At 57.3% G+C, this 115,343-nt stretch carries 100 protein-coding genes, 6 tRNA genes and 1 other RNA gene (2 of these 107 cut by a window edge); 44 read left to right on the plus strand and 63 right to left on the minus strand.

All coding sequences use genetic code 11. The annotated features are described in order from the left end of the window. The 3 genes from ACK4FF_RS13565 to ACK4FF_RS13575 all read left to right on the plus strand — a co-directional run. A protein-coding gene (locus ACK4FF_RS13565) for a DUF3604 domain-containing protein (RefSeq protein ID WP_409710360.1) crosses the window boundary here: on the plus strand, positions 1-613 show its end. The gene continues 1,709 nt to the left of window position 1, outside the view; 613 of the gene's 2,322 nt are visible here — the last part of the coding sequence; its start codon lies beyond the left edge, outside the window; the stop codon is at positions 611-613. Between the two features lie 2 nt (positions 614-615). Beyond that, a complete protein-coding gene (locus tag ACK4FF_RS13570; RefSeq protein ID WP_409710362.1) occupies positions 616-1,689 on the plus strand; it encodes an MBL fold metallo-hydrolase in 1,074 nt (357 codons plus the stop codon). Between the two features lie 94 nt (positions 1,690-1,783). Next, the gene (locus ACK4FF_RS13575) at positions 1,784-2,569 is read left to right on the plus strand and encodes a hypothetical protein (RefSeq protein WP_409710365.1); all 786 of its coding nucleotides are present in this window, start codon (positions 1,784-1,786) and stop codon (positions 2,567-2,569) included. Positions 2,570-2,631: 62 nt separating this feature from the next. Here ACK4FF_RS13575 and ACK4FF_RS13580 read toward each other — a convergent pair whose 3' ends face one another. From ACK4FF_RS13580 to ACK4FF_RS13595, 4 genes are all read right to left on the minus strand, one after another. Beyond that, complete coding sequence (locus tag ACK4FF_RS13580) at positions 2,632-4,293, minus strand: GMC family oxidoreductase (RefSeq protein WP_409710367.1); 1,662 nt, start codon at positions 4,291-4,293, stop codon at positions 2,632-2,634. A gap of 94 nt (positions 4,294-4,387) precedes the next feature. After that, the gene (locus ACK4FF_RS13585) at positions 4,388-6,418 is read right to left on the minus strand and encodes an ATP-binding protein (protein ID WP_409710370.1); all 2,031 of its coding nucleotides are present in this window, start codon (positions 6,416-6,418) and stop codon (positions 4,388-4,390) included. 6 nt (positions 6,419-6,424) lie between these two features. Beyond that, on the minus strand, positions 6,425-7,288 hold the full coding sequence (locus tag ACK4FF_RS13590; RefSeq protein ID WP_409710373.1) for a phosphate/phosphite/phosphonate ABC transporter substrate-binding protein: 864 nt from the start codon (positions 7,286-7,288) through the stop codon (positions 6,425-6,427). Between the two features lie 102 nt (positions 7,289-7,390). After that, complete coding sequence (locus ACK4FF_RS13595; RefSeq protein WP_409710376.1) at positions 7,391-7,759, minus strand: VOC family protein; 369 nt, start codon at positions 7,757-7,759, stop codon at positions 7,391-7,393. Between the two features lie 154 nt (positions 7,760-7,913). Between ACK4FF_RS13595 and ACK4FF_RS13600 the strand changes: the two genes are divergently transcribed. The 3 genes from ACK4FF_RS13600 to ACK4FF_RS13610 are packed head-to-tail and all read left to right on the plus strand — an operon-like array spanning position 7,914 to position 10,692. Next, on the plus strand, positions 7,914-9,446 hold the full coding sequence (locus ACK4FF_RS13600) for an LVIVD repeat-containing protein (RefSeq protein ID WP_409710379.1): 1,533 nt from the start codon (positions 7,914-7,916) through the stop codon (positions 9,444-9,446). Between the two features lie 21 nt (positions 9,447-9,467). Continuing rightward, the gene (locus tag ACK4FF_RS13605) at positions 9,468-10,100 is read left to right on the plus strand and encodes a DUF305 domain-containing protein (protein ID WP_409710382.1); all 633 of its coding nucleotides are present in this window, start codon (positions 9,468-9,470) and stop codon (positions 10,098-10,100) included. Positions 10,101-10,125: 25 nt separating this feature from the next. Beyond that, positions 10,126-10,692, plus strand: coding sequence for a hypothetical protein (locus ACK4FF_RS13610; protein WP_409710385.1), 567 nt, complete (start codon positions 10,126-10,128; stop codon positions 10,690-10,692). Positions 10,693-10,707: 15 nt separating this feature from the next. Here ACK4FF_RS13610 and ACK4FF_RS13615 read toward each other — a convergent pair whose 3' ends face one another. Both ACK4FF_RS13615 and ACK4FF_RS13620 read right to left on the minus strand, forming a co-directional pair. Next, complete coding sequence (locus ACK4FF_RS13615; protein ID WP_409710388.1) at positions 10,708-12,123, minus strand: LVIVD repeat-containing protein; 1,416 nt, start codon at positions 12,121-12,123, stop codon at positions 10,708-10,710. Further along, positions 12,110-12,250 (minus strand): hypothetical protein, encoded by a 141-nt coding sequence (locus tag ACK4FF_RS13620; protein WP_409710391.1) that lies wholly within the window; start codon positions 12,248-12,250, stop codon positions 12,110-12,112. The genes ACK4FF_RS13615 and ACK4FF_RS13620 overlap by 14 nt, the downstream gene beginning before the upstream one ends. 157 nt (positions 12,251-12,407) lie before the next feature. On the opposite strand from ACK4FF_RS13620, the gene ACK4FF_RS13625 reads away from it, so the two are divergent. Continuing rightward, positions 12,408-12,484 (plus strand) — tRNA-Arg (locus ACK4FF_RS13625). A gap of 77 nt (positions 12,485-12,561) precedes the next feature. Here the strand turns inward: ACK4FF_RS13625 and ovoA are convergent. The 5 genes from ovoA to ACK4FF_RS13650 all read right to left on the minus strand — a co-directional run bounded on the left by ovoA (position 12,562) and on the right by ACK4FF_RS13650 (position 17,769). After that, entirely contained in the window at positions 12,562-14,712 is a 2,151-nt protein-coding gene (gene ovoA, locus ACK4FF_RS13630; RefSeq protein WP_409710394.1) for a 5-histidylcysteine sulfoxide synthase, read from the minus strand. Between the two features lie 73 nt (positions 14,713-14,785). Beyond that, a complete protein-coding gene (locus ACK4FF_RS13635; protein WP_409710825.1) occupies positions 14,786-15,982 on the minus strand; it encodes a cytochrome c biogenesis protein/redoxin in 1,197 nt (398 codons plus the stop codon). Positions 15,983-16,015: 33 nt separating this feature from the next. Continuing rightward, positions 16,016-16,291, minus strand: coding sequence for a pentapeptide MXKDX repeat protein (locus ACK4FF_RS13640; RefSeq protein ID WP_409710397.1), 276 nt, complete (start codon positions 16,289-16,291; stop codon positions 16,016-16,018). A 64-nt stretch (positions 16,292-16,355) separates the two neighbouring features. Beyond that, the gene (locus ACK4FF_RS13645) at positions 16,356-17,153 is read right to left on the minus strand and encodes a molybdopterin-dependent oxidoreductase (RefSeq protein WP_409710398.1); all 798 of its coding nucleotides are present in this window, start codon (positions 17,151-17,153) and stop codon (positions 16,356-16,358) included. 13 nt (positions 17,154-17,166) lie between these two features. Next, a complete protein-coding gene (locus tag ACK4FF_RS13650; protein WP_409710401.1) occupies positions 17,167-17,769 on the minus strand; it encodes a cytochrome b/b6 domain-containing protein in 603 nt (200 codons plus the stop codon). 116 nt (positions 17,770-17,885) lie between these two features. Here ACK4FF_RS13650 and ACK4FF_RS13655 point away from each other — a divergent pair, with 116 nt between their 5' ends. Together ACK4FF_RS13655 and ACK4FF_RS13660 are read left to right on the plus strand one after the other, a co-directional pair. Further along, positions 17,886-18,608, plus strand: a complete 723-nt coding sequence (locus ACK4FF_RS13655) for a response regulator transcription factor (RefSeq protein WP_409710403.1) — start codon at positions 17,886-17,888, stop codon at positions 18,606-18,608. Next, complete coding sequence (locus tag ACK4FF_RS13660) at positions 18,605-20,113, plus strand: ATP-binding protein (protein ID WP_409710406.1); 1,509 nt, start codon at positions 18,605-18,607, stop codon at positions 20,111-20,113. Before ACK4FF_RS13655 ends, ACK4FF_RS13660 begins: the two co-directional genes overlap by 4 nt. A gap of 24 nt (positions 20,114-20,137) precedes the next feature. Here the strand turns inward: ACK4FF_RS13660 and ACK4FF_RS13665 are convergent, their stop codons facing one another. From ACK4FF_RS13665 to ACK4FF_RS13680, 4 genes are read right to left on the minus strand one after another with little or no spacing between them, the layout of a single operon-like run. Then, positions 20,138-21,634 carry an FAD-dependent oxidoreductase gene (locus ACK4FF_RS13665; RefSeq protein ID WP_409710409.1) on the minus strand — a complete coding sequence of 499 codons (1,497 nt, stop codon included), beginning with the start codon at positions 21,632-21,634 and terminating at the stop codon, positions 20,138-20,140. Then, positions 21,627-23,117, minus strand: a complete 1,491-nt coding sequence (gene glpK / locus ACK4FF_RS13670) for a glycerol kinase GlpK (RefSeq protein ID WP_409710412.1) — start codon at positions 23,115-23,117, stop codon at positions 21,627-21,629. The genes ACK4FF_RS13665 and glpK overlap by 8 nt, the downstream gene beginning before the upstream one ends. 29 nt (positions 23,118-23,146) lie before the next feature. Continuing rightward, positions 23,147-24,379, minus strand: coding sequence for a hypothetical protein (locus ACK4FF_RS13675; RefSeq protein WP_409710415.1), 1,233 nt, complete (start codon positions 24,377-24,379; stop codon positions 23,147-23,149). Between the two features lie 34 nt (positions 24,380-24,413). Then, positions 24,414-24,836 carry a gamma-glutamylcyclotransferase family protein gene (locus tag ACK4FF_RS13680; protein WP_409710418.1) on the minus strand — a complete coding sequence of 141 codons (423 nt, stop codon included), beginning with the start codon at positions 24,834-24,836 and terminating at the stop codon, positions 24,414-24,416. 53 nt (positions 24,837-24,889) lie between these two features. On the opposite strand from ACK4FF_RS13680, the gene ACK4FF_RS13685 reads away from it, so the two are divergent. Then, positions 24,890-25,717: an SDR family oxidoreductase gene (locus ACK4FF_RS13685; protein WP_409710421.1), complete on the plus strand. Its 828-nt coding sequence runs from the start codon at positions 24,890-24,892 to the stop codon at positions 25,715-25,717. Here the strand turns inward: ACK4FF_RS13685 and ACK4FF_RS13690 are convergent. Beyond that, positions 25,714-26,532 (minus strand): SDR family NAD(P)-dependent oxidoreductase, encoded by an 819-nt coding sequence (locus ACK4FF_RS13690; protein ID WP_409710425.1) that lies wholly within the window; start codon positions 26,530-26,532, stop codon positions 25,714-25,716. The two genes, ACK4FF_RS13685 and ACK4FF_RS13690, sit on opposite strands and share 4 nt — an antisense overlap. 180 nt (positions 26,533-26,712) lie before the next feature. Between ACK4FF_RS13690 and ACK4FF_RS13695 the strand changes: the two genes are divergently transcribed. From ACK4FF_RS13695 to chrA, 13 genes are all read left to right on the plus strand, one after another. Continuing rightward, positions 26,713-26,802: transfer RNA gene (locus ACK4FF_RS13695), tRNA-Ser, on the plus strand. Between the two features lie 133 nt (positions 26,803-26,935). Then, a complete protein-coding gene (locus ACK4FF_RS13700; protein ID WP_409710428.1) occupies positions 26,936-27,775 on the plus strand; it encodes an HDOD domain-containing protein in 840 nt (279 codons plus the stop codon). A gap of 326 nt (positions 27,776-28,101) precedes the next feature. Continuing rightward, positions 28,102-29,439 carry a CmpA/NrtA family ABC transporter substrate-binding protein gene (locus ACK4FF_RS13705; protein WP_409710431.1) on the plus strand — a complete coding sequence of 446 codons (1,338 nt, stop codon included), beginning with the start codon at positions 28,102-28,104 and terminating at the stop codon, positions 29,437-29,439. A gap of 32 nt (positions 29,440-29,471) precedes the next feature. Beyond that, positions 29,472-30,341 (plus strand): nitrate ABC transporter permease, encoded by an 870-nt coding sequence (gene ntrB, locus ACK4FF_RS13710; protein ID WP_409710434.1) that lies wholly within the window; start codon positions 29,472-29,474, stop codon positions 30,339-30,341. Positions 30,342-30,353: 12 nt separating this feature from the next. Further along, positions 30,354-31,202, plus strand: coding sequence for an ABC transporter ATP-binding protein (locus ACK4FF_RS13715; RefSeq protein WP_409710437.1), 849 nt, complete (start codon positions 30,354-30,356; stop codon positions 31,200-31,202). Positions 31,203-31,389: 187 nt separating this feature from the next. Further along, positions 31,390-32,511: a TRAP transporter substrate-binding protein gene (locus tag ACK4FF_RS13720; RefSeq protein WP_409710827.1), complete on the plus strand. Its 1,122-nt coding sequence runs from the start codon at positions 31,390-31,392 to the stop codon at positions 32,509-32,511. Between the two features lie 81 nt (positions 32,512-32,592). Then, positions 32,593-33,162, plus strand: coding sequence for a TRAP transporter small permease subunit (locus tag ACK4FF_RS13725; protein ID WP_409710440.1), 570 nt, complete (start codon positions 32,593-32,595; stop codon positions 33,160-33,162). Positions 33,163-33,168: 6 nt separating this feature from the next. Continuing rightward, a complete protein-coding gene (locus ACK4FF_RS13730) occupies positions 33,169-35,154 on the plus strand; it encodes a TRAP transporter large permease subunit (protein WP_409710443.1) in 1,986 nt (661 codons plus the stop codon). A gap of 203 nt (positions 35,155-35,357) precedes the next feature. Further along, positions 35,358-35,576, plus strand: a complete 219-nt coding sequence (locus ACK4FF_RS13735) for an aroma-sacti cluster domain-containing protein (RefSeq protein ID WP_409710445.1) — start codon at positions 35,358-35,360, stop codon at positions 35,574-35,576. Between the two features lie 72 nt (positions 35,577-35,648). Continuing rightward, complete coding sequence (locus ACK4FF_RS13740) at positions 35,649-36,752, plus strand: radical SAM protein (RefSeq protein WP_409710448.1); 1,104 nt, start codon at positions 35,649-35,651, stop codon at positions 36,750-36,752. Positions 36,753-36,754: 2 nt separating this feature from the next. Then, positions 36,755-37,738 carry a radical SAM protein gene (locus ACK4FF_RS13745; RefSeq protein ID WP_409710451.1) on the plus strand — a complete coding sequence of 328 codons (984 nt, stop codon included), beginning with the start codon at positions 36,755-36,757 and terminating at the stop codon, positions 37,736-37,738. Beyond that, complete coding sequence (locus ACK4FF_RS13750; protein WP_409710454.1) at positions 37,735-38,460, plus strand: hypothetical protein; 726 nt, start codon at positions 37,735-37,737, stop codon at positions 38,458-38,460. The genes ACK4FF_RS13745 and ACK4FF_RS13750 overlap by 4 nt, the downstream gene beginning before the upstream one ends. 51 nt (positions 38,461-38,511) lie before the next feature. Further along, positions 38,512-39,876: a chromate efflux transporter gene (chrA, locus tag ACK4FF_RS13755; RefSeq protein WP_409710457.1), complete on the plus strand. Its 1,365-nt coding sequence runs from the start codon at positions 38,512-38,514 to the stop codon at positions 39,874-39,876. 76 nt (positions 39,877-39,952) lie between these two features. Here the strand turns inward: chrA and ilvD are convergent, their stop codons facing one another. From ilvD to purL, 8 genes are all read right to left on the minus strand, one after another. Further along, positions 39,953-41,815 carry a dihydroxy-acid dehydratase gene (ilvD, locus tag ACK4FF_RS13760; RefSeq protein WP_409710460.1) on the minus strand — a complete coding sequence of 621 codons (1,863 nt, stop codon included), beginning with the start codon at positions 41,813-41,815 and terminating at the stop codon, positions 39,953-39,955. 71 nt (positions 41,816-41,886) lie between these two features. Beyond that, complete coding sequence (locus tag ACK4FF_RS13765) at positions 41,887-42,330, minus strand: hypothetical protein (protein WP_409710463.1); 444 nt, start codon at positions 42,328-42,330, stop codon at positions 41,887-41,889. 117 nt (positions 42,331-42,447) lie between these two features. Next, positions 42,448-42,537 (minus strand) — tRNA-Ser (locus ACK4FF_RS13770). A 79-nt stretch (positions 42,538-42,616) separates the two neighbouring features. Continuing rightward, positions 42,617-43,990: a DUF3422 family protein gene (locus ACK4FF_RS13775; protein WP_409710466.1), complete on the minus strand. Its 1,374-nt coding sequence runs from the start codon at positions 43,988-43,990 to the stop codon at positions 42,617-42,619. Between the two features lie 15 nt (positions 43,991-44,005). Next, positions 44,006-44,575: a CDP-diacylglycerol--glycerol-3-phosphate 3-phosphatidyltransferase gene (gene pgsA, locus ACK4FF_RS13780; RefSeq protein ID WP_409710829.1), complete on the minus strand. Its 570-nt coding sequence runs from the start codon at positions 44,573-44,575 to the stop codon at positions 44,006-44,008. Positions 44,576-44,683: 108 nt separating this feature from the next. Then, positions 44,684-46,642 (minus strand): excinuclease ABC subunit UvrC, encoded by a 1,959-nt coding sequence (uvrC, locus tag ACK4FF_RS13785; RefSeq protein WP_409710469.1) that lies wholly within the window; start codon positions 46,640-46,642, stop codon positions 44,684-44,686. 11 nt (positions 46,643-46,653) lie between these two features. Continuing rightward, positions 46,654-47,415, minus strand: a complete 762-nt coding sequence (locus tag ACK4FF_RS13790; RefSeq protein ID WP_409710472.1) for a uracil-DNA glycosylase — start codon at positions 47,413-47,415, stop codon at positions 46,654-46,656. After that, positions 47,373-51,413, minus strand: coding sequence for a phosphoribosylformylglycinamidine synthase (gene purL / locus ACK4FF_RS13795; RefSeq protein WP_409710475.1), 4,041 nt, complete (start codon positions 51,411-51,413; stop codon positions 47,373-47,375). Before purL ends, ACK4FF_RS13790 begins: the two co-directional genes overlap by 43 nt. 110 nt (positions 51,414-51,523) lie before the next feature. Between purL and ACK4FF_RS13800 the strand changes: the two genes are divergently transcribed. Continuing rightward, complete coding sequence (locus ACK4FF_RS13800) at positions 51,524-53,230, plus strand: NAD(P)H-hydrate dehydratase (protein WP_409710478.1); 1,707 nt, start codon at positions 51,524-51,526, stop codon at positions 53,228-53,230. Here ACK4FF_RS13800 and ACK4FF_RS13805 read toward each other — a convergent pair. Beyond that, the gene (locus ACK4FF_RS13805; RefSeq protein WP_409710481.1) at positions 53,198-53,878 is read right to left on the minus strand and encodes an ABC transporter ATP-binding protein; all 681 of its coding nucleotides are present in this window, start codon (positions 53,876-53,878) and stop codon (positions 53,198-53,200) included. The two genes, ACK4FF_RS13800 and ACK4FF_RS13805, sit on opposite strands and share 33 nt — an antisense overlap. Between ACK4FF_RS13805 and ACK4FF_RS13810 the strand changes: the two genes are divergently transcribed. After that, positions 53,877-54,518 (plus strand): arylesterase, encoded by a 642-nt coding sequence (locus ACK4FF_RS13810; RefSeq protein WP_409710484.1) that lies wholly within the window; start codon positions 53,877-53,879, stop codon positions 54,516-54,518. The genes ACK4FF_RS13805 and ACK4FF_RS13810 overlap by 2 nt on opposite strands. Before the next feature lie 67 nt (positions 54,519-54,585). On the opposite strand, the gene ACK4FF_RS13815 is transcribed toward ACK4FF_RS13810, so the two are convergent. From ACK4FF_RS13815 to ACK4FF_RS13855, 9 genes are all read right to left on the minus strand, one after another. After that, a complete protein-coding gene (locus tag ACK4FF_RS13815) occupies positions 54,586-56,493 on the minus strand; it encodes a SurA N-terminal domain-containing protein (protein ID WP_409710487.1) in 1,908 nt (635 codons plus the stop codon). A 126-nt stretch (positions 56,494-56,619) separates the two neighbouring features. Next, a tRNA-Asp gene (locus ACK4FF_RS13820) sits at positions 56,620-56,696 on the minus strand. 27 nt (positions 56,697-56,723) lie between these two features. Further along, a tRNA-Val gene (locus tag ACK4FF_RS13825) sits at positions 56,724-56,799 on the minus strand. Positions 56,800-56,922: 123 nt separating this feature from the next. Continuing rightward, positions 56,923-57,195 carry an HU family DNA-binding protein gene (locus tag ACK4FF_RS13830; RefSeq protein ID WP_409710491.1) on the minus strand — a complete coding sequence of 91 codons (273 nt, stop codon included), beginning with the start codon at positions 57,193-57,195 and terminating at the stop codon, positions 56,923-56,925. Positions 57,196-57,409: 214 nt separating this feature from the next. Further along, complete coding sequence (lon, locus tag ACK4FF_RS13835) at positions 57,410-59,818, minus strand: endopeptidase La (RefSeq protein WP_409710494.1); 2,409 nt, start codon at positions 59,816-59,818, stop codon at positions 57,410-57,412. 163 nt (positions 59,819-59,981) lie between these two features. Continuing rightward, positions 59,982-61,256, minus strand: a complete 1,275-nt coding sequence (clpX, locus tag ACK4FF_RS13840) for an ATP-dependent Clp protease ATP-binding subunit ClpX (RefSeq protein ID WP_409710497.1) — start codon at positions 61,254-61,256, stop codon at positions 59,982-59,984. A 45-nt stretch (positions 61,257-61,301) separates the two neighbouring features. Next, positions 61,302-61,952, minus strand: a complete 651-nt coding sequence (gene clpP / locus ACK4FF_RS13845; RefSeq protein ID WP_409710500.1) for an ATP-dependent Clp endopeptidase proteolytic subunit ClpP — start codon at positions 61,950-61,952, stop codon at positions 61,302-61,304. Between the two features lie 23 nt (positions 61,953-61,975). Then, entirely contained in the window at positions 61,976-63,280 is a 1,305-nt protein-coding gene (tig, locus tag ACK4FF_RS13850; protein ID WP_409710503.1) for a trigger factor, read from the minus strand. 222 nt (positions 63,281-63,502) lie between these two features. Further along, positions 63,503-63,587: transfer RNA gene (locus tag ACK4FF_RS13855), tRNA-Leu, on the minus strand. 79 nt (positions 63,588-63,666) lie between these two features. On the opposite strand from ACK4FF_RS13855, the gene ACK4FF_RS13860 reads away from it, so the two are divergent. Then, positions 63,667-64,575: a squalene/phytoene synthase family protein gene (locus tag ACK4FF_RS13860; protein WP_409710506.1), complete on the plus strand. Its 909-nt coding sequence runs from the start codon at positions 63,667-63,669 to the stop codon at positions 64,573-64,575. A gap of 31 nt (positions 64,576-64,606) precedes the next feature. Here ACK4FF_RS13860 and ACK4FF_RS13865 read toward each other — a convergent pair whose 3' ends face one another. From ACK4FF_RS13865 to alr, 4 genes are all read right to left on the minus strand, one after another. Continuing rightward, positions 64,607-67,681 (minus strand): efflux RND transporter permease subunit, encoded by a 3,075-nt coding sequence (locus ACK4FF_RS13865; protein WP_409710509.1) that lies wholly within the window; start codon positions 67,679-67,681, stop codon positions 64,607-64,609. Continuing rightward, positions 67,678-68,712 carry an efflux RND transporter periplasmic adaptor subunit gene (locus ACK4FF_RS13870; RefSeq protein ID WP_409710512.1) on the minus strand — a complete coding sequence of 345 codons (1,035 nt, stop codon included), beginning with the start codon at positions 68,710-68,712 and terminating at the stop codon, positions 67,678-67,680. The genes ACK4FF_RS13865 and ACK4FF_RS13870 overlap by 4 nt, the downstream gene beginning before the upstream one ends. Before the next feature lie 150 nt (positions 68,713-68,862). Further along, positions 68,863-70,242 carry a DNA repair protein RadA gene (gene radA, locus ACK4FF_RS13875; RefSeq protein WP_409710515.1) on the minus strand — a complete coding sequence of 460 codons (1,380 nt, stop codon included), beginning with the start codon at positions 70,240-70,242 and terminating at the stop codon, positions 68,863-68,865. A gap of 3 nt (positions 70,243-70,245) precedes the next feature. Further along, positions 70,246-71,349 carry an alanine racemase gene (gene alr / locus ACK4FF_RS13880; RefSeq protein ID WP_409710518.1) on the minus strand — a complete coding sequence of 368 codons (1,104 nt, stop codon included), beginning with the start codon at positions 71,347-71,349 and terminating at the stop codon, positions 70,246-70,248. 153 nt (positions 71,350-71,502) lie between these two features. On the opposite strand from alr, the gene lplT reads away from it, so the two are divergent. Next, positions 71,503-72,798, plus strand: coding sequence for a lysophospholipid transporter LplT (gene lplT / locus ACK4FF_RS13885; protein WP_409710521.1), 1,296 nt, complete (start codon positions 71,503-71,505; stop codon positions 72,796-72,798). 41 nt (positions 72,799-72,839) lie between these two features. On the opposite strand, the gene ACK4FF_RS13890 is transcribed toward lplT, so the two are convergent. The 5 genes from ACK4FF_RS13890 to ispD are packed head-to-tail and all read right to left on the minus strand — an operon-like array spanning position 72,840 to position 75,996. After that, on the minus strand, positions 72,840-73,535 hold the full coding sequence (locus ACK4FF_RS13890) for a uracil-DNA glycosylase family protein (RefSeq protein WP_409710523.1): 696 nt from the start codon (positions 73,533-73,535) through the stop codon (positions 72,840-72,842). Further along, the gene (rimI, locus tag ACK4FF_RS13895) at positions 73,532-73,993 is read right to left on the minus strand and encodes a ribosomal protein S18-alanine N-acetyltransferase (RefSeq protein WP_409710526.1); all 462 of its coding nucleotides are present in this window, start codon (positions 73,991-73,993) and stop codon (positions 73,532-73,534) included. The genes ACK4FF_RS13890 and rimI overlap by 4 nt, the downstream gene beginning before the upstream one ends. After that, the gene (tsaB, locus tag ACK4FF_RS13900) at positions 73,980-74,747 is read right to left on the minus strand and encodes a tRNA (adenosine(37)-N6)-threonylcarbamoyltransferase complex dimerization subunit type 1 TsaB (protein WP_409710529.1); all 768 of its coding nucleotides are present in this window, start codon (positions 74,745-74,747) and stop codon (positions 73,980-73,982) included. Before tsaB ends, rimI begins: the two co-directional genes overlap by 14 nt. After that, a complete protein-coding gene (gene ispF / locus ACK4FF_RS13905) occupies positions 74,744-75,226 on the minus strand; it encodes a 2-C-methyl-D-erythritol 2,4-cyclodiphosphate synthase (protein ID WP_409710831.1) in 483 nt (160 codons plus the stop codon). The genes tsaB and ispF overlap by 4 nt, the downstream gene beginning before the upstream one ends. 38 nt (positions 75,227-75,264) lie before the next feature. Beyond that, on the minus strand, positions 75,265-75,996 hold the full coding sequence (gene ispD / locus ACK4FF_RS13910; protein WP_409710532.1) for a 2-C-methyl-D-erythritol 4-phosphate cytidylyltransferase: 732 nt from the start codon (positions 75,994-75,996) through the stop codon (positions 75,265-75,267). 63 nt (positions 75,997-76,059) lie between these two features. Between ispD and mfd the strand changes: the two genes are divergently transcribed. The 4 genes from mfd to ACK4FF_RS13930 all read left to right on the plus strand — a co-directional run bounded on the left by mfd (position 76,060) and on the right by ACK4FF_RS13930 (position 82,246). Continuing rightward, the gene (mfd, locus tag ACK4FF_RS13915) at positions 76,060-79,521 is read left to right on the plus strand and encodes a transcription-repair coupling factor (protein ID WP_409710535.1); all 3,462 of its coding nucleotides are present in this window, start codon (positions 76,060-76,062) and stop codon (positions 79,519-79,521) included. Beyond that, positions 79,518-80,729 carry a tetratricopeptide repeat protein gene (locus tag ACK4FF_RS13920; protein WP_409710538.1) on the plus strand — a complete coding sequence of 404 codons (1,212 nt, stop codon included), beginning with the start codon at positions 79,518-79,520 and terminating at the stop codon, positions 80,727-80,729. The genes mfd and ACK4FF_RS13920 overlap by 4 nt, the downstream gene beginning before the upstream one ends. A 12-nt stretch (positions 80,730-80,741) precedes the next feature. Next, positions 80,742-81,605 (plus strand): phosphoserine phosphatase SerB, encoded by an 864-nt coding sequence (gene serB, locus ACK4FF_RS13925; protein ID WP_409710541.1) that lies wholly within the window; start codon positions 80,742-80,744, stop codon positions 81,603-81,605. 170 nt (positions 81,606-81,775) lie between these two features. Beyond that, a complete protein-coding gene (locus ACK4FF_RS13930; protein WP_409710544.1) occupies positions 81,776-82,246 on the plus strand; it encodes a hypothetical protein in 471 nt (156 codons plus the stop codon). Between the two features lie 84 nt (positions 82,247-82,330). On the opposite strand, the gene ACK4FF_RS13935 is transcribed toward ACK4FF_RS13930, so the two are convergent. From ACK4FF_RS13935 to ACK4FF_RS13970, 8 genes are all read right to left on the minus strand, one after another. Further along, positions 82,331-83,512 carry an acetyl-CoA C-acyltransferase family protein gene (locus tag ACK4FF_RS13935; RefSeq protein ID WP_409710547.1) on the minus strand — a complete coding sequence of 394 codons (1,182 nt, stop codon included), beginning with the start codon at positions 83,510-83,512 and terminating at the stop codon, positions 82,331-82,333. Between the two features lie 71 nt (positions 83,513-83,583). Further along, positions 83,584-84,951 (minus strand): 30S ribosomal protein S12 methylthiotransferase RimO, encoded by a 1,368-nt coding sequence (rimO, locus tag ACK4FF_RS13940; RefSeq protein ID WP_409710550.1) that lies wholly within the window; start codon positions 84,949-84,951, stop codon positions 83,584-83,586. A gap of 9 nt (positions 84,952-84,960) precedes the next feature. Beyond that, positions 84,961-85,542, minus strand: coding sequence for a polyhydroxyalkanoate synthesis repressor PhaR (gene phaR / locus ACK4FF_RS13945; protein WP_409710553.1), 582 nt, complete (start codon positions 85,540-85,542; stop codon positions 84,961-84,963). 226 nt (positions 85,543-85,768) lie between these two features. Continuing rightward, the gene (locus ACK4FF_RS13950; RefSeq protein ID WP_409710556.1) at positions 85,769-86,512 is read right to left on the minus strand and encodes a 3-ketoacyl-ACP reductase; all 744 of its coding nucleotides are present in this window, start codon (positions 86,510-86,512) and stop codon (positions 85,769-85,771) included. 54 nt (positions 86,513-86,566) lie between these two features. After that, positions 86,567-87,745, minus strand: a complete 1,179-nt coding sequence (locus ACK4FF_RS13955) for an acetyl-CoA C-acetyltransferase (protein ID WP_409710559.1) — start codon at positions 87,743-87,745, stop codon at positions 86,567-86,569. A gap of 72 nt (positions 87,746-87,817) precedes the next feature. Beyond that, a complete protein-coding gene (locus ACK4FF_RS13960; RefSeq protein WP_409710562.1) occupies positions 87,818-89,647 on the minus strand; it encodes a PHA/PHB synthase family protein in 1,830 nt (609 codons plus the stop codon). Between the two features lie 385 nt (positions 89,648-90,032). Then, the gene (gene pgeF, locus ACK4FF_RS13965) at positions 90,033-90,818 is read right to left on the minus strand and encodes a peptidoglycan editing factor PgeF (protein WP_409710565.1); all 786 of its coding nucleotides are present in this window, start codon (positions 90,816-90,818) and stop codon (positions 90,033-90,035) included. A gap of 33 nt (positions 90,819-90,851) precedes the next feature. Beyond that, positions 90,852-92,069 (minus strand): RluA family pseudouridine synthase, encoded by a 1,218-nt coding sequence (locus ACK4FF_RS13970; protein WP_409710568.1) that lies wholly within the window; start codon positions 92,067-92,069, stop codon positions 90,852-90,854. A 121-nt stretch (positions 92,070-92,190) separates the two neighbouring features. On the opposite strand from ACK4FF_RS13970, the gene ACK4FF_RS13975 reads away from it, so the two are divergent. Further along, positions 92,191-93,033 (plus strand): outer membrane protein assembly factor BamD, encoded by an 843-nt coding sequence (locus ACK4FF_RS13975; protein WP_409710833.1) that lies wholly within the window; start codon positions 92,191-92,193, stop codon positions 93,031-93,033. 34 nt (positions 93,034-93,067) lie between these two features. Here ACK4FF_RS13975 and ACK4FF_RS13980 read toward each other — a convergent pair whose 3' ends face one another. The 3 genes from ACK4FF_RS13980 to ACK4FF_RS13990 all read right to left on the minus strand — a co-directional run bounded on the left by ACK4FF_RS13980 (position 93,068) and on the right by ACK4FF_RS13990 (position 95,783). Then, the gene (locus ACK4FF_RS13980) at positions 93,068-95,038 is read right to left on the minus strand and encodes an ATP-dependent DNA helicase (RefSeq protein WP_409710571.1); all 1,971 of its coding nucleotides are present in this window, start codon (positions 95,036-95,038) and stop codon (positions 93,068-93,070) included. A gap of 13 nt (positions 95,039-95,051) precedes the next feature. Next, positions 95,052-95,261 carry a YdcH family protein gene (locus tag ACK4FF_RS13985; protein ID WP_409710574.1) on the minus strand — a complete coding sequence of 70 codons (210 nt, stop codon included), beginning with the start codon at positions 95,259-95,261 and terminating at the stop codon, positions 95,052-95,054. 102 nt (positions 95,262-95,363) lie between these two features. Further along, the gene (locus tag ACK4FF_RS13990) at positions 95,364-95,783 is read right to left on the minus strand and encodes a hypothetical protein (protein ID WP_409710577.1); all 420 of its coding nucleotides are present in this window, start codon (positions 95,781-95,783) and stop codon (positions 95,364-95,366) included. A gap of 12 nt (positions 95,784-95,795) precedes the next feature. On the opposite strand from ACK4FF_RS13990, the gene ACK4FF_RS13995 reads away from it, so the two are divergent. Continuing rightward, positions 95,796-98,147, plus strand: a complete 2,352-nt coding sequence (locus tag ACK4FF_RS13995; RefSeq protein WP_409710581.1) for a Tex family protein — start codon at positions 95,796-95,798, stop codon at positions 98,145-98,147. A 43-nt stretch (positions 98,148-98,190) separates the two neighbouring features. On the opposite strand, the gene ACK4FF_RS14000 is transcribed toward ACK4FF_RS13995, so the two are convergent. From ACK4FF_RS14000 to hrcA, 6 genes are all read right to left on the minus strand, one after another. After that, positions 98,191-98,484, minus strand: coding sequence for a hypothetical protein (locus ACK4FF_RS14000; RefSeq protein ID WP_409710584.1), 294 nt, complete (start codon positions 98,482-98,484; stop codon positions 98,191-98,193). Positions 98,485-98,570: 86 nt separating this feature from the next. Continuing rightward, a complete protein-coding gene (dnaJ, locus tag ACK4FF_RS14005) occupies positions 98,571-99,692 on the minus strand; it encodes a molecular chaperone DnaJ (protein ID WP_409710587.1) in 1,122 nt (373 codons plus the stop codon). Between the two features lie 123 nt (positions 99,693-99,815). Beyond that, positions 99,816-101,768: a molecular chaperone DnaK gene (gene dnaK, locus ACK4FF_RS14010; protein ID WP_409710590.1), complete on the minus strand. Its 1,953-nt coding sequence runs from the start codon at positions 101,766-101,768 to the stop codon at positions 99,816-99,818. Between the two features lie 89 nt (positions 101,769-101,857). Next, a complete protein-coding gene (gene grpE / locus ACK4FF_RS14015) occupies positions 101,858-102,412 on the minus strand; it encodes a nucleotide exchange factor GrpE (protein WP_409710593.1) in 555 nt (184 codons plus the stop codon). Positions 102,413-102,566: 154 nt separating this feature from the next. Beyond that, on the minus strand, positions 102,567-103,688 hold the full coding sequence (hemH, locus tag ACK4FF_RS14020; RefSeq protein ID WP_409710596.1) for a ferrochelatase: 1,122 nt from the start codon (positions 103,686-103,688) through the stop codon (positions 102,567-102,569). A 73-nt stretch (positions 103,689-103,761) separates the two neighbouring features. Further along, positions 103,762-104,778, minus strand: a complete 1,017-nt coding sequence (gene hrcA, locus ACK4FF_RS14025; protein ID WP_409710835.1) for a heat-inducible transcriptional repressor HrcA — start codon at positions 104,776-104,778, stop codon at positions 103,762-103,764. 78 nt (positions 104,779-104,856) lie between these two features. On the opposite strand from hrcA, the gene ACK4FF_RS14030 reads away from it, so the two are divergent. Next, positions 104,857-105,804, plus strand: coding sequence for an NAD(+)/NADH kinase (locus tag ACK4FF_RS14030; protein WP_409710600.1), 948 nt, complete (start codon positions 104,857-104,859; stop codon positions 105,802-105,804). Beyond that, on the plus strand, positions 105,794-107,455 hold the full coding sequence (recN, locus tag ACK4FF_RS14035; RefSeq protein ID WP_409710603.1) for a DNA repair protein RecN: 1,662 nt from the start codon (positions 105,794-105,796) through the stop codon (positions 107,453-107,455). The genes ACK4FF_RS14030 and recN overlap by 11 nt, the downstream gene beginning before the upstream one ends. A 4-nt stretch (positions 107,456-107,459) precedes the next feature. Here recN and fur read toward each other — a convergent pair whose 3' ends face one another. Then, entirely contained in the window at positions 107,460-107,891 is a 432-nt protein-coding gene (fur, locus tag ACK4FF_RS14040) for a ferric iron uptake transcriptional regulator (protein WP_409710607.1), read from the minus strand. A gap of 112 nt (positions 107,892-108,003) precedes the next feature. Between fur and ACK4FF_RS14045 the strand changes: the two genes are divergently transcribed. From ACK4FF_RS14045 to ACK4FF_RS14070, 6 genes are all read left to right on the plus strand, one after another. After that, a complete protein-coding gene (locus tag ACK4FF_RS14045) occupies positions 108,004-108,510 on the plus strand; it encodes an outer membrane protein assembly factor BamE (RefSeq protein ID WP_409710611.1) in 507 nt (168 codons plus the stop codon). A 26-nt stretch (positions 108,511-108,536) separates the two neighbouring features. Beyond that, complete coding sequence (gene dapB / locus ACK4FF_RS14050; protein WP_409710837.1) at positions 108,537-109,346, plus strand: 4-hydroxy-tetrahydrodipicolinate reductase; 810 nt, start codon at positions 108,537-108,539, stop codon at positions 109,344-109,346. A 99-nt stretch (positions 109,347-109,445) separates the two neighbouring features. Further along, a complete protein-coding gene (locus ACK4FF_RS14055; RefSeq protein ID WP_409710613.1) occupies positions 109,446-109,673 on the plus strand; it encodes a hypothetical protein in 228 nt (75 codons plus the stop codon). A 2-nt stretch (positions 109,674-109,675) separates the two neighbouring features. Then, positions 109,676-110,002, plus strand: a complete 327-nt coding sequence (locus ACK4FF_RS14060) for a cell division protein ZapA (RefSeq protein ID WP_409710616.1) — start codon at positions 109,676-109,678, stop codon at positions 110,000-110,002. 9 nt (positions 110,003-110,011) lie between these two features. Next, a non-coding RNA gene (gene ssrS / locus ACK4FF_RS14065) (6S RNA) lies at positions 110,012-110,192 on the plus strand. Positions 110,193-110,279: 87 nt separating this feature from the next. After that, the gene (locus ACK4FF_RS14070) at positions 110,280-111,098 is read left to right on the plus strand and encodes a sulfite exporter TauE/SafE family protein (protein WP_409710619.1); all 819 of its coding nucleotides are present in this window, start codon (positions 110,280-110,282) and stop codon (positions 111,096-111,098) included. On the opposite strand, the gene lgt is transcribed toward ACK4FF_RS14070, so the two are convergent. Next, positions 111,099-111,914: a prolipoprotein diacylglyceryl transferase gene (gene lgt, locus ACK4FF_RS14075; protein WP_409710622.1), complete on the minus strand. Its 816-nt coding sequence runs from the start codon at positions 111,912-111,914 to the stop codon at positions 111,099-111,101. A 235-nt stretch (positions 111,915-112,149) separates the two neighbouring features. Here lgt and ACK4FF_RS14080 point away from each other — a divergent pair, with 235 nt between their 5' ends. Continuing rightward, entirely contained in the window at positions 112,150-112,458 is a 309-nt protein-coding gene (locus ACK4FF_RS14080; protein ID WP_409710625.1) for a c-type cytochrome, read from the plus strand. 109 nt (positions 112,459-112,567) lie between these two features. Here ACK4FF_RS14080 and ACK4FF_RS14085 read toward each other — a convergent pair whose 3' ends face one another. Then, complete coding sequence (locus ACK4FF_RS14085) at positions 112,568-113,722, minus strand: branched-chain amino acid ABC transporter substrate-binding protein (protein WP_409710628.1); 1,155 nt, start codon at positions 113,720-113,722, stop codon at positions 112,568-112,570. 274 nt (positions 113,723-113,996) lie between these two features. On the opposite strand from ACK4FF_RS14085, the gene ACK4FF_RS14090 reads away from it, so the two are divergent. Together ACK4FF_RS14090 and ACK4FF_RS14095 are read left to right on the plus strand one after the other, a co-directional pair. Continuing rightward, positions 113,997-114,962, plus strand: coding sequence for a branched-chain amino acid ABC transporter permease (locus ACK4FF_RS14090; protein ID WP_409710631.1), 966 nt, complete (start codon positions 113,997-113,999; stop codon positions 114,960-114,962). Beyond that, a protein-coding gene (locus ACK4FF_RS14095) for an ABC transporter permease subunit (RefSeq protein WP_409710634.1) crosses the window boundary here: on the plus strand, positions 114,959-115,343 show its 5' portion. 731 nt of this gene lie beyond the right edge of the window; 385 of the gene's 1,116 nt are visible here — the first part of the coding sequence; it begins with the start codon at positions 114,959-114,961; its stop codon lies beyond the right edge, outside the window. Before ACK4FF_RS14090 ends, ACK4FF_RS14095 begins: the two co-directional genes overlap by 4 nt.

Here is a 115,343-nt window from a genome sequence, read left to right on the forward strand (position 1 = left end):
CCTGGCTTCAACCAGTCCGTTTCCTGCCGACATCTGTGACCGACTGGCACGCGGTGAAAGCCCCATTGAAGAAGGCTTGGTGCAGGGTGTGCCCATGGGTGGATCGCTGAAAGCCACGTCGGGTGGGCCCTACATCGTGGCCTATGCCGTACAGGACCCCGGTGGCGACGAGCCCGGCATTCCTTTGCAGAAACTGGAACTGATCAAAACCTGGGCCAACGCCAACCACGTGACGGAACAGAAGATCATCACCCTGCTTGAAAACAAATCCGCCCCGATGCCGACCAACCAGTGCCAAACGCCATTGTCAGGCCCGGAGCAGTTGTGCGCGGTGTTCCAAGACAAGCAATACGACCCCAAACTCGGCGCGTCATATTACGCCCGCGCGCTTGAAAACCATTCCTGCCGCTGGACCACCCAAAAGTGTGTGGCCAAAGGCGTGCGCTGCGATTTGCTGGACAAGTCCAACGGCCTGTTCCCGGCCAGCAGTGGCTTTTCTGGTTACGAAGGCTGCTGTCGCATTGAAGGTGAGCCCGGCAGCTTCCGGGGTGACTTCCGATTCATTACGCAACAAGAGCGGGCGTGGAGCTCGCCAATCTGGGTGGAACAATAACGATGACAATCACAAAAAAAGTGCTGTTCGCTGCGCTTGGCGCACTGGTGTTGGGCGGCGGTGTGGCTTGGGTCAAACGTGAGGCCATCACACTGAAGGTGGTGGAAAAAATCATTCGCGAGCGGATGCAGGACCCACTGGCCAGCCTGCCAGACGGCTTGCATGTGGCGCTGTGCGGCACCGGTTCACCTTTTCCGGACCCACAGCGTGCTGCACCGTGCACCATGGTCATCGCTGGAAAAACTGTGCTGCAATTTGATGCAGGCTCATCTGCGCCCCGACAAATCAACCGCATGGGCTTGAGCACAGGGCCCATTCAGGCCACCTTCCTCACCCACTTTCACTCAGACCACATTGACGGGCTGGGTGAATTGATGATGACCCGCTGGGCCCAGCAAAGCAGCAACAAACCCATGCTGCTCATTGCCCCGAAGGGCGGTGAATCGGTGTTGGCCGGGTTCATTGAAGCGTATCGAAACGACACCCGCTACCGCACAGCCCACCACGGTGTGGACACCATGAACCCGGAAATGTCCGGAGCCAAAGGTGTGTTTTTTGAACCCACGGCGCTGTCCACGGTGTTTGAAGAGGCCGGGGTGAAAGTTGAAGCTTTCGCGGTGAAGCACCCACCGATTGACCCCGCGGTGGGTTATCGGGTGTCTTACAAAGGCCGCACCGTGGTCATCAGCGGCGACACGCAGCCCAGCGACAACCTGGTGGAAGTGTCCAAAGGCGCAGACCTGCTGCTGCACGAAGCTTTGCACCCGGAACTGGTGGGGCGGCTGCAAAGCATTGCGTTTGAATCCAAGCGGCTGAAACTGGCCAAAATTTTTCAGGACATTCCCAACTACCACACCACTCCCCTGGAGGTGGCCCAAGAAGCCCAGAAGGCTGGCGTGAAGGCGGTGGTGTTGAACCACATCGTGCCCCCCCTGCCATTGCCACCGATGCGCGAGATATTCATGAAGGGCACATCACAGGCCTACAACGGCCCAATGACGATTGGTGAGGACGGCGACTTTTACAGCCTGCTGCCCGGCGATACAGGCCTGAAGACCGGCCGCCGCTGGCAATGAACAAGGGGGCGCACAGCCCCCATTTGCCGAATCCAGTCGATCGGGTTCGCCGTATAAGCAACAGTACACTCCCCTGACAGGAACCGACCGAAGCATGGACAACAACACCAACGCCACCGCTGCTGAATTGCTGGCCCAACCCGCCGATGCGCCCACCACAGTCGAGGCCGCTGCACCCGCAGCCGACAGTGCGATGCCTGCAACCGAAACAGCACCCTTGGCTGAAAATGCCCCGGCAAGTACTGAGCTGCCCCCGGCAGACCAAGTGACCGATGCGGTCGTGGCCCCCGACGCAGTTGCAACTGTGGAAGAAGAACCCAAAGAAGGCTCCAGTTCGGGCCTGTTTGGCGGCTATCTGGCCGCGCTGGGCATGGATCCTCTGGTGGCCACCATTGCTGGCAGCGCCGGTGTCGCTTTCATCGCCAACCAGAACAAAGACGATGGTGATGCCCCACCGGCCGCATCGGGCGGCGCCGTGTCGGCCCTCACAGACCAACTGCCGGCTGAGGTGACAGGCCCAATTGCGGATTCTCCGCTGGGTGGCCCCTTAGACATGGTGACCTCGGGAATTGACAGTGGCGTGGCCACGTTGACCGCACAAGCGGCTGGAACGCCTTTGGAAGGGCCTGCAACGCAGTTGAGCGATGCATTGGCGGGTGGTGCACCCTCTGGCCTGCCCTCAGGTCTGCCCTCGGGTGGAGGCTCTCCCCTTGATTCACTGCCAGTTCCCACGGACGCCAGCGCACTGCCCTTCGACATTCCCGGCGCATCCGGCGGTGGCAGCCCAGCGGACTCGCTGATGGCTGGTTTGTCGGCACTGCCCATCGGTTCTTCGGGCCTGCCGGCTGCACCCGACTTGCCAGTCCCACTGCCTGTCTAAAAAAACACCCGGCAGGCGGGTTCGCCTGTCGGGTGGTTTTCTATCCACTTCAAGCCAACCAATCAAACAACTTCCAGGCTGGGGCTGGCCACAATCTGGCTCTGTGCAGTAGTGGACACTGGCGCGACGCGCGACTGTCCACGCATCAAGTCCACCAGCTTTTCAGCCATCATCACGACAGGTGCATTGGTGTTGCCGCCAATCAGACTGGGCATCACCGACGCATCAATCACCCGCAAGCCTTCAAGGCCGTGAACCCGCAGTTCGGTGTCCACCACCGCCATACTGTCTACACCCATCTTGCACGTGCCAATGGGGTGGTACACCGTATCCACACGGTTGCGCAAGCTCTGCACAATCTCCTCATCCGTGTTCACATTCGCAGTGAATGGGTCGCCGCTGATGTGGCGTGCCAAGGCTGGGGCTTGCATGATTTTCCGGGTCAGCTTGAAGCCTTCGACCAAATCTTTCACGTCGTCCGGGTGCTCAAGAAATGCCGGGTCAATGACAGGTGCCTTGTCCATACCAGGACCTGCGAGTTTGACTGTGCCTCGGCTCCTGGGCCGCAACAAACACACATGGCAAGACAGACCATGTCCCAAACTGGGCTTGCGCGCATGGTCATCCACCATGGCAATCACAAAATGCAGTTGAACATCGGGTGCAGTGGAATCGGGTCGAATTTTCAGAAAGCCACCACCCTCGGCAAAGTTGCTGCTGATCAGGCCGCGTCGCTCCTTGCGGTAGCGCAAGAACTGGGTCAACAGATGCCACGCCCCTTTGAGCGAAATTCCCAGGGTGGCCGTGTGCCGGGTGTTAAAGCCAAATACGAAATCAGGGTGGTCCTGCAAGTTCTTGCCCACACCGGGCAAATGGTGCACCACGGGAATCCCATGTTGCTGTAACTCTTGGGCATCGCCCACGCCTGACACCATCAACAACTGGGGCGATTGAAACGCACCCGCAGCCAGCAAAACTTCACGCTTGGCGGTCAAGCGGGTGGCTGTGCCTTGCACCGTGGCCTGCACACCTGTAGCCCTTTTCCCCTCGAAGAGAATGCGCTCAACCATGGCTTGGGTGTACACACTCAGGTTGGGGCGTTTGAGCACCGGGAACAGATACGCACGGGCCACACTACACCGCTCGCCATTGGTTTGGGTCACCTGATAAATGCCCACGCCTTCTTGGTCTGCCCCGTTGAAATCGGTGGTCAGCTTGAAACCGGCTTCCTTGGCGGCTTGCAGGTAGATGTTTTGAAAAGGGTTGTCCGACCGCAACTGGCTGACTTTGAGTGGACCATCCTGCCCGTGGTATTCATTGTTGAACACCTCATTGCCCTCAGACAACCTGAAATAAGGCAACACATCATTGAACGACCAACCCTGACAGCCCTCTTCCCTGGCCCAGCGGTCGTAGTCAGTTTGGTGCCCACGGATGTACACCATCGCATTGATCGCCGATGAGCCACCCAAAGCCTTTCCGCGCGGCTGATACCCCACCCGGCCATTCAACCCTTTCTGAGGCACTGTTTCAAAAGCCCAGTTGTTGATTTTTGTAGGCACCATGCCAACGATACCCAAGGGGGTGTTCACCAAGGCACTGTTGCCTTCGCCCCCCGCCTCAAGCAAACAGACCGTGACATTGGGGTCTTCAGACAGGCGTGCAGCCATGACACTGCCGCCGCTTCCGCCACCAATGATGATGTAATCGAATTCTGTGTTCATGCGTCCCCCGTTCTTGTTTGGTCTATGACTCAAGAATAGGTCAGGCGACCGGAATATGGAATTCCTGAGGGGACAAGAAGATTGATTGAATCGGTCAAACCACCAACATGCGTTGCAGACATTCGCGCAATTGCTCAGCGCGTATGGGCTTGCCAATAAAGTCGTTCATTCCCGCAGCCAAGCATCGGTCACGGTCTTCGGGCAACACATTTGCGGTCATGGCCACAATAGGCACAGGTGGACCGCTGTGCTCCCGTTCCCACTCACGAATGGCTGCCGTGGCTTCAAGGCCACTCATCACCGGCATTTGCATGTCCATCAACACCACATCAAACTGCTTGCCCTTCACCAGCTCCAGCGCAAGGCGGCCGTTGGCGGCCAAGGTCACTTCACATTCCCACCGGGCAAGTAGCCGAGCAGCCAGTGTCTGGTTCACCAAATTGTCTTCAACCACCAGAACACGGCGCCCGGTCAGGTCGACCTGATCATGCGAACTCGCCACTGTCGGCGACAGTTGCACGTAGTCCAAAGCGGGCCTCAATGGCAAGTCGACAACAAAGCAACTGCCCACATCCGGAATACTGCGCACGCTCACCGTCCCCCCCATCAAGCGGGCCAGTTTTCGGGTAATGCTTAAGCCCAAGCCCGTGCCTCCGTAAGTCCGCGTGGTTGACGTATCGGCTTGCTCAAACGGCGCAAAAATCTTCTCCTGCAACTCCGATGGAATCCCCACGCCAGTGTCTTCAACCTCCAGGCGAACCATGGGGTTGGGGCCAGCCAGAACAGTCGCATGCACCGACACGCCACCTTGTTGCGTGAATTTAATGGCATTGCCTACAAGGTTGTTCAGAATCTGAACCAGGCGCAATGAATCGCCCAACACATGCTGGGGCAACTCAGCGTCAACCGCCCAGCTTAACTTCAAGGCTTTGGCCTCGGCTTTCGGCGCAAAAGGCCGCATGGACAAATCCAGCAATTGCCGCAGGTTGACCGGTTTCTCCTCAAGCTGCACCATGCCCGCTTCGATTTTGGAGAAATCGAGAATCTCATTCACGATCCCCAACAGATGTTCAGCCGACTCTTGAACCACATTCATGAAGTCCCGTTGCTCGGCATTCAAACCCGACTCCAGCAACAACTCACTCATGCCAATCACGCCGTTCAAGGGCGTGCGGATTTCATGGCTCATGTTGGCCAAAAACTCACTCTTGGCTTTGTTGGCTGATTCAGCCTCTTCTTTGGCTTTCTGAAGCGCCAGTCGATCAGCCTCACGCTCGGCCACCAAGTTGGCCACCACTGAAGCCACAATAGCCAAGTCGTTTGACCGATTGTCAAAAGCGACACCGTCTTTGGGCAAGAGGCTGGCCACCACCTGCCTGAGCAAGGCCAGTGCTTCGTCCCGCGCGTTCAACTCGTCCCGCAATTCGTGAGTTGTGCGCCTGAGAATTTCAAATGCAGGCCTGAACTCCACGGGCACTCTGGCAATTTTTCGAGCCATCTCCCGGTCATTGGGCACACGGTTGGTTTCATCGAACTGGGTCACATCCTGCAAGCTGGTCAGCCAGCGCTTCAAGGGGAAGCGAATGATGAAAAAACCACCCAAAGCCGCCATCAGGGCCAGGCCCACGGAGGCTTGAATCAACTCCCAAAATCCTTGAGTGATTACCTCCACATCAAAGGCCAGCCTGAGGACACCATAGTCCACGCCCCCGGCTGAGATGGTTCGGTTCACCTCATACAACTGATTTTGGACCTGCCGCTTCAGCCAGTTGGGCCCATCAGTTTTGGTGATGTTGGAATTGGCACTTTGAACCACCGCACCACTCAAGTCGATGAACTTGGCGCCAGCAAACCTGGAGCCCACGATGGCCTGGTTCAGCGTACGCTGAATGGTGTCGTAATCGCCAATCACCGCACTGTCCGTCACCGTTGAGGCCATTACCTCAATCAACATGTTGGCGCTGTCCTGCGCCTCATCAATCAGGGAATGGTATTGATAGGTGTAAAACAATCCGAAGGTGAGCGCGACAAAAAACATCAAGGTGGCCGTGTACAACACATACACACGCGTCACCAAGTGCTCGGGCAGCCAACGCCGCCACCAGCGCTTTTGTTGATCAGGCAAGGAGGATTACCTCACAGCCACTGGCGCACTTTGATAAAAGCGCCGGTAAGCCGCATAGTCAGCATCTTTGGCGGCTACGAAATACTGATCTTCACTCAAGCCCACCACCTCGGAGGCATTCTTGAGAATTTTCAGTCCAACTGGGTCCTTATGCATACCCAGAAAAGCCGAGGCCACCGCTTTTTGCACTTTGTCACTGACTTTGGATGAGGCCATCAAAGCCAGATCCAGATAGGGCTCAGAAGTCCACAATACCCGGAACATCTTCTTGCCCGCGCGTTCTTCATAGCCGTCAATCAAGGCCGAGTTGCTGCCCACCGCTTTGGCCCGGCCAGCGAACAATTGGGAAAATGCCGCATTCTGGTTGCCTGCAAAAATCGGGTTCACCTGCACGCCGGAGGACAGCAGATGGCCGTGAACAACCCGGTAACCGATGAAAGCCTCTGGCCCTGCGTAAACCACATCGGTGCCGTTCAACTCCTCAAGCTTGCGAATAGGCGATTCAACAGGCACCGCAATTTGGGCATACAAGGCAGGCCCCATCCGGCGGCCAAACACACGCCAACCCAACTTCTCCCGGTCTGGGCTGAACAGGTGGTTCGAGAATACGAACTCCACCTCCTGAGCCAGCACATAGGCCGTGGTGTCTGCGGAGGTTCGTCCAATTTTCAGTTCAAGCTTTACGCCACTTTTTTCACTGACGTATTGGATGATCGGGTTCCAGTACGCGGCCGTCTTTGAAATGTCCCACTGATTCACCGGTGAAAAGCGATAAACCGGGGGCTCAACCGTGTTGGCCCCGGCTGTCGTTGTCACAGTCAGACTGAACACAACCAACAGGGCTGCGAGTGAATGGAATAGGCGATGCATGGCGAAACCTGATTACTCAAAAAATTGTATTGAATTTTACTATCTGTACAGGGAAGGCACCATATCCAAGGCGCCCGCCCCTTAATAGCCTTACGGCCGTGTTCAGCCTAACTTGAAGAAATTCATTTTGTAACCGTCAGGGGTGCGGAAGTACGCGGCGTAAAACCCGGGCATACGCTCACCGGGCCCGCCCTCGCAGGTGCACCCCAGGCTCAGCGCGTGCTGGTACATCTGGTCGACCTGTTCGCGGCTGCTGGCCGCCAAAGCCACCATCGTACCGTTGCCACAGGCCGCACCCTCGCCATCATAAGGGGTCATTACCCCCATAAAACCCCGAGAAAAATCGGTGCCCCAAAATACCCCACGTGGCAAATCCAATAAGCGTTTGGCGCCCAAGGGGGCGAACAGCTTGTCGAAAAACTCGGCACTTTTGGCCAAATTGTTGGTGCCCAGGGTCACATATCCCAGCATGTTGTCTACTCCTTTGATGGATACACAGGGCCGGTTTTCAGCCCCAAGAAACAGTATGGCACAGCCAATAAAGCAAGCACATCCGGCGGCGAATCCACTCAGGTTGGCTGCAATGTATCAACACCATAACCCTGACAACGAGTCAACCCCCGTCATGCCACAACTGCTCGCCTTTTCAATTCGAAGCCTCAGTCATCTGGCCTTGATGGTTGTGCTGTTCTCCCTCTGCTTGGGCGGATGCCTGTCCTCGAATGATCCTGCCACAGCAACGAACGCTGGCCGGGTGACAGGAAGCCAAGCCAACCTGGACAGCGACCTTCTCACCATCAATGGCTGCGCACCGGGCGACTCACCAGAACCCGACATTCAGGGCCGAGTGCCCCTTGCCGACCGGCAAAGCGGCCGCAGTCAGCAAGGCTATCAGTGCAACCTGAAGCGCATCGGCCAGTTTCAAGGCGAAGGCACCACTTGGGTCAACCCCTCCACCTCGCATTGCGCCTACATGGCCACAGCCTTCTCCGGAATTGGACGCAAAAAATTGCCCGGTGTGCAGGTGGTGGATGTCACTACCCCCACCAATCCGCGTTTTGTCAAAAGCCTCGACAGCGCAGCCTTCACCATCGGGACCTGGGAATCCCTGAAAATCAATGAGCCACGGCAACTGCTGGCCGGTGTGGCCGTTGGCCCAATTGTCATCGGCTTGTTTGTGGACATCTACGACATCAGTGGCGACTGCACCCAACCCAAGCTACTCAACGGGCTGGCTGGCCCGCTCACCGTGCCGGCCAACTTCCTTGGTCATGAGGGCAACTTCAGCCCAGACGGCAAAACCTACTGGGCCACCAGTTCAGCAGGCGGCAGCATCACCGCCATCAATCTGGACGACCCCAGCAAACCCCGCTTGGCCTACATCGGCAACAGCATTCTGCCCAACCACGGGTTCTCATTTAATGAGGCAGGCACCCGGATGTACCTGACCTTGGCTGCGCCCGGTGGTGTACTGATTTTGGATGTGAGTGACGTGCAAGCCCGCAAGCCGGTGCCCATCGTCAGGCCAGTGGGGCAATTGCTGTGGACTGACGGATCAATTTCCCAACACACCATACCCATCAGTTTTAAAGGTGTGCCGCATTTGATTGTGGTTGACGAATTCGGTACGGGTGCCACCCGCATTCTGAACATCGCCGACGAAGGCAAGCCTTTCATCGTATCGCGTCTGCGGCTGGAAATTCAGCAAGCAGCGAACGCCGACAAGCGTCGCGAAGACTTGGGTAACAACGGACTATTCGGCTACGAAGCCCACTATTGCGAAGTGGACCGCACGGCAGACCCACAAGCCTTGGCCTGCGGATACTTCCAGTCAGGTGTGCGGGTGTTTGACATTCGCGACCCGCTGAAACCCCGGGAAATTGCCTACTACAACCCACCCGCTCAACGGGCCAATAAAGCGATACTCACAGGCTCTGAGCACGCCGCCAGCCCGGCTGGGTTTGGGCCGTCACTGAGTGACCTTCAGAAATTGGGCTTTGGAATACCCACTTCCGCCAATCTCAGTGGCGACATGAGCACGGACTGGTGTTCATCCCCCCCACGGTTCGTCAATGACCAGTTGTGGGTGAGTTGCCAAGACAACGGCTTCATGGTGCTCGAGTTTGCCCCCGGTGTTTACCCATTCAAAACCGAATAAGCCGTGGCCAAGGTGCTCAACATGTCCAAATCTTCTTGGCTGGCTGCGCTTGTGCTAGGGTGCACACTGGCCGCAGGCGTGGGGTGGATGGCTGCGCACCAGCACTACCGAGCAATGCAGCAAGCCCAAAAGCAGGCCACAGCCGCGGTAGACATTCCCTTTTTGCAGCACATGACCGTGCACCATAGCCAAGCGTTGACCTTGAGCGAAGCGATGGGCAGCAAGCAAAACACCCAGTGGTCGGCTTTGGCCCGACAAATAGAAGTGTCACAGCGCTTGCAGATGGGCATGTTCAAAGCATGGTTGCAAAGCTGGCAAGCCGAGCCCCTGCCCCGCCAACTGAATATGGACTGGATGACTCCACATGCCACGGAAGACCAGTTGATGTTCATCAACCAATGCAAAGCGAGTGGCACTGGCATGACGGGACTGGCAAGCATGGACCAAATCAACCACTTACTCGGAGCCCAAGGGGCAGAAGCGGATGCGTTGTTTGCGCAGCTCATGCGCGCCCACCACCTCAGTGCCATCCCAATGCTGGAATACGCCGCGCAATGGGCGCACACTGCTGAGGTGCGCGAACTCGCGGCGTCCATGCTGGCCGAACAACGTCAGGAACTGACGGTGCTCAAACCACTCAATCCACAACCCTAAGTGATTCAAGCAACGGGAGGCAACAATGACCAATACCACGAACCTATCGATCACACTCTTGTTGAGTCTGTTGCTGACCTCACCCGCCGGGGCCCAGCGGGAGCTGACCGGCAGCCGCGCCGTAAATGCACTCACACGCGACGGTCATGAAATTCCTTTGGGCACCGTCGATTTCAAGCCAGTTGCGAAGGGTCGCAGTGAATTCAAACTCAATCTGGACATTCATGCCTTCACCGATTACTTTCTATCGATGCGCGAATTCAAATGCCTGACAGGTCCCAATGAAGTGGCGTGTCATGTCCCTTACCCGTACAAAAATCCTTCCACCGTCGGTCCCGGCAATTACACGTGGCTGGAACACCAGTTGCTTTTTCTCACCAAGTCACCTGGAGAGTTTGGCGCAAAACTATGGAATGGCGTGTACTACGAATTTAAAGACGAGAATGGCATGTTGGTTGGACGGCCGCGCGCCATTGACCTGAACGACATTTCAGCCCCACCCACTGACCTCACCGACCCGCCGTTGAAGCCAGCCAACAGACATGACATGAAAGCGAGTGACCGCTGGATTCAAGAATTGCGTATCCGTTGAACCCAACCTTGTGGGTCACCACACTCCATTGGTCACTTTGACCGCAAACAACCCTTGGTAGATGTCGCTGTACCAGATCTCTTTGCGCTCTGGCACAAAAGTGGGTTTGGACATGGCCCAATTGCTGGGTGGAGCCAAAGTATTGAACACCCAGGGCACCACGGGCGCCACGAAGTAGGCCACTTCCTTGGGGTTGGCGGGGTCGCGAATGTCAAACACCCGCAGGCCAGACAACATCATGCTGCAAGCCACTATCGGTGGGTCAACCCGAGTTGGCACATCGCAATAGTGCGCACCATACCCCCCCGCAAAATTCATCGCCCCCGGGTCGGAAGCCACACGGTCGCGGTTACGCGCCTCATGCACCGCCAGCCGAAGGTTGGACACGATCTTGGGTTGCGTTTCATTGGAAATGTCAATGATGCGCCCTGCACCCACGAGAGGGCCATTGGGCGAGGCCACCAAATCCAGCACCTTCAGCGCCGGGGCCAGCGGGTCTGTTTTCACCACATCTAACCCGGAACCACCGGATCGGAACTCATCGAATTCAATGATGTAGGGCTTGCCTGCAATCGTCACCGGTATGGTGTTTTGCGGAATCGACGAGGTGTCCCAGGTTAATGCGGCCACCTTGCGGTCGCGTGGGGCAGTTTTGCGCGCTTGAATTTCACTGGTGTCCACAATCACCAAACCACCCGGGCCGCCGAGTGTGGCCATGTAAGCGCGGTTGCCGTCGTCGCTCAGCGTCATCCCATGCGAGGAATATGCACCGAACCAGACGATCTTGGGCAGCGACAAGTTGGAAATGTCCAATGCAATCACGCTGGTCGTGCCAGGCGACGCCACGTAGAAGGTATTCCCATCCACAGACATACCGCTTTCGTGGCCCAAAATACCCAACGGCGTTGACGACTTCAGCACCGGGTTCAGGCAATCATCTTTGATGTCGTAGAGGTCAACAATACCGGGGGCGGTGATCGGGTTGCCCATCACCGCTGCCAGCACACCACGGCGTTGGTTGACCACCAAGGACTCATGCGGCGACAACATCGCTGGCGTGACCAAACTACGTACGCGGCGCGGTTTGGTCGGGTCGCTCATGTCCATTACATTCACACCCGCTTGCCGCTCGGGCAGGTTCAGCGGGTACACCAGTGAGGTGTCGTAGTAGGCGCACTCTTGGCCCTTACTGTCCACATAACGCTCAACCTTAAAGCCCCCAACCTGTCCAAACCGTGCGCCCGTTGCAAAAGACCCCACCATTTCCGTGTTGCAGGTAAAGCCTGCCGCTGCACGGCCACTGTCGTAGTCCTCTTGGGTAATCTGCCCCTGCATGCCGGTTTCCGGACGTGAGCCCGGACCACATTGCCCTTGTGGCGTGGGCGTCAGGTTGATCCCGTCATTGGCCTGCTGCACTTCATTGGCGCTCACGGCGGGCTGAACGCCACTGGCCGAAGTCGGGGTATCTGAATCGCCCATGCATGCGGACACGATAGGCAGCAAAGGCAGCAGGCAGCAGGCAGCACAACGCGACCTTGCGCAGGACAGGTTCACTCATGAAAAATTGTCTCCGTTGTAATTTTTATTGGGCGGTTTACGCCTTTTACACAGTGTAGAGACAATTCCGATCAAGTGAAAGCCAAGGAATTTGTCGTGTTTTCCGCTACCACCCTTGCACAACACCCGAAGTTCATGCATAATCTCGCTTCTTCACAGCGGCTGTAGCTCAGTTGGATAGAGTACTTGGCTACGAACCAAGGGGTCGTGGGTTCGAATCCTGCCAGCCGCGCCAGAATTGAGCAAAAGAAACAAGGGCTTACCTCACAAGGGTTAGCCCTTTTTTCTTGTCTGTCGTTATCAGACATCAGCCTACTCAGTGCACTTTTTCCAAACGGTGGCTTCGCTGAGGGTGTGCTGAAATTTGCGCTTGGTTTCTCGTATAACAAAAGGCACATCCTGTGGCCCCTGCACCAAGACGAACTTAGGGCTCAGGCAATCCTTCAGCCCATCGAGAGTTGTGTAGGACTCACCGTCCTTTTTGTATCCGCCTACCCATTCACTGCGCTTGGTGTAATCCTCAAGCCAAGTGTATGGCGATGCGACTACCAACAAACCTCCCGGATTCAAACGTTCAGCCACCTGGTTCAAAAACAGGCGCGGTGAGTACAAACGGTCAATTAGATTGGCCGCTAGAATCAGGTCAAAACCGGTGAGGCTCGGCTTCAGATTGCAGGCGTCACCCTGCCAAAACTCAACACGATCGCTGAATTGATCCAACCCCAGACTGTCCAGACGGCGCTCGTAATACGTTACCAACTCGCCTTCATCGGGCATGGTGTAGCGGATGGTACCAGCGTCCAGCAACTTGGCCCCCACTTGGATAAGCATGGCCGAAAAGTCCACACCAACCACCTTGTGGAACGTGCGGGCCAATTCAAAGCTTGAGCGACCAGTGGCACAGCCCAAATCCAGCGCACGGGCATCAGAACCGTTTCCATGCGCCTTGTGTGCAGCGATGCACAATTGCGCCATGGCTTTGGCGAAATTGGGGACGCCAAAAGCGGGGTCTCCGTAATGAAACTCCGCATACTGAGACACCAATGCGTCGGACTCATAGGTGGACAACGGATTGACGGCTGGTGTTGAAGTCACGATATAACGAAAACCTGCATGTTGGAAGAAGTGGCGACGAAACGCGTAACGGGACACGTGACGGGACTGATTACCGCACGATATCCAACTGCCACCTTTGATGATGTTGTGGCGCTGATCAAACGTGGGGCTTGTGAAATCATCGTACACAGGATGTACCGTAAAACCATCGAAGGGGTAAGTGGGTGTCTCGCACCACTGCCACACATTGCCCACAACATCGAACAAGCCTGCATGGCCGAACTGGTCAACCGGGCAACTGGATGCCCAATGGTCCAGATGCAGGTTAGCAGCTGCTGGGCCTTGAGCAGGCACATCCGCAAGCTTGGCGTAGTCATAGATCCGGTTCCATTCATCCTCGGTGGGCAAACGCACCGGGGCGCCCAGTTGTTCACTTTTCCACCGACAAAAGGCGCGGGCTTCATGGCAATTTGTTTCGACCGGCCAATTCCAAGGCATCGGCACGTGCTCTGCAAGCAAACGCAACTGCCAGTCGCCCGCCCCGGAAGTGCCTCTGACCCAGAAAGTGGGATGCGTGGCTTTGGCGAATTCACGCCAGGCCAAGCCTTCTTCATCCCAGTAGTCATCCTGTTGATAGCCCCCCTCCTCCACGAATGTCAGGTACTCAGCATTGCTGACCAAACACTGTGACGCTTGAAAGCTGGCCACTGTTGCGCGGTGCTGACCATATTCATTGTCCCAGCCGTACACCGGGTCACTGTGCAGGCGGCCCAGCACCACCACATCACTGGGAATCTCAACCAGGGTATTGGTTGGTGCCTTGCCGTGTGATCGGCATGGCCGCCAGTCCGGTTTCGGGTTCACATACTTCAAGTCATGTTGGCGCATCAGAACTGATGATGTTTCCAGATGAATCAGCTCGTGTTCAATGCCCATCAACACAATCCAGAAGGGGTCATTCCAGCCGATTGGCAAGGTCAACGGTGTTTGACGAATCACCTGATCAACCACACTACGCACTTTCTGGCGGTACGCACGAACCTCTTCCACTGTTGGCCAATCGTAATGGGCCTCGGACAGGTCGTCCCAGCTCATCTCGTCCACCCCAACCGCGAACATGGACTCCAGCCTCGGGTCGATGCGAGTCTTGATCAAACCCGCCAGCATGAATTTGTTGATGAAAAACGTGGCGGTGTGGCCGAAATAAAAAATCAGCGGATGGCGCAGCGAGATCGGCTTTTTGTAAAACGCCTCATCACAGGACAACACCGTGAACAAAGACTCGTACCGGTCAAACGAGGCGTGAAAGTAACGCAATATCTCAGCACGTTTGGAGTCCACATCTATGCCGTCAAGCGTGGGCGTGCGAGGAAAACGGCTGCAAGTTTCGCTAAAGGGTGAATTCATGGGTGACAAAGCAACAGTGGCGTAAAGCGAAGTGTTGCTAGTTAAACACTTCGCCCATAGGCTTGGATGCGGCTTAGGTGCCTTGGGCCTTATTTTCTCGAATTAATTGACGAATGGCCTCTTCGGTCTGTTTGTAAGACCCTTCGCCAATGTGCTTCCAGCGGATTTTTCCAGAGCCATCCACCAAATACAGCGTAGGCCAGTACTGGTTACTCCACTGATTCCACACAGTGAAGTTGTTGTCCATGGTGACCAAAAAATCAAGTCCCATTTTGTCCATGGCTTTTTGCACGTTGTCGCGGTTGCGTTCAAACGCAAACTCAGGCGTGTGAACACCGATCACGACCAAGCCGTCATTGGCGAATTTTTTGTGCCACGCCTGTACGTAAGGAATTGCCCTTTGACAGTTGATGCAACCGAAGGTCCAGAACTCAACCAGAACCACCTTACCCCGCAGATCGGCGTCCTTAACCGGGTTTCCACGAAGCCAACCTGTCCCCCCTTGCAGGGAAGGCATGGTGCCCAAAACCGGCAAGGCAAGTGCTGGCGCATCGGCCACCTTGGTAAACGGGTTGAATTTAGACTGCTCTAACAGGGTTTTTTCAAGACCTTCGGTGGGGGCACCCGGCAGACGCACGGCCAACTGGTTGCCCAGGCCAGAAGCGATCAAGGCCACGCCAATCAACATCAGCGCCCCTGTGGTGCGCCGCAAGTTCATACCCAAGGCCACGACTGAACCGAAACGGCTGGACAATCCATGGCCGATCTTTCCAAAAGCGACACGTGCTGCGATAAACGCAGTGGCCGAACCGACTGCAAACGCCATCAAAGCTGCGGTGGTCTGGGGTGTTGACCCACCGGCCACATTGGCCCCAGCCAACAGGGCTCCCAGCACCGGGCCCGCACAGGGGGCCCACAACAACCCGGTTGAAACACCCAACATCCATTCTGACCAGCGGCCAGTGGTTTGGCCATTGGGGCTTATCAATTGAGCGAGGGTTTGAGCCGGCTTGAATAGCCGCTCGCCCAACGCCGGAAAAAGCATGGACAGGCCAAACAAGGCCATCAGCACCAGCGCAACGCTACGACCGGTTTCATGCAGTTCAGCGGCCCACTGACCACTGACTGTGGCCAAGACCAACACCAATGAGAAGCCTGCCGCGAGTCCACCAAACATTCCCAAGCCGCCCTTCCTCGCAAATACAAAAGGCAGTACGGGCAGGATGCATGGCGAAGCAATGGTTACAACGCCAGCCAAAAAAGAAATCATCAGCAAAATCACGGCATGCTCCTCGGTACAACCTTACTTCTTCATCGCGTCTTTGCCCATCGCGTCTTTGCCCATGGCATCTTTGCCCATGGCATCTTTGCCCATGGCATCTTTGCCCATGGTATCTTTGCCCATTGCATCTTTCTTCATAGCGTCCTTTTTCATGGCATCTTTGCCCATGGCGTCCTTGGCCATGGCGTCTTTGCCCATGGCATCTTTCTTCATGGCGTCTTGGGAAAAAGCGGGCGTTGCGATCAGCGTGCCAGCGGCCATACATGCAGTAATCAACAATGTAGAGATGGTTTTCATGAAGCTTCCTCTTTCAGAAAAATACCCAATATTGGGCGGTTGGTAAAAATCAGAATCAAAGCGATCAACAGCCACCGAACCAGTTGTAACCCTGGTCTTCCCAGTAGCCACCGGGGTGTTCATTGGTGACGATGACCGTTTCAATGTGTTTGGGGTTTTTGTAGCCGAGCTTCGTTGGGATACGGACTTTGACCGGATAGCCATATTTGGGCGGCAATGGCTCGCCATCCCAATCCAGGGCAACGATGGTTTGGGGATGGAGAGCTGTGGCCATGTCAATGCTCGTGTGGTACCCGTCTGCGCATCGAAAGTCCACATAACGGGCACGAAGGTCCGCCTGGCTGCGTTTAAGCACCTCAGACAATTGCACGCCACCCCAACGGCCTATGGCACTCCAGCCTTCTACGCAAATGTGACGAGTGGTTTGAACCGACTGAGGAAGCGCCCTTAAGTCATCCAGTGACCAGCGGTGCTGACCCACCTTACCCACCAAACCGGACATCTGCAGGCGCCATGCCGTGCCATCCAACACACGCACTTCGTCTTCACCGTAGTAGGCGTTGAATGGAAATGGCCGGGTAATCATCGAATCTGGATAGGTTGGCGCAAGCAGATTCGGGTTGAACAAGCGGGCCTGCATGTCATCATTGAATCTTGAAATGGCTTGCAGAGCCGCCTCTACGCGGGTGTTGTCAGTCAGGCTGCAGCCCGACAGCAAGGCCACACCACCCAATGTCAGCGATTGTCGAAGAAAGTTCCTTCGGCCAGCATCGGCCACTTTGGGCAGGATGAGACTCAAAGCATCCCGAACAATCTCATCAGCGCCATCCAGCCGTTCAATTCGATTTTTGAAAACAGTCATCAACGGCTCCGGCTCATCGACCACGGACCATGGCCACGATGGTTTTGGGGACCATCAGTGCCATACTCACGTGCACCACAAAAAAAGCGACCAATCCCGCCATGCAGATGAAGTGAATCCGGCGTGCGGCTTCATAGCCACCCAACAACTCCCGAAGCACAGGGAACTGCACCGATTTCCACATCACCAAGCCGGACAGAACGATCAAAATCAAGTCAACGATCACAAACACGTAAGCAAAGCGCTGTACAGCGTTGTACCGGGAAAGGTCGTTGTGGGCCAAACGCCCGGTCAAGACCGCCTTCACGTTGTCGATGAACTCAACAGGGGAAATTGGGAAGAATCGCGACCACAGGCGGCCTGAAAACACGTTCACCAGCAGGTATAAAGCGGTATTGGCCACCAGCACCCACATGAAGGCAAAGTGCCATTGCAGCGCACCACCCAACCAACCGCCCAGTGTCCAATCGGAGGGGAATCTGAAATCCCACAGCGGCGATGCGTTGTAGATTCTCCAGCCACTGAAGGTCATGATGAGAATGGCGATGGCATTGACCCAGTGATACGCCCTGATCCAGATCGCATGAATAACGGGGCTGTCTTCTGGTTCCATCATGTCTGGTATCCCTGGTTCGATGCGAGCAGGTTAACCAGTCAGCCTTGTCGAAGTCCTCTCGAAAACTTCAATAAAATGTGACAAATGCCCTGACACTTATCCGGGATAATCGGTGGATGACCGCACCCAAAAGAATCCTGATTGTTGAAGACGACGCGCACATTGCAGACCTTTTGGCCCTGCACCTGCGCGACGAAGCCTTCGAGGTCCATTGCGCCAGCGATGGCACTCAGGGTGTTGCTTTGCTGGAACAAGGTCAGTGGGATGCGCTGGTTCTGGACTTGATGCTGCCTGGTGTAGATGGTTTGGAGATCTGCAGACGGGCACGCCAAATGACCAGTTACACACCCATCATCATCACCAGCGCCAGGTCCAGCGAGGTACATCGTATTCTTGGGCTTGAACTGGGCGCTGACGATTATTTGGCCAAACCGTTTTCAGTCCTCGAGTTGGTGGCGCGAGTAAGGGCTTTGGTGCGTCGTACCGAAGCGATTGCGCGCAACGCAAGGCTTGATTCAGGCATGCTGGACATGAATGGCCTACGGCTCGACCCTGTGGCTCGAGAGGTTCGGGTGGACGGCCATTTGATTGACCTCACACCCAGGGAATTTGACCTTCTGCATTTCTTCCTGCGACACCCCGGCAAGGTGTACTCACGCATCGACTTGTTGAACATGGTGTGGGGTTATCACCACGATGGATATGAACACACGGTGAACACGCACATTAATCGCTTGCGACTGAAAATTGAAAAAAATCCAGCCCAACCCAACCTGATACTGACCGTTTGGGGACGAGGCTATAAATTCACCAGCTCTTCAGGCGAGGAAGCGGCATGAAGTGGCCCCAGTGGACATTAACGCGACGAATTGGCGCAATGACCGCAGGTCTGCTGCTGGTCACTGGGCTTGCCTCGGTGCTTGTACAAGTCAAAAATAGTGAACGGCATGCCAACGAGGTTTTACAGCGAATCTCCTTGACCTTGGCCAGTCACATTGCTGAGTCCAACAAAGCCATGCTGACGCCCGATGGCTTGAACTCTGCGGCAACTCAGCGCCTCTTTGACCGGCTAATGGAGGTCAACCCCAGTGTTGAGGTGTACCTGTTGGACCGCAATGGGCAAATCATCACCGACGCTGCACCACCAAACTCGGTGAAAAAGAGCAAGGTCGACTTAAACCCCATCCGAACGCTTTTGTCTGGCAAGTCCCTGCCGGTGCTGGGTGATGACCCCCGCAACCCAACGCGACAAAAGGTATTCAGCGTCACCCCACTCCAATACAACGGTCAAGACTGGGGTTACCTGTACATCATCCTGGCAGGGCAAGAATATGACCAAGTGTCGCGAAACCTGGTCAACCTTGATTTGTGGAAACTGTCCTGGATGGGCATGTTGACCGTGTTGGTCATGGGAATGATTTCAGCTTGGCTCGCGCTTCGTTGGGTTACAAAACCGCTGCGTCGATTGACTCAGCAGGTTGGCACCTTTCGAGTGGATTCCCAACATCACATCCCATCGAACAGCCTGCACCCCACAGGAACAAGCGACATTTCGCCTCCAGATGAGATTTCCCAACTTCAAACCGCGTTTCAAAGCATGACGGAGCGCATCACGCGCCAATGGCAACAGCTCAATGAGTTTGATCAGCAACGGCGTGAATTGGTGGCCAATATTTCGCATGATCTGCGCACCCCCCTCACTTCGTTGCACGGTTACCTGGAAACCCTGAAGTTCAAAGCCGGGAGCTTGTCCGCCCAAGACAAAGACCGCTATCTGGACATCGCATTGAGTCAGAGCAAGAAAGTGGGCAATCTGGCGCAGGCGCTGTTTGAATTGGCCAGGCTGGAGCACGGGGGTGTCAAACCCCACAAAGAAGATTGCTCACTGGTCGATCTGCTGCAAGACGTGGTTCAAAAATTTGAGCTGGCCACTGAGGCCCGTCGACAAACTCTGCGAATCAGCCTGATACCCGATCTGCCCGTGGTACAAGCCGACCTGGGGTTGATCGAACGCGTATTGACCAACCTGATTGACAATGCGATCAGACACACCAACGATGGCTGTCAAATCAGAATATCCGCAGAAACCGATGCCCAGGGCGTGTATGTCAGTGTTGAAGACGACGGGCCCGGCCTGCCACTGCATGTGAAACAAACTGTGTTCCAAGAACATCAATCGACCCGCGCAGGGTGGCGATTAACCGGCGCTTCATCAAGTGGACTGGGGCTGATGATCGTACGGAAGATTCTTCAGTTGCATGACAGCGACCTCGACCTAGGCCCCGAACCACGCGAAAGCAAGGGCACCAAGCTGGGTTTTCGGCTGTACTGTCTGCCTGCATAAACATTAGCCCAAGCGCCCTCTCTACTACCCTGCGTACTGATCACACAGCGCCTGAAAATGACGTTCCTGCTCATCCAGTTGCGCTTCTGAGTAACCAAGGCGCTGCGCAAGCACCCGCCGTACAGCGGGAATGCAGCGGCGGGCGGCAGCACTGTCCAAAAACAGGGCCCTGTTCCTGCGGGCCAACACATCTTCAATGGTCACGGCCAATTCTTCGGTCACCGCCAACTGAATGTCTTGCTCAGTCAAGTCCAAAGCCGCGTCAAGCCGCGTGCCGTCTGCCTGCGCAGGCAGGCTGTCCTTCAGGCGCAACTCTGTAGTCTGGCAGGGGCGGCCATGCCAGCCCCGTTGTTTGCACACCAAATCCACCACTTCTTCAGCCATGCTTCGGTAGGTGGTCCATTTGCCACCGGTGATGGTCACCAAACCGCTGGGGTCGGTCACGATGGTGTGTTCACGGGAAATGCTTTTGGTGTTGCCATTGGGCGCGGCACCCACCAGCGGGCGCAGGCCCACAAACACGCTGCGCACATCGCTACGGCTGGGCGCTGGGCTCAGGTACTGGGCGGCGGTTTGCAGCACGAAGTCCACTTCACCGTCCAAGGGTTTGGGTTCGGTGGGCGCATCACGCCGTGGGGTGTCGGTGGTTCCAATCAAGGTTTTGCCTAACCAAGGCACCACAAACAGCACGCGGCCATCACTGGTTTTCGGCACCAGCAAAGCGTCGGTGGCCGGGTGGAAACTGCGGTCAACCACCACGTGCACGCCCTGGCTGGGGCTCAACATGGACAGAGTACTTGGGTTGTCCAAACGGCGAAGATCGTCCACCCACACGCCGGTGGCATTGATGAAGGCCTTGGCTTTCAGGCTCATTGCATGAGCCCCGAATCGGTCCTGTACCTTCACGGCTGCAATGCGCTCGTCTTGCTTTTCAAAGCCGGTCACTGCGCAGTAGTTCAAGGCTTGCCCACCTTGTGCAAACAAGGTTTTCATCAAGGCAATGGCCAAGCGGGCGTCATCAAACTGCGCATCAAAATACCGCACACCGCCAGCCAAATGCCTGCGGTTCAGGGTGGGCAGTGCACCCACCACCTGGGCCAGGTTCATCATCCTCGTGGGCCCAATACCCAAGCGGCCTGCCAGCAGGTCGTACACCTTCAGGCCAATCCAGTAAAACATTTTTTCAAACCAGCTTTTAACCGGAATGACAAAGGCCAAAGGTTTGACCAGGTTGGGCGCGTTGCGCAACATGCGCCCTCTTTCTTCCAGTGCCTCACGCACCAAGCTGATGTTGCCTTGGGCCAAATAGCGCACGCCACCATGGGCCAACTTGGTGGCGCGGGAACTGGTGCCCTTGGCGAAGTCGTGCGCCTCCAGCAACAGCACGTCCAAACCACGGCTTGCAGCATCCACCGCACTGCCCAAGCCTGTGGCGCCACCGCCGATCACAATCAAATCCCACACATGGCCAGCACTGGCCTTCTGTTCAATGTTCTTGATAATTGAATTTCGATCAAGCATCGGTCCACCCCTTAGCCCGCTCAACAGCACGGTGCCAGCGGTCCAGCAATTCGCCGCGCTGGTCAATGCCCATCTGCGGCTCAAACCGCGCATCCACGGTCCAGTTGTTCTTCAAATCATCTTTGGAAGCAAACACACCAACAGCCAAACCGGCGAGGTAAGCGGCACCCAAAGCAGTTGTCTCGGTGACTGTGGGCCGAACCACGGGCACACCCAGCAAGTCAGCCTGTATCTGCATCAACAGCCCATTGTTGGAAGCCCCGCCGTCCACCCGCAATTCCAGCAGCGGCGCTGCGCCATCGCGTTGCATGGCCTGCACCAAATCGACGGTTTGCAAGGCAATGCTTTCAAGCGCCGCGCGGGCAATGTGCGCCCGGGTGGTGCCCCGGGTCATGCCCAGCAAGGTGCCCCGTGCGTAAGGGTCCCAGTGCGGCGCACCCAGCCCTGCAAAGGCGGGCACCAGGCACACGCCATCGGTGCTGGGTACGCTGCTGGCCAAGGCCTCCACTTCTGCGGAACTCTGAATTAAACCAAGGCCATCGCGCAACCACTGCACCACCGCACCGCCCATAAACACACTGCCTTCCAGCATGTAATCGGTCTGCCCGTTCATGCGCCAGCCCACTGTGGTCAACAAGCGGTTGTGGCTTTCAACCAGCTTGGCGCCTGTGTTCAGCAACATGAAGCAGCCAGTGCCGTAGGTGTTCTTGGCCTCACCGGCAGCAAAGGCAGTCTGGCCAAACGTGGCGGCTTGCTGGTCCCCGGCCGCTGCGGCAATGGGCACTTCACCGCCCAGCACGGTGGCTGCTGTGTTGGCCATCACACCACTGGAATCAAGCACCTTCGGCAATACACTGCGCGGAATGTTGAAGAGGTTCAACAATTCTTCGTCCCAATCCAATGTTTGAATGTTCAGCAGCATGGTGCGTGATGCGTTGCTGACATCCGTCACATGGGCCGCGCCCCTGGTGAGGTTCCAGATCAACCAAGAGTCCACCGTACCAAACGCCAGTTCGCCAGCGGCTGCGCGGGCACGGGCCCCATCCACATGGTCCAGTATCCAGGCCAGCTTGGTGGCTGAGAAGTACGCATCCGTCTCCAACCCAGTCAACCGCTTGATCAAAGGCGCTTTGCCCTGAGCACGAAGCCGGTCGCAGTGGGCTGCAGTTCGGCGGTCCTGCCACACGATGGCGTTGTACACAGGCTCACCGGTTTTACGATCCCACAACACGGTGGTTTCCCGTTGATTGGTGATGCCGATACCCGCAAGGTCAGAGGCTTTCAAGCCAGCCTGTTCCAAAGCAGCCTGCGCGCAGGTCAACTGGGTGGTCCAGATGTCACCGGGGCGGTGCTCAACCCAACCTGCCTTGGGGAACAATTGCTCAAACTCCTTCTGGGAACTGGCCACCACACGGGCCTGTGCATCAAAGACAATCGCGCGTGAACTGGTGGTCCCTTGGTCCAGCGCAAGCAAATACGACATGGTTGGTCTCCGGTTGGGTGAGCGTGAGTTTACGCGTCGGTCAGTTCAACAAGCGTGTGCAGCATGGCCTTGTACAGGGCCTTGCGCGGAAAACGGTTGCGCCCGAAATTGAAGGTTCGGTAGCTGACCGCCCAGTGGTGGCCACGCACCGCGCCGAGGTGGTGAATATGGTTTTCAGGCACAGCAGACTCTTTGGGCATCAGGTTGTCCAGCGTCACCACTTGCCCATCATTGTAGATGCAGACACCCTCGCTGACTTTGGCCTGCAACCACATGCTGTAGTCATCAAGGTTGAATTGCCACCAGTGGCGGCGGTAGTCCATCATGGGCATCACCGCGCTGAGGGTGAAGTAATGCACATGGGCAGGCAAGTGTGGTGCGTAGTCCATTGCCCTTTCATGGCGAACCTCACGGGTCAGTGAAGTGACGCCACCCACCATGTCGTCCCTGAACTGCTGGGTGGGCATGCCAGCCAGGGCCGACAACCAAGGTTGTTTCTGGCAACGTGCCACCAGCTTCGGGATGGACAGCAATTGGGGATCAGGCTTGAGCACGTCATCGGCCAAATACGAGCCACCAATGGCCCCACACATGGCAACCACTGCCTTGGTCGCCTTCAGTATGAAGTTGTCCGCAAAAGTGCCACGGTTCAGGTTGGCCAACAGCTCCAGCGTCAATGGGCAGCCATAGGAATAGCCCAGAAATACGATACGACAGCCCTCAACCACCACCCAACGGCGCAATGTGGCACTGTTGTGCAACAACTCAAACAAGGGTTGGCCGATCACCAGTGAATCTGCGTTCGACCTTGGGTATTGGGCGTACACCAGCTTTAAGCCACCGCCCTTGGCCCGCCATTCCTCTTGGGTGGGCTGGCCATCAATGCCGGGGCGCAGCATGAGCACATCATGGGAAGACTGCCTGTCGTCAAATACTTCATGCAAAGACAGGTTGCGCAAGGTCTCGTGTGTAAACCCGGGCACCAGCACGTACACAGTGCGGTCATCGCGGTAAAAGTCACCATTGATGCAAAAACCGCCAGGGCTCAGGCTCGCCAATTGAGCCCGTACATCACTCTCAGACAATTCAATGGCTTTGAAATCACGGTCGCGGTCAGCGCCGAGCACCTTCAAATCGTGGGGATGGTGCGGCTTCCACACATGGGCATGCATCTGCTCAGCCGACAGGCCCTGTGCCTGCATGTATGCAAGGAAGTGCTGAAAGAACCGGTCTTGCGCAAGGCCGCGCGCTGTTGGTGACATGCGTACTCCAGTGGATTGTCGTTCTAATAATTCTTCACTGCTTGCGTTGGCCGGTGGCCTGCCAGTTACGGACGTGGCGGTCCAAAAACTTCGTCAGCCCGGTGCGTTCAAATTCGGCAACGCTCCAGTCCGCATCAGGCAACTGGTCAGGGCGGTTCCACAGGTAAGTGTGGGCCTGCCAGGTTTGGCCATCCGCCCCCAACACCTCAATTGCACTGCGGGTGTACTCGGCACCTTCAAAGACATCCAGCCGGTGAATGTCTTCCGACGCCACATCCAGCCACAGCAGCCCATGCACTGAATGGCCTGCAGCAGGCACCATGGCGGGGTAGGTTTCACCAATCACCGCATGCCGCCGGTGATTGGCCGCCACGGCTGACAGGTTCTGGTAAGCCCCCTGTACCACACTGCCCCACACCGGGTCATACATCAGTGACCCGTATACAAACACATGCATGAACACCACTCCGGCCAAATTCACGCCCTTGATTCTACCTCTCGGTGCAGAATTTGGATTACAGTCATTTCAAACACAGCAAGAAGAGCCCCATCACCAGCATGACAGCGAGTGCGTCCAAGTTCGACCTCCACGGCAAGGTCGCCCTGATTTCAAGGTCTGACCACGCAGCCAGCGCCTACTGCGCGCGCCTGTATTCAGCACGCGGGGCAACGGTTGTTCTCGCAGGGCTAGACCATGCCCACAGCCAATTGCTGGCTCAGCAACTGGCCCAAGAAGGTTTGGCCATTCATGCCTTGCCCTGCGACGCTTTGAACAATGCTGAGGTCGAGGACTTCATGCGCCGAATTGAAAGCAAATTCGGGCGACTCGATGTTCTGCTCAACTGCACCCACATTGGCCCGGCTGCTGAAGCGGTGTTCAACACCAGTGACGAAGAATATGAGCGCAGCATGAATGTGCATGTGCGGGCATGCCTGAACATGAGCAGCCATGCCGCCAAGTTGATGAGCCGCCAACAGGGTGGCAGCATCGTGAACCTGATTGCGATGACCGGCAAGCGCCCGGGCTTTCAACAGGGTGTGGCACCGATTGCACGGGACACCTTGGTGTCCATGACCCACACGTTTTCCAGTGAGTGCGCCCCTGACCTCATTCGCGTGAATGCGGTGTTGCCGGGCCTCACCGACGGGCGCTTTGCCAGCGCCTTGGTGCACAACACCACCGCCTTTGGCGAACAGGAAGACAACCGATCCCGCGGCGGCGGCATCAACACCTTGGCAGGCACCCTGCTCTACCTGGCATCAGACGCATCGGTGTACACCACGGGGGCCTGCATCGCCGTGAAAGCAGCCCCCTTGGCCAACGCCGGAGTGCCTTAACGCAGGCGATCGTAAGGGCGTGGGTCCAAAGTTGGGCCCATTTGCTTCCAGAGAATGGATTTGAACCACTTGAACGGCAAGTAACGGGCTGCAAACCACACACGGGCTGCGTTGTTGCCGTACACAATGCGAGGCTCGTTTTTCTCGATGCACTGGCGAACCACCTCAACAATTTCATCGGGCGGCGTGGTCAGGAATTTTTCAGCAAACTTTTTGTGTTCTGCTTTTGAAGCAATGTTGGTGTTAATGCCACCGGGGTGAACCAAGTGCACCTGAATGTTGGATGAACTCAACTCAACCGCCAACGATTCTGTGAAGCCCCGCACAGCAAATTTGCTGGCGCAGTAATCGGAGTTGTTCGGCGTACCCACCAAGCCAAAAATGCTGGACACGTTCACGATGGCGCCCTCGCGGTTGTCCATCAGCTGGCCCAAAAACGCCCGGGTGCCGTACACCACCCCCCAGAAGTTGATGGCCATCACACGCTCGTAAGTGGCGTCGGTTTTGTCCCACACTGGGCCACCATCCCCACTCACACCGGCGTTGTTGATGATGACGTGGGCATTGCCCAAGGTGTCTTTCACCTGCTGGGCAAAGGCATACACGGCGGCTTTGTCCGACACATCCACTTTCACAGCCAATGGCGCTTTGCCGGTTTGTGATTGCACCAACGCGGCTGTTTCCTGCAAGCCCTTGTCATCGTAGTCGCACAGGGCCAGCTTGCTGCCCAAGCGGCCAAACATTGTGGCGTAGGAACGGCCCATGCCCGAACCCGCACCAGTGACCACCACCACTTTGCCGTTGAAATTCTTCATGACCTTGCCTGTCTCCGTTGTTGTTGGTCTGTATTGAACCCACAATTTATATCTGACGACACGCGCTGTCAAATAAAAGAAGACTTCGAATGCCTTGAGCGAACAGAAGAAATGTGAGCGGTGAGCCAAGCAAGCGGCCTTGGCCACGGTTGGCTCGGTTATAATTCGCGGCTGCCACGCGGAGAAGTGCGAGAGTGGCTGAATCGGCTTGACTCGAAATCAAGTAAGGGGGCAACCCCTTCGAGGGTTCGAATCCCTCCTTCTCCGCCATACCTCCTCGCTCAAAACCCCGAATTACCCCCCTTTCACCCCCCATTCACATCAGTTGACTATTGAGGGATGGCAGTCCGTTTTCCAACTTGCTAGGCTGAATTCGTCTGGTACGACTTCGAGGAAACGACCCATGAATCAAAAACTCCAAACCATCCTTCAAGCAGCGTCTTCCATTCCCTCCATTCCCAGGGCTGTGCACGAGGTGCTGGGCCTGTTGGACAAGCCGCAGGTGACCATTGGCGAACTGGCCGATGCGGTGTCGCACGACCCTGTGCTCAGCGCCAAAGTACTTCGCTTGGCCAACTCGGCTTACTTCGGCGTGCAACGGGAGGTGGACACCGTCGAAAGTGCAGCACTGCTGATCGGTGTGGACTCGATACGAACCATGGTTCTGGCCTCGGGCATGATGGACACCTTCAAGGACATGGCCCGCTTCGACACCCAGCGGTTCTGGACACTCTCCTTGCTTTCCGCCTACATCGCACGCGACTTGGCCAACACCGCTGGCATGAATGGCAACCGCGCCTACACGGCAGCCCTGATTCACGGATTGGGCGTGCTGGCGATTCACAGGGCCATGCCCGAGTTGGCCGATGAAATTGACCAACACTGCAAAGACGTCTGCCCCTTTGACCGGGCCGACATGGAAAACACCGTACTGGGTTTCCACCACGGCGAGGTCAGCGCCGAAATAGCCAATCACTGGAAACTGCCGGTGGACATCGGCGAATCGATTCGCGCCTACCCACACCCGGGCAATCCGGGCACGCCCAACCTGTCCACGCTGGTGCACCTCAGTGTGGCCTTGGCCATGTCACTGACAGATGACATTCCTGAAGCGCAGTGGGCCAGCAACCTCGACAATGGCGTGAGTGAATTGTTGGAAACCACCTTGGACCAGTTGCACCACCTTCGCCCGCGATTTGAGAAAGCGCGCGAGTTCGTGGCCATGATGGTCACCGAGCACTGAACCAACAGCCTGAAACTGAACCGGGGCCATCGCCCCTGACTGGTGCGGCGCCCCAATTTGTTTTGGCGCACCGCACCAAATCAGCGAAGTGAACGCTGTACCCACCCCCCTCTTTCGCACAAAAGAAGGTCACAACGACCCTTCTTGCCCCGTAAATCACCTTGGCACGCTCCGTGCTTAGATAAGCATGAGACCTTAACCAACGGTGGACAAGGTCGCCCAATTTGCAGCAACAGGACAACGGCGTCCATTCTGACATCGGCTAGCGTCGGTCAGGGTGCACGCCGTTTTTGTTTTACGTTTTGGAAAACCACAGAGGACATGCCATGGACAAGCAGACACGCCACGCCACAGACATCGACCACGAAGGGCAGCCAGCCTCCGGGTCACGCCGCCAGTTCATCCGAACCACAGGTGCACTCACCGGTGCAGCCATGGCAGGCGCCTTGGGTGCCCCCGGCATCGTCAAAGCTGAAAGCACCACGCTTGAAACCAAGGTCGCAAAACTGGGTTTCATCGCCCTGAGCGACGCAGCGCCCCTCATCGTCGCCCTGGAAAAAGGTTACTTCGCCAAGCACGGGATGACCGACGTTGAAGTGCTGAAACAGTCCTCTTGGGGCACCACACGGGACAACCTGGTGCTGGGTTCCAAGGCCAGCGGGATTGACGGTGCGCACATTCTGACGCCCATGCCTTATTTGCTCAGCCTGGGCACCATCACGGCGAACAACGTACCCACGCCCATGTCCATCCTGATGCGGTTGAACACCAACGGCCAGGGCATCTCTGTGTCCAACGAATACAAAGACCTCAACGTCACGCTGGACACCCGCAATTTCGGGCGTGAAATCCTGAAGAAAAAGGCCAGTGGCAAACCTGTGACCGCCGCGATGACCTTCCCCGGCGGCACACACGACATGTGGATTCGCTACTGGATGGCCGCTGGCGCGATCAACCCCGTCTCCGACATTTCTACTATTGTGGTGCCCCCGCCCCAGATGGTTGCCAACATGAAAGTAGGCAACATGGACTGCTTCTGCGTGGGCGAGCCCTGGAACCTGCAATTGGTGAACCAGAACATCGGTTACACCGCAGTCACCACCGGCGAGATCTGGAAGGACCACCCGGAAAAATCGTTCGCGATGCGCAGCGACTATGTCTCGGCCAACCCCAACGCCACGAAGGCCTTGGTCAAGGCCATCATGGAAGCGCAGATGTTCTGTGACGACATGGCCAACAAAGAAGAAGTGGCCAAGATCTGCTCATCACGCAAGTGGTTCAACTGCCCGGTCACTGACATCGTGGACCGCCTCAAAGGCAACATCAACTTCGGCAACGGCCGCACGGTTGAAAACAGCCCCCACATCATGAAGTACTGGAAAGACGCTGCCTCCTACCCCTTCCAAAGCCATGACCTGTGGTTCCTGACCGAGAACCAGCGCTGGGGTTACCTGCCCATGAAGCTGGACACCGCTGCGGTGATCAAGAAAGTCAACCGCGAAGACATTTGGCGCAAGGCGGCTGCCGAACTGGGTGTGGCGGCCAAGGACATCCCCAAGTCCACGTCACGCGGCGTTGAGAAGTTTTTCGATGGCAAAGTCTTTGACCCAGCCAAACCGAAAGCCTACCTCGACAGCTTGGCCATCAAAACCATCAAGGCCTGAACACCGTTCACCGATACCAGAAGGAGTCCAACATGATCAACACCGACACGCTGAACAGCCTGCAGCGTTCACCGACGGGCAAGCGACACACCCCGCTCGTGGAAACCGCATTCTTCAAAAGCCTGTGTCAATCGGCGGCCAAACTGGTGCCGCCGATCGTGATCATCGGGCTTCTTCTGGGGATCTGGGAAATCTTGTGCAGCAGCGCCAGCGCACGGCTTCCCGCCCCCAGCCGCGTCATCAATGAAACCTGGGAACTGATCATCGACCCATTCTTCAACCGGGGCGGTACCGATGTCGGCATGGGTTGGCAGATTCTGGCCAGCCTGAAACGCGTGGCGTATGGTTACTCACTGGCCGTACTGGTGGGTGTGGCGTTGGGTGTGTTGGTGGGCCAATCCACTTGGGCCATGCGTGGCCTTGACCCCATCTTTCAGGTACTGCGCACCGTGCCGCCACTGGCCTGGCTGCCACTGTCCCTGGCTGGGTTTCAGGATGGGCACCCCTCCGCGATTTTCGTGATTTTCATCACCTCGGTGTGGCCCATCATCATCAACACCTCGGTGGGTATCCGAAACATTCCCGAGGACTACCGCAACGTGGCCCGCGTTATTCAACTCAACGGCATCGAGTACTTCTGGAAAATCATGCTGCCCGCCGCAGCCCCCTACATCTTCTCGGGCCTGAAGATTGGCGTTGGCCTTAGCTGGCTGGCCATTGTGGCCGCAGAAATGCTGATTGGTGGCGTTGGAATTGGCTTCTTCATCTGGGACGCCTGGAACTCCTCACGCATCAGCGAAATCGTATTGGCACTGCTCTACGTCGGCATCGTCGGCTTCATGCTCGACCGCCTGATGGGCTTTGTCGGTAAAAAAATCACACGCGGCACCTCCGCAGGCTAAGGAGTCACCATCATGACTGATCGTTATCTGAGCATTTCCAAAGTCAATATGGCCTTTGAGCGCAACGGTGTGCGCAACCAAGTGCTGAAAGACATCAACCTTGAAGTGAAACGCGGCGAATACATCTCCCTGATCGGCCATTCGGGCTGCGGCAAATCGACCGTGCTGAACATCATCGCTGGCCTGCTGCGTGCCACCGATGGCGTGGTCATCGTTGACAACAAAGAGGTCAATGCCCCCGGGCCCGACCGCGCCTTGGTATTCCAAAACCATTCCTTGTTGCCTTGGCTCACTGTCTACCAAAACGTCGAGTTGGCGGTGGACAAAATTTTCAAAGACAAAAAAACTGCGGCTGAACGCAAAGACTGGATACTGCACAACCTCGAGATGGTCAACATGGGCCACGCCCTTGAGCGCCTGCCTTCTGAAATTTCCGGGGGCATGAAACAACGGGTGGGTATCGCACGTGCCTTGGCCATGGAACCCAAAGTACTGCTGCTGGATGAGCCGTTCGGTGCGCTGGACGCACTGACCCGCGCCAAACTGCAGGACGAAGTGATGCGGATTCAGAATGAACTGCAGAACACAGTGGTGATGATCACGCATGATGTGGACGAGGCTGTGCTGCTGTCCGACCGAATCGTGATGATGACCAACGGGCCGAGCGCCACCATCGGGCAAATTCTCGACATTGAATTGGCCCGCCCACGCGACCGTATCGCACTGGCTGACGACAAACTCTACAACCACTACCGCCACGAAGTGCTGAGCTTCCTGTACGAGAAGCAACGCAAAGTTGAAGACCTCGGCAGCAAGCGCAGCAAAAAAGACGGGGCTTCGGCCTTGGCTGCCAACGGCTGATCCGCCTCAAACTCCTCTGCATTCTGGTTAACCCCTAGGGGCCCTGATTCTGGTTGTATGGCCAGAGTCAGGGTCCCTAGGGTTTCCATGGATTTAGTTCATGAGTGTGCTTGACCACAATGGTCACACACAAAAAGAGCAAGGCTGTAACAACAGCCAAACTTCCATCCAATGCATAGGAGGCATGATGACTGATTCCATCAACAACAAGAAACGGCGTGACTTTATCAAAGGCGGTACCGCCGCTGCTGTGGGCGCCACGGCAGTCGGATTCCCGATGATCGCCACCGCACAGACCACATCCCTTCGTTTCCAAAGCACCTGGCCCGCCAAAGACATCTTCCATGAATACGCCAACGACTTCGCCAAGAAAGTCAATGAAATGTCGGGCGGCAAACTGAAAATTGAAGTGCTGCCTGCTGGCTCAGTGGTCAAGGCCTTTGACCTGCTGGACGCAGTCAGCAAAGGCACGTTGGATGGCGGTCACGGCGTGGTGGCTTACTGGTACGGCAAAAACCCAGCGGTGGCCCTGTGGGGTTCAGGCCCTGCTTTCGGCATGGATGCCAACATGGTGCTGGCCTGGCACAACCACGGCGGCGGTGCGCAACTGCTCGATGAAATTTACGCAGGCTTGAACATGGACGTGGAATCGTTCCTGTACGGCCCCATGCCCACCCAACCGTTGGGCTGGTTCAAAAAACCGGTCAAAGGCCCTCAAGACCTGAAAGGCCTGAAGTACCGTACGGTGGGCTTGGCTGTGGACGTATTCACAAAAATGGGCGTGGCCGTGAACGCGCTGCCCGGCGGTGAAATCGTCCCCGCGATGGACCGTGGCCTGCTGGACGCCGCTGAGTTCAACAACGCCTCTTCGGACCGCATTCTGGGCTTCCCCGATGTGTCCAAGGTCTGCATGCTGCAAAGCTTCCACCAGCCTTCCGAACAGTTTGAAATTCTGTTCAACAAAAAGAAATACGCCGCATTGCCAACGGAATTGAAGTCCATCATCAAATACGCTGCTGAAGCCTCATCGGCTGAAATGAGCTGGAAAGCAATTGACCGCTACTCCAACGACTATCAGGAAATGCAAAGCAAGCAAGGCGTGAAGTTCTACAAAACGCCCGACAGCATTCTGAAAGCCCAGTTGCAGGCGTGGGATGAAGTCACCCAAGCCAAATCGGCTGAAAACCCCATGTTCAAGAAAGTGTTTGAATCCATGCGCACCTTCGCCAAGCGTGCTGCGAAATGGGAAAACGACACGACAGTGGACTACAAAATGGCCTACAACTATTTCTTCGGCGCGAAGAAGTAAGTTTCGGCAACCCTGCAAAGGCCAACAATTGGGCGACCGGTTGTTGGCCTTTTTTAAAGCCCTTCATGGGGTTTGGACATCATGCAATCATTTCTGATTTTCATCGACAAACTGTCGACCAAAGTGGGGCAGGCCTTCTCCTGGCTCATTGTTTTACTGACCGGCATCATCGTGTTCGAGGTCGGCTCGCGTTACATCGCCAACCACCCCAACCCATGGGTGTTTGATGTCACCTACATGCTGTACGGCACGCTGTTCATGATGGCGGGCGCCTACACACTTTCAAAAAATGGCCACGTGCGCGGTGATGTGCTTTACAGCTTTTTCAGCCCGCGAACCCAGGCCTTCTTTGACCTAATTCTGTACATCGTCTTTTTCATTCCCGGTGTGGTGGCCTTGTGCTATGCGGGCTACACCTTTGCAGCCGACGCATGGGCGATCAAAGAACATTCGTCCGTGACCGCCGATGGCCCCCCCATTTATCACTTCAAAACCATCATCCCGATCGCAGGCACACTGCTGATCTTCCAAGGCTTTGTTGAGATCGTGCGCTGCATTGTCTGCCTGAAAAACGGCGACTGGCCCAGCCGCGAAGAAGACGTTGAAGAAGTCGATGTGGACAAACTCAAAGCCATGGTCGGCAAGGAATAAAGCATCATGATTCGCAAGGAACTCTATTTCGGGCTGGGTATCATGGCCCTCATTCTGGCGGGGGTGGGCATATTCATGCCGGCCCCGTCTGACATGACCAACGGCCACCTCGGCCTGTTGATGCTGTCGCTGGTGGTGGTTGCCATCATGCTGGGCTTTCCCACCGCCTTCACACTCATGGGCATGGGGGTGATATTCACTTACCTGGCCTATGAACACGACGCCGACAAAACCCTGAACCTGATGGTGCAGTCAACCTACAAAGTCATGACCAATGACGTGTTGATTTCCATACCGCTCTTTGTGTTCATGGGTTATCTGGTTGAGCGGGCTAACCTGATTGAAAAACTCTTCAAAAGCCTGCACCTGTCCATGGCCCGAGTACCGGGTGCTTTGGCTGTAGCCACCTTGGTCACCTGCGCCATCTTCGCCACCGCCACAGGTATCGTGGGTGCGGTGGTCACACTCATGGGTTTGCTGGCTATGCCCGCCATGATGAAGGCCGGTTACGACACCAAAATGGCCGCTGGTGCCATCACCGCGGGTGGATGCTTGGGCATTCTGATCCCCCCCTCCGTGATGCTGATTGTGTACGGCGCCACAGCTGGCGTGTCTGTGGTTCAACTGTACGCTGGTGCATTTTTCCCGGGCTTGATGCTGGCGGGTTTGTACATCCTCTACGTCATCGTTCGCGCCAAGTTGAACCCGGCCAGTGCGCCCCCCTTGTCGGAAGAAGACCGCAAAGTTCACCTCAGTACCGACCTGGCCAACATCAAAGCCCAAAGCAGCACACAGCGTGCAGTGATCGCTTTGCTAAGCGCGTTGAAAGGCAACGGGGCATCCGTCTCCAAAGGTGGTGCTGCCAAGCAATTGTTCATCGCTTTGCTTCCTGCTTTGGTCGCTGCATTCATGTTTGGCTTGGTGTATACCAAACTCACGGCTCCGGTATCCACCGTGGATGAAGCCGACGGACTCGTCAGCTTTGAATCTGGCCCGTCCAGCTACGACACCAGCAACGAAAGTGGCCCCAGTGATCTGCAAGCCGTTCCCGGCGAAGAAGGTGGCCTGCAAGAGCCTCCTCAAGACGACAGCACCACCGGGCTGACCCCCTTGCCTGCGGACGAAGAGCCCAAAGCGAGCGACACCGCCACAGCCCAAAGCAACGCCCTGCCCGAAGCCGCGTCAAGCCCTGAGGCTTCAGGCTCAATGAATGAGCCTGCGGGCGAGGTGGTGATTCCCGACGCCCCAAGGGGCTTCTGGATTGCGCTTGCGCTCACCGCCGCATTTCTGGTGTTCTACTACTTCAAGCTCAACTTTGAACGCCTTGAGATTTTCCGGTTACTGTTGCAGTCCTTCTTCCCCCTGGCCATTTTGATTCTGGCCGTGCTGGGCAGTATCGTGTTCGGCTTGGCAACCCCCACCGAGGCTGCGGCTGTGGGTGCATTCGGTGGTTTGCTGTTGGCTGCTGCCTACAAGCAATTGTCTGTCGGCGTCATTCGTGAGTCCTCATTCCTCACCGCAAAAACCAGTGCCATGGTCTGCTGGTTGTTCGTCGGCTCCTCCATCTTCTCGGCTGCCTTCGCATTGCTGGGCGGCCAGGAGCTGATCGAACAATGGGTGCTGTCGCTGGGGTTGACCAAGGTTGAATTCCTGATCCTGTCCCAAGTCATCATCTTCGTGTTGGGCTGGCCGCTGGAGTGGACTGAGATCATCGTGATCTTCATGCCCATCTTCATTCCCCTGCTGGAGCACTTTGGGATCGACCCCCTGTTCTTTGGCCTGCTCGTGGCCCTGAACCTGCAAACAGCCTTCCTGTCACCCCCGGTTGCGATGGCCGCTTTCTATCTCAAAGGTGTATCGCCCCCCCACGTGACACTGAACCAGATATTTGCAGGCATGATCCCGTTCATGGGTATCCAGATTCTGGCCATCATTCTCCTGTACATGTTCCCGGCCATCGGCATGTGGCTGCCGGAGGTGCTGTACAAATAAGCTGCCTGACTATCAGGAAACACAAGGCCCCAACCCCGGTTGGGGCTTTTTTTTCGACATGGCATCCAATTTTCAGAACGAACTGTCACTTTGACACCCCTTTTTCTCCGGTTCGACACTGCTTGGGCCGCGATGCTGGCTGACCACCGTGTTGGCAGCACCACGGCGTTTATTTGATTGAACTTTCAAAAACGGAGAAAACAATGTCTGACGAAAAACTGACTTCGGCCCGTGCAATCCGCGTGCGCTCTTCAGGTGCCGGCCTGCAACTGGATGCCCTGAACGACAACCTCAAGGCCCAAGTGGCTTTGCTGGACGATGACGAACTGGCTGTACTCACCGCCATCAAAGCCAAGCTGAATCAAGGTCTGGAAGAAAAGCTGAAGCGCGCAGCCGACACGGTTGGCGGCTTCGTTTGGTAAGCCAACGCGGCTGACCCCGTGCAGCGCTGAAGCCTGGCGCTGCCCCTCCACCCTCCTTCTGACCATTCCACCATGCACTTGGCCGACCTGTTGTCATTCCGTGCAGTCCCCGCCGCAGGCGTGGCCGTGGGCATCACCCGCCGCTGCCCACTGCATTGCCCTCATTGCTCCACCAGCTCAACAGCCCGAAGTGAAGAACTGCCTTCGGCAGTGCTTGAGCAGTTTGTCGATTCATTCACGTCTCTGGAACACCCACAAGTGTTGGCCATGTCCGGTGGTGAAGCGATGATGCGGCCAGACCTCGTTCGACACTTGGCCCTGAAGGCACGGCAAGTCGGCACACGCAGCAGTGTGCTGTCAGGGCTGTTCTTCGCCACGCGCACATCGATTCCACCGAAGATACGAAACGCCATTGAGGCAGTCGACCACTTCTCGGTCAGCATGGATCAACACCATGAGGCTGAAGTGCCCCGCCGGGATGTCTTTCGCACCCTCGACACCGTGCTGGACCTTCAACCCCACGTCAGCATCCACCTCATGGGTCACACGCTGAACGACGCCTATCTGGGCAGCGTCATTCCAGCAATCCGCCAGCGCTACGGCGAGCGTATTCCGATGCTGGTCAACACGCTGTCCGCCTACGGGCGGGCCAGAGAATGGTTTGGTGAAATCGCAGAAGTTGACCAACGCGACACCAGGGCCGAAGACACCCCAAGCCCCTGCACCATGGCGGCCTGGCCAGTGGTGACCTTCGATGGCACCGTGGCCGCCTGTGGAAACGACAACCTTATTGGCCGGGTCCCGCCCCATTTGAAACTGGGCCACATTCGCAACGATGGGTGGCCAGCCATCGCCCGGGCCTGCCGGGAAAGGGCTGCTCTTCGCGCATTGCGCCTGCTGGGCCCGCTGAACCTGTCGCAACGCCTGGGCAACAGCGCCCGGCGTGTCATCCCAATCGGCTCACCATTGCAGGACCATTCGGCGTTTTGTCGAGCCTGTACCTCGTTGAGTTTGAACCCAAGCGCGCAAGACGAACTGTCTGCCTACTTCGACAAACCGGGCACCCAAACGCTGGAGCTTGCCGTACTTGCACACCAGCAAGCCTTGGGCTCCGCCGAATTTGCCCGGCGGCATGCCCACCCACACTTTGCCGACCTTGTTACCTTGGGGTACTGACCATGACCCGTCTAACCCATCAACACATTGAACGGATTCGCCAAACGCCCGGACAATCCCTGCTGCTGTTCATCACAGACCGTTGCCCGGTGGAATGCGCCCACTGCTCTGTTGACTCCAAACCCGACAGCCCCACCATTTCTGACTTCCAGCAATTCGGCCTGCTGATTGATGCCATGGGTGCCATGCCTGATGTACAGGTGGTTGGCATCTCAGGCGGCGAGCCCTTTGTGGAAAAACGGGGGCTACAAATGGCCGTGGACAACCTGCATGCCATGGGCAAATCACTGGTGATCTACACCAGTGGCGTGTGGGGGCAGGCCGAGCGCGCACCAGCCTGGATCCAGAACGTGCTTCAAAAAACCAGCACGGTGGTGCTGAGCACTGACGCATTCCACCAAGCCCATGTGGACCCGGCGACAGTCATCCATGCAGCGCGAGCCATTGCTGACGCAGGTGTTTGGCTGGTTGTACAAACCTTGCACCCGGGTATGGCCAAAACATTGATGGAACAGGCTTTTGGTCACGACTGGCCACACCATGGCGAACTGGTAAGCCTGAGCCCACTGCCCAACGGCCGGGGTGCGCTGCTGTTTCAACGCACGCTGAAGCACTGGGCCAGCGACATCGGCCCCTGTGCACTGGCGGTCACCCCAGTGGTGCGTTACGACGGGCAATTGACTGCGTGCTGCAATGAAGACGTGATCATGGGCAAAGGCCCTCAACGCCTGCGACAACAACTTCACACCCCCACCACCCTGCACACCCAGCTCAAACAGTGGCGCAAAGACCCACTGCTGGGTGCAGTCGCCCGCATTGGCCCCGGTTTGCTGCTGGAGCATCCCCAACTGGAGCCCCTTCAAAACCAGCGCTGCAGCAATGCCTGCGAAGTGTGCTGGAAGGTCATGGCCCAATGGCCTGAAGTCCCCTGCAATGACCGATTGGTCACCGCCCTTAACTCACTGGAACCCGCGATTGAATCATGACAACTGAACTCCTTCCCGCCGCAGGCCGATCCAAGCGCCTGGCTGAAAAATTCGCGCTGGCCTACCCAGTGATGTTGGCTGCATCCACAGCGCTTTGGTCACACCCACAAGCCCGCGCGCTGTACCCACACTACTTGAAGCACATGCACATGGTGGTGCGCAGCAGTGTAAACCTGATGCGTGAGGCTGCAGAACTGCTGCACACCCGCCACCCGGGAGACCCCATCAGCACCCCACTGGCCACCTACCTGCAACAACATTTGAAAGAGGAAAAAGGCCATGACGAATGGCTGATTGCCGACTATGTGTGCACCGGCCATGAAGTCGCTGACCTGCTCAGTGCAGTGCCACCCCCTTGTGTGGCCAATCTGGTGGGTGCGCAGTATTACTGGATGAAACACCACCACCCGGTGGCTGTGTTGGGCCACATCGCTGCGCTGGAATTTCACCACCCACCCCAGGGTTTTGCCAGGCACCTTAGCCAAGTCACTGGCTACCCCACGCCCTGCTTCAGAACCATCGAGCGGCATGAACGGCTGGATGTGGCGCACAAGGCTGAACTGGTCACACTGATTGATGCCTTGCCCATGACCCCTGCGCAGGAAGCCCTCATGGGCCTGAGTGGCTTGCACACTTTGCAATGCGGTGTGGATGTACTTGAACGGGTTCTGGGTTCAGTGGCCCCGGCAAGTGCCCTGGACGGGGTCACGCAGGCTTCCTGACCGCAGCGGCACGGGGCTATACTGGGGCGGTTCTCACGCTGCCGCCAGCCTATGCATGCGCCAACCCAAGCCCCCACACAAATCAGCTTCACACAGGCACTGTTGTTCTGGTTGAAGCTGGGCTTCATCAGCTTTGGCGGGCCGGCCGGGCAAATTGCGATCATGCATCAGGAACTGGTGGACCGCCGACGCTGGATTTCCGAATCGCGTTTCCTGCATGCCCTGAATTTCTGCAACATCCTGCCGGGCCCGGAAGCCCAGCAACTGGCCACCTACATTGGCTGGCTGCTTCACGGGCGCTGGGGGGGGTTCGCGGCGGGTGTCCTGTTTGTGCTGCCCTCTCTGTTCATCATCAGCGGCCTTGCGTGGCTGTACTTGAACCACATACAAAGCCCATGGGTGGCGGCCGTGTTTTACGCCTTGAAACCTGCCGTCTGTGCGGTGGTGCTTCATGCCGTGCAACGCATCGGCGGCCGGGTGCTGAAAACCAAGCTGCTGTGGGGCATCGCCCTGTTGTCGTTCCTGGCCTTCAGCGGGCTCGGAGTGCCGTTTCCCTGGATACTCTTGGTGACAGCGCTGCTGGGCTGGGTGTTGGGGCGACAACGGCCTGCATGGTTCAACATGGGGCCTGCGCACATCCAGCGCCAATCTGCCGACCATGCACCCGCAGTCATCGACGACCACACCGCCACACCCCCTCACGCCCAATTCAGTTGGGCGCGTACCATTCGCACGGCCGCCATTGGGCTTGTGCTGTGGGCAGCACCCTTGGTGGCTTTGGGTGTGCTGCTGGGTTGGGCCAACCCGCTAACCCACATGGCCAGGTTTTTTACCCAAGCGGCCCTGCTCACTTTTGGGGGCGCCTATGCGGTACTGCCTTATGTGTTTCACGCGGCAGTTGAACAATTTCAGTGGCTGAATGCAACGCAAATGCTCGATGGCCTGGCCTTGGGCGAATCCACCCCAGGCCCCTTGATCATGATTGTCACCTTCGTCGGCTTTTTAGGGGCTTGGCAGCAACAAGCGCTGGGCGCCGACCATCAGGTTCTTGCGGCCCTGCTGGGCGCAGTGACAGCCACCTGGTTCACCTTCCTCCCCTCTTTCCTGTTCATATTTTTGGGTGGGCCCGTCATCGAGGGAGCACGTCAGCAGATCAACTTGACGGCACCGCTAACGGCCATGTCCTGCGCCTTGGTGGGCATGATCCTGAATTTGGCGCTGTTCTTCACCGGACACGTGGTGTGGCCCAGCGGGCTTGCAGACTTCAATGCCTCAACCTTCATGACCGGCATAGACTGGACGGCTTTGGCCATCCTTCTGCTTGCCCTAACCGCCCTCATTCGGTTCAAACGCGGTGTTCTGGAACTGATGGCCGCTAGCGCCCTGCTTGGCCTGGCCTTACATGCCTTGGGTTGAACAGTACGCATAAAAAAACACCGCCGGTTCAGGGCGGTGTTTCGTCTTCAAACCCAGGGCTGATTGGGCCAGTGGCTTACTCGCCTTCGATCAGCGATGCATCGCGAATCGCCCCCTTGTCGGCCGACATCGCAAACTTGGCATAAGCCTTCAACGCCAGCGACACCTTGCGGGGCCGCGGCTTGACGGGTTTCCAGCCCAGTTTGTCCTGCTCGGCACGGCGGCGGGCCAATTCCTCATCGCTCACCAACACGTCAATGGTTCGGTTGGGAATGTCGATGCGGATGCGGTCCCCGTTGCGCACCAAACCAATCGCACCACCGGCGGCGGCTTCAGGCGAACAGTGGCCAATCGACAAGCCCGAGGTACCCCCCGAGAAACGGCCATCGGTCAACAGCGCACAGGCTTTGCCCAAGCCCTTGGACTTGATGTAACTGGTGGGGTACAGCATTTCCTGCATACCGGGGCCGCCCTTGGGGCCTTCATACCGAACCACCACCACGTCGCCCGCCTTCACTTGGTCGGCCAGAATGTTTTCTACGGCGTCTTCCTGCGATTCCACCACATGCGCAGGGCCTTCGAACACCAGCAGGCTGTCGTCCACACCGGCCGTTTTCACCACACAGCCGTCCAGGGCGATGTTGCCGCGAAGCACAGCCAAACCACCTTCCTTGCTAAAGGCGTTTTCAACCGAGCGGATACACCCTTCCTTGCGGTCCGTGTCCAGGCTCGGCCAACGGGTGTTCTGGCTGAAAGCCACCTGCGTGGGAATGCCGGCTGGGCCCGCCTTGTAAAAGGTTTGTACCGCTTCATCGGGGTTCAAAGCAATGTCCCAACGGTCGATGGCTTCGCGCAGGGTTTTGGCATGCACGGTGGGCACATCGGTGTGCAGGTTACCGGCTCGGTCCAGCTCGCCCAAAATGGCCATGATGCCGCCTGCGCGGTGCACGTCTTCAATGTGATACTTGTTGGTGTTGGGGGCCACCTTGCACAACTGGGGCACCACGCGGGACATGCGGTCAATGTCTTCCATGGTGAAGTTGATGTTGGCCTCCTGCGCAATGGCCAGCAAGTGCAAAATGGTGTTGGTGGACCCGCCCATGGCAATGTCCAGCGCAATGGCGTTTTCAAACGCCTTGAAGCCAACAGCGCGGGGCAACACAGTCTCATCGCCCTCTTCGTAATACCGCTTGGCCAAGCCCACAATGGTGCGGCCAGCTTGCTTGAACAGTTGCTCACGGTCAGCATGGGTGGCCACAATCGTACCGTTACCCGGCAAAGACAAGCCCAGCGCTTCAGTCAAACAGTTCATGGAGTTGGCAGTGAACATGCCGGAGCAAGACCCGCACGTGGGGCAAGCCGAACGTTCCACCTCAGCCAAGTCAGCGTCGGACACCTTGCTGTCAGCCGCCATCACCATGGCGTCAATCAGGTCCAGCTTCTTGATTTCCACAATATTGGTTTGCGGGTTGGCCAGGCGCACTCGGCCTGCTTCCATGGGGCCACCCGACACAAAAACCACGGGGATGTTCAAGCGCATGGCGGCCATCAACATTCCGGGGGTGATCTTGTCGCAGTTGGAAATGCACACCAGCGCATCGGCGCAGTGGGCATTGACCATGTATTCCACACTGTCGGCGATGAGGTCGCGGCTGGGCAGGCTGTACAACATGCCGTCGTGGCCCATGGCGATGCCGTCGTCCACCGCAATGGTGTTGAATTCCTTGGCCACGCCACCGGCTGCCTCAATTTCACGCGCCACAAGCTGGCCCAAATCTTTCAGGTGCACATGGCCGGGTACGAACTGGGTAAACGAGTTGGCCACCGCAATGATGGGCTTGTCAAAATCGCCATCTTTCATGCCGGTGGCGCGCCACAGGGAACGGGCGCCAGCCATGTTGCGGCCACGGGTGCTGGTGTGTGAACGGTAGGTGGACATAGAAGCTTTCCTGTTGAAATCCTGAGGCAATTTTACAGGGGTTTGGGCTTGGATTTGGTCCATCTGTGGTGTCAACCACGTTGCCGAAAGAAAAGCCGCCAAGTGGCAGCCAGCGGTGGGGTGAACAAAAACGCAAAACCCGCATTCAGTACAGCATTTTGCCAAAAGCCCGAGAGCAAAGACACCAGTGTATCGGGAAGAAACCAGGCCAACAAAGGTAGCGCCAATGCTACCCATCCGACGGTTTTCCCTTGGGCGAATAAGGTTGACGCGAAGATCCACATGGCCCCCCCCCAGCCTACGAGCACTGCACCCAACACCGCATGCAGTAACTTCAAATAAGGCACCAACCCACCGGTTGCCGAAACCAAATGGTGGGCATCCTGATAAAGAAGAAGCGAAAAAAACCGAAGCCCTAGCGCCTGAAACACGACTAAGCTCAAACCAAAAAGAACGACAACCACTGAGGCCAACTGCAGCCAACGTACCCAGAGTGTGGATGGAAAAAAAGCCATAGTCATATTGCAAAGCAAGAATAAGCGCAGGGTATACGCCCCCCATGGGACCGACAATGAACTGGGAGGTCAAGGACAATAAAAAAGCGCCCGCAAAGGGGCGCTTTTTCAAGATTCTGGCGGAAGCTGTGAGATTCGAACTCACGGAGGGCTCGCACCCTCGCCGGTTTTCAAGACCGGTGCATTCAACCGCTCTGCCAAGCTTCCGGGGTTGACTGGCGTTTAGCCAAGGTCGTGATTATACGCAATTTAACCGGGCTTGCACACCACGAGGGCTTAACCCCGCCTATTTGTGGGCCAGCCCGAGGCGTTTTTTCATGGCTTTCATGGACAGGTAGGACAAACCTGCGATGGTGGGAATGGCCACAGCCGTCACCACCTCGGGCGACACATGAACCCAGTCCAACGCTTTCATGCCTTTGACGAGGTAAGTCACCAGGCTGGACCCGTAGTAAGAAATCGCCACAATCGACAGGCCTTCCACGGTCTCCTGCAAGCGCAGTTGCACTTTGGCGCGCTGGTCCATAGAGGTCAGCAAACGCTGGTTTTGGCTTTCCCGCTCAATTTCCACGCGGGTTCGCAGCAACTGGGTCACGCGGGAAATTCGGGCGGCCAATTCGTCCTGACGCCGGGCAGTCCAGGTGCAGGTCTTCATGGCCGGGCCCAAGCGACGGTCCATGAATTCACCGAAGGTCTGCATGCCGACCATGGGAATTTCTTTAAGCTCGCTGATGCGTTTTTTCACCAAATCGCTGTACGCCTCAGCCGCTGTAAAACGAACGCGGTTTTCTGCGCTCAACTGCTCTACTTTGGCGGCCAGATCAGTCAACTGGCTCAGCAGTTGGCGGTCCATTTCCAGGTCTTCGGCCGTCACCGACTCCAGGTTTTCTGCCTTGCTGGTGGCGGCCATTTCGCTGGCCAAGCGCACCAATTGGTCTTCATACTGGCCCAGCTTGGGCAATGTGGCGCGGGCCACCGGAAAACTGAGCAAGGCCATCATGCGGTAGGTTTCCATCTCGATGGCGCGTTGAACCACACGGCCCAACTGGCGAGACCCCATACTCAAATTACAGATCAAGATGCGCGTTGCGCCACGGTCAGCAATCCGCAGGTCGGAAAACGCCTGCCCGGCGCCATTGGCAATCATGCCGCCAATCAGGGTGTTGCCCTCGAAGTAGCCCGCCACGGTCTTGGGCTCCCGGGGTTTGTCGGTTTTTTGGACAAACAGTTCAATGGCCACCAACAGCACGCCGGGCAAGGTGGACAACCAACTCGGAGGAAGGCGGCGGGTGACCGGGCGGTCAAACACAATGGCGTGGTCGGCCCGCTCAAAGAAGGTCATCGTGATGAATTCGTTGTGCTTTTCAAGCCGCAAACGCAAGGCCGACTCACCCAGACACAAGGTGATGTTGACTTGTGGCGCGCGCAGCTCAGCATCCGTCATGGCGGCTGACCCGCAGTAACTGATCAGGGACTGCAAGCACCCCACCAATGTGTCGTCTACGCGCCCTTGCACCAACAAGGCCATGTGGAACACCCGTTCCTGCGGCCAAAGGGCCTCGGTGGGGCGGGAATGCACCTCATCATTGAGGGTGTGGCGCAACGGATGCGCTTGGGGCAACAGTCGGGAGGCCGCCGGGTTGGACTGGGCGATGTTCATGGCATTAGGGGCAGATCAGGTACGGTCGCGAATGTCGGGCCAGGCTTTCATCAGGTAATAGCACATGGACCAGACCGTCAACACCGCTGCCAACAGAATCAACACTGTACCCAATGCCTGCATATTGATGAACCACACGGGCTCGTGAATCAACAACAGGGGAATGGCCACCATTTGGGCAATGGTTTTAAGCTTGCCCAAGGAATTGACCGCCACACTGTTGCGGGCGCCAATGCTGGCCATCCATTCCCTCAGGGCCGAGATGGTGATCTCCCGCCCGATGATGATCAAGGCGATGAAAGGGTCAATACGGCCCAAATCAACCAGCACAATCAGTGCTGCACTCACCATGAGTTTGTCCGCCACAGGGTCAAGAAACGCCCCGAAGGCAGAGGTTTGGTTCCAGCGCCGGGCCAGGTAACCATCAAAGGCATCGGTGATGGCAGCCACAATAAACACGATGGCGCCAATCCAGTTCTGTTCAACCACACTGAGGACCTGCTCGGGCACGAAGTAGACACCAACGACCAGCGGAATCAGAACGATCCGGATCCAGGTCAGTATCATGGGCAAGTTCAATGGCATGGCTGGGTGAAGTTGTTGGTTCATTAGGCTGCGGGGCTGATACGACGCCACCGCGATATTTCTTGACTATAACAGCGCAGAACGGACTTGCGCGAACTTGGCTCGCACTCAGTGCAGGCGGCGATAGATTTCCTCGGCCAGCGTGGACGAAATGCCGTCCACAGACATCAGGTCTTCAATGCTGGCCGCTTTCACCCCACGCAAACCGCCAAAGCGGGTCAGCAACTTCTGTTTGCGCTTGGCCCCAATGCCCTCGATTTCATCCAGCGCCGAGGCTTGGCGGGCTTTGGCACGTTTGGCCCGCATGCCGGTGATGGCAAATCGGTGGGCTTCGTCACGAATCTGGGCAATCAACATGAGCGCCGGGTGGCCCGGGCCCAATTCAAGGCTGGGACGGCCGTCGGCAAACACCAAGGTTTCAAGGCCCACTTTACGATTCTCGCCCTTCTTCACGCCAACAATCAGGCCAATGTCCAGCCGGAGTTCCACAAACACCTGTCGAACCACCTCGATTTGGCCCTTACCCCCGTCGATCAAGACAATGTGCGGCATCACGAGGGGGGCCTTGCCTTCGCGCTGGTAACGGCGGCTAACCGCCTGGCGCATGGCTGCATAATCGTCCCCGGGGGTAATGCCCTCGATGTTGTACCGGCGGTACTCACGGCTTTGCATGTCGTGGTGGTGAAACACCACACACGAGGCCTGCGTGGCCTCGCCTGCGGTGTGGGAAATGTCGAAACACTCCACCCGCAAAGTGGCCAACAGGTCAGGCTCATCGGCTGAGCCTGCGCCCGGTTCAACTGGGGCACTGCCCTCTTCCTGCACTTGGCCTTGCTGGGCCTCTTCCAGTACAGCCTCCAGCCCCAGCAGTTCAACCAGCGCCCGGGTTCGGAACTGGGCACTGCCCTGCTCGGCCACACGTCGTGCGATGGCCACTTTGGCATTTTCAACAGCCATGTCCAGCCAGGCTTTCCGCTCGGTTTGGGGTTGGCGCAACACGGTGATTTTGCGGCCTGCCTGTTCGGTCAAAGCCATCAGCAGTTCAGGCGCATCCAGTTCCTGATTCACAATCAACATCGCAGGAATGGGCCGGTCCACATAGGCTTGGCTGAGGTAAGCCTCCAACACCTCGGGGCCCAAGTCTTCGCTGACCTGGCTGACGGCCGGAAACATGGGGCGGTCCCCCAAATGTCGACCACCACGCACCATGGCCACATTCACGCACACACAGCCGCTGGCAATCACGACAGCAACAATGTCGGCATCGTCGCTGCCACCCGTGGTGTCCACATTCTGCTTTTGCAGCACCCGGCTTAATGCGCCAATCTGGTTGCGGTACACCGCAGCCTTCTCAAATTCCAGCAGGCCAGACGCCTCCAGCATCTTGTCTTCCAGTTCGGCCAGTACCGCTTTGTGGTCACCCCGAAGAAAACGGGACGCTGCCGCCACATCACGGGCGTAATCGGCTTCGGAAATATGCCCCACACAAGGTGCGCTGCATCGCTGAATCTGCGCCTGCAGGCAGGGGCGTGATCGGTGGGCAAACACGGTGTCTTCACAGGTGCGCAGCAGAAAAACACGTTGCAACACCTGAATGCTCTCTTTCACGGCCCAGGCATTCGGGAACGGCCCGAAAAACTGGGAACGCTTATCCACCGCACCCCGGTAATAGGCCACACGCGGGTAAGCATGGTTGGTCAGGCGCAGGTAGGGGTAGCTTTTGTCATCGCGAAACAGAATGTTGTAACGCGGGTTGAGGCTTTTGATGAGGTTGTTTTCCAGCAGCAGCGCTTCGGCTTCGGTGCGAGTGGGGGTCACATCCACCCGCACAATACGCTCCACCATGTGCGATGTTCGGGGGCTGGCGTGGGTTTTCTGGAAGTACGAGGACACCCGCTTTTTCAGGTTTTTGGCTTTGCCCACGTACATCACCACGCCCTGGGCATCGATCATGCGGTACACACCGGGCCGGGTGGTCAATTCACGCAGGAAGGCGCTGATGTCGAACGCGGGTTCGGGGTTATCCAATGGTTCCGGGGCTTCAGGGGCCTCTGGGGTTTGCGCCATACTGCCGCCTTTCAGGCCCGCAAATGGCCTGAAATGGCCTCAAGCACAGCCTGGAACATGGGCGTGGTCAGGCGGCCGGTCTGGGTGTTGTAACGGCTGACGTGGTAACTGTCGAACAGGCGGATGGTGCCCAAGTCGTGCACAGCGGCGTGCCCAAACTTGAACGCACTGGCTTTGTGGCCTGTGGCCTTCAGCACCGCCTGATGGGCCACAGTGCCCAAGGCGAGAATGGCGCGGGGCGGATGAACCTTCAATTCATGTGCCAAAAACACATTGCAGGTTTTGATTTCTGCGGGCGTGGGTTTGTTTTCGGGTGGCACACATTTAACCGCGTTGCTGACCCGGGCATTGACCAGTTGCAGGCCATCGCCCACAGCCACCGACTGAGCCCGTGTCGCCAGGCCGTATTTGTGCAGGCTGCTGTACAGCAAATCACCACAGAAATCGCCCGTGAATGGACGGCCACTTCGATTGGCGCCGTGCAGGCCGGGGGCCAAACCCACAATCAACAGCTCGGCATTGTCAGGCCCAAAAGGCGGCACAGGCCCATTGAAATGCTCGGGAAACTTCACCCGGTTCTGCTCATGAAAACCATGCAGGCGTGGGCAGGCTGTGCAATGCACATCAAACACCTGGGCAGGCCATTGCTGGTCAGTGGGCCGGGGCGACCACTGTGCAGTGGCCCCAAAATCGAGGGCGCCACTGCCCGAGGGTTGGCTCATGCGCTTGGTCAACCCAACACCTTGCGGGCGTTCCAGAACAGGCGCATCCATGGCGAGAACTCGCCTTCGCCTTTGGGCGCCCAACTCATCTGCACGCTGCGGAACACCCGCTCCGGATGCGGCATCATGATGGTGAAGCGGCCATCCGGTGTGGTAAACCCGGCCAGCGCTTCAGGGCTGCCGTTGGGGTTGTACGGGTACTGCTGGGTAGGCTCACCGTTTGAGCCCACATACTGCACCGCCACCAAACCGCTGGCGCTCAACTGAGCGTGGTTGCCTTGGCGCGAAAAATCCGCGCGGCCTTCACCGTGGGCCACCACCACCGGAACCACCGACCCTTCCATGCCTTGCAACAACAAGGAGGGGGATTTGTTGATGCGCACATTCACCAAACGGGCCTCGTACTGTTCGCTTTCATTGCGCATCAGCTTGGGCCAGTGTTGCGCGCCGGGAATCAAGTCGCTCAGGGTGGCCATCATCTGACAGCCATTACACACGCCCAAACCGAACACATCACCGCGCTGGAAAAACTCGGCGAACTGGTCAGACACACGGCTGTTGTAGCGAATGGTTTTGGCCCAGCCTTCACCGGCACCCAGCACGTCGCCATAGCTGAAACCGCCGCAGGCGGCCAAGCCCTGGAACTCAGCCAAGGTGCGCTTGCCACTGAGCAAGTCACTCATGTGCACGTCCACCGCCTCAAAACCGGCTTGGGTGAATGCACCCGCCATTTCCAGTTGACCATTCACACCTTGCTCGCGCAGCACAGCCACACGGGGCTTGGCACCACTGGCAATGAACGGCGCTGCAATGTTCTCTTGGGGGTTAAATGCGGGTTTGTACACCAGGGCGTTGGGCAATTCAGCCTGCACCGCGTGTTCACTGTCCGCACAGGCGGGGTTGTCGCGGCGGCGGGCAATCTGATGCGAGGTGTCGTCCCACACCGCCTGCAACTGGCTGCGCTGGGCGCTGTAGATGCACTTGGCATCGCGGTAAAACTCAACCACATCGCGGTCATTGGGTTTGCCGATCACATTGCTGTACTTGCTCAAGCCAGCATTGCGCAGCACTTCCATGGCCTCGCTTTTGCGGGCTGCGGGCACTTGCAGCACCACACCCAGTTCTTCGTTGAACAGGGCTTTCAAGGTGATTTCATTGCGCTGCACACCCACCTGCTCGGGGCGAATCTTGAAGTCGCCCCAGTCGGCGGCATGCGGGTCGATGGTCAACATGTCCAGGTTGATGGACAAACCGCAGCGGCTGGCAAAACTCATTTCTGCCAAGGCCGCCAACAACCCACCGTCGGAGCGGTCATGGTAGGCCTTCACCAAGCCTTGCGCACGCAGGGTTTGCATCGCTCCCACGAAGGCTTTGAGGTCCTCGGGGAAATTCACGTCGGGCGTATCCTGCCCCAACTGGTTGGTCACCTGAGCCAACACACTGGCACCCAAGCGGGTCTGGCCGCGGGCCAGGTCCACCAGAATCAGCACCGAGTCTTCAGAGGTGTCCAGCGCTGGGGTCAGTGTGCCCCGCACATCGTCCACCTTGGCAAAGGCCGACACAATCAAGCTGACTGGCGACATCACTTCTTTCTGCACATCGCCCTCGTTCCAGCGCGTGCGCATGGACAGGGAGTCTTTGCCCACGGGAATGCCCAAGCCCAGTTGCGGACACAATTCCATGCCCACTGCCTTCACGGTGTCAAACAGCGCTGCGTCTTGGCCGGGGGTGCCGCAAGCAGCCATCCAGTTGGCGCTCAGCTTCACGTCTTCCAGTTTGCCCACTGGGGCTGCCAACAGGTTGGTCAGGGCCTCGGCAATCGCCATACGGCCCGAGGCTGGTGCGTTCAACACCGCCAGTGGCGTACGCTCACCCATGGCCATGGCTTGGCCGGTGTATCCGGTGTAGTCGTTGGTGGTCACGGCCACGTCAGCCACAGGCACTTGGTAAGGCCCCACCATTTGGTCGCGGGCAGTGAAGCCCCCCACTGTGCGGTCACCAATGGTGATCAAGAAACGCTTGGACGCCACGGCAGGAAACTTCAGCACCTGCTCCACCACATCGCCCAATTCCAGCGCGGTCAAATCAATGGGTGCTTTGGGTGGGTCAATGCGCACGTCCTTGCGCTCCATGCGCGGCGGCTTGCCCAGCAAGACATCCATGGGCATGTCCACGGGGTTGCTGGGGCTTTCTGGGTCCAGCACCACCAGTTGGCGCTCGTCAGTCACCACACCCACCACGCAGAACGGGCAGCGCTCGCGTTCACACAACTCGGTGAACAGGGCCAATGATTCGGGCGCAATGCCCATCACATAGCGTTCCTGAGATTCATTGCACCAAATCTCGGCGGGGCTCAAACCACTTTCGTCCAAATTGACTTTGCGCAGTTCAAACACCGCGCCTTTGCTGGACGAATCGGCCAGTTCAGGGAATGCATTGGACAGACCACCTGCACCCACGTCATGAATACTCAGGATGGGGTTGCCATCACCCAGCGTCCAGCAACGGTCCAGCACCTCTTGGGCTCGGCGCTCCATTTCAGGGTTGCTGCGTTGCACGGAATCAAAGTCCAGCGACTCGGTGTTGGTGCCTGCATTCATCGATGAAGCAGCACCGCCGCCCATGCCGATGCGCATGCCTGGGCCGCCCAGTTGAATCAGCAAGCTGCCTGCAGGCAGGTCCAGTTTGTGGGTGTGGGTGCTGCGAATATTGCCAATGCCACCGGCAATCATGATGGGCTTGTGGTAACCGTACACACGGTCGCCCACGCGTTGCTCGAACGTGCGGAAATAACCACCCAGGTTGGGTCGGCCAAACTCGTTGTTGAAGGCCGCAGCACCAATGGGCCCGTCAATCATGATCTGCAAGGGCGTGGCGATTCGGCTGGGCAGGCCTACAGACTGGGTTTGGCCTTGTTGATCAGCAGGCACCAAGGCATCACGCCCGGTTTCCCAACTTTCCTTGTCCCCGTCAAAACGCAAGTGGGAGGTGGTAAAACCACACAGACCGGCTTTGGGCTTTGCGCCGCGCCCTGTGGCGCCTTCGTCACGAATTTCGCCGCCAGAACCCGTGGCAGCACCCGCATACGGGGAGATGGCCGTGGGGTGGTTGTGCGTTTCCACCTTGGCCACAAAGTGGGCCAATTCAGTGTGGGGGCGGTAAATGCCGTCGCTGTCGGCAAAGAAACGGTCGACCGTGTGGCCTTCAATCACCGCCGCATTGTCCGAATACGCCACCACAGTGCCCTGCGGCGTGGTTTTGTGGGTATTGCGAATCATGCCGAACAGGGAAATGTCTTGAACCTGTCCGTCAATCGTCCAGGTGGCATTGAAAATCTTGTGTCGACAATGCTCGCTGTTGGCTTGGGCAAACATCATCAGTTCCACGTCCGTGGGCGAGCGGCCCATGCGGGTGTAGGCGTCTAGCAGGTAATCGATCTCGTCGTCGCTCAGTGCCAGGCCCAACTCGCTGTTGGCTTTCACCAAAGAGCCACGCCCTTCGGTCAACTCCACCGTTTGCAATTGCTTGCCTTGAAGGGGCAGGAACAAAGACTTCACCGCAAACCCATCGGGCAACACGGCCTCGGTCATGCGGTCATACAGACAGGCCTTCAGGGCCTGAACCGTGTCGGCCGCTGGCGCCTTCACACCACCCAGCCAGCCTTTTTTGAACATCAACTGAAACTCAACGCCCCGCTCCATACGCACCACCTGGGCCACGCCTGCATTGTGGGCGATGTCAGTGGCTTTGGATGCCCAAGGGCTGACGGTGCCCAGGCGGGGCACCACCGTGGCGGTCAGGTCAACGCGGTCCAGCGCCACCGCGGGGTGGCCGTAATCCAGCAGGCCAGACATGACCCGGTTGGCCTCGGCATCCAGAGCGCCATGGCTGGCCACAAAGTGCACAAACTGGGCGCTGACCGCCTCGACATTGGGCTCGATGGCACGCAGGCGCTTGAGCAAACCTTCGGCACGGAACGCCGACAATGCAGACACACCGTTGAACACAGTGACTTCGAATTGATCGGCCGAGGACAAGGCAAGAGACATGACAGCAAACTGTGGGGTTGAGTTAATCTTCAATTATACCGGAACCGCCCCCCTGCTTGCCCGGCCTTGGCCTGCGCCGGCCCCACCGACCACACTGAAACACACACCCAATGAGCAACATTCAAGCCCACCGAACTCTGGCCGATTTGCCCGACACCCTCCGTGAAGCCCACTGGGTGAAGCCCGGCGACCAAACCCTGCCCGTGTTGGATGTGGTGGCCATACGGCGCGTCGAGGAATCGGCCTTCAAACAGGTGGACTCATTTCTGTTGATGCAGGCAGCGGGCCTGCGCTCAGCCCAGCGAATTCTGGACTGGGTCCACGCCCAACGCCTCACTATCGCGCACTTTTTGGTGTTGGCCGGGCCTGGCAACAATGGTGGGGATGCCTGCATCGTCGCCCACCAACTGGCGGTCTTGGGCATGCATGTCCAATGGGTGAATTGCCCTGGCCACAGCGAACCCAGCGCCGACCGGCAAGCGGCTGAACGCCTGTGCATCAGCCTGCTTGAACCCACCGAGTGGCCAGAGGAAGGCCTTCCGCTGACCAGAGACACCGTGGTGATCGACGGCTTGTTGGGGATAGGCTGCACCCGCGCCCCCGAAGGTCTTATCGCCCGCATCATCGAATCTGTCAACACCCAGATCAACATGCAGCAAGGGCACCATCAGCCCGGGCGAACGCGGGTGGTTGCCCTGGACTGCCCCAGCGGCCTGAACTGCAGCACGGGTCAAGCACCGGGTGTGGCCATGCAGGCGGACCTCACGCTGAGCTACATCGCCTGTAAAACCGGCCTGCTGGACGAAAGCGGCAAAGATTTGTGTGGCGACATTGAAATCGACAGCCTGAACTGCGACGACTTGTTGGGGCAAGCCCATACAGCCCCTGCCCTGTGGGCACACAGCGACCACCACATGCGCCGACAATTGCCTCGCCGCCAGCACCGCCATCACAAAGGCAGCTATGGCAGCGTGGCTGTGGTGGGTGGCCAAACCGGCATGGTGGGCGCCGCGCTGCTGACTGCACGCGCAGCCCTGGCGATGGGTGCGGGCCGAGTGGCCATGACCCTGTTGGCCGAACACACCCAGCGCAGCGGGCCGTGGGCCCTGATGCCCGACATTGAGGTGCCGGGCCAATCCTGTTTTCTGGACCCTTTGTGGCCCGAACTGATGAACAAAACCCTCGACGACAACCTGGCGTTTGCACAGGTACTGGCCGTAGGGCCCGGTTTGGGCACCAGCGCCGCCTCTGAAGCACTGCTGCACCAAGTGTTGGACACTCAGGCCGCACGCAATTCAGGCCAGCACCTCGTGCTGGATGCCGATGCCCTGAACCTGCTGGCCAAAGACACAGGCCTTGAGCAAGCGCTGCTGCACTTTCAAAGCAGCAGGGCCCATGCCTCCACCACCCTTACCCCACATCCACTGGAGGCCGCAAGGCTTCTGGCTTGTTCAGTGCAAGACATTCAAGCCAACCGATACGCAGCCACCAAAGCACTGTCGAAGCGTTTCCAAGCCACCGTGATATTGAAAGGGCCAGCCACCTTGGTGGCTTCGGGTGAGGATGTCAGCATCAACCTGACTGGCGGCCCGGCCTTGGCCACAGGGGGCAGTGGCGATGTGCTCACCGGTGCGGTGGCCTCCTTCCTCGCCCAGGGGCTGGACAGCCACGAGGCGGCCCAATGCGCCGTGTGGCTCCATGGCCTGAGCGTCCAACCCTTCGAAGGCATGGAGCCGCTGGTGGTCAGCCACGCCAGCCAAATCAGCCAGCGTATGCAGGCCCAGTTAAACGCCCTGCTCCGCCAGCACACCCGCTGACAAGTGCAAAGTGCGGTCGCAACGGGCAGCCAAGGCGGAATCGTGAGTGACCAGCACCAGCGTTGTGCCCTGCTCACGTTGCAATTGGAACATCAAGTCGATGATGCGCTGGCCCGTTGCAAAGTCCAGGCTGCCCGTGGGTTCGTCGGCAAACACAATCGAGGGGTTCCGCACAAACGCACGGGCAACGGCGACACGTTGCTGCTCACCACCCGACAGGGTTTTGGGCGTGTGGTTCAAGCGCGCGCCCAAACCCACACGTTCCAGCATCGCCGCGCACACCCGCTTGGCATCGGGCATGTTCACCAACTGGGTGGCCATGAGCACATTCTCAAGGGCAGTCAGATGCGGCAGCAGTTGAAAAGACTGAAACACAAAACCCACATGCCTGGCGCGCAGCACGGCCCTTTGCTCCTCGCTGCTGGCGCACAGGTTTTCGCCCATGAAATGAACTGCGCCGGCACTGGGCAGGTCCAACCCGGCAAGCATGCCCAGCAGGGTGGATTTGCCCGAGCCTGACGCCCCAGTGATGGCCACAGCCTCCCCCTGCCGTATCCGGAAGGAAATGTCGGACAATATGGGCAACTGTGCGTCGCCGTCGCGCACCACTTGATTCAAACCGTCTACTTGAAGGATGTCAGTCGTCATGTCAGGCCATGCTCTGTTGAAATGGACACGAACCACCTTGGCCGCGTTGTGCGTAGCCAGTGTACCTGTTGGCGTGAATGCCAAAACCGGCCACTGCCACATTCTGGTGATGGGGGACAGCCTGTCAGCCGCCTACGGACTGCCTGTTGAACAAGGCTGGGTTGCTTTGATGGATCGGAGGCTGAAAGAAAAGTTCCCGCAGTGCCAACTGACTAACGCCTCAATTTCAGGGGAAACCACAGCGGGCGGAAAAACCCGCTTGCCGGCCCTGCTCAAGCAACACAAACCCAGCTTGATGATCCTCGAACTTGGGGCCAACGATGGCTTGCGGGGCCTGCCTGTGCAAACCATGCAAGACAACCTCAACCAGATGGTGAACCTGGCACGCGCCGCAGGCAGCAACACCGTGTTGCTGGGCATGCAAATTCCCGCCAACTACGGGCCAGCCTACAGCCGACGCTTCGCGCAGGCATTCAGCGATGTGGCCAAGCAGCAGCGCCTGCCCTTTGTGCCGTTTTTTCTGGAGAGTTTCGCCACAGATGCCAGCGCATTTCAAGCGGACAGCATCCACCCGAATGCCGGAGCCCAACCCAAAATGCTGGATGCGGTGTGGCCAACGGTGTCAACAGCGATTCGCTAATACTCAAGAACACCGAAAAGGAATTGAAACGGGTTGATGAATATCAACCCGTGCCCAGTTGATGGTGTTAAAACTGTTTGCGAACTTCCACGTCAACGCGCTTCTTGAGTGCGTCACGGGAAGCCAGCACCAAGGCTTCCTGATAGGCTTGGCTGGTCAGGCTTTCATAATAGCCCACTACCTTGGGGTCGGCTTTGGCCCGAATCTCAGACGATGGCGCGCCGGACACCACATACGCCACGGCCACACCGGCAGCACCCACATTCACCAAGGTGGCCTTAGGCAATTCAGACACTGCCGTGTTCAGCGCTGCCTGGGCCACAGGGGCCAGAAGCCCCTCTGAACCCAAGGCCGAAATGGTTTTTGCAGCACCAAAGCCAGCCAACTCAGCAGCACCTGCTGCGGGTTTGGCCTCATTCAACCGGGCCACCGTGGCCTGCGCATCGGCCAGCGCCAGCTTCTGGGCCTCATCCTGCTTCAGGCGGGCCTCGATCTGCCCACGCACCTCAGCCAAAGGCTTGGGTGTGGCTGCGTCATAGCGCGTGATTCGAGCAGAGACCAACACATCACCCACCTGAACTGCTTTGGTGTTATTGCGGTTTTTAATGGAGTCTTCCGAGAAAATTTCAGCCAACAACTTGGCATCTTTCAACACAGCGGGTGCGTTGCCGGAAGCCACCTGAGTCAGCCCGGAAAAGGCAACGGTTTTGACGCCCAAGGCCTTGACCACGTTGTCGAAGCTTTGACCACCTTCATAAACCAACTCCGAGAAGCGCCCCTGTGCATCGGCCACTTGCGCAGTGGCCTTTTGAGTTTTGATCTCATCAGCAATTTGAGCCTTCACACTGTCCAATGACTTCACTGCGCCACCGCGTGTGTCCACCAGTTCAATGATGTGGTAGCCAAACTCACTTTTCACCAAACCGCTGATATCACCCTTTTTCATGGCAAACACAGCCTGGTCAAAGGCAGGCACCATGGCCCCTTTGCTAAAGAAACCCAGGTCACCGCCCTGTGGGGCCGAACCCGTGTCGACGGAATACTTCTTGGCCAGTTCAGCAAACTTGGCGGGGCTGGCCTTGACTTCAGCCAACACTTTGTCGGCCTGGGCCTTCAGCTCATCCGCCGTGTTGCCGGCTTTCTCGGCTGGCAGCAGAATGTGCCGGGCTTTGCGCTCCTCAGGGGATGAAAAACGGGCCTTATTCTGCTCGTAATACTGGGCCACATCGGCATCGCTCACGCTGATGCGCGACTTGATGTCCTCCGCGGACAAAGTCACAAATTCCACGTCCGCTTTCTGTGGGTTGGTGAAACGGGCTTGGTTCTCTTTGTAGAACGACTCAATCTGTTCGTTGCTCAAACTCACCTTGGCCAAGTAAGGGCCCAAGTCCAGCGTTTTCACCTGCACCACGCGGCCGCTAAGTTGCACATCGTCCAACGACTTCACCAAGCTTGCCGGGAAAAAATTCGCACGCAGCAGAGGGTCCAACACCTGATTGCGCGCCAGGTTGAAACGCATATTGGCCTGATGGGCCAGCGGCGTCAGGCCACGGGCGGCCAGTTGAGACACATACAACTCTTCATCGAACTTGCCGTCCTTCTGAAACAGCGGCGTGTTGATGATTTCTTCTTGCAGGGCCTGATCGCTAGCGGTCAGGTATTGCTTCTCCATGGACTTCTGGAACAAGTACTGCGTCACCAGTGAATCCAGCAACTGTCGGTTGATGTCAGGCGAATCAAACAACTTCGGATCGAAGTTGGGGCCAGACTGCGCACGGGCTTCCTCAATGCGTTGACGTTTGATCTGATCGAACTCTTCAGGAGTGATCAGATGATCGCCCACCTTGGCATACGCCTTGGAGTTGGCGTTGACCGAGGTGAAGCCATCCACACCGAACAGCACGAAGGCCGGGGTGATGAACAGCAACAGAATGAACATCATCAACTTCTGGTTGTTGCGTACGAAATCAAACATGGTGGTGGCGAAGCGCTTGAATCAATTTGGACGCCACATGATAACCGATGAAGAAGCCCTGTCTGAGAACAGGCGAAGGGGAAATGAAAAAACCCCAGAGGCTTTCGCACTCTGGGGTTTTTTTGCTGGCGGAGTGGACGGGGCTCGAACCCGCGACCCCCGGCGTGACAGGCCGGTATTCTAACCAACTGAACTACCACTCCTAAAACAGTGGTGCTTGATTTGCAATTTGGTGGGTGCTGAGAGGCTCGAACTCCCGACCTAAACCTTGTAAGGGTTCCGCTCTACCAACTGAGCTAAGCACCCGACTTATTCAAAAACAAACGTCACTTTTTGTTTTTGCTTGCTGTCGTTTTGCAAATCAGCCAAGACCGCAATTATATACAGAGATTAATTCGTCTTGCAACACCTTTGCGAACTTTTTTTCAATTAGTTCACTGCGTCTTTCAGTGCTTTGCCAGGACGGAACTTGGGCACTTTGGCAGCCTTGATCTTGATGGTTGCGCCAGTGCGTGGGTTACGGCCGCTGCGAGCAGCACGCTTGCCAACTGCGAAGGTACCGAAGCCAACCAGAGTCACTGTGCCACCTTTTTTCAGGGTGGTTTTGACTGCAGCAATCAGCGCGTCCAGTGCACGACCGGCAGCTGCTTTGGAAATTTCTGCAGACTCAGCGATTTGGTCGATCAGTTCAGTTTTATTCATGTAAGTAGCCCCCTCTTGGTGACAGAAAAAAAGTGCCAAACCATTTGGCACTCCGATGCTTCAGCGTCTTATTTAGACATGCCCGAAAGCCTTGTGTCAACTCATTTAGCGGGGTGTATGTCGGTTTTAATCAGGCCTGACAAGGCTTTCCGGGCACCATGAAAAAAGGCCCCGGTTTGTGCAAAGCGGGGCCTTCAATTTTTTTACCGGAAAATCAGTGCTTTAGACCAGCCTCTGAAGGCTTCGCATCCGCTGGGGTTGCCAACACTGCGGATTCCTCGGAGAGTGGCTCTGGCTGTGACTCTAGGGCATTTTGCAACACTTGATCAATCCATTTCACCGGAATGATTTCAAGACTGTTCTTCACATTGCTCGGAATCTCGGCCAAGTCCTTGACGTTTTCCTCGGGGATCAACACCGTTTTGATGCCGCCACGGTGCGCCGCAAGCAACTTTTCCTTGAGGCCCCCGATGGCCAGCACCTCACCGCGCAAGGTGATTTCACCGGTCATAGCAACCGATGATTTCACGGGAATGCCTGTGAGCGTAGACACCAAGGCAGTGGTCATGGCGATGCCTGCAGAAGGGCCATCTTTGGGCGTCGCGCCTTCGGGCACGTGCACGTGAATGTCCTGTTTCTCAAACACATCGTCCTTGATGCCCAAGCGCTTGGAACGCGCGCGCACCACGGTGCGTGCAGCCTCCACCGATTCTTTCATCACATCGCCCAGCGAACCGGTACGAATGATGCCACCCTTGCCCGGCATGGCCACGGTCTCGATGGTCAGCAAGTCGCCACCCACCTCTGTCCAGGCCAAACCAGTCACCTGACCAATTTGGTTTTCTTTCTCGGCCAAACCGTAGCTGAAGCGACGAACGCCCAAGAATTTGTCCAGGTTCTTCGGTGTGACCTGAACCTTCTTCTCGTTCTTGCCCAACACCATTTGGCGAACCACCTTGCGGCAGATCTTGGACACTTCACGCTCCAGCCCGCGCACACCAGCCTCGCGGGTGTAGTAGCGAATCATGTCGCGGATGGCCGCCTCGGACAAGGTCAACTCCTCGTTCTTGACGCCATTGTTTTTCATTTGCTTGGGCAGCAAATACTTCTGCGTGATGCTGACCTTTTCATCCTCGGTGTAACCCGACAGACGAATCACTTCCATACGGTCCAGCAGGGCATGCGGAATGTTCAGCGAGTTCGCTGTCGCGACAAACATCACATCCGACAGGTCATACTCCACTTCCACATAGTGGTCCACGAAAGTGCTGTTCTGCTCCGGGTCCAGCACCTCGAGCAGGGCCGATGCGGGGTCACCACGGAAATCCATGCCCATCTTGTCGATTTCATCCAGCAGGAACAGCGGGTTACGCACACCGACCTTGGTAATGCTGGTCAGCACTTTGCCCGGCATGGAACCAATGTAGGTTTTGCGGTGGCCGCGAATTTCAGCTTCATCACGCACCCCACCCAAGGCCATGCGCACAAACTTGCGGTTGGTGGCTTTGGCCACGGATTGGCCCAGGGAAGTTTTACCCACACCGGGAGGGCCCACCAAGCAGAGGATTGGGGCCTTGAGCTTGTCCACACGCTGCTGGACAGCAAGGTATTCCACAATGCGTTCTTTGACTTTTTCCAAGCCGTAGTGGTCTTCGTCGAGCACTTTCTCGGCGTTGTCCAGCTTGTTGTTGATCTTGGTTTTTTTCTTCCAGGGCAAGTTCACCAAGGTGTCGATGTAGTTGCGAATCACCGTGGCTTCCGCCGACATGGGTGACATCAACTTCAGCTTCTTCAACTCGGTTTCGGCCTTCTTCAGGGCCTCCTTGGGCATCTTGGCCAGCTTGATGCGTTTCTCAAGCTCTTCCATGTCAGCGCCGTCTTCACCCTCGCCCAATTCTTTCTGAATGGCCTTGACCTGCTCATTCAGGTAGTACTCGCGCTGGCTTTTTTCCATTTGGCGCTTGACGCGTCCGCGAATGCGCTTCTCCACCTGGAGAATGTCGATCTCGGTTTCCAGTTGCGCCAACAGGGCTTCCAGACGCTGAGCAATGCTGAAGGTTTCCAGAATGGACTGCTTTTGTTCCAGTTTCAACGGCAGGTGGCTGACGATGGTGTCCGCCAGGCGGCCAATGTCATCAATGCTGGCCAGGGAAGTCAGAATTTCTGGAGGAATTTTTTTGTTGAGTTTGACGTAAGAGTCAAACTGCGCCATCACTGCGCGCTTCATGGCCTCGGTTTCGGGGCTCTGTGAAGGGTCGGCCAGCAAAGGCATGGCCGTGGCCGAGAAATGAGAACCTTCATCCACCACTTTCAGCAGGCGGGCACGCTGCACACCCTCTACCAGCACTTTGACCGTGCCGTCGGGCAGTTTCAGCATTTGAAGGACGTTGGCCACACAACCAATGCTGTACATGTCTTTGTCGCTGGGCTCGTCCTTGGTGGCCGACTTCTGGGCAACCAGCAGGATGCTTTTCCCGGTTTCCATGGCAATTTCCAAGGCCTTGATGGACTTTGGACGGCCAACAAACAGGGGAATGACCATGTGGGGAAAGACAACCACGTCACGCAGCGGCAGCAGCGAGAGATCAACGGGTTGTTCGGGAAGCACGTTGGATGCTGACATATGTTCACCTTTTGAATGCATGCCCCGCACTTGGGGTCGAAACGCGCTTATTCAAGCAAAATATTGATTGCCTGTTTCAAACAATACCACTGAAAAAAAAAGCCCAACTCACGAGTTGGGCTGTTTTTGTACATTTAGCGGGGGATACCGACAAGAAACTGCATCAGGACTTGTCTTTGCTTCCGGCCACTTTGGGCTGCTCTTCATAAATCAGCAGAGGCTGCCCTTCGCCCGTGATGGTTGACTCGTCCACCACCACTTTCTTCACGTCGTGTTCGTTGGGCAAGTCGTACATCACACCCAGCAAGGCTTGCTCAAGAATGGTTCGCAGGCCGCGCGCGCCGGTTTTGCGCTGAATGGCCTTCTTGGCGATGGCGCTGAGCGCTGATGGCCGGATTTCCAACTCGGCACCGTCCATCTCCAGCAGCTTTTCAAACTGCTTGACTACCGCATTCTTGGGCGTGGTAAGAATGTCGATGAGGGCGGGCTCGTCGAGCTCGTCCAAGGTCGCGATGACCGGCAAGCGACCAACCAACTCAGGAATAATCCCGAACTTGATGAGGTCTTCAGGCTCGACGTCGGCCAACACGGTGCCCACATTCTCGTCATTCTTGCTTTTGACTTCGGCACCAAAACCAATGCCAGAACGCTCGGACCGGTTACGAATCACCTTGTCCAGGCCTTCAAACGCACCACCCACGATAAACAACACATTGGTGGTGTCAATTTGCACGAAGTCCTGATTGGGGTGCTTGCGGCCGCCCTGCGGAGGAACGGACGCCACGGTGCCTTCGATCAACTTCAGCAAGGCCTGCTGAACACCCTCACCCGACACATCGCGTGTGATGGAGGGGTTGTCCGACTTGCGGGAAATCTTGTCGATTTCATCGATGTACACAATGCCACGCTGGGCTTTGTCGACTTCGTAGTTGCAATTTTGCAGCAGCTTTTGAATGATGTTTTCAACGTCTTCACCCACATAACCCGCTTCGGTGAGGGTGGTGGCGTCGGCAATCACGAAAGGCACATTCAGCAAACGGGCCAGCGTTTGGGCCAGCAAGGTTTTGCCGGAACCCGTGGGGCCCACCAACAGGATGTTTGATTTGGACAGCTCGACATCGTCCTTCTTGCCAGTGACATGGCGAAGGCGTTTGTAGTGGTTGTACACCGCCACGGACAAGACCCGCTTGGCTTTGTCTTGCCCAATCACATATTGGTCAAGAATGGCGCGAATTTCACGCGGGGTGGGCAGCTTGTCACCACCACCTGTTGAGGTGGCTTCAGCCGCCTCGTCACGAATGATGTCGTTGCACAGCTCGATGCACTCATCACAGATGAACACGGAGGGGCCGGCAATCAGCTTCTTGACCTCGTGCTGGCTTTTGCCGCAAAAGGAACAGTACAGCAGTTTTTCACTGGAACCTTTTTTCTCTGACATCCTGTCTTCCCCTGGGGCGACTACTGAGCCCCTTGATACTGGAAATTACTTGTTGCCTTCGGTGGGCGGTACGCGGTGCTTGAGCACATCGTCAATCAGACCATAGGCCTTGGCGTCATCGGCGCCCATGAAGTTGTCACGGTCGGTGTCGCGGGCGATCTGATCGATCGGTTTTCCGGTGTTGTCCGCCAGAATGCCGTTGAGTTTTTCACGCAAATACAGAATTTCCTTGGCGTGGATCTCGATGTCGGAAGCCTGACCTTGAACACCACCCAGTGGTTGGTGAATCATGATGCGGCTGTTGGGCAGGGAGAAACGCTTGCCTTTGGTGCCCGAAGACAGCAGGAAGGCGCCCATGCTGGCGGCCAGACCTGTACACAGGGTAGACACATCGGGCTTGATGAACTGCATGGTGTCATAAATGGCCATGCCAGCCGACACGGAACCGCCCGGGCTGTTGATGTACAGGGCGATGTCCTTGTCGGGGTTTTCAGATTCCAGGAACAACATTTGAGCCACGATGATGTTGGCCATCTGGTCGTTGATGGGGCCAACAAGGAAAATCACCCGTTCTTTCAACAGACGGGAATAGATGTCATAGGCACGCTCGCCCCGACCACTCTGTTCAATCACCATGGGCACATACAAGTTGCCCTGGGGTTCAAAAGCATTGAAGTTATTGAAATTTCCGGTCATAGAGCGAGGGTCCCACTTCATCGTTATTTATTTCCCATCAATTCATCGAAAGACAATTTCTTCTCAACCACCTTGGACTTGGACAACGTGAACTCAACCACATTGTCTTCCAGAATCACGGCTTCGACATCCGCCAAACGGGCGCGGTCTTGGAAATACCACTGCATGACTTCTGCAGGGTTTTCGTAACTTTGAGCCTGTTCTTCAATGAATGCACGAACCTGTTCGGGTTTGGCTTGCAGGTTGTTGACTTTCACCAAGTCTGACACGATCAAGCCCAGACGGACGCGACGCTCAGCTTGAGCAGCGAAAATATCTTCGGGCAACTGAATTTTTTCCACATCGGCCATGCCACGGGCTTTCAGGTCCTGGCGGGCACGGGCGGCCAGCTCGGTGGTTTCGGACTGAATCAGGGCCTTGGGCACATCAAACTCAGCCACTTTCAACAGGGCGTTCATCACGGCGTCTTTGGTTTGGGCCTTGGTGCGGTTACCCACTTCACGGCTCAGGTTTACGCGCACGTCTTCGCGCAGCTTGTCCAGGGTGCCTTCGGCGATGCCCATGGCTTTGGCGAAATCTTCGTTCAGCTCGGGCAACTGCTGCCCTTCCACCAGCTTGATGGTGATTTCGAACTCAGCGGTTTTACCGGCCACGTCTTTGCCGTGGTAGTCCTCGGGGAAGCTCAAGGGGAAGGTTTTGGACTCGCCCTTCTTCAGGCCTTGGGCTGCAGCTTCGAACTCGGGCAGCATTTGGCCACGGCCCAGCACGAAACTGAAATCTTCGGCAGTGCCGCCAGCAAAGGCCACGCCGTCGATCTTGCCCACAAAATCAAGGGTTACTTTGTCGTCTGTGGCGGCTGCGCGGTCTACTTCAGCGTAGGTGGCGCGTTGCTTACGCAGGATATCCAGGGTTTTGTCCACTTCAGCGTCGCTGACTTCAACCACTGTTTTTTCAATTTCCAGTGCGGAGAAATCACCGAATTTCACTTCGGGAAACACTTCGAAGATGGCCTTGAATTCCAGGGCTTCTTCAGCCGCACCGTCAGCGGCCTCAATGCGGGGGGCGCCAGCCACACGCAGGTCCTGTTTTTGCACTTCTTCGTTGAAAGTACGGCCGATTTCATCGTTCAGCACTTCGGAATGCACCTGGGGGCCGTAGTTCTGCACAACCATTTTCATGGGCACTTTACCGGGGCGGAAACCAGGCATGCGGGCGGTGCGGGCAACTTTTTGCAGGCGCTTTTCGACTTCCGCATTGATTTTTTCAACCGACAGCTTCAGGGAGATGGTTTTCTCAAGGGAGCTGGCAGTGGTGGTGGTGTCAGTCATGTTGGAACTCTTGAATTTTTGACCCGAACCCAAGGCCGGGCAAGTTAAAAGAAACGGTGGCGAACGTACGGGCGAACGTGGTTCCACCCCGTTTTTCGATGGGCTATATCTTACACAAGGTTGGGGGGCTTGGGCGGTGCAGCCGCCTGATTGGCAAGGCAAACTCTGTAAAGCAGCCCCAAGGCTTGCCTATGGGGTGAAACAGGCTGTTCAGCCTGCTGTTGGTGCGGATGAAAGGACTCGAACCTTCACGTGTCACCACGCCAGAACCTAAATCTGGTGCGTCTACCAATTTCGCCACATCCGCGACACGGCGGCAGTATAGCGGGTTTTACACGCAATGCCCACGCTGGGGGCCCGCTCGGGCCACCCCAAATTGGCGACTGATGACCTACAATGCGGGTTTAGGCGGCCGATTGGCGCCGCATACCGTGTGTACAGCCACCATGTTGCCCTTGTCTTTAGAGAATCCGCTGGCCTATTGCCGCGAGAAGGTCTGCCCCGACCTGTCATCCCTGCACTACGCCACCCTGTTTCAGCCTGAAACCGACAAAGCCTTTTGGCTGGGGCTGTTTACGCTGAACCATGAGTTGCGGGCGGCCTCAATCAAGCAGATGGACATGGGCCTGGTTCAGGTGAAATTGGGTTGGTGGCGCAATGCACTGGCTGGCGCGCTGGACAACAGTAACCCCCACCCGGTGATTGCAGCTTTGAATCCAAGGCTGGTGGGTGCCGTGGACCCGGAAAATTGGCCCGTGTTGATTGAATCAGTGGTGAGCAGTTGCGAACCCCGCCGCTACAACAGCATGGCCGATTGGAGCCACCACCTGGGCACGGCCATCACACCTTGGTTGCCTCTGATTGCCCAGCGTGTGGGCCTGCACAGCCAAGCCGGCTACAGCGCCCTGAGGGACTTCTGGACGGCCAGCACACAGCTGTGCCAGTTGCTGCGAACCGCCAAATACCTCGATGTGAACTTTCAGCCCGTGCCGCTGGATATTTTGCGCCAATTCAATGTGACGGCCGAGCAAATCAAGCAACGGCGGCATGACGAAGGCACGCTTCAGGTGTTCAATGAGGTGGGGCGTCAAACCATGGGCTCAGCCAACCGGGCGTGGAAAGCCATGCCTGCGGAACTGAGGCTGTTTTGCAGGCCTCTGCGCACACTGTTTCGTATGCGGGTGGCAGAGTTTCGAAAACACGGCAAAACCGCCACCTGGCTGAGCGAGCAGAAGGTGCTGAGCCCTCTGAAAAAATTCACCCTGGCATGGACCACCCAGGTGCTGCGCTGGTAATCAGTCGCAGGCAGCACCCAAGCAGGCAGGGTCAGCGGGGTTTCTTGACCCTGTAGGCCGCCGCGTACAACGCGGGCAGGAAAAACAGGGTCAACAAGGTGGCCACAATCAGCCCACCCATGATGGCCACAGCCATTGGCCCCCAGAATTGTGAACGCATCAGCGGAATCATGGCCAGCACAGCCGCCGCCGCAGTCAACAGGATGGGCCTGGAGCGGCGAATGGTTGAACCAATGATGGCTTCAAAAGGGTCCACTCCAGCGGCTTTGTCCTGCTCGATTTGGTCCACCAAAATCACCGAATTGCGGATGATCATGCCGAACAGGGCAATCACCCCCAACTGCGCCACGAAGCCAAACGGCCGCCCGGTGATGATGAGGGCCAGTGCTGCGCCAATAATGCCCAGCGGGCCGGTGAGGTACACCAATAGGGTACGGCCAAAACTTTTTAGCTGCAGCATCAGCAGGGTCAACACCAAAAACAGCATCAAGGGCACATTGGCCATGATGGACTTTTGAGCCTTGCCCGAGTCAGCGGCCAAACCATCCAGATTCACACTGACCCCCAAGGGCAGTTGCTTGCGCAATTCATCCATGGCCTTGTTCATCGCCAAGGCCACCGTGGTGCCCTGAATGCCGCTGACCACATCCGCTTGGACGGTGATGGCGAAATCGCCGTTTTGGCGCCAAATCACGCCCGGCTCAAAAGAAATATCCACTTTGCCCACTTGTGACAAGGTGACATAGGCCCCACTGGCTGTGGGCAAGTTGGCATTCAACAATTCATGCAAGGTGTCGCGCTCGCTGGGGGGGTTGCGAAACACGATGTCGATCAGGCGGTTGCCTTCTCGGTACTGGCCAATCGGTGCGCCCGACAGAATGACATGCGACGCCTGCGCAATACTTTCGCTGGACACGCCCAAGGCGCGGGCCCGGGCCTGATCCACATTCACCTTCATGACTTTGACGTTTTCATTCCAGTTGTCGTGTGTGCCACGGGTGTACTGGCTGGAGGCCACGGCCTTTTTCACCTGATCGGCCACGGCACGAACCACCACTGGGTCGGGCCCCTGCACCACGAACTGCACCGGGTAAGTAACAGGTGGCCCGTTGGGCAACAGGGTAACCCTCGGGCGGATGTCAGGAAACTCTTGCTCCAGATGGGCTTTCAAACGCCCCCGCAGGGCTTCACGGTCCTTGAAGGTGTGCGGCACCACGATGAATTCGGCTAGGTTGCTTTGGACAAATTTCTGGTCCAGCGACAGATAAAAACGGGGAGCGCCGTCGCCCACAAAGGCAGCGTAGTTTTTGACTTCGGGCTGTTCGGCCAACCAGGCTTCCAGTTTCTTGGCCTGCTTCTCTGTTTCGGCAAAAGCGGTGCCTTCAGGCAACCACAGGTCGACCATGATCTCAAGGCGGTTGGAATCAGGGAAAAACTGCTGCTCAATGAAACGGAACGAAAAACCACCGCCCAGGAAGGCCAACACGGTGACCGCGATGGTCAGCCAGCGGTGTTCCACGCACCATTGCACCAAATGGCGGAAACGGGTGTAGAACGGGGTGTCGAACACCTCATGGGGTTGTGCGTCGGCGCGCGGCTTTTTAAGCAACAGAAAACCAATGTACGGCACAAAGATGACCGCCACGAACCAGCTGAGAATGAGGGCGATGGCCGTGACCGCGAAGATGGAATAGGTGTACTCGCCTGCGGCGGATTTGGCCAGCGCAATCGGCAAAAACCCCGCGGCGGTAATCAGTGTGCCGGTCAGCATCGGGATGGCCGTGGAATCGTAGGCGAAGGTGGCGGCGTCGAACCTTGAATAGCCCTCTTCCAGCTTGCGCACCATCATTTCCACAGCAATGATGGCGTCGTCCACCAACAGGCCCAGTGCAATGATCAAGGCGCCCAGTGAAATTTTGTGCAGGTTGATGTGGAAATAGGACATGGCCAGAAACGTCATGGCCAGCACCAATGGAATGGTCAACGCCACCACAAGGCCAGGACGTATGTCGATGCGCAAGGGTTTGGTGTGCAAACCCAAGCTGAGAAAACTGACCGCCAAAACGATGACGATCGCTTCAATCAGCACTTTCACAAACTCATTGACTGACGTTTTCACCGAGTCGGGCTGGTCAGCCACACGTATCATCTCAATGCCCACGGGCAACTGGCTGAGAATTCGCTTTTCTTGTTCTTCGAGGTTTTTACCCAAGGCAATGATGTCGCCACCATTGACCATGGAAATACCCAGGCCAATCACTTCCTTGCCATTGACCCGCATTTTGGACAGGGGTGGGTCTTCATACGCTCGGTAGACCTTGGCGAAGTCTTTCAGGGCCACCGTGGTTGCGCCAGCCCGTATCGGGGTGTTGGCAATGTCGTCGACCGAGGTGAATTGCCCTTCAATGCGCGACCACACCTTTTGCTCTTCCAGGCTGAGAACACCTTGGGAAGCCACCGCGTTTTGCCCATGGATCTGGTTCAGCACCTGCTGTGCAGTAATGCCCAGTTTGGCCAACTGGTAATGGGACACATCAATGAATATTTTTTCAGCCTGCACACCGAACAATTGCACTTTGGCCACATCCGGGACTTTGAGCATGTCCTGACGGACCTGGGTGACAAAATCTTTCAGCTCGGAATATCGAAACCCGTCTGCGGAGAACGCCAGCATCACGCCGAAGGTGTCACCGAACTCATCGTTGAAAAACGGGCCAATGACCCCTTCGGGCAAACGGCTTCTCGCATCGTTGACCCGTTTTCGGGTGGTGTACCAAACATTGGCCACTTCCTTGGGCGGGGCACTGTCTTTCAGCAACAGGAAAATGACGGACTCGCCCGGTTTGGAATAGGACTTGATTTTGTCCGCATGCGGCACTTCCTGCATGATTTTTTCAATCGGATCAGCCACCTGCTGGGCCATCTGCATGGCCGTTGCACCTGGCCAATAGGCCCGCACCACCATGCCCCGAAACACAAAGGGAGGGTCTTCTTCCTGCCCCAGCGAGAAAAACGCAGCTGCACCGGAAAAAATGAACACGGCCAACAGGAAACGGATGAGGGGCTGGTTCTCCAGCGCCCACCGCGACAGATTTAGCTTTTTCATGGCTTGACCGCCTGCTTGACCAAGTCTTGAGTCTCGATAAAGCGGCGAACCTTTTGGCCCTCATTGAGTACATGAGTCCCGGCGGTTACAACCAACTCACCGGGCTTGAGGCCTTCCTTGACCAAGAAAGTGCTGTCGGAAACATCATAGGGGGTGAGCACCCGCTTGGACACTGTGCCCGCCTGTTCATCAAACACCCACACGTAGGCCCCGGTGTGCGACGCCACCAAGGAGGCGATTGGCAACTTAAAAGCCTGCCCCTGCCCTTCGGTGTTGAAATGCACGGTGGCACTCATGCCCAAGCGCACTTGATGGGCTGGGTCATTCACATCCAGCAGCACGGCAAACGTGCGAGTCACTGGGTCAGCCAATGGGGCAATGTCACGAATTTTGGCAGTCAGCGGCTCTTTGCCGCTCCACAACACCAGCTTGGCCTGCTGGCCAATGCTCAAACCCGAGACTTTGCGTTCGGGCACAGCGATGCGGGCTTGAATTGCACTTTCCTGAGCCCATTGCAGTACGGGCTGCCCGGGCGCAACCACCTGACCAGCATCCAGCAACACCTGGGCAATCACCCCGTCGTTGGGGGCACGCAATTCGCTGTATTGGTTCTGGTTGCTTTGTGCAGAAAACTGGGCTTTGGCCTGTGTGTAGCGGCTTTGGGCGGCCTCGAAGGCCAGGGTTCGCCGGTCAAACTCGGCCTGACTGATGAAATTTTGTTCAAACAAGGCTTTGAAACGGTCCAAGTCCACACGGGCCTGCTGGAACTCCTTGGTGGCGGTGTCCAGCCCGGCTTGCGCGGCTTGCACACCCAGCTTCAAGTCTTGAGGGTCAATTCGGGCCAACACTTGCCCTTTTTTGACGCGGTCACCCACATCCACCAGTCGCGCCACCAGCTTGCCGCCGACCTGGAAGCTCAGTTGCGCGGAAAAGCGAGGTTCAATCTGCGCCGCAAATGACTCGGTGGACTCAGTGCCCTCCAGAGCCACTTCCATGACCCGAACGGGCCGAACGACTTCGGTAGTGTCCACGGCTGGCCGTGAGCAAGCTGAGAGGAGACTGGCCGCAAGGATCAGCAAGAGACTGGATGAACACAAGGCGGGCGAACGCATGGATAACTCTTCTGGGTGGTACAACGTGCCCGAATTGTCCAGCTAAATGACCGCCAAGTCAAAAAGGGCTCAGAAACAGTCCAAGGTGGTGCGCAGGGCGTCCAATGCCTTCTCGATCCGCTCCACGCCTATGACAGTGAGCCCTTCAATGGGGGTTTTCGGTGCGTTGCTGGCTGGCACAATGGCGTGGGTGAAGCCCAATTTGGCCGCTTCACGCAACCGCTCTTGCCCGCGTGGCGCCGGGCGAAGCTCTCCGGACAGGCCAATTTCGCCAAACACAGCCAATTCCCGGGGCAGCCGCTTGTTTTTCAGGGAGGACACCATGGCCAACACGATGGCCAGGTCGGCAGCGGGTTCAGAGATGCGTACCCCACCCACCGCGTTGATGAAGATATCCTGATCAAAAAACTGCAAACCCGCGTGCCGGTGGAGAACCGCCAGCAGCATGGCCAGCCGGTTTTGCTCCAAGCCCACGGACAGGCGCCGGGGCGCTGGCGAATGCGAGGTGTCCACCAGTGCCTGAATTTCAACCAACAAGGGCCTTGCGCCTTCCTGAGTGACCATGACGCAGGAGCCCGCCACCCATTCCGCCTGTTGGGACAGGAACAGTGCCGAAGGGTTGTTGACGCCTTTCAGACCGCGGTCTGTCATGGCGAACACGCCCAATTCGTTGACGGCCCCGAAGCGGTTTTTGAACGCCCGAACAAGACGGAAGGACGATTGGGAATCCCCCTCAAAATACAGCACAGTGTCGACAATGTGTTCCAGCACCCGGGGCCCGGCCAGGGTGCCTTCCTTGGTCACATGCCCAACCAGCACCGTGGTAATGCCCCGAGACTTGGCCAAGCGGGTGAGTTGGCTAGCGCATTCACGCACCTGGCTGACCGAACCTGGGGCGGCACTCAACTCAGCGGTGTACAACGTTTGGATGGAATCGATGACCAACACATCCGGCTTGTGCTGGTCCACGTGCTGAATGATGGTGTCGAGCTGAATTTCAGTCAGCACGGCCAATTCCGATTCATTCAAACCCAGGCGCTGCGCCCGCAAGGCGATTTGGCCGGCAGACTCTTCCCCACTCACGTACAGCGCCTTGACGCGGCCTGCCAGTTGGGTCATCGCCTGAAGCAAGAGTGTGGACTTGCCAATGCCAGGGTCACCACCCAGTAACACGACCATACCCGGTACCAAACCACCACCCAGCACCCGGTCAAATTCCGAAATGCCGCTGGTGAACCGGGGGTGATCTTCGGCCTGAATGGCGGACAAGGTCACCAGTTGGCTGTTTTGTGCAGCCAAGGCGGTGAAGCGGTTGGACTTGGCCGGGGATGCGGTGGCCATTACCTCAACCAAGGTGTTCCAGCTGGTGCAGTCGCTGCATTGGCCCTGCCACTTGGCGAATTGGGCACCGCATTCGGTGCATTGGTATTGGGTCTTGGCTTTGGCCATGGCTCACATCACCACAAAAGGCACGCGGGGCGTGACAGCGCACAACAATTCATAACCAATGGTGCCGCAATGGTGGGCCACCACATCCACCGACAAATTATTGCCCCACAGCTCAACCTCGGTTCCAACACCGGCAGAGGGAATCTCCGTGATGTCGATGGACATCATGTCCATCGACACGCGGCCAGCCACTGGGGCCATGGTGCCTTGCAACCAAACCGGCGTGCCATCCGGGGCGTGGCGTGGGTAGCCATCGGCATAGCCGCAGGCAATGACGGCAATGCGTGAATCACGCTGGGCCAACCAACGCGAGCCGTAGCCCACCCGCTGGCCAGCGGGGACCTGCTGTACGGCAATAATCTGGCTGGTCAGGGCCATGGCGGGCAACAAGCCATAGTCTGCAGCGCTGTGGGGGCCGGGCGTGGCGCCATACACAGCAATGCCAGGCCGAACCACATCACCAGCCCACTGCGGGCAGTTGAAAACCCCGGCGGAATTGGCCAGGCTGCTGGCCCAATGGGCCGGTTTCAGGGCCATGAGGGCATTGAACTGGCCCTCAGGCCCTGGATGCGCTCGCATCAGGTCATGAGAATCTGCATTGGCAAAGTGAGTCATCAAGACCGGGGCTGGCCAACCCGCGCTGGTGGTGATCTTGTCCAACAGCTCAATGGCTGCAGCGGCGCCTTGGGCGTCAAACCCCAGGCGGTTCATGCCTGTGTTCAACTTCAGGTAAAGCCGGGGTTTGTGCGCCTCTTTGGGCCAGTTTGGCATCGCCACACGGAGGGCTTCAAGCTGGGCGTGATCATGAATCACCCAATCCAGCCCAGCGTGGCGGGCGGCCTGCATGTCTTCCTCACCGAAACAGCCTTCCAGCAACACGATGGGCTTGGTCCACCCCAGCCTGCGCAATTCAAGCGCGCCATCCAATTCCAGAATGGCCAATTGGTCTGCAGCCTGCAAACCCCCGATTACCCGGGCCAAACCGTGTCCATATGCGTTGGCCTTGACCACAGGCATCAGTGTGCGGCCAGGCAAACGGGCAGCGATGACACGGAGGTTATGGGCCAGTGCTTCGGGTTGGATGGCAGCGCGTATGGGCCGGGGCATGGTGGGGCAGTCAGAGGTGAGAAGATGTTAAATTGTCCACGCTGTAATGCGCGTTACCGACCGAATATGATATAACGCCTCAACACTGTTCTATGAGCTACAAGACGGCACGGCCCAGATATTGCACCAATTGCCCTGCCCTCACCGTTCTGCATGAAACCAGGCTTTTACACCATCATGGCGGCGCAATTTTTTTCGTCGCTGGCAGACAATGCCCTGCTCATCGCAGCCATCGCGCTTCTGTTTCAGATTCAGTCGCCTGACTGGATGACGCCATTGCTCAAGCTGGTGTTTGTGGTCTCCTACGTGCTGTTGGCGCCCTTCGTGGGTGGCTTTGCAGACACCCTGCCCAAGGGTAAGGTGATGTTCATCACCAATGCCATCAAGGTTGCCGGTTGCATCATGATGTTCTGCGGCGTACACCCCTTGGTGTCTTACGCTGTGGTGGGCTTGGGCGCAGCCGCCTATTCACCGGCCAAGTACGGCATTCTGACTGAACTGTTGCCCCACGACAGGTTGGTGGCCGCCAACGGTTGGATCGAAGGATTGACGGTGATGTCCATCATCCTTGGCACCGTGCTGGGCGGCTTTCTGATTGCCCCTGCCACGGCCGAGGTGCTGATGACCCTGCACATTCCCGGTATTGTCGAGGGCATGAAAACCCCGGCTGAAGCAGCCATTTTCGTGATCACCTTTGGCTACCTGATTGCTGCTGTGGTCAACCTGCGCATCCCCGACACAGGGGCACGGTACGAACCACAGTTGAACCACCCCATCATCATGACCCGCAAGTTTTACGGTTGCGTGCGCAAGTTGTGGGCGGACAAACTGGGGCAAATTTCACTGGCAGTCACCACTTTGTTTTGGGGGGCGGGTGCCACTTTGCAGTTCATTGTGTTGAAGTGGGCCGAAGCTGCGCTGGGCTTTTCGCTGGACAAAGGCGCGATGTTGCAAGGCATCTGTGCGGTGGGCGTGGCAGCCGGTGCGGTGATTGCCGCCAAAGCCATTCCCTTGAAGAAGTCCATGCGAGTGCTGCCAATTGGCATTGCCATGGGCGCAGCCTGCATGTTGATGACCCAGGTCAACAACCTGCCCGTGGCACTGGTGTTGATTGTGGTGATTGGCGCCCTGAGCGGGTTCTTCGTCGTACCGATGAACGCCTTGCTTCAGCACCGGGGCCATGTGCTGATGAGTGCGGGCCGGTCAATCGCCATCCAGAACTTCAATGAAAACATTTCCGTGCTGACCATGCTGGGTGTCTATGCCCTGCTGATCAGTCTGGATGTGCATGTCAACACGGTGATTCTGGCCTTCGGCGGCTTCGTGATGGTGACCATGTTGGTTGTGATTCTTTGGCACCGGCGCAACCAATCGTTGTACGACGTGGAAGCCCGCATTGGCGAAGACAAACCCGTGGGCGTGAACCACGGAAACACTGCCTGTCATTGAGGGTGGCTCATACCTGTGAAGGTCAAGCACCCCGGCGCGCCCTATTTCAACACTGATTTCAACAGCAACAGGTCATCCCAGGCCTTTTGCTTTTCCTCAGGCCTTCTGAGCAGGTAGGCCGGGTGGTAAGTGACCACCGCCGGAATGCTCAACGCCCCAACCCGTGCTTCGTGGATTTTCCCCCGCAATTGCCCAACGGCTGCATCGGTTTGAAGCAAAGACTGAATGGCAAAACGGCCGACCAGCAGCAGCACTTGAGGCGAAGCCAACTGAATTTGCTGATGCAAAAAAGGCAAACAGGCACTGATTTCTTCGGGCTCGGGGTTGCGGTTGCCAGGCGGGCGGCATTTCAGCACGTTGCCGATGTACACGTTCTGGCTGCGGTTGTGGCCGACAGCGTGAAGCATTTTGTCCAGCAACTGGCCGGCACGACCCACAAAGGGAAACCCTTGCTCGTCTTCATCGGCACCCGGCGCTTCACCCACCACCATCAGCCGCGCACCCGGCACACCGTCAGCAAATACGGTTTGCCGGCGTGTAGAACACAGACCGCAGGCGGTGCATGAGGCCACCTGCTCGGCCAAGCCATCCAAACCCTCGGGCCGCACAGCGGGTGCGGCTGAAACTACAGGGGCGACAGGTGCCGCCGGGGCTGCTGCATTGCTGCGCAACTCCCACACAGGCCCCAACTTCATGGCCTCAAACAAGGCAGCTCGGCTCAATGGGGTTTGACTCATGTCAGCACCGAGTTGAAACGTTTGAACATGACCAGCGCATCCTCGCGGCCCTCCGGGGCTGGGTAATAGTTTTTGCGAACCCCAATCAGTTTGAAGCCCTGTTGATCATACAACGCCCGGGCGCTCACATTGCTGGGGCGAACCTCCAGCAACATGCCTTGAGAACCGGCCAGGCGGGCCTGGGTCAGGCTCCATTGCAGCAGATGCTTGCCATGGCCTTTGCCTTGGTGGTCCTGCCGAATCGAAATGTTCAGCAGATGGGTTTCATCCACCACATTCATGGTGACCACATAACCGACCAACACTTCATCCAGGCACATGCAATGCAGGGCATAACCCGCACGCAGCGAATCCTGAAAATTGCGCGCTGTCCAGGGAAACACGTAAATGCTGTTCTCAATCACCATGACCGCGTCGATATCCGCCTCGGTCATGGGGCGAATACTAAAGGTGCCCATGCCGTTCAGCCATCCGTTCCTGCGTGGTTTGAGCAACCTTGTCGCGCACATACATGGGTTGACAGGCCTCTGGGCCATGAACCTGGCCCGTAGAAAGCCCTTGAAAAGCAAGGTAAGCCACGCCAAGGGCTGGACGATGGGCCTGAACCAGCGACTGGGGCTGCGCGGTGGTTGACTGGGCTTCCCGAGCCAGCAACTCAAGCAACGCGGCATCACACACCACCTGCGCTCGGGTTGTGGCGTAGGCTGGCCATTGGTCGATGGCCATTAACCCTGGGGAAAGAAACGGCGTTTCACGCTCCCAATCGATTCGTGCCACATACACCTCGTTCAGGCGGGCGTCGATTGCTGAGACACATTCGCCCTGTGCAGCATGTTGGCCCGTTACCAAGGCCTGCACTGCCATGGCGTGCAGGCTGCAGACCGGCACCACCGGCTTAGCCCAAGCCACTGACAGGCCTTGGGCCACGCCGCAGGCTGTGCGCAAACTGGTGAAACCGCCGGGGCCTGTGTCCACACCGATCACTGCAATATCAGCGGGTGTCAGGTTGGCTTGAACCATGGCTTGCTGCAAGCGGGGCAACAACTCCAGTGACTGTTGCCGATAATCCTCAATGCGAAATTCAAAGCACAGGGCAGCGCCAAGCCCATGAACCTGGGCCCATTGAGCGGGCCATTGACCTTGAATTCTCAAGGCCAACACATGCGCCACACCAAGACTGGTGCTCAAGGCCAGTACCACAGACGCTGTCATGCCCCGCCCACCTTGATCATCAGCACCGCCGCTTGGGCTTCAATGGCTTCGCCACGGCCCAAGTAGCCCAGCTTTTCATTGGTTTTGGCCTTGATGTTGACCGAACTCACCGGCAAACCGCAGGCCTTGGCCAGGCTTTGATGCATGGCGGGCATGTGAGGCGCCAGCTTGGGGGTTTGGCAAATGAGTGTAGTGTCCACGTTGATCAGCTCAAACCCAGCCGCCTTTGCTTTGGCCAAAGCCTGCTGCAACAGCACCGCGCTGTCGGCGCCCGCATATTGGGGGTCTGTGTCTGAGAAGTGGCGGCCAATGTCGCCCAAGGCGCAGGCACCCAGAATGGCGTCTGTCACTGCGTGCAACAAAGCGTCAGCGTCGGAATGGCCCAACAGGCCAACAGGCGATTCAATGTGATGCCCGCCCAAAACAAGTGGGCGGCCCGGCACCAAGCGGTGCACGTCGTAGCCCTGCCCCACACGCATGCGTCTGAAGGCCGCGGTCAGGCTGCGGTCATCCATGCTCACAGCGGCACCTCCGAGTCCACACCCAACAAACGCGCCACCACCTGCAAATCATCCTGCACTGTGATCTTCAGGTTTTCCAGATGGCCACGAACCAGCAAAGGCGAGATACCCATTGTTTCAATTGCACTGGCGTCGTCGGTGAGGGCCACGTTTTTGTACAGGCATTCCGAGATGGCCAGGTTCAGCGCCTGGGCCCTGAACATCTGAGGCGTTTGCGCCGCCCACAGCCCATCACGAGCCACAGTGGTTTGGGCAATCACTTCGCCACTTTCAGCCATTGCCGAACGTTTCAGGGTGTCGGCCACAGGCATGGCCAACAGGCCACCAGCCACATGCGTGCTGCATTCATCAATCAGGCGGGCCAAGGCCTTCGCGCTCAAACCGGGCCTTGCTGCATCGTGAACCAACACCCAATCGGTGTCGCTGATGCGAAAATTCTCAAGCAGGTGTGCCAACGCATTTTGCACCGTGCGCGCGCGTTCCCGGCCACCACACTTGAGCACAGTGACACGGTCCCAATTGGCCAAGTGGGCCTGCGCTTCTTCATCGCCAGGGGCGACCACCACATACACATGGTGAACCCGAGGCTCGGCCAGCAAAGCCTGAACACTCCACTGCAACACTGCCTTACCGCCCAAGCTGGCGTATTGCTTGGGCTTTGACGCACCAAACCGGCTGCCCTCCCCACCGGCGGGAATCAATCCGATGTATCTGGGTGTTTTGCTCATGCAGCAACAGTCCTTCGCGCCACCGCGCGTTTTATAATGTGGGGTTGTTCACAGGGTTTCAGTATGCAGTCGTATTTTACTTCGTCTTTCAGGCTTGCCAGCGGGAACAGGCTTAGCTTGGCCCATCCGCCGGGCAGTGCCGATGCGTTTTTGCTGGCGCAGGTCGCCCTGTCCGCGCGCGAGCAGGGGCAACTGTCGGTCTTGGTGACCGCAAGCCCGCATGATGCCACTCGGCTGAAGGACGAAATTCTGCAATTTGCTCCCACACTGAGGGCCCATCACCTGCCCGATTGGGAAACCCTGCCCTATGATAGCCTTTCAGCGCATCAAGACTTGGTGTCCGAGCGGCTGGCCACCCTGTATCAACTGCTGCAAGGCCAGTTGGACCTGTTGATTGTGGCGGCCACCACCGCCGTACAACGGCTTGCACCACCTTCGTTTTTGGCGGGCAGCACCTTCTTTTTCAAAACCGGTGACAAGCTGGATGTCGCCAAACTGAAAACCCAGTTGACGGTTGCAGGCTATCACCATGTGTCGCAGGTGATGAGCCCGGGCGAGTACTCGGTGCGGGGAGGCATCGTCGACCTGTTTGCCACCGGAACGGCACTGCCCTACCGCCTTGACCTGTTCGACAATGAAATTGAATCGATCAAGACCTTCGATGTCGACACCCAACGCAGCCTTTACCCAGTGCGCGAAATGCGCCTGCTGCCTGGCCGCGAGTACCCGATGGACGAGCAAAACCGCGCCGTTTTCCGCAGCCGGTGGCGTGAACGTTTTGAAGGGGACCCCAGCAAAGTGGCCATCTACCGCGACATGGGCAACGGCGTAGCAAGCGCGGGCATTGAATACTACCTGCCCCTGTTTTTTGAAGACACAGTAAGCTTGGCGCAGTACCTGCCCGAGCAACCGGTTGTATTGATTCAGCATGGGGATGTCGACAAAGCGTTGCAAACCTTCTGGACGGAAACCACCCAGCGCTTCAACTTTTTGTCCAAGGACATTGAACGCCCCATTCTCAGGCCCTCTGAAATTTACCTGACTGCCGAGCAGTTCTTCAGCAACTTTGCGCAAGCGGCAAGGGTCAACCTGTCGCAGGCGGCGTCGGCGCAGGTGCCTGAATATCAGGGCGTGGCTTTGCCCGACCTCAGCGTCGAGCGCCGCGCTGAAGACCCTTTGCACAAGCTCAGGCAACTGATTGAAGGCGGTGCGGCTTATCAGCGGGTTATGGTGCTTGCACCCAGTGATGGCCGACGCGAAACACTGCTTCAATACTTTCAGGAACATGGCTTAAAACCTGCCGTGGTGAATGATTTGCAAGCCGCCTTGAGCAGTGATGCATCGTTTGGCTTGTGCACCGCTGTGATGGACCAAGGCTTCGGTATTGTGTTGGGCCAAACACGCCAATTGGCGCTGGTCACAGAGACAGAACTGTTTTCGCTGGCCCCCAAAAAACGCGGAGGCCGACGTTCTCAGGAACGCCAGAGCAATGTGGAGTCGATGATCCGCGACCTGTCGGAACTCAAAGTCGACGACCCCGTGGTTCATCAACAGCATGGCATTGGCCGCTACAAGGGCTTGACCAGCATGGACTTGGGCGATGGCGCCTCCGAGTTCCTGCATTTGGAATACGCCAACGGCACCAACCTGTTTGTACCCGTGTCGCAACTGCATGTGATTGCCCGTTACAGCGGTGCTGACCCGGACAGTGCACCCCTGCATGCGCTGGGTTCCGGTCAGTGGGAAAAAGCCCGGAACAAAGCCGCCAAAATGGTCCGCGACACGGCAGCAGAATTGCTGAACCTCTATGCCCGCCGAGCCCTGCGACAAGGTCACCAGTTCAAATTGAACCCCGACGATTACGAGGCTTTTGTCGAGAAATTCGGCTTTGAAGAAACTGCGGACCAAGCGGCCGCCATTCGTGCTGTGGTGGAAGACATGACGTCGCAACGCCCCATGGACCGCTTGGTGTGCGGTGACGTGGGCTTTGGCAAAACCGAAGTGGCCCTGCGCGCCGCCTTTGTCAGCGTGATGGACGGTAAACAGGTGGTGCTGCTGGCCCCCACCACACTGCTGGCTGAGCAGCATTTCCAAACCTTCTCGGACCGTTTCGCGGATTGGCCTGTGAAGGTGGTTGAATTGTCCCGCTTCAAATCAGCCAAGGAAATTCGCGACGCCATCGACCTCATTAATGCAGGGAAAGCCGACATCATCATTGGCACCCACAAGGTGCTCAGTTCCGAAATTGAGTTTTCACGCCTTGGGTTGGTGATCATCGACGAAGAACACCGGTTTGGTGTGCGCCAGAAGGAAGCCCTGAAGAACCTGCGGGCAGAGGTGGACGTACTGACACTGACCGCCACGCCCATTCCCCGCACCCTGGCCATGAGCATGGAAGGCATAAGGGACTTTTCGGTGATTGCCACCGCCCCACAACGGCGACTGGCCATCAAAACCTTCGTGCGGCGCGAAACCGACAGCGTCATTCGCGAAGCGGTGCTTCGAGAACTGAAGCGCGGCGGGCAGGTGTACTACCTGCACAATGAGGTGGACACCATCGAAAACCGCCGCGAAGCCTTGGAACGCATTCTGCCGGAAGCGCGCATCGGCATAGCCCATGGCCAGATGAATGAACGCGACCTGGAAAAGGTGATGCGCGACTTTTATCAACAGCGCTTCAACCTGCTGTTGTGCACCACCATTATTGAAACGGGCATTGACGTGCCCACCGCCAACACCATCATCATTCACCGGGCGGACAAATTCGGCTTGGCCCAACTGCACCAACTGCGCGGGCGTGTGGGCCGGTCACACCACCAGGCCTATGCCTACCTCATGGTGAACAACGAGGAAGGCCTGAGCAAAACCGCCGAACGCCGTCTGGAAGCCATCACCATGATGGAAGAACTGGGCAGTGGTTTTTACCTTGCCATGCACGACCTTGAAATTCGCGGTGCGGGTGAAGTACTGGGTGCCAACCAAAGCGGCAATGTGCATGAAGTCGGCTTTCAGATGTACACCGACATGCTCAACCACGCCATTCGCAGCCTGAAAGCGGGCAAGGAACCCGACCTTACTGCGCCCCTGAGTGTGACTGTAGAAATCAACCTCCACACCCCCGCGCTATTGCCCGAGGACTATTGCCCGGATGTGCATGAACGCCTGACCCTGTACAAACGCCTGGCCAGTACAGAGGACATGGATGACATCGCCTTGATTCAGGAAGAACTGATAGACCGTTTCGGCAAACTGCCGGAAGCCGCCACGGTGCTGCTGGACACCCACCGCCTTCGTCTGTTGGCCAAACCACTGGGGGTGGCCAAAATCGACAGCTCGTCTGAAGCGTCCGTGATTCAGTTTGATGCCCAACCGCAAGTGGATGCTGGCAAAATCATCCTCATGATTCAAAAAGAAAAAGACATGAAACTGGCTGGACCCGACCGCTTGCGAATCAACCGCAGCATGGCCAAAGTGGGCGACCGGGTGCAGTTCATCAAAGGGCTGATCAAACAGTTGAGTGCATGAGACAACATCAACACCCATTCGCATGGCTGGCCTTACTCGCTGCAGGCCTCTGCGCTGCGCACAGCACCTCGATGGCGCAGGCGGCTGAGCAAAGCCTGGGCGCGGCAAAGCCAGCCAGTATTCTGGACAAAACCCAAGCTGTGGCCGAGCCAGCCCAAGTCACCCTGCCCAGTTACCCCGTGCCGGCCGAGCTGCCGGTGAACCGTGAACTGAGCTACCAAGCGGCCTTGAAAAAAGCCGACAGCGGCGACCCTGCGGCGCAAACCCAGGTCGGCCTGATGCGGCTCGAAGGCGATGGGGTGCCCGTGGACTTGAAACTGGCCAGAATCTGGTGGGGCAAAGCCGCGGTGCAGAACCATGCACCTGCCCAGTTTTACCTGGGCCAATTGCTGATGCTGGACGTGCTGGGTGCCACAGGGCCAGACTTGAACAAGCAACTGACCGAAGGTTTGGGCTGGTTGCGTCGTGCATCCCGCGAACAATACCGCCCAGCCCAATTGCTGTACGCCCAAACACTGCTGGACAGCCAAAACGACAGCCCATTCGGCCACAGCAAAATTGAAGCGGAGTCCATGCTTCTGCAATGCGCCAGTGATTACCGCCCCTGCACCTACTACGCCTTGGGCCGGCTGGACAGGGAGATCACCAAGCAGCCGGGCACCTGCCCCGGGGACGAGCGTTGCGAAACCCGTCACCGCTTGCTGTACGCCTTGGCGCAAACCGGCGACACCCAAGCCATGATTCGCCTCTCCAACCAGCCCGGTGAAGACACCATGTACTGGGTGCGTCGTGCCGCCCGCTTGGGCAATGCCAAGGCTTGCCTGCAACTGGCGACCATGGCGCTGTCGGGCCAAGCGCCCCTGCAGCCCGAAGATCCCTCCATTCTTGCGTTGCTGAACACCAGTGCGCAGGCCGGGGAAACCGAAGCCATGCTGTTGCTGGGCCGTCTTCTGTACGAAGGCAAACGTTTCCCGGTCAACCGCGCCTTGGCGATTCAATGGCTGGAGAGGGCCAGTGCCCGAGGTAACGCCCAAGCCAGCGACCTGCTGGCCAAGGCCCTGAACCGCCAAAAGGCAACGCCAGTGCCTCAAGACCTCTCCACCCTGCCGATCCAGAATCAAGAACAAGCCATCGACACCTCCGACGTGGTGGAATTGCCCGTGCAATCCGACACCACGGGCGAAGCCACGCCGGTGTCCCAACCCTGAGCACCCTCACCCATGCCCCACCTTCACTTTTCAAGCCCGTCCCTGAATGCGCAGCAAGTTGCGCAAAGCCTCGCCATGCTGGGTTTGCCCACCCTGCCATTCAATATTCAGAATGGCCATGCACGCATCGCCCTGCCCCCTACCCCAGAACTGAATACTGAAGCCTTGCGCCCCAAGCTGCTGGGTGTGGCCAGGCAGTTGGGCTGTGACATTGCCCTGCTGGACAGCAGCCGTAATGCCCAACACTTCAAGGTACTGGCCATGGACATGGACAGCACGCTGATTACCATCGAATGCATCGATGAAATCGCCGACTTCGCAGGCAAGAAAAAGGAAGTGTCTGAGATTACCGAAGCGGCCATGCGGGGCGAAATCAAGGACTTCTCCGAAAGCCTGACCCGCCGTGTGGCCTTGCTCAAGGGCGTACCGGCCAGCAGCCTCAATGCGGTGCTGCAAGAACGCCTTGCCCTGTCACCGGGTGCAGAATCACTCATCGCATTTGCCAAGCGGCACGGATGGACCACCTTGCTGGTCAGCGGTGGCTTCACGTTTTTCACCGAAGCCATGAAAGCCCGTTTGGGTTTGGATCATGCGCATTCCAACACCCTGGAGATTGTGGATGGCGTATTGACCGGCCGGGTGCTGGGCGCGATTGTGGACGCCCAAGCCAAACAGGACCATCTGCTGGCCTTGTGCAAACAATTGGGGTGCAGCCCAGACCAAGCCATTGCCATGGGCGATGGTGCCAATGACCTGAAAATGATGGGCGTGGCTGGCCTTAGTGTGGCCTACCGGGCCAAGCCAGCGGTTCAAAGCCAAACCCATTGCGCCATCAACCATGGCGGACTTGACACCGTGTGTGCCTGGTTGAGCTAACCCCTCTGAATCACAGGTTAACAACCACACCTAGGGGAGGACAATGGGCCACACCTGTTCAAAGATTAAGGCACGAGGGCGGTAAAACCTCTTAAAGCCTTGCACGGCAACATGAGGGGTAGACCGCCAGTTGCTGCAGGCGCGGCACCCCATACAGGACAGGAAAGCCCATGCCCTTTGTCAATGAGTTCATACAGCCAGAAGACAGGCTGCATTATGACCTGGTCGAGAACATGGTGATACGCCACACTGGCCCCGCTGGTCACATCCCCGCCCGACATTGGACCATCGACTGTGAACGGGGCATGTACCTGACCCAAATCAAACAGGGCGGTGAGGAAGCACCGCGCTTCAGCGCCTTCCTGTTTTATTGGCAGGGCCACATCTTCTACATCAAAACCTGGTTGCTCAGCAGTTGCGGTGGGGGCGGAGTGCCCCGCACCAACACCTTTAGGCTGGATTTTCTCGGTGAAGTACCCCGTGAAGGCCCACATCCGAAACTGAACGCCCCCTTTCGAAACCTACAGTTCGTGGCGGACCTGCAAGACGCATTCAATGCGCGCAAAGAAGCAGGCATACACACCCTTGAAACCAACCCCTACCATGCGGTGCTGAAGCTGACCCCAAGCCTCGTTGAGTGATGTTCACGATTAGGCCTTCGCCAACGCGCCTGCAACAAAAAAGCCCCCTGACGGGGGCTTTTTTACGCACTGCAAACAAGCGAATCAGATGCGCTCGAAAATGGCGGCAATGCCTTGACCACCACCAATACACATGGTGACCAGCGCGTAACGACCGCCCACACGTTGAAGCTCGTACAGGGCCTTAACGGTGATAATGGCGCCGGTGGCGCCAATCGGATGACCAATCGAAATACCGGAACCATTGGGGTTGACCTTGGCGGGGTCCATACCCAACTCTTTGGTGACCGCGCAAGCCTGCGCAGCAAACGCTTCGTTGGCTTCAATCACATCAATATCAGCCATGCTCAGGCCCGCTTTGGCCAGGGCTTTCTTGGTGGCCGACACAGGGCCGATGCCCATGATGGTGGGCTCAACGCCGGTGTTGGCGTAAGCCACCAAGCGGGCCATAGGCTTCTTGCCAGCACGCTCTGCAGCACCACGCTCCATCAACAGCACCGCACCAGCGCCGTCGTTCAGGCCAGACGCGTTACCTGCAGTCACCGTGCCCTCTTTCTCAAACACGGCGCGCAACTTGGCCATGCCTTCCAGTGTTGCGTCGCCGCGTACATGCTCGTCTGTGTCGAACAACACTGGGCCCTTCTTGGACTTGATTTCCACCGGCAGGATTTGGTCTTTGAAATAGCCATTGGCAATCGCATTGTGTGCACGCCGGTGGCTTTCAACGGCCAAGGCATCCTGCTCTTCGCGGGAAATATTGAACTGGCGGGCCACGTTTTCAGCAGTCACGCCCATGTGGATCACATGAAATGGGTCGTGCAGAGCACCCACCATCATGTCGATGCCCTTCATGTCGCCCATGCGGGCACCCCAGCGCGCTGCAGGCAAAATGTAAGGCGCACGGCTCATGCTTTCTGCACCACCGCCGATGGCCACATCAGCATCGCCCAACAGGATGGACTGCGCTGCGGTCACAATCGCTTGCAGGCCAGAGCCGCACAGGCGGTTCAAGGTCAGCGCTGGGGTGGCCTTGTCCAATCCGCCTTCAATGGCAGCCACACGGGCCAGGTACATGTCACGGGGCTCGGAATTGACCACATGGCCAAACACCACGTGCCCCACTTCCTCGGCTGACACGCCAGCGCGGGCCACCACTTCCTTAACCACCATCGCACCCATCTGGGTGGGGGAAAAATCTTTCAGGCTTCCACCGAAACCACCGACGGCGGTTCGTACACCGGCCACTACAACCACTTCACGTGTCATCTTGAATCTCCAGTTGGTTTGTCATTGTTGAAATTAGGGCTCATGACATGAGCTTGATCGTGTTACTTCAATTAAGGCTGAACAACCTGACCCCACAAGTCGTGTTCATCACAGTCGTCAATCTCAACAGCAATTAGGTCACCCACCTTGGGTTTTGGGCCATTGCCCGTTGGCAAAGGCACAAACACATTGCCGTCAATCTCGGGCGCGTCAGCCTTGCTGCGAGCCACCATGCCTTCATCGTCAACTTCGTCGATGATCACATCCATGACTCGGCCAACCTTGGCTTGGTTGCGGCGCAGGGAAATGCTTTCCTGCAAGGCCATCAGCCGTGCGCGGCGTTCTTCCTTAACCTCCTCGGGCACCGGGTTGTCCAGCAAATTCGCTTTGGCACCTTCCACGGGCGAGTAAGCGAACACGCCAACGCGGTCAAGCTGGGCTTCCTTAATGAATTGCAGCAAATGCTCAAACTCGGCCTCGGTTTCGCCCGGAAAACCTGTGATAAAGGTGCTGCGCAGGGTAATGTCCGGGCACGCTTGGCGCCACGCCCGGATTCGTTCAATGTTCCGCTCTCCGCTGGCCGGACGCTTCATGCGCTTGAGCACATCCGGGTGAGAATGCTGGAACGGAATATCCAGATAAGGCAGTATTTTGCCTTCGGCCATCAGGGGTACCACATTGTCCACATGGGGGTACGGATACACATAGTGCATGCGCACCCAAATGCCCAACTGGCCCAGTTCTTCCGCCAGTTGCTGGAACTGGGTTTTAACAGGCCGACCATTCACAAAGTCAGTTCGGTACTTCAAATCCACGCCATAAGCGGAGGTGTCCTGGCTGACCACCAGCAACTCCTTAACACCCGATTTCTTAAGGCTCTCCGCCTCGCGCATCACCTCACCGATTGGGCGTGACACCAAGTCGCCGCGCATGTCGGGAATGATGCAGAAAGTACATCGATGGTTACAGCCCTCGGAAATTTTCAGGTACGCGTAATGCTTCGGGGTCAGCTTCACGCCGTGGTCGGGCACCAAATCAATGAACGGGTCATGGGGCCGGGGCAAGTGGGTGTGCACGGCCTGCATCACTTCCTCCGTGGCATGAGGGCCGGTCACCGCCAACACCTTGGGGTGCAAGGTAGTAATCAGTTCTTTGCCTTCATTGCCATTTTTGGCACCCAGGCAACCAGTCACAATGACCTTGCCGTTCGATGAAATGGCTTCACCAATGGCATCCAGGCTTTCCTGCACCGCACTGTCGATAAAACCGCAGGTGTTGACCACAATCAGGTCGGCGCCTTCGTAATTGGGCGCCACGTCATACCCCTCTACTTTGAGCTGGGTCAAAATGCGTTCGGAATCCACCAGCGCCTTGGGGCAACCCAACGAAACAAAGCCCACACTGGGTGGGCGCTTGGCAGAATTGGTGTTCTGGGACATAGGCGATATTTATTCTTTGTCGGGGTCCGGTTTGCTGCGTGCTGCAGCAGTCAAATCCGCCGGGTTGGGAAATCCAAAATTGCTGAACAGGTTCCGGGTTTGGTTCTGGAACTGGTCCTGCATCTGGACAAACATGTTTTTACTTTGGTCGATGTAGTTGCTCATCATCGACTGAATCACGGGCGTCTGCACGCTCATGAACTGGCTCCACAACTCAGGGTTGGCAAACTGGCTGCCCTCGCTGACTGTTTTGCCCTGGTCCTGAAAGCTGGACTGAATGTCCATGAAGGCCTGAAGGTTTTTCTCAAGAAAGGTACCCATGATGCTCTGCATGGCATTGCCGTAAAAACGGATGATCTGCGCCAGCATGGGTGACGTGAAGATCGGCGCACCGGCTGTTTCTTCTTCCAGAATAATTTGCAGCAAAATGCTGCGGGTCAGGTCCTCGCCGCTTTTGGCGTCCAGCACCTGAAAATCTTCGTTGGCCAAAACAAGCTGTTTGACGTCACCCAAGGTGATGTAGCTGCTGGTCTGCGTGTCATACAGACGCCGGTTGGGGTACTTCTTGATCAAACGTGTTGTCTCAGCCATGCCTCTTCTCTTCTTCGGATTATGACCACTGCACAATGGGTTGCAGCGGCTTGTGGTTTATTCACCGGGGTGCAGACAAAGTTCTGCACACAAACAAGCACTTACAAAAAACATTGCACTGCAAGACGAACGTCCGTGCAGTGCAACATCATACCGCCTTTTTCTGTCAAAGGTGCCAAAAATGCTGCAGCCTGTCCAATTCCGAGCAGTGCAGCAATTTCGGTCATCAGCCCATGTGCAGGCCGCCGTTCAAGGAGAAATCGGCCCCTGTCGCGAAACCGGAATTGTCGGACGCCAACCAGCCCACCATGGAGGCGATTTCCTCGGGCGTGCCCAAACGCTTGACCGGAATGGTGCTGACGATTTTTTCCAGCACATCAGGGCGAATGGCGCGAACCATGTCGGTTCCGATGTAGCCGGGCGACACTGTGTTCACGGTCACCCCTTTGGAAGCCACTTCCTGGGCGAGAGCCATGGTGAAACCATGCAACCCCGCTTTGGCCGTGGAATAGTTGGTTTGCCCAAACTGTCCTTTCTGGCCGTTCACGGAAGAAATATTGATGATACGGCCCCAACCCTGTTCAACCATGCCGGCAATCACCTGCTTGGTGACGTTAAACAGGCTGTTCAGGTTAGTGTCAATCACTGCGGCCCAATCGTCGCGGCTCATTTTTGAGAAGGTGCCATCGCGTGTAATGCCGGCGTTGTTCACCAACACGCTCACCGTGCCATGCTCAGCGCGTACCTTCTCGAAGGCGGCCTGGGTGCTGTCCCAATCGCCTACATTGCCTTCGCTGGCCCACACTTCGTAACCCGCACTGCGCATTTCGGCCAGCCATTTGTCCTTGCGTGGGGAATTGGGGCCGCAGCCGGCAATCACCTTGAAGCCGTCTTCGCACAGTCGTTTGCAGATGGAGGTTCCGATACCGCCCATACCGCCGGTGACATACGCCACTTTTGCATTACTCATGTTCACATCCTTCCTGTTTTGTTTGTATGTTGTGTTGCAATCACTGAGGGGCAATCAGCGAGAAACTGCCAGGGCTACGCCCATGCCCCCGCCGATACACAGCGAAGCCAAGCCTTTACGGGCATCACGCTTGACCATTTCATGAATCAGGCTGACCAGCACCCGGCAACCTGAGGCGCCAATGGGGTGGCCCAGGGCAATGGCGCCACCGTTGACGTTGATCTTGCTGGTGTCCCAGCCCATTTCTTTGTTCACGGCGCAGGCCTGCGCAGCAAAAGCCTCGTTGATTTCCATCAGGTCAAGCTCAGCGGCGGTCCAACCCGCTTTCTTCAGACACAACTGTGAGGCAGGCACAGGGCCCATGCCCATGATGGTCGGGTCCAGCCCGGCACTGGCATAAGCCTGAATGCGGGCCAACACGGGCAAGCCCAAGGCCTTGGCTTTGTCGGCACTCATCAACATGACGGCGGCGGCACCGTCATTGATGCCCGATGCGTTGGCTGCGGTCACGCTGCCATCTTTCTTGAACGCGGGCTTGAGGCTGCTCATTTGGTCAAGGGTTGCACCCAAGCGGGGAAATTCATCGGTGTCAAACACCAGCGCATCGCCTTTTTTCTGGGGAATGCTCAAGGGGAAAATCTCATCCTTGAAGCGGCCCGCCTTGATGGCGGCCTCCGCCTTGTTTTGCGAGGCCACAGCGAATTCGTCTTGCACACCACGGCTGATTCCAAACTGTTCAGCCACGTTTTCAGCGGTAATGCCCATGTGGTACTGGTTGTACACGTCCCACAGGCCATCAACGATCATGGTGTCCACCAACTTGGCGTCGCCCATGCGGAAACCATCGCGGCTGCCCATCATCACATGCGGGGCGGCACTCATGTTTTCCTGGCCACCGGCAATCACGATCTCAGCGTCGCCACAGGCAATGGCCTGCGCACCCAACATCACGGCCTTCAGGCCAGAGCCACACACTTTGTTGATGGTCAGTGCAGGCACTATGGCGGGCAAACCGGCTTTGATGACCGATTGGCGGGCAGGGTTCTGTCCCGAACCAGCGGTCAAGACTTGGCCGAGAATCACCTCGGACACGTCCTCACCCTTCACGCCTGTCTTGGCCAACAGTCCCTTGATGACATGGGCCCCAAGATCGGGCGCCGACACCTTGGCCAAAGTACCGCCAAACTTTCCAATGGCCGTACGGCCTGCAGCAACAATCACCACTTCAGTCATCACATTCTCCTTGCGTGTTCGATGGCCAACCAGTGCAACTGGAAAGGCATTCTGTCTCAAATCATCGGGTTGTCACACCCGCTGTTTCACGTAGCGCCCGGGGGCAGCCTCCAGCGGTTTGAACTTGGCATTGCCCGGTTTGGCGGGCGCTTTCACAGCTTTTCCTTTGTAGGGCTCAAGCCAATTGGCCCAATCGTTCCACCAACTGCCCGGCACTGTTTTGGCCTTAACCATCCACTCATCCGGGCTTTCAGGCAGGTCCCCCTCAAGCACCCAGTAATTGCGCTTGTTCTTGGAGGCGGGGTTAATAACCCCCGCAATGTGGCCACTGGCCCCCAGCACAAAACGAACCTCACCCGACACCAGATGACCGGTGGCGTAGGCACTGGTCCACGGTACGATGTGGTCTTCACGGGTGGCCAGTATGTAGACTGGCGCATCAATCAAGCTGAGGTCTACTGGCAGGCCGCACACCGATGTTGCGCCGGGTTGGCACAGGCGGTTTTCCAAATAGGTGTTGCGCAGGTACCAAGCGAACATGGGGCCAGCCAAGTTGGTGCTGTCGCTGTTCCAGTACAGCAAATCAAACACCGGCGGCTTTTCGCCTTTGAGGTAATTGTTGACCACGTAATTCCAGACCAGGTCATTGGGGCGCAGGGAGGAAAATGCGCTGGACAGGTCTTTCCCGGGCATCAACCCGCCTTGCCCGATGCTCTCTTCACGGGCACGAACCTGCTCTTCACTGACAAAAACGCCCAAGGCCCCGGTGTCGGAAAAGTCCAGCAAGGTCGTCAGGAAGGTCACGCTGTTGATGCAATCCTCGCCACGTTGGGCCAGCGTGGACAACGCAGTGCCCAGCAAGGTGCCGCCAACACAGAAGCCCAGCACATTGATTTTGTCTTGCTTGCTGGCGGTGCGCACCACGTCGATGGCCTTGATCACACCGTCTTGAACATAGCCGTCCCAGGTGAAATGGCTGTTCTCCTCGGTGGGGTTTTTCCAGGACACGAGGTAAAGCGTGTGGCCTTGGTTGACCATGAAGTTGACCAGCGAATTGTCGGGCTGCAAATCGAGGATGTAATACTTGTTGATGCAAGGCGGCACAAACAACATGGGCACACTGCCCACAGTCGGTGTGGTGGCCTGGTACTGCAACAACTGAAAATACTCATTCTCAAACACCACGGCGCCCGGGGTGGTGGCTACATTCACCCCCACTTCAAACGCGTTTTCATCGGTTTGGGAAATGCGGCCCTTCTGCATGTCGGCCAACAGGTTGTCGATGGCCTGCTTCAGGCTTTCGCCCTTGGTCTCAAGCAGCTTTTTCTGGGCCTCTGGGTTGGTGACGAAAAAATTGGAGGGGCTGAGTGCATCCACCAACTGTTCCACCGCATAACCCAAGCGGCGCTTGTCAGAGGTGCCTTCGGGCAACAACTCAACCACGCGTTTGGTGTACTTGGCGTTGAGCATGTACAAGGCAGCGGTCAGTTCATACACCCCTTTGTCATGCCAATCCGGTGAGGAAAACCGTTTGTCACCGTCCAGCCAGGTGCTTAAAGGAACCGGTGGGGCCGCTTGCGCCGCATCCACCTTGGGCAAACCCGCAAACGCTGAGGACAGCAGGGTGGCGAGTTCAGACGCATATTCGGACTGCAACTGCCCCATGGACTGCACGGAAATCTGAGACAAGGATTGCTGACAGGATTGCAGCACAGATTGCACAAAGGGCTGAATGGCCCCCAATGTCGCCGGGTTCAAGCCGGGCGTGAAACCCGCGCCGGACATGCCCCCAAACCCCTTGAGGGCCTGCTGCCACTGTGTTTGCCAAGACTGCTGGAATTGCTCCGCCATGGGCGCGAATTGACCCAGGACCCCCTGGAAGTCAAATAGTCCGTTGTTCACCTTCCTCTCCTAGTGCCTGCATGGTGTGTACGCACCGCAGTTGCGGTTCACATCGACCGCATTTGTTTGAGCCTTCCCACTGTAAATTTCGAGGAAAAACTCTATTTTTATCATTGTGCACCGCAACATATCGGTTTGTCAAACAGTTTTGTGCATGGCTGGCGCGTCATTTGATGCCACAATAGACGCCTCGAAGTACTGTGGGCAACGCCCTGAACAGCGATGTACATCATTGGGATTGGCTGGATGTATGTGGTCACTTTGATGGCCGCCACCGAAACAAACTTGGCCGCTGGCCTTGCCACATTCATATTTTATGGTGCCCTGCCCTGCGCGGTGCTGATGTACATTTTGGGCACCAAACGCCGGCGGGCCAGAAAACGGGCTATGGAAGCAGCCGAATCAGCGTTGCCTGGCGGCCATTCGGGCCCAGCCCCTTCTGCCAACGACGGTGAGAATACCAGTTCGCGTTCGTAAAGGTGTCTTGCCCGCCACCGAGCACCTGGCTACATCCGGCCTGCAGTAAGGCTAGGCGGGCCAAACCATAGATGTCAGCGAGATACTTGGCACTGCCATCGTTTTGGGCCGTAAAACAAACTTGATTGTCCGGGTGCTGGTCTACAAAGGCCGCGTGAACCTCAGCCCCCACCTCAAATGACAGTGGGCCAATGGCCGGGCCCATCCATGCCTGTATTTGACTGGGTGGCACCGAACACGACTGCGCCAAGCGGCTCAAGCACGCCTGCAAAACCCCAGCATGCAACCCGCGCCAACCTGCGTGGGCTGCCCCCACACCCAAGGCCTGGCCTTGCCGGTCAAAGGCAGTAAAAACCACCGGCAAACAATCTGCGGTCATGATGGCCAAGGCCCGAGTAGGGGAAGTGGAAACGCTGGCGTCCGCCTGAACAGCTTGCCCCAACCGCTCGGCAGCGGCCTGCGCCACCTCACATCCGTGAACCTGATTCAGCCACAGAATGGGCGCACCAAGTTCCAGCTCAAGCACCTGACGCCGCGCAAACACGGCGGCGGGCTCATCGCCCACATGGTCACCTAGGTTAAAGCCTCGGTCGGCGGACACAAGGGCGTGATCATCTTGCCGCCCCCCCAAGCCAGACTGAGTCACCGCCACCCGAACTGCGGCCCAGTTGGCAGGCAATTCAGGTTGTACCATCAATGAGCGGAGACCATGCGGGCCGATATACACTCAGGCTTCCTCCACAACTTCAACGTCGTAGTCGCCCTCGTCATCCTCATCGAACTCCTCGTCTTCAAGTTCATGCTCGAAGCGGACCAAGGCCGAGGCTTTGTGCTGGTGGGCTTGCTCAAGCACAGACTGGTGCAACGAATCCGACAGAAAATCAATGCCGGCCAGTTGTCCAAGGGCACACAGGTCGGCCGGCGCGGGGGCAATGTACTCGGGCCAGGGCGACGACTCCAATTCTGATTCCCACTGCGCCATGGACACACCCTCCGAGCGGATTCGGAACCAGGCAGGGTCGGGAAAGCTGAGGTGGGTGGCGTGCAAGGCCTGACGGCTGAAACTGCCCCCGTCGGGCAAGGGAATTTCCGGCATGCGCAGCGCCGAATGGCTGCCAGCACCTTTGATTTTGTACACCGGGTCGGCAACCAGTGCAAAACCAGCAAACTGGGCGTGCACACGAATTTGGTGGGTACGGCCTGTTTCCAGGCGGCAAACCATCAAGGTCACAGGAACGTCCATCAAACTGCCATGGGCCACTGGCTGAAAGTGGGTGACTGCGGGTTTGCCATGGTCCACCACGGCCATCCTCAAACGGTTTTTGGGGTCGCGCCCCAGCGGGCGGTTCACGGTCACAGGCTGTGAAATTCGCCCCCACACCAAGGCCAGATAAACCCGCTTCACAATTCGGGCTTGGAGCATCTGCACCAATTTCACCTGGGTTTCGGAGGTGCGTGCCACCACCATCAAACCAGTGGTGTCCGCATCCAGTCGGTGAACAATGCCCGCACGGGGCACGTGAACCAAGCCGGCATCCTGATGCAACAGGCCATTCATCAGCGTGCCGCTCCAGTGTCCGGGGGCGGGGTGCACCACCAAGCCAGCAGGTTTGTTCACCACCGTGTATTCATCGGTCTGGCCCAGAATGTCCAGCCCCATGTCTTGCGGCACCAAGGCCTGCATGTGTTCAAGCACACCCGGGTGCAACACCACCCAATCCAGCCCCTGCACCTTCTGGTTGCCCTTCTGCGCGGCCACACCATTAACCCAAACTCGCCCCTGCTTCAACCAGGTCTGCAGTCGCGAACGGGAATAATCAGGAAACAATTCCGTCACGACTTTGTCCAAACGGCTGCCCCCCAATTCAATCGGCACGCGGGCTTTCAGGGTGTCCGGGTGGTCCACTTGGGGCAAATTGTCGGAAGAAACGGGCGATGAGGTCATGGCTGGGGCGTGGAACTGTATTACTTTTGATCACTGTGCAACGCAGCCGGGTATTGCCCGATATAATGGCGTGCACATGAGGGAACTCTTGACACTACACAGGTTTGCTGAATTTATGAAAATGTCTATCCAGGCCAAGCGCAGCGGAATTTGGCGCTCATTATCGCAGGTATTGATGGTGCCTGCCCTGCTTTTTGCGCTGGCCGCCTGCGGAAGCAACAAGCCTGTGGACGAGACAGAGGGCTGGAGCCCTGCCCGTTTGTACGAAGAAGCCAAGGCTGAACTGGACGTGGCCAACTACGAACGCGGCATTCAATTGCTGGAAAAGCTGGAGGCCCGTTACCCCTATGGCCGCTACGCCCAGCAAGCACAAATTGACACGGCCTACGCGTATTACAAAAGCGGTGACAACGCTCAGGCACTGGCGGCCACCGACCGTTTCATCAAACTCTACCCAACCCACCAAAACCTGGATTACGTGTACTACCTGCGCGGTTTGGTGAGTTTCAACCAAGACAAGGGCATTTTCTCACTGATGTCCGGTGAAGACCAAAGTGCTCGGGACCCGAAAGGCACCCGCGCCGCCTTTGACGCCTTCAAGGAAATCGTGACGCGCTTCCCCGACAGCAAATACTACGAGGACAGCCGTTCACGCCTGCAATTCCTGGTCAATGCCTTGGCCCAGAATGAATTGCACGTGGCGCGCTACTACTACCGCCGTGGCGCCTATCTGGCAGCGGTGAACCGGGCTCACGAAGTGATCAAGCGCTTTGAACAGACCCCGTCCATCGAAGAGGCCTTGTTCATCAGCCTGCGTTGCTATGAAAAACTGGGCATGACTCAACTGGCCGAAGACACCAAGCGCGTCATCAACCTGAACTTCAAAGACAGCCCCTACTGGAAGCAAGACCTGCCCGACACCAAGCAGGAAGTGGCCAAGTGGTGGCAAGTCTGGAAAGACTGAAGCAGCCCGGCGTAAATGCCCATCAAAGCCAGCGTTAAACCGCTGGCTTTGTTTTTTTCGCCAACATGAAGTCGACTGCGGCTTGCAAGTTTCGGGTTCGCTTGAAGGGTGGAAGGCTACGCCACAATTGCTTGCCGTAACCTTTTTCAACCAGGCGGCGGTCACCGATCAACAACACGCCCCAGTCCTGCTCATCCCGAATCAGGCGGCCAGCGCCCTGCTTCAAGGCAATGGCCGCGTCCGGAATCGACAACTCCTGAAACGGATTGCCGCCGCGGCGCTCAATCAATTCACTTTTGGCCTGATAAACAGGGTCGTCAGGCGGGGCGAAGGGTAACTTGTCGATGACGACCAGCCTCAAGCCTTCCCCGCGAATGTCCACGCCTTCCCAGAAACTGGCCGCCCCTACCAAGACAGGTTTGTCCAGTTGCCGGTAACGCTCCAGCAACTCAGCGCGTGAGCATTCCCCCTGAACCAGCAACTGCCAGTCCAACTCCTCGGCAAGCACCCTCTCTTTCAGGGCTTGGGCCGTGTTTTTGACGGCACGGTGGCTGGTGCACAAAAAGAACACCCCCCCATCACTGGCTTTCAACAAAGGCCACAGCACATCGACCAAGCGATTGTTAAAGCCACTTTCGCTGGGCATGGGCAGTTGCTCTGGCACGCACAACAGGGCCTGGGCCTCGTAGTCAAATGGGCTGGGAAGAATCATTTCCTCGCACTCGTCCAAGCCCACCTGAAGACGGAAATGCCTCAAATCGTCTCGCACACTCAGTGTTGCGCTGGTGAACACCCATGCTTTGCTGTTGGCGTCGTACAACTTGGCAAAGGCGTTGGACACATCCAGCGGCGAATCACACAACTGCAAGGCGTGGTTGCTGACGCTGACCCAACGCACGCTATCGGCTTGAATGTCAGCCCCTTGGGAAAACCAGTTTTGCCAGCGCAGGCACAGTTCACTGGCCCGGCCCATCAATTTCACCCACGCCTCTGAGCGGGCCGACAAGGGGCTGATCTGGTCGATAAGGCGTTCCAACCCAATGCCAAAGTCGTCACAAGCCTGTTTGACCTTGGGCAAGGCCAGAAACTGGCTGCGCGTGAAACGGGCGGCTTCAAGCTCAACACCCACCCAGCGACGTATGTCCTTGAGCAACAGGTCCAAGGGGCGGATGACCGCATCCCAATCACCCGCGTCGGCGCTGGATACCCTGCCCTCAATCAGAATGTCCCGCAACAGTTCCATGCACTGCGCGGTGGACACCGCCTGCCCCAACAGGTTGGTGGCAATGTCCGGCAACTGATGCGCTTCGTCAAACACCACCACATCACTGGCGGGCAACAACTCAGCCACGCCCTCTTCTTTCAGCGCCAAGTCGGCCAAAAAAAGGTGATGGTTGATCACCACCACATCGGCATCCAGAGCCTCGCGCCGGGCCTTGTTCACAAAGCACTCGGACGCACTTGGGCATTCGCCGCCCAAGCAATTGTCTTTGGTGGAAGTCACCCACGGCCATACAGCCGAATCTTCAGGCACCCCGGCACACTCAGCCTTGTCACCGGTTTGGGTACGCCCCATGAACACCTTGACGCGCTGAAGGTGGTCTACCTCTTTGGACGATGGCAGGCGAGCCTCTCGGAGGGCACGTTCCAGTTGAACATGGCACAGGTAATTCTGGCGGCCTTTGAGCAAGGCCACATGCACAGGCACTCCAAGGGCCTGGCGCACCAAGGGCAAGTCCTTGGCAAACAGCTGGTCTTGCAATGTTTTTGTGGCTGTGGACAGCAACACCCGTCGGCCCGACAACAATGCAGGCACCAAATAGGCAAAGGTTTTCCCGGTACCGGTGCCCGCCTCCACCACCACAGCACTCGATGCATCAATGGCCTGCGCCACGGCGTTGGCCATCTCCACTTGGGCCTGCCGCACGGTAAAGCCCGGGAAAGCCCGCTTCAAGGCGCCTGCGCCGGAAAAGGCGTGGCCCACCAAATTGATGAAATCACTCATGGGTTTGCGTCAGTCACGCAGGAATGTCCGGCTCAAGCTGAATCTGAAGCAGGGTGATTGAGTCTTTGATTTGCAGCTTCCGCTTCTTCAGACGGCGTACTTGCAGTTGGTCAAAGCCTGGCTGAGCGGTCAGCATGTCGATGATCTGGTCCAAGTCCCTGTGCTCTACCTGCAACTCGACGATGCGGCGCTGGATGGCTTCGGTGTCTGTGTCTTGAACCATGGTTGATCGATGAATGACCTGTGTGACCTGCATTGTAGCCCAGGGCGCCTGCCCGGGGGCAATGCGATTTCGTTTGCATCCCCCAAACAGGATGCCCCCGCTTTATTTCACCTTCGAGGCTTGCCGACGGTTGTAATCGTCCAAGCGAATCATGTCGCTGGCTTCACCCTTGATTTCCAGGTACGACCGTCGCAATTTAGCCCCTTCATAGCGCACATCCTCAACGCAACTGGACACAAAGAAGCGGTCATAGCAGGCGCGTGTCTTTTGATTGATTTCGTAGTCCAAACGCGCCAATGCGGGTTCCACTGCGGCCATGTAGGCGCGGGCTTCGCTGAGTGTCGCGGGCTTCTGGGGGGGTTGGGTGTCATAGCGCACACCGGCACAGCCCACCAAAGCCAAGACCGCAAGCCCCAAAGCCACACCCAACAAGCCTTGACCGGGCTGGACGCGTGAACCACTCGCCTGGGCCTTGTGCCCCTTGGCCTGTGGCACAATGCCCTGCCTTCTGTTTAACCGCATGACTGACCTCACATGACGCTTACCGAGAAACGAATTATCGCCCAGCTGGCCCGTGAATTGGGTTGCCGTGACACGCAAATCATGGCTGCTGTGACCCTGATGGACGAAGGAGCCACCGTGCCGTTCATCGCCCGTTACCGCAAAGAAGTGACGGGTGGGCTGGATGATGCTGTGCTTCGTGACCTCGAAGAACGCTTGGTTTACCTGCGAGAACTCGAAGAACGCCGGGCGAGTATCCTGGCCAGCATTGAAAGCCAGGGCAAGCTGACCCCCGAATTGCAAGCGGCCATTGAGCAGGCCGACAACAAGCAAACCCTTGAAGACCTGTACCTGCCTTACAAGCCGAAACGCCGCACCCGTGCCCAAATTGCGCGTGAAGCTGGCCTTCAGGGCCTGGCCGATGCCATTGAACAAACCCCCGGCTGTGTGCCCGAAGAATTGGCCGCTGGGTACTTGAATGCTGAACACCAGATCAACGACACCAAAGCGGCTTTGGACGGTGCCCGCGATATTCTTGCCGAACAATACGCTGAAAATGCCGAGTTGCTCGCCAAGCTTCGCGCCCGCCTGCTGGCTGAGGCCTCCATTCGGTCCACCGTAGACCCGGAGAAAAAGGCCGAAGCCATCAAGTTTCAAGACTATTTCGAGCATGAAGAGCCCTTGCGGCAAGTGGCCTCGCACCGAATGCTGGCGATGCTTCGGGGCCGCGAGCAGGGCTTTCTGACCCTGAAGGTGGACCTGCCCGAAGTGTGGGCCCAAGAAAACCCCCGGGCACCGCACCCGTTCGAAACCGACATTGCCAACCACCATGGCTTGGTGCGCGACGAGAGCCCGCGTGGCCGTTACCTCAATGAGGTTTGCCGCTGGACTTGGCGCATCAAACTGGCCAGCACGCTGGACAGCGAAATGGTGGCCAAACTGCGTGACGACGCTCAAGCCGAAGCCATCAGCGTGTTTGGCAAGAACCTGAAAGACCTTCTGCTGGCCGCCCCCGCTGGCGCCAAAGCCACCATGGGCCTGGACCCCGGTATTCGTACCGGTGTGAAAGTGGCTGTGGTGGACACCACCGGACAAGTGGTGGACACCACCACCGTTTACCCACACGAGCCTCGCAGGCAATGGGACGAGTCCATCGCCATCCTGGCGGCTTTGTGCATGAAACACAATGTGGAGTTGATCGCCATCGGCAACGGCACAGCCAGCCGGGAAACCGACCAATTGGCCGCTGACCTGCTCAGCCGCCACAAAGACTTGAAAGCCACCAAGGTGATGGTGAGTGAAGCTGGGGCATCGGTGTACTCAGCGTCGGCCTTGGCGTCTTCCGAGTTGCCTGAGCTGGATGTCAGCCTGCGGGGCGCAGTATCGATTGCCCGACGCCTTCAGGACCCCTTGGCCGAATTGGTGAAGATCGACCCGAAATCGATCGGCGTAGGCCAATACCAGCATGACGTGGACCAGCGCCAGTTGAGCGGACGGCTCGACGCGGTGGTTGAGGATTGCGTGAACGCGGTGGGCGTTGAGGTGAACACCGCCTCAGAAAGCCTGTTGGCCCGGGTGTCAGGCTTGAACAGTTCGGTGGCCAAAGCCTTGGTGCAGTACAGGAATAGCCACGGACAATTCAAAAGCCGGGAAGACCTGCGCAAAGTGCCACGCTTGGGCGACAAAACCTTCGAACAAGCCGCAGGTTTTTTGCGAGTACACGGTGCCGACAACCCGCTGGACGCCTCTGCTGTTCACCCGGAAGCCTACGGTGTGGTCGAAAAAATGGCCACAAAAACAGGCAAACCTGTGGGTAGCCTGATCGGCAACAGCGATGTACTCAAAAGCCTGAAAGCGGGCGACTTTGTGGACGATCGGTTTGGTTTGCCCACCGTGCAAGACATTCTCGTGGAACTGGACAAACCAGGCCGCGACCCGCGCCCCAGCTTCAAAACCGCCAAGTTCGACGACAGCGTTCACACCCTGGCTGACCTGAAACCCGGCATGCTGCTGGAAGGCGTGGTCACCAACGTGGCCAACTTCGGCGCGTTTGTGGACATTGGTGTGCATCAGGACGGCTTGGTGCATGTGTCCGCCTTGTCAAACACCTTTGTGAAAGACCCCCACACCGTGGTGAAAGCGGGCCAGATTGTGAAGGTGAAGGTGCTTGAAGTGGACATTCCGCGCAAACGAATTGCACTGACGATGCGCCTAAGCGACGAACCAGGCAAACACAGCAGTGGCCCTCAAGCCGCCAACCGCAGCAGCGGTGGCGGGCGGGGCGATTCCCGAGACAACCGGGGTGCACAGCGCAGTTTTGGAACCAGCAGCAGCCCAGCCAACAACGCTTTGGCCGCTGCGTTTGCCAAGGCCAAGCAACGTTAACCACAGTCAGGGTCAGCACGGTGCTGGCCGCCCTGACTAACCATCAGAATCGTGACGGAGCCTGAAAAAAGGGAGACGACTTTTTCAATTGTTCGCGAATGTACCGGCGAGCCTCCGCCATCAGTTTTTGGCGTTCCTTGGGGCCAAGAAGCCCCAAACTGGGCACTGTCTGAAACGAAAACTCCCGACCGCCTTGGTCCGCAGTTTTCAAGCCAATCAGAGTCTCGGCAGCCTTGACCACACTGGGAGACTGTACGGTTTTGATTAAACCCTTGACCGCAGAGTCGTGCTCGATGCCCAAAGCAGGGTTTGATTTAACAGGTGTTGACGGGTGCATGGAGTCCTCGTTGTCCTTGAGAGGTTGATGGACCTCTAAGTTACTTTCGAGGAACTCCAGTTCCACCTTGCTGGTCAGCTGCCTGTTCAGCCGAAGAAATCCTTCACCTTGTCCATCCAGCTTTTGGCCTGCGGTGAGTGTTTGTCACCGTCGGCTTCACAACTGCGCTGAAACTCCCGCAAAAGCTCCTTTTGCTTGTCGGACAAACGCACGGGCGTTTCCACCACAATGTGGCAGAACAAGTCACCGGGCATGGATGAACGCACACCCTTGATGCCCTTGCTTCGCAAGCGGAATGTTTTTCCGGTTTGTGTGCCCTCAGGAATATCGAACGAGGCCTTACCACCCAAGGTGGGCACCTCAATAGTGCCACCCAAGGCCGCGGTGGCAAACGACACCGGCATTTCACAATGCAGGTCATCGCCCTCGCGTTGGAACACCGCGTGTTCTTTCAGGTGCACTTCCACATACAAATCACCCGCTGGCCCGCCGTTCACACCGGGTTCGCCTTTGCCACTCAAGCGCACACGCATGCCATCGTCGATACCCGCTGGAATTTTGACTTCCAGCGTCTTGGTGGTTTTCTTGCGGCCCACGCCGTCACAGTCGTGACAGGGGTGCGGAATCACTTTGCCCGTACCATGGCACTTGGGGCAGGTTTGCTGAACACTGAAGAAGCCCTGTGTCATCCGAACAGCACCCGCGCCACCGCAGGTGGAGCAGGTTTCCGGCTTGGTGCCGGGCTTGGCGCCACTGCCGTGGCAGGTGCCGCAATTGTCCCAAGTGGGCACACGAATCTGGGTGTCAAAACCACGTGCGGCCTGCTCCAGCGTGATCTCCATGTTGTACTTGAGGTCAGCCCCCCGATACACATTGGATTGGCGAGAACGGCCTCCGCCGAAAATATCACCAAAAATATCGCCGAAGGCTTCGGAGAAATCGGAGAAACCACCAGCGCCACCACCGCCTCCGCCCATGTTGGGGTCAACCCCTGCATGGCCATAACGGTCATAAGCACCCCGCTTTTGCGGGTCACTCAACATTTCATAGGCCTCTTTGGCCTCTTTGAATTTGGCCTCGGCTTCGGCATTGCCGGGGTTTCGGTCAGGGTGATACTTCATGGCCATCTTCCGATAAGCCTTTTTCAGCTCATCGTCCGTGGCGTTTTTCTGCACACCCAGAATGTCGTAAAAGTCCCGTTTAGCCATGTTGTTCCCGAAATCTGCCCAGGCTCAATCCGTGAGCCCCAATCAACCAAAAGGGGCGTAACCACCAACCGATGATTCGCCCCGGGAAGTCAGCAGGCCAGCGAACCGGCCTGCATGCATCCATCACTTGTCTTTGACTTCCTTGAAGTCGGCATCGACGATGTCGTCCGCATCGGCTTTTGCACCGGCTTCTGCGCCTGCACCACCGGCTGCGCCCGCACCGGCAGCGGCGCCAGCGGCTGCTTGCTCGGCCTGCATGTCAGCGTACATCTTTTCGCCAAGCTTCTGGGCTGCTGTGGCCAGCTCTTGGGTCTTTGCGTCGATGTCGGCTTTGTCGTCACCCTTAGCGGATTCCTCAAGGGCTTTGCACGCCGCTTCAATCTTCTCTTTTTCACCGGCTTCCAGCTTGTCGCCATACTCACCCAAGCTCTTGCGTGTGCTGTGCACCAATGCATCGGCCTGGTTCTTGGCTTCGGCCAATTCACGGCGTTTGGCGTCGTCGGCCGCGTTGGCTTCGGCGTCTTTGACCATCTTCTGGATTTCATCCTCGGACAAGCCCGAGTTGGCCTTGATGGTGATCTTGTTTTCCTTGCCGGTGCCTTTGTCTTTGGCAGACACATGCAAAATGCCGTTGGCATCAATGTCAAAGGTCACTTCAATCTGCGGCACACCGCGGGGCGCGGGTGGAATGCCTTCCAGGTTGAATTCGCCCAGGCTCTTGTTGTCGGCGGCCATCTTGCGCTCACCCTGATACACCTTGATGGTGACAGCGGGCTGATTGTCGTCAGCGGTCGAAAACACCTGGCTGAACTTGGTTGGGATGGTGGTGTTTTTGGCAATCATGGAAGTCATCACACCGCCCATGGTTTCAATGCCCAAAGACAATGGAGTCACGTCCAGCAACAGCACGTCCTTGCGGTCGCCGCTCAACACGGAACCTTGAATGGCAGCACCAGCAGCCACGGCTTCGTCGGGGTTCACGTCTTTGCGAGGTTCTTTGCCGAAGAAATTCTTCACGGCTTCCTGAACCTTGGGCATGCGGCTTTGGCCACCCACCAGAATAATGTCGTCAATGTCGGAAGCCGAGACACCAGCGTCTTTCAAGGCTGTTTTGCAGGGCTCGATGGTGCGGACGATGAGGTCCTCAACCAGCGACTCCAACTTCGCACGGGTCAGCTTGGTGGTCAAGTGAACGGGCGCGCCGTTGGCCATGGCGATGTAGGGCTCGTTAATCTCAGTTTGCTGAGAAGACGACAATTCAATTTTGGCGCGTTCCGCAGCCGCCTTGATACGCTGCAAGGCGATCGGGTCTTTGGACAGGTCAACGCCGTTGTTCTTTTTGAACTCGTCGATGATGTGGTCAATGATGCGCTGGTCGAAATCCTCACCGCCCAGGAAAGTGTCGCCGTTGGTGGACAGCACTTCAAACTGCTTCTCGCCATCGATGTCGGCAATCTCGATGATGGACACGTCGAAGGTTCCGCCACCCAAGTCATAGACGGCGATTTTGCGGTCACCCTTTTCGCTCTTGTCCATACCGAAGGCCAAGGCCGCGGCGGTCGGTTCGTTGATGATGCGCTTCACATCCAGACCGGCAATGCGGCCAGCGTCCTTGGTTGCTTGGCGCTGGCTGTCATTGAAGTACGCGGGCACGGTGATCACGGCCTCAGTCACTTCCTCGCCCAGGTAGTCCTCGGCGGTTTTTTTCATTTTGCGCAGCACTTCGGCGGATACCTGGGGGGGCGCGAGCTTCTGGTCACGCACCTGAACCCAAGCGTCGCCATTGTCGGCCTGGATGATGCTGTAGGGCATCAGGCCGATGTCTTTCTGCACTTCGGCGTCGCCGAACTTGCGACCAATCAGGCGCTTGACCGCATACAAAGTGTTGCGGGGGTTGGTGACGGCTTGGCGCTTGGCGGGCGCACCCACGGTGATTTCACCGTCTTCCATGTACGCAATGATGGACGGCGTGGTGCGTGCACCTTCCGAGTTTTCGATGACTTTGTAGCTGCCCGCTTCAAACACGGCCACGCAGGAGTTGGTGGTGCCCAAGTCGATACCGATGATTTTTCCCATGATTTCTCCGAATTCTCTCAATAATGTTCAGTCAAGCCGTAGTTGGGGGCCAAGCCAGACATTTCAAGTCGGCCCCCAAGCGGCATCAATTACTGGGCCACAGCCACCAGTGCCGGGCGCAGCACCCGGTCATTCAGGCTGTAACCCTTTTGCAGAACCGCAACCACATGGTTGGCAGGCACCGCGGGCTCTACCGAGTTCCCAGGCACCATGGACACAGCTTGGTGCTGGTTGGGGTCGAATTTCTCACCAGCCGGGTTGATCAGCTTGACCTTGGCACGGTCAAAGGCCGATTCCAGTTGACGCAGCGTGGCAGAAACGCCCTCTTTCATGCTTTCAAGGGTCTGGTTTTCAACGGCCAAGGCCATTTCAAGGGTGTCGCGCACGGGCAGCAGGCTTTCAGCAAAACCCTCAATGGCAAACTTGTGGGCTTTGGCCACGTCTTCCTGTGTGCGGCGGCGCAGGTTTTCCATGTCAGCGGCCAAGCGCAAGTAGACTTCTTTGGCCTTGGCGGCTTCATCCTGGCTTTGGGCCAGTTGTTGACGCAAGGCCTCAAGCTCATCCACGGGGGCGGCGGGCTGAGCCTCTGGCTGGCTGGTTGCCTCAGGCTCTTGCGGCGCGGGCGATCCAGTCTGTTCCGACATGTTTTTTCCTCCAAATCAAAGGTTTGGCGAGGCCATGTGGATGCGGCTCGCCGTGCATTGGCGGGATATGGGGACACCCAGCCCAGTTTCAAGAGGCTGATCCAAAAGAATTTGGGGGCACTAAGCCCCCTGGTTTGAATACGACCTGCTCAGCTTAAGTCGCGGAACTGTCGGTGGCCCCCATGGCCAAGGCCAGGCGTCGGCTGGCGGCCAATTCATCGGCCAATGCGGTGTCGTGAACCGCATCCAAAGGCCAGCCTTGCAGGTGCTGCCCACTGATTTCAGTGAGCATGGCCACAGACCACTCCGAATCATTCAGACAAGCCACGTAGTGGAACTCGCCACCGCCAGCATGCTGGAAGTCTTCTCGGCCTTCCTGATTGATTTCCTCCAGTGTTTCGAGGCAATCGGCGAGGAACCCGGGGCACATCACATCCACGCGTTTGACGCCGGCTTGGCCCAGCGCTTTCAGGGTCACATCGGTGTAGGGCTCCAGCCACTTGGCCTTGCCAAAACGGCTTTGGAAGGTCACCTTGTAGTGGTTGCGCTCCAAGCCCAATTCTTCGGCCAGCAAGCGCGCTGTTTTGTGGCATTCACAGTGGTAAGGGTCGCCTTTGAGCAAAGTGAACTCGGGCACACCGTGGAAGCTCAGCACCATCTGGTCGCCCTGGGCAAAATTGGGCTGCCCTTTGTCGCGCCAATGGCGGCGCACGCTTTCAGCCAGGGCGTGAATGTAGGCCGGATGGTCATGAAAGTGTTTGACGAAACGCAACTCCGGCACGTTGCGCACCGGGCGTGCCCAGTCGAACACTGCGTCATACACCGAGGCCGTGGTGGCGGCAGCGTATTGTGGGTACATGGGCAACACCAGTACACGGTCATAACCTTGGGCCCGCAACTCATCCATGCGAGATTCAACCGAGGGGTTGCCATACCGCATGGCCACTTCCACCTTGACATCCCACCGGCGGGCTTTGAAACCCTCGGCCAACCGGGCAGCCTGCTTGCGGGTGATGGCCATCAGTGGCGAACCTTCGTCCGTCCACACAGTGGCGTATTTGGCCGCCGACTTTTTGGGACGAATCTGAAGAATGATGAGGTTCAAAATGAACCACCACACCAGTTTGGGAATTTCGACCACCCGAGTGTCCGACAAAAACTGCTTGAGATAACGCCGCAGCGAGGGCGCATCCGGGGCGTCGGGTGTCCCAAGATTCACCATCAAAACCGCTGTTTTCTGAGGGGTGCCGTGCCGAAAAGGTGCTTCTGTACGCATGGTGCTGGGTTTAGGGCCTGCGCCCTGAAAAAAGACTGGGTCTGAGTATACGCAAAAGCCTGCGTCGGTGAGGTCAGATTGGGTCGGACAGGGCCGAGCTGACCAGTTTGGCGGTGATGTCCACCATCGGAATTAAGCGTTCGTAGGCCATGCGGGTCGGCCCGATCACGCCCAGCGTGCCCACCACCTCACCATTGACCGAATACGGGGCGGAAATCACGCTCATCTCTTCCATCGGAACCAGGCTTGAATCACCACCGATAAAAATCTGCACGCCTTGGGCCTGGTTGGAGCTTTCCAGCAAGCGCAGCAGGTCGGTGCGTTGCTCAAACACATTGAACAGCTTGCGCAGACGGTCCATATTGGTGGACAAGTCCTGCACGTTCAACAATTGGTGCTCGCCAGCCACCAACACTTGCTCTTGAGTGTTCTGTTCGGCTTCCGTACCGGCGTTGACCGCCGCTTGCATCAATGCGCTGATGTCCTGGCTGATCTGGTGCAATTCCTCCGACAACCGCTGACGCGCTTGGGCGAAGGTGAGCCCTGAAAAATGCTGGTTGAAAAAATTGGCGGCCTGAGTCAACGCTGACTGGCTATAAGGTTGATCGGTGATCAGAATGCGGTTCTGCACGTCCCCCTCGGGGGTCACAATGATCAACAGCACCTTTCGGTCCGACAAACCCAGGAACTCCACCTGCCGGAACAAGGAAGAACGTTTGGGCGAGGTGATCACCCCTGCGAACGATGACAAGCTGGACAACAAATCGGCAGCGCGGCTTAAAACCCGATTGGGGTCGTCACGCTGAAGCGAACCGGACAGCATGCGCTCCAGGTTGGTCTCCAAGGGGCGCACAGTAATCAGGGAATCCACAAACATGCGGTAACCCTGAGGGGTGGGTACCCGGCCAGCCGAGGTGTGGGGTGATGCAACCAAGCGCATCTCTTCCAGGTCAGCCATCACATTGCGGATGGTGGCCGGGCTTAGGTCCAGCACAGAATGTTTGGACAAAGCCCGTGACCCCACGGGGCTGCCTTCGGCAATATACCGTTCAACCAGGGTTTTCAGGAGTGAACGACCACGTTCGTCAATCATCGGTGCCACTTCAAATACACGTTGCGCTACGATTAAGCCTACTCAACACTTTACGACAAAAACGGAACGTCCAGCATGGCCAAACGCCCAGGCAAGTGCATCGCAGTCTTTGCAAAACACGGAAGTTCCCACAAGCAGGCTAGTTGGCGCACCGTGGTGGACTTGCTGATTGCCCACGGGTACACCGTGCTGGTCTGCGACGACATTCTGACAGCCCGCACCCGCAACAAAGCCGAGGCCCAAGCGGTGGGCTACAGCTTCGCCAGTTTGGACACGATTCTAAAGAAGGCCCACAAAGCGGTCATCATTGGGGGTGACGGCACCTTTCTGGGCAACGCCCGGAAATTGGCCAAGGCGGACATTCCCTTAATTGGGGTCAACCAAGGGCGACTGGGTTTCCTCACTGACATTCGGCTCGATGACATCGACCCAACCCTGATCTCAACCCTGAAAGGCGAATACACCTCCGAGGACCGTTATTTCCTGCAAGGTCAGATCATGCGGGACGGCGTCACAGTGGCCGACCAGATCGCCCTGAACGATGTGGTGATCAGCCGAGGCATTGTGGGCGGCATGGTTGAACTGCGCGTTGAGGTGAACGGTACCTTCATGTACGACCTTCGGGCCGATGGCTTGATCATCGCCACGGCCACTGGATCAACCGCCTATGCCCTGTCGGCCGATGGCCCAATTTTGCACCCCAGTACGGGCGGCATTCTGATTGTGCCTGTGGCACCGCATGCGCTGACCAACAGGCCCATCGTGCTGCCTCAGAATTGCAGCATTGATGTCACCGTGATCGGCGGCAAGCAGACCGGTGTGCACTTTGACATGCAGATTAACGACCGCGCGGTGGTGGGCGACCACATTCGCATTGTCGTCAACCCCAAACCCATTCAACTTTTACACCCCAACCGATACGACTACTTCGCCATGCTGCGCCAGAAACTGCATTGGAGCGCATCCTTGACTGAAGTGGGCCATCGGCCACGTGGCCTGCGAGACAGCGGACATGCTAAGTAGCCTCACCATTCAGGATTTTGTCATCGTTGACCGGCTTGAACTTCATTTCCACGAAGGCATGTCTGTACTCTCCGGCGAGACGGGTGCTGGAAAATCCATCCTGATTGATGCGCTTTCGCTGTGCCTGGGCGCCAGGGCCGACGCAAGCCAAGTCCGCGAAGGTTGCGAGCGTGCCAACATCACCGCCGTCTTCGACCCCAACCCCGCAGCCATGGCCATATTGGCAGAACAGTCGCTGGATGCGCAGGATGGCGAATTGCACCTGCGTCGCTCAATCGACAGCTCTGGCCGCTCCAAAGCCTACGTCAACGGCACACCGGTGCCAGCCAGTGTACTGAAGCAACTCTCGGAAACATTGATCGACATTCACGGTCAGCATGCCTTTCAGACCTTGGGCAAAGCCAGCGAGCAATTGCGCCTTCTCGACGAATTTGGGCAATTAAGCCCATTGTTGGAACCGGTTCGAAGTGCGTACAAAGAACTGCGCCATGCTGAGCAGCAACTTGAACAGGCCTCGATGGCGCAGGCCGAACGGGCTGCGCGTTTGGACAACCTGAACTGGAAACTTGAACTGCTGGACAAAGTTGCCCCCAAAGCCGGTGAATGGGAGCAACTGACCGCAGAGCACGACCGCCTCAGCCACGGTGCTGAACTGATGGAGGGCAGCCAGGCAGCCTTGGCCTCATTGAGTGAGAGTGAACAGTCGATACTCGACCAATTGAACCACCTGATGCAGCGCTTAAGTGGGCTTGCTACGCGTGACGCCCGGCTGGAAAGCATGGTCAAAAACCTGACTGATGGCGAAATCCTGCTGCGCGAAGCGGCTTATGAGTTGGCCCATTACGTGAAGCATGCGGACCTCGACCCGGACAGCTTGGCCCAAGCCGAGCAGCGCTTGTCACAATGGCATGACACCGCGCGCAAACTGCGGCTTGCGCCCGAAATGCTGCACGAGGAACTGGACAAAGTCACGGCTGAATTGACCGCCCTGCAGGAAGGCATGGACCTTGACGCGCTGAAGGCCAAACACGCCCAATGTCTGGTTCGATACACCGACGCTGCTCAAGAATTGACGCACGCCAGAACCAAAGCGGCCAAGGCGCTGTCCACCAAGGTCAGCAATTCCATGCAGCACCTGAACATGCAAGGTGGCCAATTGGTGATCGACGTGCAAGCCAGCGGTCAGGCCACAGCCCAAGGCAGCGACAATATCGAATTTCGTGTCGCGGGCCACCCAGGCGTTACCCCTCAACCCATTCAGAAAGTGGCATCGGGCGGCGAATTGGCGCGCATCAGCCTGGCCATCACCGTGAATACCGTCACCGCAACACCGGTACCCACCTTGATTTTCGATGAAGTGGACAGCGGCATTGGCGGCGCAGTGGCCGAAACCGTGGGGCGTTACCTTCGGGAACTGGGCGCGGGCAAACAGGTGCTTTGTGTCACGCACCTGCCGCAAGTGGCCGCGCAAGGCCACCATCACTTCCGGATTAGCAAGCAAGTAAGCGCCGGGGCCACCAAATCAACCGTGCAACCATTAAACGGCGAAGAGAGAATCAGCGAAGTGGCCCGAATGTTGGGCGGGCAAACCATTTCAGAGGCTACCCGACAGGCGGCCAGTGAAATGATCGCGTCAGCCTCGGAAGGCTGACAGCTTAGGCCTTGCGGCGGTTTTCACAGTCTTTTTTGGTGCAACTGCCGTAAAGCGACAGCGCGTGGTCGTGCAACTCGAAGCCCTGCTCTTTGGCAATCGCTTTTTGACGCTTTTCAATTTCAGCGTCAAAAAATTCCACCACCTTGCCGCATTGCACACACACGAGGTGGTCGTGATGCTCGCCTTCATTCAGCTCAAACACCGACTTGCCGGTTTCAAAATGCTGACGAGCCAAAAGGCCAGCCTGTTCAAACTGGGTCAACACCCGGTACACCGTGGCCAAGCCGATGTCCAGGTCTTCCTGCAACAGCAATTTGTACACATCTTCGGCACTGAGGTGGCGGTGCTGGCCGCTTTGAAAAAGCTCCAGAATTTTCATCCGGGGCAGTGTCGCTTTCAAACCGATGCTTTTTAGGTCGGATGCAGTTGTCATGAGTTGTTATCCAGTCGGTTGAATCGTCACGCAAGTAGCTTATGATAACGGCTTCGGGGGCCGGTTGACGGTTTGGTCAGCCACCTGTTTGTCAACCAGATTGCGAAGCATCATGGTTATTTTACGTCTTAAACGCCTCTTCTGCATCGCAGCCTTGCTGCCACTGGCCGCGGGTTGCTCATATCTGAAGAGCGATTATGTGCCCACGCTGGTCAAGCCTTACCGCATCGACGTGCAACAGGGTAACTTCGTGACTCAAGCCGAAGTCGACCGCCTGCAAATCGGTATGAGCAAGGAACAGGTCAAGTTCATCATGGGCACCCCCTTGTTGAACAGCCCCTTTCATGCAGACCGTTGGGATTACACCTATCGACTGACCAAAGGCAACGGCTCTGTTGTCCAGTACCGCTACACCGTGACATTTGAGCAGGACAAGTTGGTGAAACACGGCGGTGAATCCCTGCCTGAGAATCAGGCTGAATTCCTGACTGGGCCTGGTGGAGACCGGCGCGCCATTGCCCCGGCCACCAACACAGCACCCACCAAAAAAGCGGCCACCCCAGCAAAAACAGGCCAAGAAACCCCAGCGGGCACAGAACGCGCGCCCGTGTTGAACTGAATACGACACTGACAATGACATCTCCGATCCGGATTGCAATCGCCGGCGCCAGCGGGCGCATGGGAAAAACCTTGATTGAAGCGGTGATCAATCACCCCGCTTGCACCTTGGCCGGTGCATTCGACCTGGCTGGTTCACCCACACTGGGCCGCGATGCAGGGGACTTCATGGGCACCAACACCGGGGTCACCATCACCGACTCCGTGGAACAAGCCCTGAGCAACGCTCAAGTGCTGATCGACTTCACCCGGCCCGAAGGCACGCTAACCCATTTGGTCGTATGCCAGCAGTTGGGTGTGAAGGCCGTGATTGGAACAACCGGCTTTGAAGCCGACCAAAAAACAGCCATGGCTGAATTGGCCAAGAAAGTGGCCATGGTTTGGTCCCCCAACATGGCTGTGGGTGTCAACGCCACGTTCAAACTGCTGGAAGTGGCCGCCAAAATTCTCTCCCAGGGTTACGACATTGAAGTGATCGAAGCCCATCACAGCAAAAAAGTGGATGCCCCATCGGGCACCGCACTGCGCATGGGTGAAGTTGTTGCCAAAGCCTTGGGGACTGACTTGGACACCGTGGGTGTTTTCGCCCGCGAAGGCATTACCGGCGAACGCCAGCCCGGCACCATTGGTTTCTCCACCATCCGTGGTGGCGACATTGTGGGCGACCACACGGTGCTGTTTGCCGGCCTTGGCGAGCGCATTGAAATCACCCACAAATCATCCAGCCGGATGACTTACGCCCAAGGCTCCATCCGGGCCGCTCAGTTCTTGATGGACAAGCCCACCGGGCTCTTCGACATGCAAGATGTGTTGGGTTTGTCACAATTGAGGCTGTGAAACGGGCTTTACCCCCCGTTTTACCCCTACCCCGCCGCTGTAGAGTTGTATAGTTCGGGTTAAATGGTGTTGACCCTATTCCCGTTTGGAGTGTGGCCCATGGCGCAATCTCTGCTCGCAAAACTTGATGAACTGCAGGACAAGGTCACGATGCTGGCCAAAGCCCTGGAACAAAGCCGCTTCGACGAACGCAAAAGCCATGAGCGGGCCCAGTTGCTGGCCCGCGAGAATGAGCAGTTGCGCAGAAAAGTCGATCACGCCCAAGGCCAAATCAACCAGATGCTGAACCAGTGGTTTCCGGAACTTGAACTGAATTCGGAGAAATAAGCATGGATGCGCTGTTGGTCAAACTCATGGGCCGGGAATTCAAGATTGCCTGCAAACCTGAAGAACGCGCTGCATTGCAACAAGCGGTCAATATTGTCGAAACGAAAATGAGCGGCATTCGCAATGCAGGCCGGGTCGTTGGCCTGGACAATATCGCCGTGATGGCGGCCCTGCAAATTGCACACGAATCCCTCACCGGCTCTACCCAGGATCAACCCGGCGTGGGGTTGGACATTGCCGAAATTGAGCGTAAAATTGAATCCATCGAACAAGTGGTGACAGCCGGACTGCAAGGCAGCGAAGCCCCGAAAAACGCCAGCTTGTTCTGATACCCGGTTTAATCTCTGCCGTGTGTGTGTTGGTCAGCATTCCGTGAACCAATATCATCGATCCCGGTTGCGGACTTTAAACGGGCCTGTGTGAATCCCACTTTGTCTGGGAAGCCTGATGGCCTTGATACTGCGACCCACTTGAACCTTAGGTTCAGGGATCAGACCAGCATGCCTCGGCAGAGACCCTAATGCCCAAAAGCGCCTCGTCATCCGAAGGGGCGCTTTTTTTATTGCACAATTTGATTCCCTGTCCATTCACTTCTACCGGAGCACCATGATCTCCCTCCCCCCTCTTTTTGTAGCCTCCCTGTTGCTCTTGGGAATGATCAGCGGTGTTTTGGCTGGCCTGCTGGGTATTGGCGGCGGCATGATTTTGGTGCCCTTCCTCACCTTTCTTCTGCTTCAGCAAGGCGTACCGGGCGAATTGGTGGTTCACTCTTCTATCGCCACCTCCTTGGCCATCATCATGTTCACCAGCATTTCAAGCATGCGGGCCCACCACAAAGCCGGGGCTGTGCGCTGGGAAATTGTCAAGTTCATTGCACCCGGGCTTTTGCTGGGCGGCTTTCTGGGTTCCAAAGTGGTCACCCATCTGCCCACGCGTGAACTGGCGCTGGTCTTTGGTGCATTTGTGCTGTTTTCCGCTTACCAAATGTTCGCGGACAAAAAACCCAAGCCCAGCCGTGAACTGCCCGGCGCTGTGGGTTTGGGGGCCGCAGGCACGGTGATTGGCGCAGCGTCCAGCATTGTGGGGGCTGGCGGCGGGTTCCTTTCGGTGCCCTTCATGGTGTGGAGCAATGTGCCTGTGCGCAATGCAGTGGCCACCTCGGCGGCCTTGGGCTTTCCCATTGCGGTGTTTTCAAGCGTGGGCTATGTGGTGAACGGCTGGGCCCTGCAAGGCATGCCTGCAGGGTCAACCGGTTACATTTACTGGCCCGCCGTGGCCTGTGTGGCAGCAATGAGCGTGTTGACTGCCCCCAAAGGCGCGAAGTTGGCCCACAGTCTGCCTGTGGCCAAACTCAAGCGCGTGTTTGCGGTGGTGCTGACGGCAGTGGCGTTGTCGATGATTCAGAAAGCCGTCAGCGGTTTTTGATTATTGTGCTGTTTCAGGCGCCGCCATGCTCTGGATGGCGGCAGGCTTGCCACGCGACCAAAGCAAGAGCACACCACCCAGAACGATCATGGGCAACGACAGCCATTGGCCCATGCTCAAGCCCAAGGACAACGGCCCCAGGAAACGGTCTGGCTCTCGCGCAAATTCGACAATGAAGCGGGCAGAACCGTAACCGATCAAAAACCACGCGGAAATGGCGGCACGCGGCCTGGGTTTCGCTGAAAACCACCACAAGCCAACGAACAGCGCCAAACCTTCCAGGCTCATTTGATACAACTGGGACGGATGACGGGCCAGTGCGTCACCAGCCTGCGGGAAGACCACACCCCACCAACCGTCAGTGGGCCGCCCCCACAGCTCCCCATTGATGAAGTTGCCCAATCGCCCCAAGGCCAGGCCAACCGGCACGGCGGGCGCGACAAAGTCCATGAGGTCAAAGAAACTCCAGCCCTTGACTCGGCTGTAGATCAGGCAAGTGAGCAGCACGCCCAAAAAACCACCGTGAAACGACATGCCGCCTTCCCACACCGCGAGAATCTCGGACGGGTTCGCCAGGTAATACTCGGGTTTGTAAAAAAACACATAGCCCAACCGCCCACCCAATATGACGCCAAACACCGCCCAGGTCAGGAGGTTGTCCACATCCACTTCCCGGATAGCCGGGAAATTCGGCAGGCGGCGTTTGGCCAAGGCCATGAATGCGATGAAGCCCAGCAGGTACATCAGCCCATACCAGCGAATGGCCAATGGCCCAATGGAAATGGCGATGGGGTCGAATTCGGGATGAACGAACATGGCTGTCCACAAGAACTGTCAGAGCAGGCATTCTACCCCGCGCGGCATGACGACAATCTGGCACCCACTGAGAATAAGAAGTCTGCCCCCGCCCCATGTCCCACTTACGCCGGCCTTACAGACGTGAATTCAGCCAATGGAGTGAGAAATTCCCATGACAAACAGGGGCTTGTCTGCCAAAATCCGCTTCGGATCGTTATTGATTCGCATACTTCAACAAAGAGAGGAGTTTGGTATGTTCAAGCAAGTAGGTGCTTTGGCAGTATTGGCCACCATGGCTGCCCTGCCCATGACCGCCAGCGCCGACGAAGGTCTGGCCAAGAGCAAAGCCTGTCTGGCCTGCCACCAGATCGACAAGAAAGTCGTTGGCCCCGCATTCAAGGACGTGGCTGCCAAGTACAAAGGCGACAAGGGTGCCGCTGACATGTTGGCGACAAAGATCAAAGGCGGCGGCAAAGGCAACTGGGGTCAAATTCCCATGCCCGCACAAAACGTGACTGACGACGAAGCCAAAAAACTGGCCAACTGGGTTCTGTCCCTGTAAGTCACAGGGCGCCCTGCGTCCCACAAAAAAACCCGTGCAGCACTTTGCTCCACGGGTTTTTTTATTGCGGGCCGGGGGTGACCACCCGGCGCAGCTTGGTCCAGAAGGCTTACTGGATGGTCGTCACGGGCGTCTTGCCCTTCGCATTGTAGGAGTTGACGGTGACCGGCGCATTTTTGACATCGCCGGATTCGTCAAATGTGATCGGCCCAATGACCCCTTTGTAGCTGATGGTTTTGAGTTTGGGCAGGTATTTCTTGGGGTCTGCCGATTTGGCCTCTTTCATGGCCATGCCCATGGTCATGGTGGCGTCATACACAAAAGGGGCATACACCTGAATGTCTGACTTGAACTTGTCTTTGTAGCGCTTTTCAAACGCGGGTCCACCCGGCATTTTCGACAAGGCCATGCCACCTTCAGCGCAGTACACATTGCTGCCCACGTTATCACCACCCAGCTTCATCAGCTCTGCCGTGCAAATGCCGTCGCCACCAATCAGCTTGGCCTTGATGCCCAACTGCTTCATTTGGCGAAGCATTGGGCCCGCTTGCGCGTCCATTCCGCCGTAAAAAATCGCGTCAGGGTTTTTGGCTTTCACGGAAGTCAGAATGGCTGCAAAGTCGGTGGCTTTGTCGTTGGTGTACTGCCGCTCAAGCACTTGGCCACCGCTGGCTTGAACCTGTTTGGCGAAAATGTCGGCCAGTGGTTGTCCGTAACCGGTACGGTCATCAATCACCACAAACTTCTTGGCCTTCAGATCGCTGGTTGCGTATTTGGCCAAGGCCACACCGAGCACACCGTCGTGTGCAATCACACGGAACACCGAGTCAAACCCCTGCTTGGTGACTTTCGGGTTGGTGGCCGAGGGCGTGATTTGAGGAATGCCACAGTCGTAATAAATCTTGGATGCGGGAATGGTGGTGCCGCTGTTCAAGTGGCCCACCACGCCATTGACCTTTTGATCGCACAGCTTTTGTGCAACCACTGCACCGGTCTTGGGATCGGCTGCATCGTCTTCGGGCACCAGCTCGAACTTGGCGGTGCCGCCGTCCAATTGAATCTTCATCGCATTCAGGTCTTCAATGGCCAAACGCGCACCCGCTTCGTTGTCTTTCCCGTAGTGCGCCTGAGGGCCCGACAGCGGGGCCACATGACCAATCTTGACGATGACTTCTTTGGCCTGAGCCACTCCTGTCACGGACAGACCAGCCAGCATGACCAGTACAGCACCTTGAATACGGTTTACCTGAAGCGGTTTGCGCATACGTATACACCCCATGTTGAGTTGATTAAAACGATCGGCCACCTGCTCGTTGACCGATGTGCAATTGGCTTGCCGGTTCAATGTAGCACCATTTGTCAGAGACGGTACAGATCCGCATTTATTGCGTGAAATCTGTACTTGTATTCTCGGTTTGATGCAGGCATGGACTATTCTTTGCAAGCACACTGTGTGCAAGCAATCTTCAAGCCACACTTCGACGGACGCAGTAATACCCATTCAGCTTCCTACCGACAACGCCACGCAGAGCGCAGACATGGACATTCTGATTCAACAGATCATCAACGGTTTGGTGTTGGGCAGCATTTACGCCCTGGTGGCCCTCGGCTACACCATGGTGTACGGGGTGTTGGGCCTGATCAATTTTGCCCATGGAGAGGTGATGATGGTCGGCGCCATGGTGGCCTTGTCGGCTGTTACAGCGTTGGCCGGTGCAAACCCTGAGCTACCGGGGTGGTTGCTTCTGTCGGTGGGGCTAGCCTGTGCAATACCGGTGTGCATGGCCCTCAGTTTCACAGTGGAAAAACTGGCTTACCGCCCGCTGCGCAATGCACCGCGCCTTGCGCCACTGATTTCAGCGATTGGTGTGTCGATTGTGATTCAAACCCTGGCCATGATTATCTGGGGACGCAATTACCTCATCTTCCCCACCACACTGCCCACCGAGCCTCTGATTCTCTACACCTTCCCCGCCTTGGCCGATGAAGAATCCGCCCGACACATTTCCATCACACCCGTGCAACTGCTCATTGTTGTCGTGGCCTCCAGCTTAATGCTGGCGTTGACCACTCTGGTGAACCGCAGCCGCTTGGGCAAAGCCATCCGCGCCACCGCGGAAAGCCCAAAAATTGCCAGCCTGATGGGGATCAACCCTGACTGGATCATCTCGGCAACCTTCATCATTGGGGCAGGCCTGGCTGGTGTGGCGGGCGTATTGGTGGCTGCCAATTACTCAGTGGCTCATTTTTACATGGGCTTTCTGCCCGGGCTTAAGGCATTCACCGCCGCCGTGCTGGGTGGCATCGGCAACATCTATGGGGCCATGCTGGGTGGCCTAGTGCTGGGCTTGGTTGAAAGCCTTGGGGCTGGCTACCTGGGCGAGTTGACCGGTGGCTTTCTGGGGTCGAACTATCAAGACATTTTTGCATTTGCGGTCTTGATTCTGGTGCTGACCCTCAGGCCTTCCGGTTTGTTGGGCGAACGCGTTTCTGATCGGGCATGACCATGGGCACTACGACACGCATGACTCTGAAACACTGGGCTGGGTTGCTCATGGTGGCCATTGCGCTGGCCTGCCTGCCATGGGTGGTGGGCAGCATGGGCAACAGTTGGCTGCGCATCGTCAACATTGCCCTGCTGTACGTGATGCTGGCCATGGGCCTGAACATTGTGGTGGGCTTTGCTGGCTTGCTTGATTTGGGCTACATCGCTTTCTATGCCGTTGGCGCTTACCTGTATGGTTTGCTGGCCTCACCCCATCTCACCGACAATTTCGAGCAAATCGCCGCCCTGTTTCCCGATGGCCTGCACATCTCGGTCTGGATGATCATTCCGGCCGGGGCCTTGATTGCCGCCTTGTTTGGCGTGCTGTTGGGTGCACCTA

This window comes from Limnobacter sp. (genome assembly GCF_046297615.1).
In the GTDB taxonomy this organism is placed as follows: Bacteria; Pseudomonadota; Gammaproteobacteria; order Burkholderiales; family Burkholderiaceae_B; genus Limnobacter.

Excerpts from the sequence above, each read along its gene's own strand:
- ACK4FF_RS13570 (WP_409710362.1), top strand. The coding sequence starts at position 616 with ATGACAATCACAAAAAAAGTGCTGTTCGCTGCGCTTGGCGCACTGGTG.
- ACK4FF_RS13575 (WP_409710365.1), top strand. The coding sequence starts at position 1,784 with ATGGACAACAACACCAACGCCACCGCTGCTGAATTGCTGGCCCAACCC.
- ACK4FF_RS13580 (WP_409710367.1), bottom strand. The coding sequence starts at position 4,293 with ATGAACACAGAATTCGATTACATCATCATTGGTGGCGGAAGCGGCGGC.
- ACK4FF_RS13590 (WP_409710373.1), bottom strand. The coding sequence starts at position 7,288 with ATGCATCGCCTATTCCATTCACTCGCAGCCCTGTTGGTTGTGTTCAGT.
- ACK4FF_RS13595 (WP_409710376.1), bottom strand. The coding sequence starts at position 7,759 with ATGCTGGGATATGTGACCCTGGGCACCAACAATTTGGCCAAAAGTGCC.
- ACK4FF_RS13600 (WP_409710379.1), top strand. The coding sequence starts at position 7,914 with ATGCCACAACTGCTCGCCTTTTCAATTCGAAGCCTCAGTCATCTGGCC.
- ACK4FF_RS13605 (WP_409710382.1), top strand. The coding sequence starts at position 9,468 with ATGTCCAAATCTTCTTGGCTGGCTGCGCTTGTGCTAGGGTGCACACTG.
- ACK4FF_RS13610 (WP_409710385.1), top strand. The coding sequence starts at position 10,126 with ATGACCAATACCACGAACCTATCGATCACACTCTTGTTGAGTCTGTTG.
- ACK4FF_RS13620 (WP_409710391.1), bottom strand. The coding sequence starts at position 12,250 with ATGAGTGAACCTGTCCTGCGCAAGGTCGCGTTGTGCTGCCTGCTGCCT.
- ovoA (WP_409710394.1), bottom strand. The coding sequence starts at position 14,712 with ATGAATTCACCCTTTAGCGAAACTTGCAGCCGTTTTCCTCGCACGCCC.
- ACK4FF_RS13635 (WP_409710825.1), bottom strand. The coding sequence starts at position 15,982 with ATGATTTCTTTTTTGGCTGGCGTTGTAACCATTGCTTCGCCATGCATC.
- ACK4FF_RS13640 (WP_409710397.1), bottom strand. The coding sequence starts at position 16,291 with ATGAAAACCATCTCTACATTGTTGATTACTGCATGTATGGCCGCTGGC.
- ACK4FF_RS13645 (WP_409710398.1), bottom strand. The coding sequence starts at position 17,153 with ATGACTGTTTTCAAAAATCGAATTGAACGGCTGGATGGCGCTGATGAG.
- ACK4FF_RS13650 (WP_409710401.1), bottom strand. The coding sequence starts at position 17,769 with ATGATGGAACCAGAAGACAGCCCCGTTATTCATGCGATCTGGATCAGG.
- ACK4FF_RS13655 (WP_409710403.1), top strand. The coding sequence starts at position 17,886 with ATGACCGCACCCAAAAGAATCCTGATTGTTGAAGACGACGCGCACATT.
- ACK4FF_RS13660 (WP_409710406.1), top strand. The coding sequence starts at position 18,605 with ATGAAGTGGCCCCAGTGGACATTAACGCGACGAATTGGCGCAATGACC.
- ACK4FF_RS13665 (WP_409710409.1), bottom strand. The coding sequence starts at position 21,634 with ATGCTTGATCGAAATTCAATTATCAAGAACATTGAACAGAAGGCCAGT.
- glpK (WP_409710412.1), bottom strand. The coding sequence starts at position 23,117 with ATGTCGTATTTGCTTGCGCTGGACCAAGGGACCACCAGTTCACGCGCG.
- ACK4FF_RS13675 (WP_409710415.1), bottom strand. The coding sequence starts at position 24,379 with ATGTCACCAACAGCGCGCGGCCTTGCGCAAGACCGGTTCTTTCAGCAC.
- ACK4FF_RS13680 (WP_409710418.1), bottom strand. The coding sequence starts at position 24,836 with ATGCATGTGTTTGTATACGGGTCACTGATGTATGACCCGGTGTGGGGC.
- ACK4FF_RS13690 (WP_409710425.1), bottom strand. The coding sequence starts at position 26,532 with ATGAAGAATTTCAACGGCAAAGTGGTGGTGGTCACTGGTGCGGGTTCG.
- ACK4FF_RS13700 (WP_409710428.1), top strand. The coding sequence starts at position 26,936 with ATGAATCAAAAACTCCAAACCATCCTTCAAGCAGCGTCTTCCATTCCC.
- ACK4FF_RS13705 (WP_409710431.1), top strand. The coding sequence starts at position 28,102 with ATGGACAAGCAGACACGCCACGCCACAGACATCGACCACGAAGGGCAG.
- ntrB (WP_409710434.1), top strand. The coding sequence starts at position 29,472 with ATGATCAACACCGACACGCTGAACAGCCTGCAGCGTTCACCGACGGGC.
- ACK4FF_RS13715 (WP_409710437.1), top strand. The coding sequence starts at position 30,354 with ATGACTGATCGTTATCTGAGCATTTCCAAAGTCAATATGGCCTTTGAG.
- ACK4FF_RS13720 (WP_409710827.1), top strand. The coding sequence starts at position 31,390 with ATGACTGATTCCATCAACAACAAGAAACGGCGTGACTTTATCAAAGGC.
- ACK4FF_RS13725 (WP_409710440.1), top strand. The coding sequence starts at position 32,593 with ATGCAATCATTTCTGATTTTCATCGACAAACTGTCGACCAAAGTGGGG.
- ACK4FF_RS13730 (WP_409710443.1), top strand. The coding sequence starts at position 33,169 with ATGATTCGCAAGGAACTCTATTTCGGGCTGGGTATCATGGCCCTCATT.
- ACK4FF_RS13735 (WP_409710445.1), top strand. The coding sequence starts at position 35,358 with ATGTCTGACGAAAAACTGACTTCGGCCCGTGCAATCCGCGTGCGCTCT.
- ACK4FF_RS13740 (WP_409710448.1), top strand. The coding sequence starts at position 35,649 with ATGCACTTGGCCGACCTGTTGTCATTCCGTGCAGTCCCCGCCGCAGGC.
- ACK4FF_RS13745 (WP_409710451.1), top strand. The coding sequence starts at position 36,755 with ATGACCCGTCTAACCCATCAACACATTGAACGGATTCGCCAAACGCCC.
- ACK4FF_RS13750 (WP_409710454.1), top strand. The coding sequence starts at position 37,735 with ATGACAACTGAACTCCTTCCCGCCGCAGGCCGATCCAAGCGCCTGGCT.
- chrA (WP_409710457.1), top strand. The coding sequence starts at position 38,512 with ATGCATGCGCCAACCCAAGCCCCCACACAAATCAGCTTCACACAGGCA.
- ilvD (WP_409710460.1), bottom strand. The coding sequence starts at position 41,815 with ATGTCCACCTACCGTTCACACACCAGCACCCGTGGCCGCAACATGGCT.
- ACK4FF_RS13765 (WP_409710463.1), bottom strand. The coding sequence starts at position 42,330 with ATGGCTTTTTTTCCATCCACACTCTGGGTACGTTGGCTGCAGTTGGCC.
- ACK4FF_RS13775 (WP_409710466.1), bottom strand. The coding sequence starts at position 43,990 with ATGAACATCGCCCAGTCCAACCCGGCGGCCTCCCGACTGTTGCCCCAA.
- pgsA (WP_409710829.1), bottom strand. The coding sequence starts at position 44,575 with ATGCCATTGAACTTGCCCATGATACTGACCTGGATCCGGATCGTTCTG.
- uvrC (WP_409710469.1), bottom strand. The coding sequence starts at position 46,642 with ATGGCGCAAACCCCAGAGGCCCCTGAAGCCCCGGAACCATTGGATAAC.
- ACK4FF_RS13790 (WP_409710472.1), bottom strand. The coding sequence starts at position 47,415 with ATGGATGCGCCTGTTCTGGAACGCCCGCAAGGTGTTGGGTTGACCAAG.
- purL (WP_409710475.1), bottom strand. The coding sequence starts at position 51,413 with ATGTCTCTTGCCTTGTCCTCGGCCGATCAATTCGAAGTCACTGTGTTC.
- ACK4FF_RS13800 (WP_409710478.1), top strand. The coding sequence starts at position 51,524 with ATGAGCAACATTCAAGCCCACCGAACTCTGGCCGATTTGCCCGACACC.
- ACK4FF_RS13810 (WP_409710484.1), top strand. The coding sequence starts at position 53,877 with ATGTCAGGCCATGCTCTGTTGAAATGGACACGAACCACCTTGGCCGCG.
- ACK4FF_RS13805 (WP_409710481.1), bottom strand. The coding sequence starts at position 53,878 with ATGACGACTGACATCCTTCAAGTAGACGGTTTGAATCAAGTGGTGCGC.
- ACK4FF_RS13815 (WP_409710487.1), bottom strand. The coding sequence starts at position 56,493 with ATGTTTGATTTCGTACGCAACAACCAGAAGTTGATGATGTTCATTCTG.
- ACK4FF_RS13830 (WP_409710491.1), bottom strand. The coding sequence starts at position 57,195 with ATGAATAAAACTGAACTGATCGACCAAATCGCTGAGTCTGCAGAAATT.
- lon (WP_409710494.1), bottom strand. The coding sequence starts at position 59,818 with ATGTCAGCATCCAACGTGCTTCCCGAACAACCCGTTGATCTCTCGCTG.
- clpX (WP_409710497.1), bottom strand. The coding sequence starts at position 61,256 with ATGTCAGAGAAAAAAGGTTCCAGTGAAAAACTGCTGTACTGTTCCTTT.
- clpP (WP_409710500.1), bottom strand. The coding sequence starts at position 61,952 with ATGACCGGAAATTTCAATAACTTCAATGCTTTTGAACCCCAGGGCAAC.
- tig (WP_409710503.1), bottom strand. The coding sequence starts at position 63,280 with ATGACTGACACCACCACCACTGCCAGCTCCCTTGAGAAAACCATCTCC.
- ACK4FF_RS13860 (WP_409710506.1), top strand. The coding sequence starts at position 63,667 with ATGACCTACAATGCGGGTTTAGGCGGCCGATTGGCGCCGCATACCGTG.
- ACK4FF_RS13865 (WP_409710509.1), bottom strand. The coding sequence starts at position 67,681 with ATGAAAAAGCTAAATCTGTCGCGGTGGGCGCTGGAGAACCAGCCCCTC.
- radA (WP_409710515.1), bottom strand. The coding sequence starts at position 70,242 with ATGGCCAAAGCCAAGACCCAATACCAATGCACCGAATGCGGTGCCCAA.
- alr (WP_409710518.1), bottom strand. The coding sequence starts at position 71,349 with ATGCCCCGGCCCATACGCGCTGCCATCCAACCCGAAGCACTGGCCCAT.
- lplT (WP_409710521.1), top strand. The coding sequence starts at position 71,503 with ATGAAACCAGGCTTTTACACCATCATGGCGGCGCAATTTTTTTCGTCG.
- ACK4FF_RS13890 (WP_409710523.1), bottom strand. The coding sequence starts at position 73,535 with ATGAGTCAAACCCCATTGAGCCGAGCTGCCTTGTTTGAGGCCATGAAG.
- rimI (WP_409710526.1), bottom strand. The coding sequence starts at position 73,993 with ATGGGCACCTTTAGTATTCGCCCCATGACCGAGGCGGATATCGACGCG.
- tsaB (WP_409710529.1), bottom strand. The coding sequence starts at position 74,747 with ATGACAGCGTCTGTGGTACTGGCCTTGAGCACCAGTCTTGGTGTGGCG.
- ispF (WP_409710831.1), bottom strand. The coding sequence starts at position 75,226 with ATGCGTGTGGGGCAGGGCTACGACGTGCACCGCTTGGTGCCGGGCCGC.
- ispD (WP_409710532.1), bottom strand. The coding sequence starts at position 75,996 with ATGAGCAAAACACCCAGATACATCGGATTGATTCCCGCCGGTGGGGAG.
- mfd (WP_409710535.1), top strand. The coding sequence starts at position 76,060 with ATGCAGTCGTATTTTACTTCGTCTTTCAGGCTTGCCAGCGGGAACAGG.
- ACK4FF_RS13920 (WP_409710538.1), top strand. The coding sequence starts at position 79,518 with ATGAGACAACATCAACACCCATTCGCATGGCTGGCCTTACTCGCTGCA.
- serB (WP_409710541.1), top strand. The coding sequence starts at position 80,742 with ATGCCCCACCTTCACTTTTCAAGCCCGTCCCTGAATGCGCAGCAAGTT.
- ACK4FF_RS13930 (WP_409710544.1), top strand. The coding sequence starts at position 81,776 with ATGCCCTTTGTCAATGAGTTCATACAGCCAGAAGACAGGCTGCATTAT.
- ACK4FF_RS13935 (WP_409710547.1), bottom strand. The coding sequence starts at position 83,512 with ATGACACGTGAAGTGGTTGTAGTGGCCGGTGTACGAACCGCCGTCGGT.
- rimO (WP_409710550.1), bottom strand. The coding sequence starts at position 84,951 with ATGTCCCAGAACACCAATTCTGCCAAGCGCCCACCCAGTGTGGGCTTT.
- phaR (WP_409710553.1), bottom strand. The coding sequence starts at position 85,542 with ATGGCTGAGACAACACGTTTGATCAAGAAGTACCCCAACCGGCGTCTG.
- ACK4FF_RS13950 (WP_409710556.1), bottom strand. The coding sequence starts at position 86,512 with ATGAGTAATGCAAAAGTGGCGTATGTCACCGGCGGTATGGGCGGTATC.
- ACK4FF_RS13955 (WP_409710559.1), bottom strand. The coding sequence starts at position 87,745 with ATGACTGAAGTGGTGATTGTTGCTGCAGGCCGTACGGCCATTGGAAAG.
- pgeF (WP_409710565.1), bottom strand. The coding sequence starts at position 90,818 with ATGGTACAACCTGAATTGCCTGCCAACTGGGCCGCAGTTCGGGTGGCG.
- ACK4FF_RS13970 (WP_409710568.1), bottom strand. The coding sequence starts at position 92,069 with ATGACCTCATCGCCCGTTTCTTCCGACAATTTGCCCCAAGTGGACCAC.
- ACK4FF_RS13975 (WP_409710833.1), top strand. The coding sequence starts at position 92,191 with ATGTCTATCCAGGCCAAGCGCAGCGGAATTTGGCGCTCATTATCGCAG.
- ACK4FF_RS13980 (WP_409710571.1), bottom strand. The coding sequence starts at position 95,038 with ATGAGTGATTTCATCAATTTGGTGGGCCACGCCTTTTCCGGCGCAGGC.
- ACK4FF_RS13985 (WP_409710574.1), bottom strand. The coding sequence starts at position 95,261 with ATGGTTCAAGACACAGACACCGAAGCCATCCAGCGCCGCATCGTCGAG.
- ACK4FF_RS13990 (WP_409710577.1), bottom strand. The coding sequence starts at position 95,783 with ATGCGGTTAAACAGAAGGCAGGGCATTGTGCCACAGGCCAAGGGGCAC.
- ACK4FF_RS13995 (WP_409710581.1), top strand. The coding sequence starts at position 95,796 with ATGACGCTTACCGAGAAACGAATTATCGCCCAGCTGGCCCGTGAATTG.
- ACK4FF_RS14000 (WP_409710584.1), bottom strand. The coding sequence starts at position 98,484 with ATGCACCCGTCAACACCTGTTAAATCAAACCCTGCTTTGGGCATCGAG.
- dnaJ (WP_409710587.1), bottom strand. The coding sequence starts at position 99,692 with ATGGCTAAACGGGACTTTTACGACATTCTGGGTGTGCAGAAAAACGCC.
- dnaK (WP_409710590.1), bottom strand. The coding sequence starts at position 101,768 with ATGGGAAAAATCATCGGTATCGACTTGGGCACCACCAACTCCTGCGTG.
- grpE (WP_409710593.1), bottom strand. The coding sequence starts at position 102,412 with ATGTCGGAACAGACTGGATCGCCCGCGCCGCAAGAGCCTGAGGCAACC.
- hemH (WP_409710596.1), bottom strand. The coding sequence starts at position 103,688 with ATGCGTACAGAAGCACCTTTTCGGCACGGCACCCCTCAGAAAACAGCG.
- ACK4FF_RS14030 (WP_409710600.1), top strand. The coding sequence starts at position 104,857 with ATGGCCAAACGCCCAGGCAAGTGCATCGCAGTCTTTGCAAAACACGGA.
- recN (WP_409710603.1), top strand. The coding sequence starts at position 105,794 with ATGCTAAGTAGCCTCACCATTCAGGATTTTGTCATCGTTGACCGGCTT.
- fur (WP_409710607.1), bottom strand. The coding sequence starts at position 107,891 with ATGACAACTGCATCCGACCTAAAAAGCATCGGTTTGAAAGCGACACTG.
- ACK4FF_RS14045 (WP_409710611.1), top strand. The coding sequence starts at position 108,004 with ATGGTTATTTTACGTCTTAAACGCCTCTTCTGCATCGCAGCCTTGCTG.
- ACK4FF_RS14055 (WP_409710613.1), top strand. The coding sequence starts at position 109,446 with ATGGCGCAATCTCTGCTCGCAAAACTTGATGAACTGCAGGACAAGGTC.
- ACK4FF_RS14060 (WP_409710616.1), top strand. The coding sequence starts at position 109,676 with ATGGATGCGCTGTTGGTCAAACTCATGGGCCGGGAATTCAAGATTGCC.
- ACK4FF_RS14070 (WP_409710619.1), top strand. The coding sequence starts at position 110,280 with ATGATCTCCCTCCCCCCTCTTTTTGTAGCCTCCCTGTTGCTCTTGGGA.
- lgt (WP_409710622.1), bottom strand. The coding sequence starts at position 111,914 with ATGTTCGTTCATCCCGAATTCGACCCCATCGCCATTTCCATTGGGCCA.
- ACK4FF_RS14080 (WP_409710625.1), top strand. The coding sequence starts at position 112,150 with ATGTTCAAGCAAGTAGGTGCTTTGGCAGTATTGGCCACCATGGCTGCC.
- ACK4FF_RS14085 (WP_409710628.1), bottom strand. The coding sequence starts at position 113,722 with ATGCGCAAACCGCTTCAGGTAAACCGTATTCAAGGTGCTGTACTGGTC.
- ACK4FF_RS14090 (WP_409710631.1), top strand. The coding sequence starts at position 113,997 with ATGGACATTCTGATTCAACAGATCATCAACGGTTTGGTGTTGGGCAGC.